General features: G+C 52.4%; 109 protein-coding genes and 3 tRNA genes (2 of these 112 only partly in view). 55 read left to right on the forward strand and 57 right to left on the reverse strand.

The features are described from left to right. The 7 genes from FCL42_RS06205 to mpl form a co-directional block, all read right to left on the reverse strand. Positions 1 to 450: the 5' portion of a methyl-accepting chemotaxis protein gene (locus tag FCL42_RS06205; RefSeq protein WP_169308306.1), read on the reverse strand. Its footprint begins 1,194 nt before the window's first position; 450 of the gene's 1,644 nt are visible here — the first part of the coding sequence; it begins with the start codon at positions 448 to 450; the stop codon falls past the left edge of the window. Positions 451 to 985: 535 nt separating this feature from the next. Further along, positions 986 to 1,705 carry a tRNA (guanine(46)-N(7))-methyltransferase TrmB gene (gene trmB / locus FCL42_RS06210; protein WP_136862528.1) on the reverse strand — a complete coding sequence of 240 codons (720 nt, stop codon included), beginning with the start codon at positions 1,703 to 1,705 and terminating at the stop codon, positions 986 to 988. Between the two features lie 83 nt (positions 1,706 to 1,788). Next, the gene (locus tag FCL42_RS06215; RefSeq protein WP_136862529.1) at positions 1,789 to 2,559 is read right to left on the reverse strand and encodes an ABC transporter permease; all 771 of its coding nucleotides are present in this window, start codon (positions 2,557 to 2,559) and stop codon (positions 1,789 to 1,791) included. Then, positions 2,556 to 3,494 carry an ABC transporter ATP-binding protein gene (locus FCL42_RS06220; RefSeq protein ID WP_136862530.1) on the reverse strand — a complete coding sequence of 313 codons (939 nt, stop codon included), beginning with the start codon at positions 3,492 to 3,494 and terminating at the stop codon, positions 2,556 to 2,558. Before FCL42_RS06220 ends, FCL42_RS06215 begins: the two co-directional genes overlap by 4 nt. 281 nt (positions 3,495 to 3,775) lie before the next feature. Then, complete coding sequence (gene hpt, locus FCL42_RS06225; RefSeq protein WP_136862531.1) at positions 3,776 to 4,303, reverse strand: hypoxanthine phosphoribosyltransferase; 528 nt, start codon at positions 4,301 to 4,303, stop codon at positions 3,776 to 3,778. Beyond that, entirely contained in the window at positions 4,293 to 4,946 is a 654-nt protein-coding gene (locus FCL42_RS06230; protein WP_136862532.1) for a flavin prenyltransferase UbiX, read from the reverse strand. Before FCL42_RS06230 ends, hpt begins: the two co-directional genes overlap by 11 nt. Next, positions 4,946 to 6,298, reverse strand: coding sequence for a UDP-N-acetylmuramate:L-alanyl-gamma-D-glutamyl-meso-diaminopimelate ligase (gene mpl / locus FCL42_RS06235; RefSeq protein WP_136862533.1), 1,353 nt, complete (start codon positions 6,296 to 6,298; stop codon positions 4,946 to 4,948). The genes FCL42_RS06230 and mpl overlap by 1 nt, the downstream gene beginning before the upstream one ends. Before the next feature lie 263 nt (positions 6,299 to 6,561). Between mpl and FCL42_RS06240 the strand changes: the two genes are divergently transcribed. After that, positions 6,562 to 7,890: a Na+/H+ antiporter NhaC family protein gene (locus tag FCL42_RS06240; protein ID WP_136862534.1), complete on the forward strand. Its 1,329-nt coding sequence runs from the start codon at positions 6,562 to 6,564 to the stop codon at positions 7,888 to 7,890. A 135-nt stretch (positions 7,891 to 8,025) separates the two neighbouring features. Next, a complete protein-coding gene (locus FCL42_RS06245; RefSeq protein WP_136862535.1) occupies positions 8,026 to 8,358 on the forward strand; it encodes a hypothetical protein in 333 nt (110 codons plus the stop codon). Positions 8,359 to 8,421: 63 nt separating this feature from the next. Here the strand turns inward: FCL42_RS06245 and FCL42_RS06250 are convergent, their stop codons facing one another. Together FCL42_RS06250 and FCL42_RS06255 are read right to left on the reverse strand one after the other, a co-directional pair. Then, positions 8,422 to 10,611 (reverse strand): S9 family peptidase, encoded by a 2,190-nt coding sequence (locus FCL42_RS06250; RefSeq protein ID WP_136862536.1) that lies wholly within the window; start codon positions 10,609 to 10,611, stop codon positions 8,422 to 8,424. Between the two features lie 71 nt (positions 10,612 to 10,682). Then, positions 10,683 to 11,066 (reverse strand): bactofilin family protein, encoded by a 384-nt coding sequence (locus FCL42_RS06255; RefSeq protein ID WP_169308307.1) that lies wholly within the window; start codon positions 11,064 to 11,066, stop codon positions 10,683 to 10,685. Between the two features lie 247 nt (positions 11,067 to 11,313). Between FCL42_RS06255 and FCL42_RS06260 the strand changes: the two genes are divergently transcribed. Then, on the forward strand, positions 11,314 to 12,282 hold the full coding sequence (locus tag FCL42_RS06260) for a class 1 fructose-bisphosphatase (protein ID WP_136862538.1): 969 nt from the start codon (positions 11,314 to 11,316) through the stop codon (positions 12,280 to 12,282). Between the two features lie 36 nt (positions 12,283 to 12,318). Next, positions 12,319 to 12,852: an inorganic diphosphatase gene (gene ppa / locus FCL42_RS06265; protein WP_136862539.1), complete on the forward strand. Its 534-nt coding sequence runs from the start codon at positions 12,319 to 12,321 to the stop codon at positions 12,850 to 12,852. 54 nt (positions 12,853 to 12,906) lie between these two features. Here the strand turns inward: ppa and FCL42_RS06270 are convergent, their stop codons facing one another. Next, complete coding sequence (locus tag FCL42_RS06270; RefSeq protein WP_136862540.1) at positions 12,907 to 14,040, reverse strand: tetratricopeptide repeat protein; 1,134 nt, start codon at positions 14,038 to 14,040, stop codon at positions 12,907 to 12,909. 173 nt (positions 14,041 to 14,213) lie between these two features. Here FCL42_RS06270 and FCL42_RS06275 point away from each other — a divergent pair, with 173 nt between their 5' ends. Both FCL42_RS06275 and FCL42_RS06280 read left to right on the forward strand, forming a co-directional pair. Continuing rightward, positions 14,214 to 15,383, forward strand: a complete 1,170-nt coding sequence (locus FCL42_RS06275) for an MFS transporter (RefSeq protein WP_136862541.1) — start codon at positions 14,214 to 14,216, stop codon at positions 15,381 to 15,383. Between the two features lie 11 nt (positions 15,384 to 15,394). Then, on the forward strand, positions 15,395 to 16,213 hold the full coding sequence (locus tag FCL42_RS06280) for a TIGR03899 family protein (protein WP_136862542.1): 819 nt from the start codon (positions 15,395 to 15,397) through the stop codon (positions 16,211 to 16,213). On the opposite strand, the gene cobA is transcribed toward FCL42_RS06280, so the two are convergent. Beyond that, a complete protein-coding gene (cobA, locus tag FCL42_RS06285) occupies positions 16,181 to 16,993 on the reverse strand; it encodes a uroporphyrinogen-III C-methyltransferase (protein WP_229359794.1) in 813 nt (270 codons plus the stop codon). The two genes, FCL42_RS06280 and cobA, sit on opposite strands and share 33 nt — an antisense overlap. Before the next feature lie 344 nt (positions 16,994 to 17,337). Between cobA and FCL42_RS06290 the strand changes: the two genes are divergently transcribed. The 3 genes from FCL42_RS06290 to FCL42_RS06300 all read left to right on the forward strand — a co-directional run bounded on the left by FCL42_RS06290 (position 17,338) and on the right by FCL42_RS06300 (position 17,714). Continuing rightward, a tRNA-Pro gene (locus tag FCL42_RS06290) sits at positions 17,338 to 17,414 on the forward strand. 24 nt (positions 17,415 to 17,438) lie between these two features. Continuing rightward, positions 17,439 to 17,515 (forward strand) — tRNA-Pro (locus FCL42_RS06295). 122 nt (positions 17,516 to 17,637) lie between these two features. Continuing rightward, positions 17,638 to 17,714, forward strand: a tRNA-Pro gene (locus FCL42_RS06300). 194 nt (positions 17,715 to 17,908) lie between these two features. Here the strand turns inward: FCL42_RS06300 and FCL42_RS06305 are convergent. Next, positions 17,909 to 18,841 carry an adenosylmethionine decarboxylase gene (locus tag FCL42_RS06305; protein ID WP_205729232.1) on the reverse strand — a complete coding sequence of 311 codons (933 nt, stop codon included), beginning with the start codon at positions 18,839 to 18,841 and terminating at the stop codon, positions 17,909 to 17,911. Positions 18,842 to 19,057: 216 nt separating this feature from the next. Here FCL42_RS06305 and speE point away from each other — a divergent pair, with 216 nt between their 5' ends. The 4 genes from speE to aguB are packed head-to-tail and all read left to right on the forward strand — an operon-like array spanning position 19,058 to position 23,776. Then, positions 19,058 to 19,915: a polyamine aminopropyltransferase gene (gene speE, locus FCL42_RS06310; protein ID WP_136862544.1), complete on the forward strand. Its 858-nt coding sequence runs from the start codon at positions 19,058 to 19,060 to the stop codon at positions 19,913 to 19,915. Positions 19,916 to 19,974: 59 nt separating this feature from the next. Beyond that, positions 19,975 to 21,891 (forward strand): biosynthetic arginine decarboxylase, encoded by a 1,917-nt coding sequence (speA, locus tag FCL42_RS06315; protein WP_136862545.1) that lies wholly within the window; start codon positions 19,975 to 19,977, stop codon positions 21,889 to 21,891. Continuing rightward, the gene (locus FCL42_RS06320; RefSeq protein ID WP_136862546.1) at positions 21,888 to 22,913 is read left to right on the forward strand and encodes an agmatine deiminase family protein; all 1,026 of its coding nucleotides are present in this window, start codon (positions 21,888 to 21,890) and stop codon (positions 22,911 to 22,913) included. Before speA ends, FCL42_RS06320 begins: the two co-directional genes overlap by 4 nt. Continuing rightward, positions 22,913 to 23,776 carry an N-carbamoylputrescine amidase gene (gene aguB, locus FCL42_RS06325; RefSeq protein ID WP_136862547.1) on the forward strand — a complete coding sequence of 288 codons (864 nt, stop codon included), beginning with the start codon at positions 22,913 to 22,915 and terminating at the stop codon, positions 23,774 to 23,776. The genes FCL42_RS06320 and aguB overlap by 1 nt, the downstream gene beginning before the upstream one ends. 69 nt (positions 23,777 to 23,845) lie before the next feature. On the opposite strand, the gene FCL42_RS06330 is transcribed toward aguB, so the two are convergent. The 4 genes from FCL42_RS06330 to FCL42_RS06345 all read right to left on the reverse strand — a co-directional run bounded on the left by FCL42_RS06330 (position 23,846) and on the right by FCL42_RS06345 (position 30,380). Continuing rightward, entirely contained in the window at positions 23,846 to 25,708 is a 1,863-nt protein-coding gene (locus FCL42_RS06330) for a methyl-accepting chemotaxis protein (protein ID WP_169308308.1), read from the reverse strand. Positions 25,709 to 26,120: 412 nt separating this feature from the next. Beyond that, on the reverse strand, positions 26,121 to 26,861 hold the full coding sequence (locus tag FCL42_RS06335; protein ID WP_136862549.1) for a phosphoadenylyl-sulfate reductase: 741 nt from the start codon (positions 26,859 to 26,861) through the stop codon (positions 26,121 to 26,123). Further along, positions 26,854 to 28,587, reverse strand: a complete 1,734-nt coding sequence (cysI, locus tag FCL42_RS06340; RefSeq protein ID WP_136862550.1) for an assimilatory sulfite reductase (NADPH) hemoprotein subunit — start codon at positions 28,585 to 28,587, stop codon at positions 26,854 to 26,856. Before cysI ends, FCL42_RS06335 begins: the two co-directional genes overlap by 8 nt. Next, positions 28,587 to 30,380 (reverse strand): assimilatory sulfite reductase (NADPH) flavoprotein subunit, encoded by a 1,794-nt coding sequence (locus FCL42_RS06345; protein WP_136862551.1) that lies wholly within the window; start codon positions 30,378 to 30,380, stop codon positions 28,587 to 28,589. Before FCL42_RS06345 ends, cysI begins: the two co-directional genes overlap by 1 nt. A gap of 412 nt (positions 30,381 to 30,792) precedes the next feature. Between FCL42_RS06345 and FCL42_RS06350 the strand changes: the two genes are divergently transcribed. The 3 genes from FCL42_RS06350 to FCL42_RS06360 are packed head-to-tail and all read left to right on the forward strand — an operon-like array spanning position 30,793 to position 33,626. Beyond that, a complete protein-coding gene (locus FCL42_RS06350) occupies positions 30,793 to 31,962 on the forward strand; it encodes a Re/Si-specific NAD(P)(+) transhydrogenase subunit alpha (protein ID WP_136862552.1) in 1,170 nt (389 codons plus the stop codon). Beyond that, positions 31,962 to 32,240, forward strand: coding sequence for an NAD(P) transhydrogenase subunit alpha (locus FCL42_RS06355; protein WP_136862553.1), 279 nt, complete (start codon positions 31,962 to 31,964; stop codon positions 32,238 to 32,240). The genes FCL42_RS06350 and FCL42_RS06355 overlap by 1 nt, the downstream gene beginning before the upstream one ends. 6 nt (positions 32,241 to 32,246) lie before the next feature. After that, entirely contained in the window at positions 32,247 to 33,626 is a 1,380-nt protein-coding gene (locus FCL42_RS06360; protein WP_136862554.1) for an NAD(P)(+) transhydrogenase (Re/Si-specific) subunit beta, read from the forward strand. Between the two features lie 177 nt (positions 33,627 to 33,803). Here FCL42_RS06360 and FCL42_RS06365 read toward each other — a convergent pair whose 3' ends face one another. The 3 genes from FCL42_RS06365 to FCL42_RS06375 all read right to left on the reverse strand — a co-directional run bounded on the left by FCL42_RS06365 (position 33,804) and on the right by FCL42_RS06375 (position 35,392). Next, positions 33,804 to 34,130 carry a hypothetical protein gene (locus FCL42_RS06365; protein WP_136862555.1) on the reverse strand — a complete coding sequence of 109 codons (327 nt, stop codon included), beginning with the start codon at positions 34,128 to 34,130 and terminating at the stop codon, positions 33,804 to 33,806. A gap of 11 nt (positions 34,131 to 34,141) precedes the next feature. Then, entirely contained in the window at positions 34,142 to 34,384 is a 243-nt protein-coding gene (locus FCL42_RS06370; RefSeq protein ID WP_136862556.1) for a hypothetical protein, read from the reverse strand. A gap of 216 nt (positions 34,385 to 34,600) precedes the next feature. Further along, on the reverse strand, positions 34,601 to 35,392 hold the full coding sequence (locus FCL42_RS06375) for a hypothetical protein (protein WP_136862557.1): 792 nt from the start codon (positions 35,390 to 35,392) through the stop codon (positions 34,601 to 34,603). Between the two features lie 108 nt (positions 35,393 to 35,500). Between FCL42_RS06375 and lpxL the strand changes: the two genes are divergently transcribed. After that, a complete protein-coding gene (gene lpxL / locus FCL42_RS06380; protein WP_136862558.1) occupies positions 35,501 to 36,427 on the forward strand; it encodes an LpxL/LpxP family Kdo(2)-lipid IV(A) lauroyl/palmitoleoyl acyltransferase in 927 nt (308 codons plus the stop codon). Positions 36,428 to 36,740: 313 nt separating this feature from the next. Here lpxL and FCL42_RS06385 read toward each other — a convergent pair whose 3' ends face one another. Both FCL42_RS06385 and glnE read right to left on the reverse strand, forming a co-directional pair. After that, positions 36,741 to 37,208, reverse strand: coding sequence for a hotdog fold domain-containing protein (locus tag FCL42_RS06385; protein ID WP_136862559.1), 468 nt, complete (start codon positions 37,206 to 37,208; stop codon positions 36,741 to 36,743). Positions 37,209 to 37,254: 46 nt separating this feature from the next. After that, positions 37,255 to 40,098, reverse strand: a complete 2,844-nt coding sequence (glnE, locus tag FCL42_RS06390; RefSeq protein WP_136862560.1) for a bifunctional [glutamate--ammonia ligase]-adenylyl-L-tyrosine phosphorylase/[glutamate--ammonia-ligase] adenylyltransferase — start codon at positions 40,096 to 40,098, stop codon at positions 37,255 to 37,257. Between the two features lie 138 nt (positions 40,099 to 40,236). On the opposite strand from glnE, the gene FCL42_RS06395 reads away from it, so the two are divergent. Then, positions 40,237 to 41,133: a DUF350 domain-containing protein gene (locus FCL42_RS06395; protein WP_136862561.1), complete on the forward strand. Its 897-nt coding sequence runs from the start codon at positions 40,237 to 40,239 to the stop codon at positions 41,131 to 41,133. Between the two features lie 13 nt (positions 41,134 to 41,146). Further along, positions 41,147 to 41,953, forward strand: coding sequence for a potassium channel family protein (locus FCL42_RS06400; RefSeq protein ID WP_136862562.1), 807 nt, complete (start codon positions 41,147 to 41,149; stop codon positions 41,951 to 41,953). Here FCL42_RS06400 and FCL42_RS06405 read toward each other — a convergent pair. Beyond that, complete coding sequence (locus FCL42_RS06405) at positions 41,883 to 42,809, reverse strand: CYTH domain-containing protein (RefSeq protein WP_136862563.1); 927 nt, start codon at positions 42,807 to 42,809, stop codon at positions 41,883 to 41,885. The genes FCL42_RS06400 and FCL42_RS06405 overlap by 71 nt on opposite strands. A 236-nt stretch (positions 42,810 to 43,045) precedes the next feature. Here FCL42_RS06405 and FCL42_RS06410 point away from each other — a divergent pair, with 236 nt between their 5' ends. The 7 genes from FCL42_RS06410 (at position 43,046) to FCL42_RS06440 (ending at position 53,112) form a co-directional block, all read left to right on the forward strand. Further along, positions 43,046 to 43,726: a TIGR00153 family protein gene (locus tag FCL42_RS06410; RefSeq protein ID WP_136862564.1), complete on the forward strand. Its 681-nt coding sequence runs from the start codon at positions 43,046 to 43,048 to the stop codon at positions 43,724 to 43,726. A gap of 29 nt (positions 43,727 to 43,755) precedes the next feature. Then, on the forward strand, positions 43,756 to 45,024 hold the full coding sequence (locus FCL42_RS06415) for an inorganic phosphate transporter (RefSeq protein WP_136862565.1): 1,269 nt from the start codon (positions 43,756 to 43,758) through the stop codon (positions 45,022 to 45,024). An 85-nt stretch (positions 45,025 to 45,109) separates the two neighbouring features. Continuing rightward, positions 45,110 to 45,739 carry a TIGR04211 family SH3 domain-containing protein gene (locus FCL42_RS06420; protein WP_136862566.1) on the forward strand — a complete coding sequence of 210 codons (630 nt, stop codon included), beginning with the start codon at positions 45,110 to 45,112 and terminating at the stop codon, positions 45,737 to 45,739. A gap of 330 nt (positions 45,740 to 46,069) precedes the next feature. Next, complete coding sequence (gene putA, locus FCL42_RS06425; protein WP_136862567.1) at positions 46,070 to 49,240, forward strand: bifunctional proline dehydrogenase/L-glutamate gamma-semialdehyde dehydrogenase PutA; 3,171 nt, start codon at positions 46,070 to 46,072, stop codon at positions 49,238 to 49,240. Positions 49,241 to 49,402: 162 nt separating this feature from the next. Next, entirely contained in the window at positions 49,403 to 50,401 is a 999-nt protein-coding gene (locus FCL42_RS06430; RefSeq protein ID WP_136862568.1) for a Fe(3+) ABC transporter substrate-binding protein, read from the forward strand. A 21-nt stretch (positions 50,402 to 50,422) separates the two neighbouring features. Beyond that, positions 50,423 to 52,054, forward strand: a complete 1,632-nt coding sequence (locus tag FCL42_RS06435; protein WP_136862569.1) for an ABC transporter permease — start codon at positions 50,423 to 50,425, stop codon at positions 52,052 to 52,054. Then, complete coding sequence (locus FCL42_RS06440; RefSeq protein WP_136862570.1) at positions 52,051 to 53,112, forward strand: ABC transporter ATP-binding protein; 1,062 nt, start codon at positions 52,051 to 52,053, stop codon at positions 53,110 to 53,112. Before FCL42_RS06435 ends, FCL42_RS06440 begins: the two co-directional genes overlap by 4 nt. Before the next feature lie 62 nt (positions 53,113 to 53,174). Here FCL42_RS06440 and FCL42_RS06445 read toward each other — a convergent pair whose 3' ends face one another. Beyond that, positions 53,175 to 53,750 (reverse strand): PepSY-associated TM helix domain-containing protein, encoded by a 576-nt coding sequence (locus tag FCL42_RS06445; RefSeq protein WP_169308310.1) that lies wholly within the window; start codon positions 53,748 to 53,750, stop codon positions 53,175 to 53,177. Next, positions 53,743 to 54,210 carry a DUF4920 domain-containing protein gene (locus tag FCL42_RS06450; protein ID WP_136862572.1) on the reverse strand — a complete coding sequence of 156 codons (468 nt, stop codon included), beginning with the start codon at positions 54,208 to 54,210 and terminating at the stop codon, positions 53,743 to 53,745. The genes FCL42_RS06445 and FCL42_RS06450 overlap by 8 nt, the downstream gene beginning before the upstream one ends. A gap of 389 nt (positions 54,211 to 54,599) precedes the next feature. Here FCL42_RS06450 and FCL42_RS06455 point away from each other — a divergent pair, with 389 nt between their 5' ends. The 4 genes from FCL42_RS06455 to FCL42_RS06470 all read left to right on the forward strand — a co-directional run bounded on the left by FCL42_RS06455 (position 54,600) and on the right by FCL42_RS06470 (position 60,185). Beyond that, positions 54,600 to 55,541 (forward strand): DUF5692 family protein, encoded by a 942-nt coding sequence (locus FCL42_RS06455; RefSeq protein ID WP_136862573.1) that lies wholly within the window; start codon positions 54,600 to 54,602, stop codon positions 55,539 to 55,541. Positions 55,542 to 55,550: 9 nt separating this feature from the next. Then, the gene (locus tag FCL42_RS06460) at positions 55,551 to 56,756 is read left to right on the forward strand and encodes a DUF5692 family protein (protein WP_136862574.1); all 1,206 of its coding nucleotides are present in this window, start codon (positions 55,551 to 55,553) and stop codon (positions 56,754 to 56,756) included. 548 nt (positions 56,757 to 57,304) lie between these two features. Further along, positions 57,305 to 59,176: a methyl-accepting chemotaxis protein gene (locus FCL42_RS06465; RefSeq protein ID WP_136862575.1), complete on the forward strand. Its 1,872-nt coding sequence runs from the start codon at positions 57,305 to 57,307 to the stop codon at positions 59,174 to 59,176. 148 nt (positions 59,177 to 59,324) lie between these two features. Next, positions 59,325 to 60,185: an HNH endonuclease gene (locus FCL42_RS06470; RefSeq protein WP_136862576.1), complete on the forward strand. Its 861-nt coding sequence runs from the start codon at positions 59,325 to 59,327 to the stop codon at positions 60,183 to 60,185. Between the two features lie 47 nt (positions 60,186 to 60,232). Here the strand turns inward: FCL42_RS06470 and FCL42_RS06475 are convergent, their stop codons facing one another. Together FCL42_RS06475 and FCL42_RS06480 are read right to left on the reverse strand one after the other, a co-directional pair. Continuing rightward, positions 60,233 to 61,258 (reverse strand): general secretion pathway protein GspB, encoded by a 1,026-nt coding sequence (locus FCL42_RS06475; RefSeq protein ID WP_136862577.1) that lies wholly within the window; start codon positions 61,256 to 61,258, stop codon positions 60,233 to 60,235. After that, on the reverse strand, positions 61,258 to 62,841 hold the full coding sequence (locus tag FCL42_RS06480; RefSeq protein WP_136862578.1) for an ExeA family protein: 1,584 nt from the start codon (positions 62,839 to 62,841) through the stop codon (positions 61,258 to 61,260). Before FCL42_RS06480 ends, FCL42_RS06475 begins: the two co-directional genes overlap by 1 nt. Before the next feature lie 163 nt (positions 62,842 to 63,004). Between FCL42_RS06480 and FCL42_RS06485 the strand changes: the two genes are divergently transcribed. Continuing rightward, the gene (locus FCL42_RS06485; protein WP_136862579.1) at positions 63,005 to 64,231 is read left to right on the forward strand and encodes a multifunctional CCA addition/repair protein; all 1,227 of its coding nucleotides are present in this window, start codon (positions 63,005 to 63,007) and stop codon (positions 64,229 to 64,231) included. Positions 64,232 to 64,233: 2 nt separating this feature from the next. Here the strand turns inward: FCL42_RS06485 and FCL42_RS06490 are convergent, their stop codons facing one another. Continuing rightward, positions 64,234 to 64,764, reverse strand: coding sequence for a GNAT family N-acetyltransferase (locus tag FCL42_RS06490; protein ID WP_136862580.1), 531 nt, complete (start codon positions 64,762 to 64,764; stop codon positions 64,234 to 64,236). A 177-nt stretch (positions 64,765 to 64,941) separates the two neighbouring features. Between FCL42_RS06490 and FCL42_RS06495 the strand changes: the two genes are divergently transcribed. Then, entirely contained in the window at positions 64,942 to 66,861 is a 1,920-nt protein-coding gene (locus tag FCL42_RS06495; protein WP_136862581.1) for a RecQ family ATP-dependent DNA helicase, read from the forward strand. 982 nt (positions 66,862 to 67,843) lie between these two features. On the opposite strand, the gene FCL42_RS06500 is transcribed toward FCL42_RS06495, so the two are convergent. Genes FCL42_RS06500 through norV form a run of 3 tightly spaced genes read right to left on the reverse strand, consistent with a single transcriptional unit; the run spans position 67,844 to position 70,805 of the window. Then, on the reverse strand, positions 67,844 to 68,188 hold the full coding sequence (locus tag FCL42_RS06500; protein WP_136862582.1) for a DUF1971 domain-containing protein: 345 nt from the start codon (positions 68,186 to 68,188) through the stop codon (positions 67,844 to 67,846). Positions 68,189 to 68,220: 32 nt separating this feature from the next. Next, entirely contained in the window at positions 68,221 to 69,366 is a 1,146-nt protein-coding gene (gene norW / locus FCL42_RS06505) for an NADH:flavorubredoxin reductase NorW (RefSeq protein WP_136862583.1), read from the reverse strand. Further along, positions 69,363 to 70,805, reverse strand: a complete 1,443-nt coding sequence (gene norV / locus FCL42_RS06510; protein WP_136862584.1) for an anaerobic nitric oxide reductase flavorubredoxin — start codon at positions 70,803 to 70,805, stop codon at positions 69,363 to 69,365. The genes norW and norV overlap by 4 nt, the downstream gene beginning before the upstream one ends. A 227-nt stretch (positions 70,806 to 71,032) precedes the next feature. Between norV and norR the strand changes: the two genes are divergently transcribed. Both norR and FCL42_RS06520 read left to right on the forward strand, forming a co-directional pair. Further along, positions 71,033 to 72,553, forward strand: coding sequence for a nitric oxide reductase transcriptional regulator NorR (gene norR, locus FCL42_RS06515; RefSeq protein WP_136862585.1), 1,521 nt, complete (start codon positions 71,033 to 71,035; stop codon positions 72,551 to 72,553). Between the two features lie 377 nt (positions 72,554 to 72,930). Then, positions 72,931 to 73,314 (forward strand): hypothetical protein, encoded by a 384-nt coding sequence (locus FCL42_RS06520; RefSeq protein WP_136862586.1) that lies wholly within the window; start codon positions 72,931 to 72,933, stop codon positions 73,312 to 73,314. A gap of 86 nt (positions 73,315 to 73,400) precedes the next feature. Here the strand turns inward: FCL42_RS06520 and FCL42_RS06525 are convergent, their stop codons facing one another. Next, positions 73,401 to 73,790 carry an HMA2 domain-containing protein gene (locus FCL42_RS06525; RefSeq protein ID WP_205729233.1) on the reverse strand — a complete coding sequence of 130 codons (390 nt, stop codon included), beginning with the start codon at positions 73,788 to 73,790 and terminating at the stop codon, positions 73,401 to 73,403. A 113-nt stretch (positions 73,791 to 73,903) separates the two neighbouring features. On the opposite strand from FCL42_RS06525, the gene FCL42_RS06530 reads away from it, so the two are divergent. Genes FCL42_RS06530 through FCL42_RS06550 form a run of 5 tightly spaced genes read left to right on the forward strand, consistent with a single transcriptional unit; the run spans position 73,904 to position 77,530 of the window. Next, entirely contained in the window at positions 73,904 to 74,239 is a 336-nt protein-coding gene (locus FCL42_RS06530) for a hypothetical protein (protein ID WP_136862587.1), read from the forward strand. A 2-nt stretch (positions 74,240 to 74,241) separates the two neighbouring features. Next, positions 74,242 to 74,886: a YtxH domain-containing protein gene (locus tag FCL42_RS06535; RefSeq protein ID WP_136862588.1), complete on the forward strand. Its 645-nt coding sequence runs from the start codon at positions 74,242 to 74,244 to the stop codon at positions 74,884 to 74,886. Continuing rightward, on the forward strand, positions 74,870 to 75,178 hold the full coding sequence (locus tag FCL42_RS06540) for a magnetosome protein MamC (RefSeq protein WP_136862589.1): 309 nt from the start codon (positions 74,870 to 74,872) through the stop codon (positions 75,176 to 75,178). Before FCL42_RS06535 ends, FCL42_RS06540 begins: the two co-directional genes overlap by 17 nt. Further along, on the forward strand, positions 75,165 to 75,473 hold the full coding sequence (locus FCL42_RS06545) for a YtxH domain-containing protein (protein WP_136862590.1): 309 nt from the start codon (positions 75,165 to 75,167) through the stop codon (positions 75,471 to 75,473). Before FCL42_RS06540 ends, FCL42_RS06545 begins: the two co-directional genes overlap by 14 nt. Beyond that, on the forward strand, positions 75,470 to 77,530 hold the full coding sequence (locus tag FCL42_RS06550) for a heavy metal translocating P-type ATPase (protein ID WP_136862591.1): 2,061 nt from the start codon (positions 75,470 to 75,472) through the stop codon (positions 77,528 to 77,530). Before FCL42_RS06545 ends, FCL42_RS06550 begins: the two co-directional genes overlap by 4 nt. A 60-nt stretch (positions 77,531 to 77,590) precedes the next feature. Here the strand turns inward: FCL42_RS06550 and FCL42_RS06555 are convergent, their stop codons facing one another. After that, positions 77,591 to 78,703, reverse strand: coding sequence for a GGDEF domain-containing protein (locus tag FCL42_RS06555; RefSeq protein ID WP_136862592.1), 1,113 nt, complete (start codon positions 78,701 to 78,703; stop codon positions 77,591 to 77,593). A 334-nt stretch (positions 78,704 to 79,037) separates the two neighbouring features. Between FCL42_RS06555 and FCL42_RS06560 the strand changes: the two genes are divergently transcribed. Continuing rightward, on the forward strand, positions 79,038 to 81,017 hold the full coding sequence (locus tag FCL42_RS06560; RefSeq protein ID WP_229359795.1) for a TonB-dependent copper receptor: 1,980 nt from the start codon (positions 79,038 to 79,040) through the stop codon (positions 81,015 to 81,017). A gap of 123 nt (positions 81,018 to 81,140) precedes the next feature. On the opposite strand, the gene FCL42_RS06565 is transcribed toward FCL42_RS06560, so the two are convergent. Genes FCL42_RS06565 through folB form a run of 3 tightly spaced genes read right to left on the reverse strand, consistent with a single transcriptional unit; the run spans position 81,141 to position 82,807 of the window. Further along, the gene (locus FCL42_RS06565) at positions 81,141 to 81,935 is read right to left on the reverse strand and encodes an undecaprenyl-diphosphate phosphatase (protein WP_136862594.1); all 795 of its coding nucleotides are present in this window, start codon (positions 81,933 to 81,935) and stop codon (positions 81,141 to 81,143) included. Beyond that, positions 81,936 to 82,442: a 2-amino-4-hydroxy-6-hydroxymethyldihydropteridine diphosphokinase gene (gene folK, locus FCL42_RS06570; RefSeq protein ID WP_136862595.1), complete on the reverse strand. Its 507-nt coding sequence runs from the start codon at positions 82,440 to 82,442 to the stop codon at positions 81,936 to 81,938. Next, positions 82,439 to 82,807 (reverse strand): dihydroneopterin aldolase, encoded by a 369-nt coding sequence (gene folB, locus FCL42_RS06575; protein ID WP_136862596.1) that lies wholly within the window; start codon positions 82,805 to 82,807, stop codon positions 82,439 to 82,441. The genes folK and folB overlap by 4 nt, the downstream gene beginning before the upstream one ends. 110 nt (positions 82,808 to 82,917) lie before the next feature. Between folB and plsY the strand changes: the two genes are divergently transcribed. Then, positions 82,918 to 83,526, forward strand: coding sequence for a glycerol-3-phosphate 1-O-acyltransferase PlsY (gene plsY / locus FCL42_RS06580; protein ID WP_136862597.1), 609 nt, complete (start codon positions 82,918 to 82,920; stop codon positions 83,524 to 83,526). A gap of 37 nt (positions 83,527 to 83,563) precedes the next feature. Here the strand turns inward: plsY and tsaD are convergent, their stop codons facing one another. Beyond that, positions 83,564 to 84,583, reverse strand: a complete 1,020-nt coding sequence (tsaD, locus tag FCL42_RS06585; RefSeq protein WP_136862598.1) for a tRNA (adenosine(37)-N6)-threonylcarbamoyltransferase complex transferase subunit TsaD — start codon at positions 84,581 to 84,583, stop codon at positions 83,564 to 83,566. A 292-nt stretch (positions 84,584 to 84,875) separates the two neighbouring features. On the opposite strand from tsaD, the gene rpsU reads away from it, so the two are divergent. From rpsU to rpoD, 4 genes are all read left to right on the forward strand, one after another. After that, positions 84,876 to 85,091 carry a 30S ribosomal protein S21 gene (rpsU, locus tag FCL42_RS06590; RefSeq protein WP_136850975.1) on the forward strand — a complete coding sequence of 72 codons (216 nt, stop codon included), beginning with the start codon at positions 84,876 to 84,878 and terminating at the stop codon, positions 85,089 to 85,091. Positions 85,092 to 85,104: 13 nt separating this feature from the next. Then, a complete protein-coding gene (locus FCL42_RS06595) occupies positions 85,105 to 85,548 on the forward strand; it encodes a GatB/YqeY domain-containing protein (protein WP_136862599.1) in 444 nt (147 codons plus the stop codon). An 86-nt stretch (positions 85,549 to 85,634) separates the two neighbouring features. Further along, positions 85,635 to 87,401 (forward strand): DNA primase, encoded by a 1,767-nt coding sequence (gene dnaG, locus FCL42_RS06600; RefSeq protein ID WP_136862600.1) that lies wholly within the window; start codon positions 85,635 to 85,637, stop codon positions 87,399 to 87,401. Positions 87,402 to 87,480: 79 nt separating this feature from the next. Further along, a complete protein-coding gene (gene rpoD, locus FCL42_RS06605) occupies positions 87,481 to 89,322 on the forward strand; it encodes an RNA polymerase sigma factor RpoD (protein WP_136862601.1) in 1,842 nt (613 codons plus the stop codon). 78 nt (positions 89,323 to 89,400) lie between these two features. Here the strand turns inward: rpoD and FCL42_RS06610 are convergent, their stop codons facing one another. Further along, the gene (locus tag FCL42_RS06610) at positions 89,401 to 90,186 is read right to left on the reverse strand and encodes a crotonase/enoyl-CoA hydratase family protein (protein WP_136862602.1); all 786 of its coding nucleotides are present in this window, start codon (positions 90,184 to 90,186) and stop codon (positions 89,401 to 89,403) included. A 77-nt stretch (positions 90,187 to 90,263) separates the two neighbouring features. Here FCL42_RS06610 and FCL42_RS06615 point away from each other — a divergent pair, with 77 nt between their 5' ends. Further along, on the forward strand, positions 90,264 to 91,256 hold the full coding sequence (locus FCL42_RS06615) for a response regulator (protein WP_136862603.1): 993 nt from the start codon (positions 90,264 to 90,266) through the stop codon (positions 91,254 to 91,256). A gap of 9 nt (positions 91,257 to 91,265) precedes the next feature. After that, positions 91,266 to 92,213, forward strand: coding sequence for a sensor domain-containing diguanylate cyclase (locus FCL42_RS06620; RefSeq protein ID WP_136862604.1), 948 nt, complete (start codon positions 91,266 to 91,268; stop codon positions 92,211 to 92,213). Between the two features lie 3 nt (positions 92,214 to 92,216). Here FCL42_RS06620 and FCL42_RS21675 read toward each other — a convergent pair whose 3' ends face one another. From FCL42_RS21675 to nudF, 11 genes are all read right to left on the reverse strand, one after another. Beyond that, positions 92,217 to 92,372, reverse strand: coding sequence for a hypothetical protein (locus FCL42_RS21675; RefSeq protein ID WP_169308312.1), 156 nt, complete (start codon positions 92,370 to 92,372; stop codon positions 92,217 to 92,219). A 37-nt stretch (positions 92,373 to 92,409) separates the two neighbouring features. Next, the gene (locus FCL42_RS22035; RefSeq protein ID WP_136862605.1) at positions 92,410 to 92,931 is read right to left on the reverse strand and encodes a type II secretion system protein; all 522 of its coding nucleotides are present in this window, start codon (positions 92,929 to 92,931) and stop codon (positions 92,410 to 92,412) included. Between the two features lie 31 nt (positions 92,932 to 92,962). After that, positions 92,963 to 93,316 carry a ribonuclease E inhibitor RraB gene (rraB, locus tag FCL42_RS06630; RefSeq protein WP_136862606.1) on the reverse strand — a complete coding sequence of 118 codons (354 nt, stop codon included), beginning with the start codon at positions 93,314 to 93,316 and terminating at the stop codon, positions 92,963 to 92,965. 166 nt (positions 93,317 to 93,482) lie between these two features. Then, a complete protein-coding gene (locus tag FCL42_RS06635; protein ID WP_136862607.1) occupies positions 93,483 to 94,220 on the reverse strand; it encodes a 1-acylglycerol-3-phosphate O-acyltransferase in 738 nt (245 codons plus the stop codon). Between the two features lie 155 nt (positions 94,221 to 94,375). Beyond that, entirely contained in the window at positions 94,376 to 96,652 is a 2,277-nt protein-coding gene (gene parC, locus FCL42_RS06640) for a DNA topoisomerase IV subunit A (RefSeq protein ID WP_136862608.1), read from the reverse strand. After that, the gene (locus FCL42_RS06645; RefSeq protein ID WP_229359796.1) at positions 96,645 to 97,742 is read right to left on the reverse strand and encodes a PQQ-dependent sugar dehydrogenase; all 1,098 of its coding nucleotides are present in this window, start codon (positions 97,740 to 97,742) and stop codon (positions 96,645 to 96,647) included. Before FCL42_RS06645 ends, parC begins: the two co-directional genes overlap by 8 nt. Before the next feature lie 74 nt (positions 97,743 to 97,816). Next, positions 97,817 to 99,712, reverse strand: coding sequence for a DNA topoisomerase IV subunit B (parE, locus tag FCL42_RS06650; RefSeq protein ID WP_136862610.1), 1,896 nt, complete (start codon positions 99,710 to 99,712; stop codon positions 97,817 to 97,819). A 57-nt stretch (positions 99,713 to 99,769) separates the two neighbouring features. Beyond that, the gene (locus FCL42_RS06655) at positions 99,770 to 100,345 is read right to left on the reverse strand and encodes a YqiA/YcfP family alpha/beta fold hydrolase (RefSeq protein WP_136862611.1); all 576 of its coding nucleotides are present in this window, start codon (positions 100,343 to 100,345) and stop codon (positions 99,770 to 99,772) included. Between the two features lie 42 nt (positions 100,346 to 100,387). After that, a complete protein-coding gene (gene cpdA, locus FCL42_RS06660) occupies positions 100,388 to 101,209 on the reverse strand; it encodes a 3',5'-cyclic-AMP phosphodiesterase (RefSeq protein ID WP_136862612.1) in 822 nt (273 codons plus the stop codon). Between the two features lie 8 nt (positions 101,210 to 101,217). Beyond that, the gene (locus FCL42_RS06665) at positions 101,218 to 101,652 is read right to left on the reverse strand and encodes a DUF1249 domain-containing protein (protein WP_136862613.1); all 435 of its coding nucleotides are present in this window, start codon (positions 101,650 to 101,652) and stop codon (positions 101,218 to 101,220) included. Next, positions 101,653 to 102,273, reverse strand: a complete 621-nt coding sequence (gene nudF, locus FCL42_RS06670) for an ADP-ribose diphosphatase (protein WP_136862614.1) — start codon at positions 102,271 to 102,273, stop codon at positions 101,653 to 101,655. A 212-nt stretch (positions 102,274 to 102,485) separates the two neighbouring features. On the opposite strand from nudF, the gene tolC reads away from it, so the two are divergent. Continuing rightward, entirely contained in the window at positions 102,486 to 103,793 is a 1,308-nt protein-coding gene (tolC, locus tag FCL42_RS06675) for an outer membrane channel protein TolC (RefSeq protein WP_136862615.1), read from the forward strand. Positions 103,794 to 103,856: 63 nt separating this feature from the next. On the opposite strand, the gene FCL42_RS06680 is transcribed toward tolC, so the two are convergent. The 3 genes from FCL42_RS06680 to FCL42_RS06690 are packed head-to-tail and all read right to left on the reverse strand — an operon-like array spanning position 103,857 to position 105,954. Further along, positions 103,857 to 104,522 carry a TIGR04219 family outer membrane beta-barrel protein gene (locus FCL42_RS06680; RefSeq protein ID WP_136862616.1) on the reverse strand — a complete coding sequence of 222 codons (666 nt, stop codon included), beginning with the start codon at positions 104,520 to 104,522 and terminating at the stop codon, positions 103,857 to 103,859. A 4-nt stretch (positions 104,523 to 104,526) separates the two neighbouring features. Continuing rightward, positions 104,527 to 105,495 carry a DUF2333 family protein gene (locus FCL42_RS06685; RefSeq protein ID WP_136862617.1) on the reverse strand — a complete coding sequence of 323 codons (969 nt, stop codon included), beginning with the start codon at positions 105,493 to 105,495 and terminating at the stop codon, positions 104,527 to 104,529. Positions 105,496 to 105,504: 9 nt separating this feature from the next. Continuing rightward, positions 105,505 to 105,954 carry a copper chaperone PCu(A)C gene (locus FCL42_RS06690; RefSeq protein WP_136862618.1) on the reverse strand — a complete coding sequence of 150 codons (450 nt, stop codon included), beginning with the start codon at positions 105,952 to 105,954 and terminating at the stop codon, positions 105,505 to 105,507. Between the two features lie 61 nt (positions 105,955 to 106,015). On the opposite strand from FCL42_RS06690, the gene FCL42_RS06695 reads away from it, so the two are divergent. Beyond that, on the forward strand, positions 106,016 to 106,759 hold the full coding sequence (locus FCL42_RS06695; RefSeq protein ID WP_136862619.1) for an enoyl-CoA hydratase/isomerase family protein: 744 nt from the start codon (positions 106,016 to 106,018) through the stop codon (positions 106,757 to 106,759). A gap of 186 nt (positions 106,760 to 106,945) precedes the next feature. Here FCL42_RS06695 and FCL42_RS06700 read toward each other — a convergent pair whose 3' ends face one another. From FCL42_RS06700 to deoD, 3 genes are all read right to left on the reverse strand, one after another. Continuing rightward, positions 106,946 to 107,146: a PspC domain-containing protein gene (locus tag FCL42_RS06700; protein ID WP_136862620.1), complete on the reverse strand. Its 201-nt coding sequence runs from the start codon at positions 107,144 to 107,146 to the stop codon at positions 106,946 to 106,948. A 105-nt stretch (positions 107,147 to 107,251) separates the two neighbouring features. Further along, a complete protein-coding gene (locus FCL42_RS06705) occupies positions 107,252 to 107,533 on the reverse strand; it encodes a hypothetical protein (RefSeq protein ID WP_136862621.1) in 282 nt (93 codons plus the stop codon). Positions 107,534 to 107,741: 208 nt separating this feature from the next. Continuing rightward, positions 107,742 to 108,455, reverse strand: coding sequence for a purine-nucleoside phosphorylase (gene deoD / locus FCL42_RS06710; RefSeq protein WP_205729238.1), 714 nt, complete (start codon positions 108,453 to 108,455; stop codon positions 107,742 to 107,744). 185 nt (positions 108,456 to 108,640) lie between these two features. Between deoD and FCL42_RS06715 the strand changes: the two genes are divergently transcribed. Then, positions 108,641 to 109,306, forward strand: coding sequence for a Crp/Fnr family transcriptional regulator (locus FCL42_RS06715; protein WP_136862623.1), 666 nt, complete (start codon positions 108,641 to 108,643; stop codon positions 109,304 to 109,306). Here the strand turns inward: FCL42_RS06715 and dusA are convergent. Beyond that, positions 109,303 to 110,298: a tRNA dihydrouridine(20/20a) synthase DusA gene (gene dusA, locus FCL42_RS06720; RefSeq protein ID WP_267873232.1), complete on the reverse strand. Its 996-nt coding sequence runs from the start codon at positions 110,296 to 110,298 to the stop codon at positions 109,303 to 109,305. The two genes, FCL42_RS06715 and dusA, sit on opposite strands and share 4 nt — an antisense overlap. A gap of 143 nt (positions 110,299 to 110,441) precedes the next feature. Beyond that, positions 110,442 to 110,855, reverse strand: a complete 414-nt coding sequence (locus tag FCL42_RS06725; protein WP_136862625.1) for a secondary thiamine-phosphate synthase enzyme YjbQ — start codon at positions 110,853 to 110,855, stop codon at positions 110,442 to 110,444. A gap of 149 nt (positions 110,856 to 111,004) precedes the next feature. Here FCL42_RS06725 and FCL42_RS06730 point away from each other — a divergent pair, with 149 nt between their 5' ends. From FCL42_RS06730 to FCL42_RS06750, 5 genes are all read left to right on the forward strand, one after another. Then, complete coding sequence (locus tag FCL42_RS06730) at positions 111,005 to 111,388, forward strand: curli production assembly/transport protein CsgE (protein WP_136862626.1); 384 nt, start codon at positions 111,005 to 111,007, stop codon at positions 111,386 to 111,388. A gap of 14 nt (positions 111,389 to 111,402) precedes the next feature. Beyond that, positions 111,403 to 111,795, forward strand: coding sequence for a curli assembly protein CsgF (locus tag FCL42_RS06735; RefSeq protein ID WP_136862627.1), 393 nt, complete (start codon positions 111,403 to 111,405; stop codon positions 111,793 to 111,795). Beyond that, positions 111,792 to 112,550 (forward strand): CsgG/HfaB family protein, encoded by a 759-nt coding sequence (locus tag FCL42_RS06740; protein ID WP_407644367.1) that lies wholly within the window; start codon positions 111,792 to 111,794, stop codon positions 112,548 to 112,550. The genes FCL42_RS06735 and FCL42_RS06740 overlap by 4 nt, the downstream gene beginning before the upstream one ends. Before the next feature lie 275 nt (positions 112,551 to 112,825). After that, positions 112,826 to 113,317, forward strand: coding sequence for a hypothetical protein (locus FCL42_RS06745; RefSeq protein WP_136862629.1), 492 nt, complete (start codon positions 112,826 to 112,828; stop codon positions 113,315 to 113,317). A 33-nt stretch (positions 113,318 to 113,350) separates the two neighbouring features. After that, positions 113,351 to 114,943, forward strand: a complete 1,593-nt coding sequence (locus FCL42_RS06750) for a beta strand repeat-containing protein (RefSeq protein WP_169308313.1) — start codon at positions 113,351 to 113,353, stop codon at positions 114,941 to 114,943. Between the two features lie 74 nt (positions 114,944 to 115,017). Here FCL42_RS06750 and FCL42_RS06755 read toward each other — a convergent pair whose 3' ends face one another. Next, on the reverse strand, positions 115,018 to 115,343 hold the 3' portion of the coding sequence (locus tag FCL42_RS06755) for a helix-turn-helix transcriptional regulator (protein WP_136862631.1). It continues 310 nt past the right edge of the window; 326 of the gene's 636 nt are visible here — the last part of the coding sequence; its start codon lies off the right edge, out of view; it ends in the stop codon at positions 115,018 to 115,020.

The following is a 115,343-nucleotide window of genomic DNA, read 5'->3' on the forward strand; positions in this document are numbered from 1 at the left end:
GTTAACCACCTCAGCCATGGTTGCCGTGGTGCCGACTCCTTGCCGCAATACAATTGACGGGCGCGCCACTTGCTCAATCCAAGCCTGAATGCTGCTCTGTATCTCCTGAAGGCTCCGCGCCAATTGACTGCCAGAGTGTGCTACAGAGCTTAATTGAGCCAACTGCTCAAACACCAATGCTTTAGCCTGTTCATAGGGAGCTAAAAAACTCGGCTTTCCCGACAGCAAAAAGCCACGCATCCCCGCCTCCATCTGAGCGGCAGCAGCCTCAATCTGCAATACCCCTTCTATCAATTGATGCGTCGATTCCACCTTGGCATCGGCCGCAACCAGCTTGGAGGAGGTATTGATGGCGACCAAGGTTAGAAGAAACAACATGATAAGAGGGATAGCAGCGCTCAGAGAGAGCTTTTGACGTAGGCTAAGCATGCCTAAATTGACCAACTTCAACTTCAATTCCTTTGAATTCATCCAGTTAACTGACCTGTCAATGAGGGTTAGCTCATGAGAACACCCTGTCTTATACGGCCAGTTGAAAATCCACCTTTATCAAGGCGACAAAATCTCAGATAAATTCAGTAAAGAGAACAACTCTGTAACCAAAACGGGGTGAGTTTGAGAATGGCAGTTCACAAAAAAGGGCCAGAGCGGCTGCTCTGGCGAAGCAAAGAAGGGAGAAAACGAAAAATACGACCCTAGGGCGATAATGGCCAGCCTAAACGGCGAGCGCTCAGAGCATCAGCAACATCAATGCGCCCTCGCCGGCCGCCACAATGCCCATACCGACACCGATAACCATCCATTTCTGTGCTGCTCTGCTCATGATCGCTTCCTTTTCAAGGGCTTGAGATTCTAAGTTAACTAATCACAAGTAAAGCGAAAACAGTGCCAGAAGTTTTTTACCTTTATTTTCAAAGGCTTTAATTAAAAACGCAAAACCGGGACATGGTGATTTCACCAATTATTAGCGAAATTCGCTATTGGTTTATCCTTTCGGTTCAGGCAAAACTAACTCTGAGCGCCACGGCAACTCGACGCCACGCAAATCCGCAGTTAGTTGATACAAAGGTTGTTCACTCAAGCGGTATTTGCGCTCAAATGGCGTCAGATCCGTACCATCAAACTCAAGCTGAGCAAATTGACTGTCAATGCCAGCGATCTCCAATGCTCGGGCGAACTCCTGCAGATAGATTGGCCAGTTAGAGCGCATCTCCAGTTTGCCACCCAGCATCAGCAGATAAGGGAATACCGGCGCACCGTGCCAACGGCGCTTGATGTGGCTGGATTTCGGCCATGGGTTGGGGTAAAGCAAGTAGTGGTGAGACAGCTGCCAACCATCGGCCACCGCCAGACGCCACAGATCATTAAGATCCACCCGCAGCAGCACCAGATTGTCGGCGCCCTTATCGTAGTTGTCATCATGCTTGTTTAGACGATAGGCCGACTTATCCATCCCCACCACGAGGGCTTCAGGGTGCCTTAGCGCCAAGTTGGCACTGCTCTCACCAACCCCGCAACAGGAATCAAAGATCACCGGCTTCCCCAGCTGCTGCACTCGCTCTCTAAGCTCATAAAAGGCCGCCAAAGTAGCGTCATGAAACGGCTTATTAAACGGCTGTGCCAAGTGCTTTTTCACTATGGCATCAAGGTTTTCGTGCAGCCCATCTTGGTTGGACTGAATCACTCTGGAGTTGGCTTCCAACATAGTTACACCACGTAGAATTTTGCAAAAAACTAAGGAGCCATGACGGCTCCTTCAATCAAATAGAACGGTCAAACCGGCTGCGGCTAGTGGCGCAATCCGGTGCCCTTGTTAATGAGGTGGTAGGCGATACCAAAGAACAGGGCGATAAAACCGATGATCACCGCGAACGCCGGTCCTAGGCCAATGTCACTGGAACCTAGGAAGCCGTAACGGAAGGCATTGATCATGTAGACGATGGGGTTCAGTTTAGACACCCCTTGCCAAAACTCCGGCAACAGACTCATGGAGTAGAACACCCCACCTAGATAGGTCAGCGGCGTCAGCACGAAGGTTGGAATGATACTGATGTCATCAAAGCTGTTGGCAAAGATGGCATTAAGCAGCCCGGCAAGCGAAAACAGAATCGACGACAGCATCACCACCGACACCAGCACCCAGGCGTTGTGAATCTGCACATCCACAAACAGCATCGCCACCGCTGTGACAATGGCGCCCACACACAGGCCTCGCGCCATGCCACCACCGACGTAACCGGCGATGATCAGCACATTAGGCACCGGCGCCACCAACAACTCTTCGATGTTACGCTGGAACTTAGCGCTGTAAAACGAGCTGGCGACGTTGGAGTAGGAGTTGGTGATTACCGACATCATGATAAGCCCCGGCATAATGAACTCCATGTAGCTGAAGCCCCCCATTTGACCAATACGAGAGCCCACCAGGTTACCGAAAATCAGAAAATAGAGGGTCATGGTGATCGCCGGTGGTACCAGAGTTTGCAACCAGATGCGGGTAAAGCGATTAACCTCTTTACGCAGCAAACTGCTAAAGGCGATAAAGTATGGATGGCTCATGCTTGGGCCTCCTTACGGCCATTTTCCACTAAAGAGACAAACAGCTCTTCCAAGCGGTTGGCCTTGTTGCGCATCGACAGCACCTGAACCCCTTGTTGGCTCAACTGAGCGAACAAACCATTGAGACCAACCTCTTTGGCTACATCCACTTCTAGGGTGTGATCGTCGATGCGGCGGCTAACAAAGCCCTCAAGGGTGATCTCTGGCTGAGAGCCATCCAGATCTAAAATGAAGGTTTCCACATTGAGCTTCGACAGCAGCGCTTTCATGGTGGTGCACTCCACCAGCTCACCTTTGTCGATGATGCCGATGTGACGACACAGCATCTCTGCCTCTTCCAGATAGTGGGTGGTCAAAATGATGGTCACCCCCTGCTGGTTAATCTTGCGTAGAAACTCCCACATGGAGCGGCGAATTTCGATATCGACTCCAGCGGTAGGTTCATCCAAAATCAACAGTTTGGGCTCATGCATCAGGGCTCGGGCGATCATCAAGCGGCGCTTCATGCCACCAGAGAGGGTGCGAGCCGCCATGTCACGCTTTTCCCACAGCTCCAGTTGGGTCAGGTAGATTTTGGCTCGCTCTTCCGCCAGCGATTTTGGTACGCCGTAATAACCAGCTTGATTGACCACGATCTGATACACGGTCTCAAACTGGTTGAAGTTAAACTCCTGCGGCACCAAGCCAATGTGGCGCTTGGCCGCTTCTAAACGGGTGTCGAGATTGTCGCCAAAGATGGACACTGATCCGGAGGTTTTATTCACCAAAGAGCTGATGATGCCGATGGTGGTGGATTTGCCGGCGCCATTCGGGCCAAGCAGAGCGAAGAAGTCACCGGACTCCACTTGTAATTCGATGCCTTTCAAGGCTTCTACGCCGCCGGCATAGGTCTTGCGCAGGCCCTGAATGTCCAGCGCATAGGTTGGCGAGGTCATGATGTTCTCCCAAAAACTGAGCTCAGTTGGCCAATCGGCGCTTAAAAACCTGAGCGTAATCGGCACATTATACCGAGGTCATTTCGAGATTTCCCTCACAATTCCGGCGATGTTGGATACGGCAAGCTAAAGCCTGCTCAGCACTATTCCAGAAAGGCTGACTATCTAAGCCGAGAGCAAAAACTCATGCCCTGCGCCAGCGATATACAGTCACTTGTGGGGAAATATAAAGACCCACAAAAAAAGCGCCCTTAGGCGCTTTTTTTAAATCAAATTGCGAATTACGGGTTTAGCACCGTCGCAATGTATGGCAGCTGACGATAGGCTTCGTCGTAGTCCAGGCCATAACCAACCACGAACTCATCAGGGATCTCAACGCCCACGTATTTCACTGGCACATCGACCACACGGCGAGATGGCTTATCTAAGAAAGAGGCCACTTCCAGAGACGCAGGGTTACGGGTTTTCAGCAGCGCACAGACCTTAGACAGGGTGCGACCGGTATCGATGATGTCTTCCACGATCAGCACGTGACGACCATTAATGGAGCGAGCCAGATCCATCACGATCTTCACATCACCGCTGGACTCGGTGCCAGCACCGTAGGAGGAGGCGGTCATGAAGTCCAGGTGGACATTGCCATCTAGGCGACGCACCAGATCAGACATCACCAGCACGGATCCTTTTAGCAGACCCACCACCAACAGGCTATCTACACCTTGGTAATCGCGGTTGATCTTCTCTGCCATCTTATCCAGCGCCTGGTTGATCTCCGCTTCGGTGATCATCACTTTGAGCTCATGCTTCATTATCATTACTCATATTTTTGTGGGTAGGGTTGCTGTAGCCCCAACGAGGCAACAGCTGATGTTCTATACCAAGATGATCCAGAATCCGGGCCACCATAAAGTCCACCAGATCCTCAATGGATTGAGGATGATTATAGAACCCAGGCGCCGCCGGCATAATGGTAGCGCCCAACTGGCTGAGCTTTAACATGTGTTCCAGATGCACTGCATGGAATGGGGTTTCGCGAGGCACCAACAGCAGTTGGCCACGCTCTTTCAACACCACATCCGCGGCACGTTCAATGAGGTTGTTGCTCATTCCGGTGGCCACGGCGGCCAAAGTTCCCGTTGAGCAGGGGCAGATAACCATTTGCCTTGGAGCGGCAGAACCGGACGCAACCGGTGAAAACCACTCCTCTTTTCCAAGTACCTCCAGCTTGCTCTCATCCACGCCAAAGTGGGCTCTGAGCATGTCGCCGCAGGCTTTAGGGTTACCTGGCAAGGTTAGGGTCTGCTCCTGCACAAACACCACTCGGGCGGCTGCAGAGATCATCAGGTATACCTTGCCGCGGGATTGTAACAGACACTCTAATAACCTCAGACCATAAGGTGCGCCTGAGGCGCCAGTAAACGCCAAAGTGATAGATTGATCACGTTTTTGCATTAACGATTCTCCAGTGCATCCAGCAGCTTTTGGTGGATGCCGTCAAAGCCACCATTACTCATCACCACCACGGTATCCCCAGATTGTGCCTTAGCAGCAACCTGCTGCACGATGTCAGCAACACAGTCACTGACCACAACCGCGATGGTTGCCTTGTTCATGGAATCGCTAATATTCCATTTCACATCAGGCCCTTGGTAAAGATACGCACCATCAGCAAAGGAGATCGCTTCTGCCAAAGTATCTTTATGCACCCCTCGTTTCATGGTGTTGGAGCGTGGCTCTAGTACCGCAATCACTCGCCCTTCACCAACGCTGTGCTTCATCCCCTTTAGGGAGGTGGTGATGGCAGTGGGGTGATGAGCGAAATCGTCAAATACTCGCACGCCGCCGGCTTCGCCTCGAAGCTCCATTCGACGCTTGGGGCCCTTGAACTTGGCTAAAGACACGATGGCATCCGCAGGCCGCACGCCCACGTGGCGGGCAGCCACCAGTGCAGCGAGGGCGTTGTCGATGTTGTGATCGCCAATCAGATTCCAGCGCACGGTGCCGTAGCACTTCTGGCCGAAATAGACCTCAAACTCGCTGCCGTCGGCTTTAAGCTTGTTGGCATGCCAGTCATTGGGGCCAAGCTTCTGCTGCTCTGACCAACAGCCCTTGGCAACAACGTCTGCCAGATTGGCATCACTTTCCGGCCAGATCACCTGCCCCTTATTCGGCACAATCTTCAGCAGGTGATGGAAAGAGCGCTTGATGTCGTCGATGGTGTCGAAGATGTCGGCGTGATCAAACTCTAGGTTGTTGGCAACCAGTGTCTTTGGGCGGTAATGGATAAACTTGGAGCGTTTATCGAAGAAGGCGGTGTCATACTCATCGGCTTCCACCACGAAAAATGGCGTATCGCCAATGCGCGCCGACACCCCAAACTCCTGAGGCACACCGCCAATCAGAAAGCCCGGCGCCAGTTGGTTATCTTCCAGCAGCCACGCCAACATCGAGGCGGTGGTTGTCTTGCCGTGGGTGCCGGACACCGCCAGCACCCAGCGCTCTTTCAGGATATGGTCGGCCAGAAACTGCGGCCCACTGGTAAAGGGGATGTGGCCATTAAGCAGGGTTTCCACACACTCATTGCCTCGGCTCATGGCGTTGCCCACCACCACGATGTCTGGGGCCGGTTCCAACTGAGAGGGATCGTAGCCTTCAATCAACTCAATGCCTTGCTGCTCAAGCTGGGTACTCATCGGCGGGTAAACCCCGGCGTCACTGCCGGTAACCTTGTGGCCTAAACTTCGAGCCAACAGGGCGATGCCGCCCATGAAAGTGCCACAAATTCCTAAAATATGAACGTGCATGCTGAATTTCCAAAACGAGATTGCCCCAAGTGTACCTTGTTGCACCGTGGCTGTTGACCTTTGCGACGCAGTTTTCCGAAAAAGGGGCCTCCCTCAAAAGTAACGAATTCAAAGCAATGGAAGCAGAGATGTAAAAACATCAAAACGTCTAGACGTCTAAATTGACTTCATGATTTGGATCAGACACAATGCCTGCCAATACCGCTCGACAGGACGTCGACAAAAAGAAATTGGGAAGTCGCCGTTCAACGAGAAGATGAGTTATGAGTCAAGCACAGAGCATTACTACACCAACCAATAAGAGCTCAGCCATTGCGCTGCTGCCGCTGCTGCTGTTCCTTGCCACCTTTGTGGGTGCTGGGGTTTACCACCAAAATCAAGGGGCGGATTTCGCCTTCTACCAACTGTCTCCAGTGATTGCGGTTCTGCCAGCGATCATTTTGGCATTCGTGCTGGCCCGCCAAGCCATCGATAAGAGCCTGAACCAGTTCATTGAAGGCATCGGCGACAGCAACATCATCGCCATGTGTCTTATCTATCTACTGGCGGGTGGTTTCGCTGCTGTTGCCAAAGCAACCGGCGGCGTGGATGCCACCGTTGCTCTGGGTCTCACCCTGATCCCAGCTTCGCTGCTGCTGCCTGGCTTCTTCCTGATTGCCGGCTTTATCGCCACCTCAATGGGTACCTCCATGGGCACCATCGGCGCATTGGCCCCTGTGGCCTATGGCATCTGTCAGCAAACAGGCATCGATCCTGCGCTGATGGCCGGTGCAGTCGTCTCCGGAGCCATGTTCGGTGACAACCTGTCTATCATCTCTGATACCACCATTGCGGCCACCCGTACTCAGGGCTGTGAGATGAAAGACAAGTTCCGTGAAAACATCCGCATCTCGGCTCCCGCGGCGCTGCTGACCTTCCTGCTGTTCTTTGCTCTGGGCAGCGGTCAAACTGCGGTTGAAGCTCAAGATTTTGAACTGCTGAAGGTGCTGCCTTACCTGACCATTCTGGTATTGGCAGTGGCTGGTCTGAACGTATTCATCGTCCTGCCTGTGGGCATTCTGCTGGCTGGCCTGACGGCCATCTTCTCCGGCGATTACACCGCCATGGCTCTGGGCAAAGACATCTACGCCGGCTTCACTGGTATGCAGGAGATCTTCCTACTGTCGATGCTAGTGGGTGGCCTAGCGGCTCTAATGAAGCAACAAGGTGGTCTGAACTGGCTGGCTAACGGCGCCGCCGCTCTGATCGCTAAGTTCAGCAACAAAGAGCAGTCACCTCGCGCCGCAGAGCTGGGTATGGCAGGCATCGTATCGGCGACCAACCTGTGTACCGCCAACAACACCGTGTCCATCATCATCACCGGCTCCGTTGCCAAAGATCTGGCTGAGCGTCACGGAGTGAAGAAGCGCCGCGCCGCCTCGATGCTGGATATCTTCTCCTGCATCAACCAAGGTTTGATTCCTTGGGGTGCTCAGGCGCTGCTGGCCGGTGCCACCTTCAAGCTGTCGCCTCTGGTTGTCGTCAGCAACGCGTGGTACTGCATGGTATTGGCTGTCGTGGCCATTGCGATGGTGAGCCTGCGCAAAGCCTAAAAAGTGCTACTGAACTCTCAGTAAAAGCCAGAGTCCTACTCTGGCTTTTTCTTTTTACGTCAACGCATTTATACTCAACTTATACCCTCTGCTCAGCTTTCTATGACTGAGAGAACAACCTCGTTGGAGACGCTCGTGAAACACCCCCAGTCTGGTCTTTGGCATTTCTCTGTGTCGGCCGCATTGTACCTTGGAGCCTTTTTCGTGGCTTTCGCACCCTACGCCTTTATTGAACGAAGCCCCGAAGCGGTCGCATCCACCTTTAGCGGGATCGGCGGCTGGGCAGCTATCGCCGCCATTTTAATGGCTGTGGTTGCCACCTTTATTAACCTACTGGGGATCTGGCGTAGCATTGGTGGCCTCAAAGCGGGCATCACTAAAGCACCTTTAGGCTTGGTGGCCAACGCCTTCCCCGCCGCCCTGACCCTCTATTTTGTGGCGGGGTTGATTCCAGGGCTACTGCCTTAAGCTGCACGAAAACCAAACCAAAACGCCCAGCAGATGCTGGGCGTTTTACTGTGTAAGTCAGGGTTACAACCGACGGTTTAAGAAGTCCTCAATAGTGCGCATCAGATGCAACTGCACCGATTTGCCTCGCATGGAGTGCTTGGAGCCAGGGTAGTCTTTGGACTCATACAGCTTGCCCGCATCCTGCAGCGTTTTGTAGAGCTTGGTGCTGTTTTGATACAGCACGTTGTCATCAGCCATGCCGTGATAGACAAACAGCTGCCCTTTTAAACCATCCACATAGGGGAACACTGCCGACTTGTCATAACCTACGCCATTCACCTGTGGCTGAGACAGATAGCGCTCAGTGTAGTGAGTGTCATACAAACTCCAGTCAGTCACCGGCGCGCCAGAGACGCCCGCGGCGAAATAGCCCGGGGCGGTAAACAGCCCCATCAACGCCATGTAACCACCGTAGCTATGGCCATAAATGGCGATGCGATCCGGATCCACCCAATCCAAAGTTCGAAGCATCTCTACGCCTTTCACCTGATCGGCCACTTCCACTTTACCAAGGTGTTTGTAGATCTCGCTTTCAAAAGCCAAGCCTCGAGCGGTTGAGCCACGGTTATCCAGCTGCAGCACACCATAGCCCTGTTGAATCAGATACTGCAGGAAGTAATCGTGTCGACTCCAGCTGTCCTTCACCGTTTGAGCACCTGGACCACCGTATACCTTCACCACCACAGGGTAGCGTTTACCCGCTTCCCGCTTTGGTTCATACAGGCGATAGTGCAGCGCCATGCCGTTGTCAGCGTTCAAGGTGCCGTAGCTTGGCTGAGTCCAGTCAGACCAGTACGCCTTTAAGGGGTGATTTTCGTCGATGGCATTCTCTTCAATCCAGGTCAGGTGCTCACCGTCAGCGCGGTGTAGGCTCATCTGCGGAGGCTGCCGAGTAGAGGAGTAGTTATCCAGATAGACACTGCCATCGTCACTGAATACTGGGCTGTGGAAGCCCGCCCGTTTGCTGACGCGTTCAACGTCACCGCCACTGAGTTTCACCCGGTAAAGATGACGCTCAATGGGCGTGTCTTTGCGACCGGAGAAGTAAACCCAACCAGAGGCTTCATCCACCGCTTCCAGCGCATCCACTACCCAGTCGCCACTGGTCAGTGAGCGAACTGACTTAGCCTTTGGATCAATAACATAAAGATGACGAAAACCGGTGCGTTCTGAACTCCAAATAAAGCCAGATTGCTTTAGGAAGTGCAGATCATTACTCAGGTTAACCCAGCTATTGCTGGTTTCCGTGAGCAACAGTTGGCGCTCGTGGTCTTCCGGTTGCCACTGCCAAAGTTGCAGAGTGTGCTGATCGCGACTTTGCCACTGCCAGGTCAACGCGCTGCCATCGCGGTTCCAGTTCACTCGAGGCAGATACCCACCTTGATCGCTGGCACCTTCCACCCAATGGGTATCGCCGCCATTCACCTTCACTACGCCCAGTTTTAACTTAGCGTTGTCTTTGCCTGCATAGGGGTAGCGCTGCTCAGTCAAGCGAATGCCATCGGCATAGATTTCATTTCGAACCACCAGCTCAACACCGGATTCGTCCACTTGCAGATAAGCAAGCTGAGACTCATCGGGAGACCACCAGTAGCCCGTCATGCGATCCATCTCCTCTTGAGCCACAAACTCCGCCATGCCATTTTTGATGGCCCCTTTGCCGTCAAAGGTCAGCTGCGTCTCTTTGCCGCTTTTCAGTTCGGTGACGTAGAGGTTTTGATCACGAATGTAGGAGATGAAATTGCCCTTAGGCGAGAACTTGGCGTCGGTTTCAAACGCTGGAGTATGGGTAATCTGTCGAGCTTTGCCATCGGCCAGTTGATACAACCAAAGATCGCCACCGATAGGGAACAGCAATGCATCACCGGTTTTATCCCATTGGTAGGAGAGCAGACCTTTACCGTAGACGCGCATTCTTTCTCGACGCGCTTTTTCCTCTTCGGAAAGCTCCCCCTCTTCAAACAAACTGGAGTCCACGAGACGGCTGATGCTGCCGTCATTGATCTGATATTGCCACAGATCAAAACGCTCAAGATCATCACTGCGAGCGGCAAGCCAAGTGGCACGCTCGCCATCAGGAGAGAGGGCAGGTTTAAAAGGCTTGGCGCCGGTTAACAAAGGGTCGCTAACGATACGCTCAAGGGTCAGCGGCTGGGCGGCCGCCATGCTGCTAAATGTCGCAGCAACAACAAAAAATAGAGTTCGAGTCATTGTTATTATCCTTAATATCAATGACTCTCATTGTCCTCGAATGGACAGGGGAACTCAAACGCCCATTTTGATTAGGCGGAAACAGGCTCCGCTTGGGAGTGGTCTTCCAGCAGTTTTGGGGCTTCTTTTAAGCGAGTACCAATAAACTGGCCGCCATTGAAGATCTCAATATCGCCAGTCACAATTTCACCATCGACGGTACCACTGGAAGTAATGGTCAGCTTCAGGCAATTCAGTTTGCCATTAACACTGCCATCCACTTGAATCTTGTCAGCCTTAATGCTGCCTTCCACTTGGCCGGACTTGTCCACCACAACCAACCCGGTTGCCGACAACTCGCCGTCCAGAGAACCATCGATGACGCAATCACCCTCAACATGAATTTTTCCTTGTAAACGAGTCGATTGCGCAATGTAGGTCAAACCGGATTGCTTATTTTTATTACTCCAAAACACCTTAATTCCCCTAACTAAACTAAAGTGCCTTAGACAAAGTAGGCACTCAATACTTCTATGAACAGCGACCTGTTATAGTAAAAACTGAATTGGCGATCAATGACAATGCGCCCGCAATGAGGCTAAGCGCAAGGCTTCATCATACTTAGAATCAAATGAAAACGTCTACGGCCGCTGCAAAACAGAGCAAGTTTCGCTATCATTGCTGCACTTAATTACCCTCCAATCAAAACGATAGGATCTCTGCATGCTGCGCCTAGAACAAAGCTTAAATCAACAAGGCCTTGCCACTGACCTGCAACACCTCATTTTGTCCCTCGCCGATTGTGGCCGAGAAATTAGCGCCCTGGTTCGCGGCGGCGCTCTAGCTGGGGTGCTCGGCGTAGCAGACACCGAAAACGTTCAAGGGGAAACCCAGAAGAAGCTGGACATCATCGCCAACGACCTAATTAAAGACAAGTTGGCGGCCAATGCGCTGGTTAAAGGCATCGCCTCTGAAGAAGAGGAAGAGGTTGTGGCCGCCAATACCGACGGCAGCTACCTGGTGTGCTTCGACCCTCTGGACGGTTCCTCAAACATCGACATTAACTCTTTGGTTGGCACCATCTTCTCCGTATTGCCTGCGGGCGAAGGGGAAGTGAATCAACACGCGTTTATGCAGCCTGGTACCGCCCAAAGCTGCGCCTGTTACATCCTTTATGGTCCAGCGACGGTCATGGCTCTGACCACAGGTCAAGGCACTCAGATGTACAGCTTGGATCCAAAAACCAATGACTTTATTTTGGTGGATGACGCGGTCACCGTTCCTGCAGATACCGGTGAGTTTGCCATTAACATGTCCAATCAGCGCTTTTGGCAGCCAGCCATGCAAAGCTACATTGCCGACCTGATTGCCGGTAAAGAGGGGCCTCGCGGCCGTAACTTTAACATGCGCTGGATCGCTGCCATGGTGGGCGATGTGCATCGGGTCTTGAGCCGAGGTGGCCTATTCACCTATCCTCAAGACACCAAGAATCCAGAAAAGCCATTCAAACTTCGTCTGATGTACGAAGCCAACCCAATGGCTTTTCTTGTTGAGCAAGCGGGCGGTAAAGCCTCAACCGGATACGAACGCATTATGGCCATCCAACCTGAACATATTCATCAACGGGTTGCGGTTATTCTGGGTTCTGCCAATGAGGTAGATGCCTGCCTTGAGTATCACGCTCAAAACTAACAAACTTGATTACATGGCTGTTTTAAGGAAAAAAATATGAGCCTAAACAACGTACCTGCGGGTAAATCTCTACCAGATGATATCTACGTAATCATTGAGATTCCGGCAAATCACGACCCTATTAAGTACGAAGTTGATAAGGACACCGGTGCGCTGTTCGTAGACCGCTTCATGAAGTCGCCGATGTTCTATCCGGCTAACTACGGTTACGTAAACCACACCCTGAGCCTCGATGGTGACCCTGTGGACGTACTGGTACCGACTCAATACCCTCTGGCTCCTGGCTCTGTGATTCGTTGTCGTCCTGTTGGCGTACTGAACATGACTGACGAATCCGGTGAAGATGCCAAGATCATCGCGGTACCACACAGCAAACTGACGCAGGAATACGATCACATCCAAGACATCAACGATGTTCCGGATCTGCTTAAAGCTCAGATCACCCAGTTCTTCGAGCGCTACAAAGAGCTTGAACCAAACAAATGGGTAAAAGTCGAAGGTTGGGCCGATGCCGCTGCCGCTGGTGAAGAGATTCTAAGCTCCGCCAAGCGCTATGAAGATCAGAAATAACCCGTGATTGAAAACGAAAAAAGGAGCCGAAAGGCTCCTTTTTTAATGGGGAGTTCACTGCTGCCACGAGGACAGCGCATTGAGCTTTAGCTGATACCGCTGCTTTTCAGATTGCGGTGCCAACCTGTAGGCGCGACTCAGTGAAGCTTGACTGCGATCGATCTCCCCCAGTTGAAAGTAGGCTCTGGATAACCCGAAATGGAACTCGTGATGGTAGTCCGCGAGTTTCACCGCTTTGCGGTACTGGCTCAGAGCCTCAGAAAAATTCCCCTGTCGATACTCCCACTCCGCCATATCATAGTAGAAGAAGGGGTTCGCCAGCCTTGCCAACTCTAGGCGACGATGAACTTGCGACCACTCCGTCAGGCGATCCTGACTGGCAAGCAGCAAGGCAAAATTATGCAGCGCATTGGTGGATTCAGGCAACGTATCAATGGCAAAACGATAGACCCGCTCTGCATCGGATTCCAACCCCTGACGACGATAGAGGACGCCAAGCGTGTTCCACGCTTCAGGCAGTTTAGGATCCACTTCCAAGGCGCGCTTAAGATAGTGGTATGCCGAATTTGCATCGCCCGCGACCAAGGCCTCTGCGCCCAAATTATTAAAGAATCTCGCAATGATCTGAGCTTCGCTGAGACGCTCGGTCTGATAACCTCGAACGTAGGAGCCTGGCAAAAAATCGATGATGACCGAGGTATCGACGCTACTCCAAACTGAATCTTTGGAATAGACCCTAATATTCACATGCTCGTTGAGTAGATGCACCCCACCCTGTCTGTCCCAAAGCGGGGGCGATTTCACCAACTGATACTCCACGCCAAGTCCCCAGAATTTCGCCATGGCCGCCGTCATTAATACTAGAGACATGCAGTTGCCCGCGCGGTGTTCAAAGGTAACCGAGGCCACTCGAGTATGGCTGTTGTCGTACTCAAAGCCCTGATTTTTGCTGACCAACGTCGATAAGGTTTTGATCTTCTGGTTATCCGAGCTTCGCAGTCGAAACTCATTAGAGAGGAACTGGCGCATCTGCGGCGACAGCTCAAACAGTTGATCCACCTCTACCGGATTCGGCATGGCTGAAAATTGCGAGTCCAACCATTGTGGCGGCGCAAACTGGGGCTGAGTTGTAGAGGCACAACCAGTCACAAACAGAAGGGTTAAGCAAAGCTGTTTTAAACAAGGCATAGGTTAAGCCTAGTCAGAATTGGCCAGCTCGCCAGCGGCGTCGCCCATAAAATGATGACAAAAACATGTCAAAACCGTGAAGATTCCGCAACGAATAAAAACAACGGGAAATTGGCGTCCCCCGCGGAAACTCTTTAACATCGGCGAAGCGCTACTACTGCAAAGGATTTATCGTGACTCTCTCTCGCCCCAAGTTACTGCTGCTGCTTACCTTTATCATGTCTTTGGTGTTTGCCGTCTGGCAGGCTTTGCTGAACAATTTTGTGGTCGAGGCCGCCTCATTTACCGGCAAAGAGATTGGCATGCTGCAGTCCTTGCGTGAGGTTCCTGGGTTCTTGGCATTCACCGCTGTATTGGTGCTGCTGGTGGTGAAAGAGCAACGCTTTGCCCTGTTCTCATTATTGCTGATGTGCGCGGGTGTGGCCGCTACCGGATGGTTTCCCACCGTCATCGGCCTCTACGCCACCACGGTGTTGATGTCCATCGGTTTCCACTACTTTGAAACGTGCAACCAGTCGCTGACTCTGCAGTGGCTCCCCAAAGAGCAAGCGCCGCAATTTTTGGGGCAATCTTTAGCTTACAAATCCGCAGGCGCACTGCTGGGGTATGGATCCATCTGGCTGCTGATGACGGCACTGGGTTTGGACTATCTATGGGTGTATACCTTAATTGGCTCTGCGGGCATGCTGATGGTCATCGCCCTATGGTGGCGCATCCCTCTGTTTGAACAAACTCAGATGCAGCAAAAGAAGCTCATTCTTCGCAAACGTTACAGCCTCTATTACCTACTCACGTTTCTATCCGGCGCTCGACGCCAGATCTTTATGGTATTTGCCGCCTTTATGATGGTGGAAAAATTTGGCTACAGCGTCTCTGAGATCACCGCACTATTCCTAATTAACTACGTATTCAACCTGCTGTTTGCCAAAAAGATTGGTGCGCTTATTGGTAAATTTGGTGAACGACGGGCACTGACCATTGAGTACGTGGGGTTGATCATCGTCTTCATCAGCTATGCCCTAGTGGAACACCCCGTTGCGGCAGCAGCACTGTATGTGATTGATCACCTGTTTTTCGCACTGGCGATCGCCATCAAGACCTACTTTCAGAAAATTGCCGATAGTGAGGAGATTGCCGCTACCGCCAGCGTCAGCTTTACCATCAACCATATTGCTGCGGTGGTGATCCCAGCGCTGTTAGGTCTGGTGTGGCTTCAATCTCCCGCTATGGTATTTTACGTAGGCGCAGCCATCGCCGTTTGTTCTTTGATGGCCGCATTGAGTTTACCTAGAGTCGCCGCACCTGGATTGGAAACCCGCTGGGGCCCACTATTCGCTAAGTAAGGTAAGTTGCTATGTCAGATACTATCGTTGCTCCACCCGCAAACGCGAGCGCAGGTAAGAAAACCGCTCGTCAACAGGCCGTCTCTATTGCACGCCGAATGGGGCTGACCGGCAACGATAACAACAGCAGTAATGCTGTTGCTCACCGAGCTGACCAACGCCTAAAGAACCTAGAAGATCAAAAGCAGCTCAATATTGAGGCCATTTTAAAGATGGCCATCAACTTAGCGGGAAATGCGGTAAATAAAGAGCTGGATGCAGACTGGCAATTTCAATTTTGTCAGATGGCAGAACAGATTCACAACAGCAGTATGCAGCAACTGTGGGCACAGATTCTGGCGACGGAGATCAGCATGCCGGGCAGTTTCAGCTTGCGGGCGTTGGAAACCCTAAAATCGATGACCCAACGGGAAGCGATACTGTTTTCCCGTGCGGTTGCCACCTCAGTTCAGCTCAATCAAGAGCCCAGCCGTAAGCTGCTGACAGGCGTTAGACGGGAGGCGGGATTAGGGGGATTCAGCGCCGCAAAACAGGAAAGCATTAATCTATCCGGCTTAGGGTTGCCTTACAGCAACATCTTACTGTTAAAAGATCTTGGGCTGATTTATGGCACCGAGCTGGAAACCGGTCGGCTGCCAAAAGCCAAAATGCTGCTCAAATGCCAAGATCAAAACCTGCCATTCACCCCTAAAAATAATCGATTACGGCTTCGATACTATCGCTTTACTCAAGTGGGGGATGAATTGAGCCGGCTCATCACCGAACCGGCAAACCAAGAGGCCTGTAAGGCCATCAGTTCAACCTTGGCTACCCACTTTTTTCAGGGCTAAATCTGGCTCGAACCAACTGATGTCACTGGTGAGCTTAACCACATCGCCGACGACGATGGCCGCTGGAGTTTGCACCCGCTCATCTTGAGCCAATTGCGATAACTCATCGAGTTTCCCAGTGACCACCTGCTGTGATTGACGGCTGGCGTGGCTGACGATCGCCACGGGAGTTAATGGGGACAGCCCTCCAGCCATCAACCCAGAAGCGATGGTCTCGGAACGAGCGATGCCCATGTAGATAACCAAGGTGTGATCCTTCATCGCCAGCTGCTGCCATTGAGTAATGGCCCTGCCTCCCTTACCCTGACCAGTCACAAAGGTCACTCCCTCTGAGATGCCACGATGAGTCAGCGGTATCGAACCATACGAGGCAACCGCGGCCGCGGCCGTGACCCCAGGTACCACATAATAAGCGATGCCTGCTGCAGCGAGGGCCTGCATCTCTTCGCCGCCGCGACCAAAGGTCAGCGGATCGCCCCCTTTAAGACGAACCACATTGCGGTAACGGCCAGCGCAGGCAACCAACAACTGATTAATCTCTTCCTGATCCATACTGTGACGCCCACAACGTTTACCCACAGGAATTCGTTCCGCATTCGATGGAAATAGGGACTTAATGTCATCGCTTACTAACGCATCAAACAGAATCACGTCTGCACGCTCGATGGCGCGAAGGGCTTTAATGGTGAGCAGATCCGGATCACCAGGTCCAGCCCCGACGATGGCCACTTGGCCTTGAGCTGCCTTGATATTGGAATGGGTTAAACTGACTAAACTCACCTAAAACCTCCTTGAGCTATTGACCACAGGGTATGTGGCCTTTTAATAACCCACAAGAATCAAAAGGTGATTTGAAATTCAAATAGAGAATAAGGAGTGGAATATTTGTGCCCTTCGGATGGATATTTCGGCAATCAATCAAATTTCAATAATCATCGCTTGCACGACTTCAGAAAATCGCTATCATAGGCCGCCGTTGAGTTAGCAAGCCGTTTTGGTTAAGCTCACACTCTACGAAACAATAAGTCGGTGATTAGCGAAGCCTCAGGTTACGCATCCCGGTCTTGGAATTAGCGGACCAGAGGGTATCTCTGGAATCAGCCACTAACCCAAGTAAAAAATGTCGGTGATTAGCGCAGCCTGGTAGCGCATCTGGTTTGGGACCAGAGGGTCAGAGGTTCGAATCCTCTATCACCGACCACTTTCTTTGATAGAAAAAATTTGTCGGTGATTAGCGCAGCCTGGTAGCGCATCTGGTTTGGGACCAGAGGGTCAGAGGTTCGAATCCTCTATCACCGACCACTTTCTTTGATAGAAAAATTTGTCGGTGATTAGCGCAGCTTCTGGTTTCGCATCTCGGCCTTGGAATTAGCGGACCAGAGGGTACCTCTGAAATAAGCTACTAACCCAAGTAAAAAATTCGTCGGTGATTAGCGCAGCCTGGTAGCGCATCTGGTTTGGGACCAGAGGGTCAGAGGTTCGAATCCTCTATCACCGACCACTTTCGAAGCCCTGCTCAATGAGCGGGGCTTTTTCGTATATGGAATACTGCGCAGCCTAATAATAAATCTCAGGTTTTCAAAATAGCGGACCAAAAGGTCGCCGGAGGCCCGCCCCCTCTATCATCAAGCTGGTTATCAATTGTCAGATACAAAAAAGCTCCGCCGTTGCGGAGCTTTCGATTGCCTAAGCGGCTTAAATTTCCAAAGCGGGTCCGATGTTCTTAGCCATCTTGATGAAATGTTGAAACTCCATCTTAAAGCCGCACTTTAGCTGCTGCTGGTTGTGGGCCACGCAGGCCACATCAGGCTGCAGGGCGATTTTAGGATCGGCATTAAAGGTAATGAGATCGAATGAGCTCGGGTTCAAGATATCGGTAAAACGGTTGAGCAACTCGGGGCACTCATTGGGAATATCGATATCAGTCTCGAAGCTCACATAGGAAGTGCCATCTTGAGGTGTAATGTGCATGGTGATGTACTGATCACCACGGATGGCATTCATGGAGTAGCCAAAGGGTTCAAACAGGAATTCATCAAACTCAAACTCAGGAAACAGCGCATCCAGCTGCAGGTGCTGACGAATGCCTTCTATGGTTTGATCAGAGCCGCGCAAATAGTCCGCTGCTTCGCCCTCGATGTGGTACATCAACAGCTCAGTGGTAATGTCGTCTTCCACCGGTTGATACACCTTATCCATATGCCATACATAGTTGTGGTGACCATCCAGATGCCCTAGACGAAACGCCTTGCCAGGAAGACGCAGATTGAGACGCTCAACATCCTCTTCAAATGCGGTTTTCTGCAGGTGCGACTGGTATTCGTTTTTGCGCTGATAGGTGATCATATCAACGCAACCCTGACCTTGCTGGTCGAGAAAATGGATCACTGAATCCACCAAGGTGATGTTGCCACAGGTGATCATCAGTAAGCGGTCGGGCCATACAAACAAACTGGACTCAGACAGCAAATACGCGTCCATCTGGTCATTGCTGATGTGGGACAGAATGGTAGCGCCACAGCAGGCGACCAATTCAGACCAGTAGTCTTGCCCTAACGCCCTTAACGATGGCGTCCCAGACTTAACCACAACCTCAACTTTCTTTTCTGAACCTTCAAAAAAAAGCACCGCTACTCGCATCCTTTTTCTTTATAAATTAATTAGGGCGTATTCTAGTCATCATCGCCTGAATGTCAGTAAAAAATTCGCCATAATTTTGTTAGCCTTGCGCCGAATCGATTTCCCTTGAATTCTGCAAAATTACAGGTATAACGCATTTTCAATAAAATCGATTCCAATGCCCGCACCAACATTCGCTGGCACCTTACAACGGGAGACTGAAGCATGATTCAGGGTGATAACTATTTCGAAACGCTGTATGACACCTATGGTCAGCGATTTAGCATCGACAAAGTGCTGTTTGAAAACAAAACCGAGCACCAGCATCTGATCATTTTTGACAACAAGCAGTTTGGCCGCGTGATGGCGCTAGATGGCGTGATTCAGACCACCGAGAAAGATGAGTTTATCTACCATGAAATGCTAACTCATGTGCCAATCTTGGCCCATGGTAACGCCAAGCGCGTGTTGATCATCGGCGGCGGTGACGGCGGCATGCTGCGCGAAGTACTGCGCCATAAGACCGTCGAGCACGTGACCATGGTTGAGATCGATAAATCTGTGGTTGATATGTGCAAAACCTATCTGCCAAAGCATTCCAACGGTGCCTTTGACGATCCACGCACTAACTTGGTGATCTCCGATGGCCGTGATTTCGTAATCAACACGGATCAGAAGTTCGACGTGATTATTTCCGACTCCACCGATCCTATTGGCCCAGGTGAAGCCCTGTTTACCAGCGGTTTCTACCAAGGCTGCAGCAAGTGTTTGAACGAAGGCGGCATCCTAGTCACGCAAAACGGCGTGAGCTTCATGCAGATCGACGAAGTCACCACCACCGCTGCGCGTCTGTCACCGTACTTCAACGACCGTACCTTCTATCGTGCGGCTGTGCCAACCTACATCGGTGGTGACATGACTTTTGCGTGGGCCAGCAACGACGCATCTGCGCGTCAACATAGCCTAGAGGTGATTCGCGCGCGATTTGAGAAATCTGAAATCTCCACTCGCTGGTACACCCCAGAGATGCACATTGGCAGCTTTGCCCTGCCTCAATACGTAGTAGACGCCCTAGACGCCTAATACGCTTACTCGCCACAATCCGGTGCCACCCTGGTGGCACCTTATTGGAGTTTGTCGCTATGCCGCACTCATGGACCATTAACGACGCCCTCAACACCTACAACATTCCCTATTGGAGCAATGGCTATTTCTCCATTAACCCCAATGGCAACGTCATTGCCACGCCGGTTTTTGGTCGCCCTGAACTTCAGGTGGATCTGCAGCAGCTCTCCAAAACACTGAAAAAGCAGGGCATGACTCTGCCGGTTCTGGTTCGCTTCCCAGACATTCTGCAAAACCGCGTCCACAGTTTGTGTGAACACTTTAACCATGCCATCGAAGAGTACGGCTATGGCGGCGACTACCTGGCGGTTTACCCCATCAAGGTGAATCAGCAACGTAAGGTAGTCGAAGGCTTGCTGTCGAGCCAAAACCAGCTGACCAAACGCCAACTTGGTATGGAAGCAGGCTCTAAGCCGGAACTACTTGCGGTGATGGCACTGGCCGGACGTGGCAGCTCAGTGATTGTTTGCAACGGTTACAAAGACCGTGAGTATGTACGTTTAGCGTTGTTGGGCGAAAAGCTCGGCCACAAGGTTTTTATCGTACTGGAGAAGCTGTCAGAACTGGATCTGGTGCTGGCAGAAGCCAAAAAACTTGGGGTGACCCCACGCCTCGGCGTGCGGGCGCGTCTGGCCTCTCAAGGTAAAGGTAATTGGCAAACCAGTGGTGGCGTGAAGTCTAAATTTGGCCTCAAAACCCACCAGATTCTCGAGGTGCTCAACCGTCTCGAACAATCACAGATGCTTCATTGCCTGCAGCTACTGCACTTTCATCTAGGCTCGCAACTTGCCAACATCCGAGATGTGCAAAATGGCCTCAAAGAAGCAGGTCGTTTTTACACTGAGCTGTATAAGCTTGGGGCCCGCATCGACTACTTAGACGTTGGCGGCGGTTTAGCGGTGGATTATGAAGGCACTCGTAGCCAATCCAGCTGCTCTGCCAACTACTCCATGAGAGAATACGCCAACAACGTGGTGTGGGTATTGGGTGACATCTGCCGCGAGCACGAACTGCCGTTCCCAAACCTCATCTCCGAATCCGGACGCTCCATGACCGCCCACCACGCGGTGCTGATCAGTGACGTTATCGGCGTTGAAAGCCAACAGGTTGAAGAGCTGGATGCCCCTGAAGAGGAGGATCCAATTCTGATGCACAACCTGTGGCGCACCTATCAGGATGCCAGAACCAATGTGGACTCCCGTGCCGTGGTCGAGCTTTACCATGACACCATGAGCGATCTGGCGGAAGCGCACACCATGTATACCTTCGGCACTCTGGATCTTAAGCAGCGCGCCTGGATTGAAGAGGTTCACACCGCCAGCTGCCGTGCCATTGCGACCCGATTGTCGTCGAAGAACCGTGCCCACCGGCCAATCATCGATGAGCTCAATGAGAAGCTTGCGGACCGCTTCTTCGTCAACTTCTCCCTATTCCAATCACTGCCAGACGCGTGGGGCATCGATCAAGTGTTTCCGGTACTGCCGCTATCCGGGCTGGAGAGAAAACCGGAGCGCCGCGGCGTAATATTGGACATCACCTGTGACTCCGACGGCATCATCGACCAATACGTTGATGGCCAAGGCATCGAAACCACGCTGCCAATGCCGGAATATCAGGAAGAGAACCCCTATGACATCGGCTTCTTCATGGTGGGAGCCTATCAGGAGATTCTCGGGGATCTTCACAACTTATTTGGCGACACCGAATCGGTGGACGTCAGCTTCGACGATAATGGCGAGCTGATGTTGATCGAACCCCAAGCGGGGGATTCGGTTCGCGACGTACTGGACTACGTTAACATCAGTGCCGATGCCCTCGCGGAGAGCTATCGGGATCTGGCCAAAAACCTACCGGCCCACGAACGTGAGCAGGTACTTTCCGAGTTGGAAGCCGGCTTAGACGGCTATACCTATTTAGAGGATTTAGAAGCATGAATCTGTCGTCTTGGCAGATGCCGCCTGAATGGCACCCCCACGCTGGCTGTTGGCTGGCGTGGCCGTGTCGGGATGAGATCTGGGGACTGGGCGTTGATGCCGCCAAGCGTGCCTACGCCGAGGTTATCGACGCCATCAGCCAATCTGAACCGGTCACCCTGTTGGTACGCCCTGAGCAGCTCGCGGAAGCTCAGAAGATGGTACCCAGCCGCAACGTTACCCTAGTGCCGATGGCGCTGGATGACTCCTGGGCTCGGGACACCATGCCACTGTTTGTTGCCACTCCACATGGTCAGCAGGGCGCCGTGAACTTTCGCTTTAATGCCTGGGGAGAGAAATTCACCCCCTACGCTCAAGATGCCGCCATGGGTCAGCTTGTACTAGACCGATTGGCCCAGCAGCGACCGTGCTTTACTGGCATAAACAGTAAACTGATCCTCGAGGGTGGCAGCATTCATGTGGATGGCGAAGGCACATTGCTCACCACTTCTGAGTGCCTGCTCAATCCAAACCGAAATCCGCACCTGACTCAGGCGCAGATTGAAACCGAGCTGTGTCAGCAGTTGGGCGCAGACAAGGTGCTGTGGCTACCAAATGGCGTCTACGGTGACGTGGATACCGATGGTCATGTGGACAACATCGCCACCTTTACCGCACCTGGGCGAGTGCTCACCATGAGCAGCGACAGTCGCAGCAGTCCTAACTATGAGCGATACCAAGCCAATCATGACGCATTGGCCGAGATGCAGGACGCCAAGGGCCGCTCGTTAACGGTGGTGGACATCCCTGAGCCAGAGCAGACTGAACTCAACGGTGAAGTACTGGCGCTGTCCTACATCAATTACTATCTGGCCAACGAGGCGGTTGTGATGCCGGCCTTTGGTCAAAGCGATCGTGATCAGGAAGCTCAGCGGATTATTCAAGCTGAGTTTACAAACCGAGAGGTGGTCGTCATCGATGCCATGCCAATTCTGGCAGGCGGTGGCGGCATCCACTGTATTACCATGCAGGAGCCCCGCTAATGCGTAACGTTACTTTTGCTGCAACCCAGATGGCGCTCAGCCGTGATCTGGAATCCAACCTCAACAAAGCGGAACAGGCGGTGCGTCAAGCAGCCGCCCAAGGCGCTCAAGTCATCCTGCTGCAGGAGCTGTTCGAGTATGAATACTTCTGTAAGAAACAGGAGGCCAAGTACCTAGAGTTGGCTCACCCACTGGACAATCACCCGTGGATCCCTCGGTTTGAAGCGCTGGCCAAAGAGCTAAACGTGGTGCTGCCCATCAGCTTCTTCGAGCGAGCTGGTAATGCCCACTTTAATTCACTGGTGATGATCGACGCCGATGGCAGTCGTCTTGAGTGCTACCGCAAAAGCCACATTCCTGATGGCCCAGGCTACAGCGAGAAGTTCTATTTCAGCCCAGGTGATACCGGCTTTAAAGTGTGGGACACCCAATATGGCCGCTTTGGCGTGGCGATCTGCTGGGATCAGTGGTTCCCAGAAGCCGCCCGCGCCATGGCACTGCAGGGCGCCGAAGCGCTGTTCTATCCAACCGCCATTGGCTCAGAGCCTCAGGACGCCACTTTGGACTCTCGCGACCACTGGCAACGGGTAATGCAGGGCCACAGCGCCGCCAACATGCTACCGGTGATCGCCTCTAACCGCACTGGCGTTGAAACCGAGCAGGAGATCAGCACCACCTTCTATGGCAGCTCCTTCATCACCGATGAGACCGGCGCCAAGATTGCGGAAGCGGATCGGGAACAGGAAACCATCCTGGTGGCCACCATCGATCTGGACGCCAGCCAAGCGGCACGTCGCGCTTGGGGGTTGTTCCGAGACCGTCGCCCAGATCTCTATGGCAACCTGAATCAGTTGGCGCCGTAATAGCACTTCAGAACAAACTAGAATCAAAAAAGGCTTCCCTAGGGAAGCCTTTTTCATGATTGCTCATGACTAGGTCTTAAACTTCGCCAATCGTTCGGTCAGTTGATCCGAGGTCTGATTCAGTTGAGTGGCCGTGCTGGCCACTTCACCGGTCAAGTTGGACAACGCCAAGGCATCGTCACGAATGCCAGTGGTGCTGATGCTCACCTCATTGGTGGTCGCTCGCTGCTCTTCCGCTGCAGCAGCAATCTGCTCCGCCATCGATAGGATTTCGGTCATTGAGCTGGTCACGGTTTCTAGACTCGCGGCCACTTCGTGGGTCTTAGTGACGCTGTCGTCCGCCATCGCTTGGCCCTGATTCATCACTGAAACCGCCGCGGCAGAGTTCTGCTGCAGAGTCTCAATCATCTGCTTAATCTCTTCCGCCGAGCCTTGAGTCTTCTGCGACAGCACTCGAACCTCATCGGCAACTACCGCAAAGCCCCTGCCCTGCTCACCGGCCCGTGCCGCCTCAATGGCTGCATTGAGCGCCAGCAAGTTGGTCTGTTCGGCGATGGTCTGGATGGTCGCCAAAATCGAATCGATCTCCTGCGCATTGCCTTCCAGCTTTGCGATAATGGCACTGGCTTCGGTTACCTGCTGTGCCAAATCAGAGATGGTGCGGTTGGATGAGTCCAACACCTCACGGCTTTGCTGACTGGCGTTGTTTGCGTGGTGAGCGGCTTCCGCCGTACCCGCCGCATGAGTCGCCACTTCGTTGGCGGTCATCGCCATCTCTTCCACCGCGGTTGCCACTTGATCCAGCTTATCTTGCTGCTGCTCAATGGCGGCAGACTGCTGTTCAACAATGGCGGTGTTTGAGCTGGATTGCTCGCCCATCTCTCGACCAACACTGCGGATCTCGGTAATCATCTCTGCCAACTGTTCAACAAACAGGTTCAAGCTGGAGGAGACGCCACCAAACTCATCTTCACGCTCGACTTTCAAGCGACGGGTCAGATCGCCGTCACCATGAGTCAACTCTTCCATGGCGCTTTGCAACTGAGTCAGCGGCAACAGCAGCTTGTTCAGCATGAAGGTCAAGGTCACCAAAATCACAATCAGACACACCGCCGTTGCCAACAGGATGTTACGTACTACCCCTTGCATCTGTTGCTGCGCTTGGCTCAAGTCCTGCATTACCAGCAGGCTCCACCCCAGCTCATCGATCTTTTTCAACGTTGCGCGCATCGGTTCACCGTGGCGGGTCAACTCAACACTGTGGCCTCGATTCAACGCATTCCAGTCGTCACTGGATAGAAGATTGGTAACCGGAGTCATGCGCTCGGAAACCACCCGGGAGGCAAAGACCTGATTGCTCTTATCCACAAGCAGCAGCTCTCCTTGCTCCTCAGGAATCAGATCCAGAACCTCACCAGACACGCGCTCTAGGCTGATGTCGCCACCAACCACACCGGAGCGCCCCCCCTTCAGCGGGGTTGCGATGGTAACAACGATCTCTTTGGTTACGGAATCTTGATATGGCGGAGTCGCCACAGTGCGACTCTCGTTGTTGGCCTGCTTAAACCACGCTTGATTGCTGATATCCAGCTGAGGCTCTGGATCCGATTTGTCCCAAGCGATCTGGTCGTTATCCGCATAGCCCACATAAACTAAGCCAAAGCCGTAGTTTTTAACGAGCGTTAATAACTCTTTATTTGCCGGCTGGTAACTAGACTCGCTGGCGATATTTTCCAGCAGCCTTCCATGATTACGAAACCAGTCGGTTAATAATTTTTCTGCACTGTCGGTAGAAACTTTCAGTGTATTGTTTAATCCCAATGTTTGCGCTTCTTGATATTGGGTTACACCAAAATAAGAGCCAACTAATGCTACGCCACAAACCGCTACCGCGACTAATGCCAGCAACTTACTTTTAAATGTTTTAAACACTCTAAGTTCCTCACCATGCAACTATCTGTAAAGCTATCGGAACATTGCTCTATGAACCTTGCGGGAAAGGTATCACAGGCCGGATGAAAAAGAAGTCAAAAGTGTGGTAGGTAGACGATGTTTGATGAATATTTAAACTGGGGCAGGATAAATAATTACAAGTGCGCAAACAATGAAAAACAATAAAACATTGAAGTTACACAGCGAGAGTTAATACTCAAAAAAGACAGGCTTATTTAATTTAATAATTAAGAAAAACTAACAACAAAAATTCTTCTTCACTTTATAATTTAGTGAATCTAAATTCCCAGAAATACGGTTATTCGAAAACACTTATTTTCACAATGAATAATTGAAGTTGTTAATAACCTAATACAATTCAGTTATTAACAACTTTATTTAGCTCTAATTACTAAATATCGTAATGCAAGCCACACTCACGCCTAAAGCCCGCAAACCGACTCTCCTCCTCAGTCATGCCCAGCTCCATGGGACGACTGGTGTGCACATCTCCCACCGAGGCGTACCCCTGATGCCACAATGGGTGGTATGGCAACTGATGCTGCTCTAGATACTCGTGCACATCTTTATTGGTCCACTCCAAAATTGGCAGCAACTTATAACGACCAGAGCGGATCTCAAGCAGGGGCAGGTTGGCACGTGACTGCGCCTGCTGGCTGCGCAGCCCCGCAAACCAAGTGCCCGCCTCAAGTTCTTCCATCGCCCGTTGCATCGGTTCGACTTTATTAAGGCGGTTGTACTTATCCAGACCGTCCTGCCCTTGCTCCCACAGCTTGCCAAAACGCGCTTCTTGCCATGCGGGGTTGAGCTCACTGCGGTAGACTTTTAGGTTCAATCCAAGGCGCTCAGTCAGCTCATCAATAAACCGATAGGTTTCTGGAAACAGATAACCGGTATCGGTCAAAACCACTGGAATGTCAGCCTTAGCCTGAGTTGTCAGGTGAAGCATCACAGAGGCTTGAATACCAAAGCTGGAGGACAGCAGATGGTTACCAGGCAACTCCTCTAGCGCCCAAGCAACTCGCTCTGCCGCCGTCATCGGCTTTAACAGCTCATTGAACTTTGCCAGTTCCTGTTGCTGCGCTTCACTGGGAAGTTTATCCAGCAGCGCCTGTAGTGATTGACTAGGCATAGAAATCGGTCCTCGATACTTTCACTTGTGCCACCACCTGGGTGCGAATCAAGAAATCACCAAAACATTCCTCACCCTGACGCCCTTGCGCCCAACGACCAATCAGCGGATCCAGCTCGGCCAAAATGGCATCTTCATCTAAGTTTTCTCGATACAACTTAGGGATCCGAGTGCCTTCTAGGTTGCCTCCTAGGTGCAGGTTGTACTTACCTGGGCCTTTGCCCACCAAGCCCACTTCCGCCAGCATGGCGCGACCACAGCCATTAGGACAACCAGTTACTCGGAAGATGATGGCATCATCGGCTAGATTGTGTTTCTCCAGCAGCCCTTCCAGTCGAGTAACAAACCTGGGAAGGAAACGCTCCGCCTCAGCCATCGCCAGTGGGCAAGTAGGTAGAGACACACACGCCATGGAGCTCTTGCGCTGATTTGAGACACCGTCGTCAAGCAAGCCATGCTGACGAGCCAGCTGTTCAATCTTCGCCTTGTCTTTAGCCGCGACCCCAGCGATCACCAAGTTTTGGTTGGCGGTCATGCGGAACTCGCCCTGGTGCACCTTAGCGATCTCAGCCATACCGGTTTTCAGCGGCTTACCGGGGAAGTCCAGCAGTCGACCGTTTTCAATGAACAGGGTCAGGTTGTGTTTGCCGTCGATGCCAGCAGTCCAGCCAAAGCCATCACCACGGTCGGTTAGGGTGTAAGGACGAGTTGCTTCAAAGCGGATTCCGGCGCGGCGCTCAACTTCCTGTTTGAACACGTCTAAGCCAACACGATCGAGGGTGTATTTGGTCTTGGCATTCTTGCGGTTAACACGGTTGCCCAGATCTCGTTGGGTGGTCACTACCGCCGCAGCAACGTCCAGCGTGTGCTCAATGGGGAAGTAACCAAACTCGTCGGCTTTTCTTGGGTAGGTAGACTCATCACCATGGGTCATCGCCAATCCACCACCAACCAACAGGTTAAAGCCCACCAGCTTACCGTTGTCGCTAATGGCGACAAAGTTCATGTCGTTAGCGTGCAGATCCACGTCATTGTGAGGCGGCACCACCACGGTGGTTTTAAACTTACGCGGCAGGTAAGTTTTCCCCAAAATCGGCTCATCCTCTTCGGTGGTCTCCACCTTTTCACCATCTAGCCAGACTTCCGCATACGCCTTGGTTCTTGGCAGCAGATGTTCTGAGATCTTTTTCGCCCATTCATAGGCTTCGCTGTGAAGCTCTGACTGCTCGGGGTTGGAGGTACAAAGTACGTTACGGTTCACGTCCCCAGCGGTGGCGATGGAATCGATGCCGATCTGATTCAAAGTTTGGTGCATCATCTTGATGTCACGCTTAAGCACGCCGTGAAACTGGAACGTCTGTCGGGTGGTCAAACGGATGCTGCCCATCATGGTGTGGTCATCGGCAAACTTGTCGATGGCCAGCCACTGAGTCGGAGTAATCACCCCACCAGGCATCCGCGCTCGCAACATCACGTTGTGCAGCGGCTCGAGCTTCTGCTCGACACGCTCATTACGAATATCACGGTCATCCTGCTGATACATGCCATGGAAGCGAATCAGCTGAAAGTTGTCGTTGGTAAAGCCGCCGGTCAGAGTATCTTTTAAATCTTCGGCGATGGTACCGCGAAGCAAGTTGCTCTGCCCTTTAATGCGCTCGTTGTCCGCCAGTTTGCCGTCGACAACCAAGGCGTTAAGCGCTTCCGGTAGTTGGTTTTTACTGGTCATTAGTACACATCCTTCTGGTAGCGCTTGTCGGCTTTTAACGAACTTAAATACTCTTTAGCTTGCTCTTGATTGCGATCGCTGTGCTCAGTGAGCACCTCAATAAGCGCTTTCTCAACATCGACCGCCATGCGGTTTGCATCACCACACAGATACAGGTGTGCACCGCGCTCAAGCCACTCCACAACTTCTCTCCCCTGCTCACGAATGCGATCCTGAACGTAGATCTTGTGAGCTTGGTCGCGAGAGAACGCCAAGTCGATGCGAGTCAACAAGCCGGATTTAACGTAGTTCTGCCACTCCACCTGATAGAGGAAGTCCTGAGTAAAGGTTGGGTTGCCGAAGAACAACCAGTTGTCGCCTTGGGCCTCCCGAGCTTCACGCTCTTGCATAAAGGCCCGAAATGGCGCAATGCCGGTGCCTGGACCAATCATAATCACCGGGGTGTTGTCATCCGCAGGCAGGCGGAAATTGTCGTTGGACTCAACGTACACGCTCACCCCGTCGCCCTGCTTCAGGCGCTTCGCCAGCGCCGCCGAAGCCAAACCTTGACGAAGCTGACCATCACGCTCCTCTTCCACCACGGCGACCGTGAGATGCACCTCTTCGTCCACTTCAGCTTGGCTGGAAGCGATGGAATATAAGCGAGGGGTAATCTTTCTTAAGCTGTCCACCAGCTCTTGAGCCGAGACTTTAGCCGGATAACGGCTGGCTAGGTCGATAAGCTGATGCCCGCCAATGAAGGCTTTAAGCTGGGCTTTATCTTCGGCAATCTCGGCCAGCTTGGCATCTCCGCTCCAGCTCGCCCATTGCTGCACTAAAGCAGGGTGAAGCAGAGTCAGCTCAAGTTGCTCCGTCAGCGCCTGTGACAGCGGCAACGACTGCTGCTTGATGGTGATCTCATCGGCAGGGTTCAGATCCATAGCCGCCAACAATGTAGAGACCAGCTCAGCATCATTGTGGACCCACACGCCCAATGCATCCCCTGGCTGATACTGAATACCGGAGTCATCTAGGCCCAGCTCAATGTGACGAATGTCTTTGATTGAATCACGACCGGTGATCTTTTGACTCAACAACAGCGGCGCTTCAAAGGGGTTAGCTCGGGTGTATTGAGATTCAGCCATCACTGCATTGGCCGTTGCGGTCAGCGGCGCTGGTGCCGCGACCTCGGCTTTTAGCGTTGGCAACAGCGCTTCGGTCCATTGCTCGGCGGCATCTTCAAAATCCACATCGCAATCAACGCGCGCAACCAGTGCACTGGCACCTAACTCAGCCAATCGGTCATCGATCTCCTTGCCAGTTTGGCAGAATTGATCGTAGCTGGAGTCTCCCAGCGCCAACACCGAATACTCAAGCTGATTGAGTTTTGGTGCTCGGCTAGAGAACAGGAATTTATGGAAACCGATGGCATCATCTGGCGGCTCACCCTCACCATGAGTGCTAACCACCACCACCAGTCGCTGCAGATCTTTAAGCTTTTTCGGCTTGAAATCGGCCATGGACACCAAGGTGACGCCATTGCCTTGCGCTTCCAACTTGGCGGCAACACCCTTTGCCACGCCACGGCTGTTGCCGGTTTGGCTGCCGTAAAGCACGGTAACCTCAGCACTGCTCGAGGCAGGTGCGGCAGTGACCGCCTGCGGTGCAGCGGTTGCTAAGTTTGCGGTGGCGGCTAGGTAACCACTGACCCAAGCCAACTGTGCTGGCGTCAAACTGCCCGCTAATTGTTGCAATGCTGCAATCTGCTGAGGCGATAAGCCACCGGCGCCCTGAGCTAACTCTTGTAAATGCATCCCGTGCAATCCCACTTATTATTGAATTGCCACAGAGTAGGTGAACCGCTTCTTTACAAAAAAGAATAAAAACACACTTTTTATTTCTTTTTCGAATATAAGCGCACTGAACAAAAACTATTCACATTTCACAAAAAATGCATTAAAACTAACAAGTGCAAAATAATTGATAAAAAATCAATGATCAGAAACGCGTGATCCAGTTAACAGCATTGGTTTGACCTCAGCACATTGGCTTCACAAAGTGATAGTCGTTGAAAGGATTCACCCTCTGCAACGATGCGTTAAGACGATTGCACTGTTCGAATAAATTGACTTCGTAAACCGATTTATTTAGTTCAAAATATTAAGAATTCTGGTTCGAATGACTGGAATTCATACCCGATAAACCCATCTGCTAGAGGATAGCGTTGTGAAGATCGCAGTGATCAAGGAGCAACTCCAAGGGGAAACCAGAGTCGCTCTGCTTCCCGCCAACGTTACCAAGCTCGTGAAAGCGGGCGCCACGGTAACCGTCGAAACTCAAGCTGGCTTTCAAGCCGGTTTTACCGATCAAGACTACCTCGATAGCGGAGCCACCATTGCCAATGACCGCCAGCAAACCCTTGCTGATGCTCAATTGGTTCTCACCCTGCATGCCAAGGGCGAACAGTTAACTCAACTGTTGGAGCAGTTAAGCGCAGGCCAGACCCTGATTGGAATGATGGATCCTCTAGGTAGCCCACAGGGCGCCCAACAGGCCGCTGAAAAAGGCATTAACGCCATTGCGCTTGAATTGGTCCCACGAATTACCCGAGCCCAGAGCATGGACGTGTTGTCGTCCAACGCCACCATCGCCGGCTATAAAGCGGTATTGCAAGCGGCGGATCTCACCCCGCGAATGATGCCGATGATGATGACCGCCGCCGGTACCCTAAAGCCAGCACGTACCTTCGTGATGGGAGCTGGGGTAGCGGGTCTGCAAGCCTGTGCCACTGCAAAACGTCTTGGCGCGGTCGTTGAGGCTTACGACATCCGCCCTGCGGCACGCGAGCAGATCATCTCCGTTGGTGCCCGTCCAGTTGAGCTGGACATCGAAGATGCCGAGACCGAATCCAAAGGCGGTTACGCCAAGGAGCAGTCTGCGGAGTTCATCGCCAAGCAGCAGCAAGCGATGGCCGACATTCTGGCTCAACAAGATATTGTCATTACCACCGCCGCCATTCCGGGCCGTAAAGCACCGATTCTGATCACCAAAGAGATGGTGGCTCAGATGAAACCGGGCTCGGTCATCGTCGATCTGGCTGCCGAAACCGGCGGCAACTGCGAACTGACCCAACTAGGGGAAGTGATCGAAGTGAATGGCGTGACGATCTCTGGTCCGAATAACATCGTTGCCACCACCGCAACCCACGGTAGCCAGATGTTTGGCACCAACTTGGAAAATCTCATCAAGCTGATGCTGGATGACGAAGCCAACCTTCAGTTCGATTTCGAAGACGAGATCGTTCGCGATACCGTGACCGCCTACAACGGCGACGTGGTTAACCCTCGAATCCGAGAACTGCTCGGCCTTGCTAACCCTGAACAGGAGGAGGCGTAATGGAAACCCTACTGCTGCTTTTGACTCTGTTTGTCATCGCCATTTTTCTCGGTGTTGAACTGATCACCAAGGTACCACCAACACTGCACACCCCGCTGATGTCTGGCTCCAACGCCATCTCAGGCATCACCTTGGTGGGCGCTCTGCTGTCTGCCGGTGCTGGCTCAGGCATCCTGGTGAATGTTTTAGGTTTTATCGCGGTTACCCTAGCAACCATCAACGTGATCGGTGGCTACATGGTGACTAACCGCATGCTCAGCATGTTTAAAAGGAAGTAAGTCGCCATGAGTTCTGCATTTATCTATCTTGCTTACCTAGTGGCGGCGGTCTGCTTCGTGCTGGGTATCAAAAACATGACCAAGCCACGTACTGCGGTACGAGGCAACCGGATCTCCTCCATCGGTATGTTGATTGCTGTGGTGGTGACCCTATTTGACCAACAGATCCTCAGCTACGAGTGGATCATCGCTGGTATGGTAACCGGTGGCGCCATCGGTGCCCTGTTTGCGACTCGAGTCCAGATGACCTCCATGCCACAGATGGTGGCAGCTCTGAACGGCTTCGGTGGCGGTGCGTCTCTGTTTGTGGCCTTGGCCAACTTCATGGATCCTGTCTCTGCAACCACCTTGGTGGCTCAGATCTCCGTGGGCATCACCATCCTCATCGGTGCGGTGACCCTCTCTGGCTCCTTCGTGGCCTTCGGTAAGCTGCAGGAGATCATCTCCGGCAACTCCATCGCCGTACCGGGCAATACCTTCATCAACGGTGCCTTGGTCGTGGTGGCCTTAGGTCTGGTGGGCTACTTGGTTGTTGCCCCTAGCCCAGAGCTGGTTTACGTGTTGATTGGCGTCGCGCTGATTCTTGGCCTGACGTTGGTTCTGCCGATTGGTGGTGCCGACATGCCTGTTGTTATCGCCCTGCTGAACTCCTACTCAGGTATTGCGGCGGCCACTGCAGGTTTCATCTCCAACAACACCGTTCTGATTGTTTCCGGTGCACTGGTTGGTGCCTCCGGTCTGATTCTGACCCAGATCATGTGTAAGGCGATGAACCGCAGCCTGACCAACGTACTGTTCGGTAAAATGGCGGAAGGTGGCGAAACCATCGATGCCGATGAGGTGTATCAGGGCAAAGTGAAGTCCTCCTCCCCAGAAGAGGTGGCCATGCTGCTGGAAACCGCCGAGCGCGTGGTGATTGTTCCGGGTTTTGGTTTGGCAATGGCGCAAGCTCAGCACGCGGTGCGTGAACTGGCGGACGTATTGGAAGCTCGAGGTACCGACGTACAGTACGCCATCCACCCAGTTGCAGGGCGCATGCCTGGCCATATGAACGTACTGCTGGCGGAAGCGGAAGTGCCTTACGAGAAACTGGTAGAGATGGACACCATCAACCCTCAGTTTGAGCAAACCGACGTCGCCATCGTCATTGGCGCCAACGACGTAACCAACCCGATGGCTCGTGAAGACAAAGGCAGCCCAATCTACGGCATGCCGATTCTAAATGTGGACAAGGCTCGCACCGTGGTAGTGGTTAAGCGCTCCCTAAGCCCAGGTTTCGCAGGATTGCCTAACCCACTGTTTGCCATGGACAACTCACTGATGTTGTTCGGTGACGGTAAGAAGGCCATTGTGGACCTGACTGCCAGCTTGAACGAAGCCGACTAAGTCAGCCTCCTGATTCATACGTAATAAAACAAAAGCGGAGTCCTGGAACTCCGCTTTTTATTGTTCAGCCTGATTGTGGGGGCTTGTACCAACCTGATTAAGTAAGTGGTCTGCCTAGTGCGACGAAGAAATCGGTACAATCAAGCAATAGTAATCAAGTATTTATTTAGGTTGGTACTAGGCGAGAGTTTCGATTTCTCGCTTTACCTGATTGGCAGGGTCGGTAACGATACGCTCTAGCACTTCGATGCGGCGACGGTCTTCCTGCAATTGCTGCGTTAACTCAGCCACCTGCTTTTCCAGCTCTGCGATACTACGCCCTTGCTGCTGAGTTTCTTCCCCGCCCATCTCTTGATTGGCTTTCTCCATCAAGGTTTTAAGGCTATTGAAATTGTCATCGTACAGGCGCTTTATTTTGGCTTTGTTGGCGTTTGAAACCACTAGGGAGATCACACCGTAAACCACCAGTAAGCCTAATACTCCCCAAATTACTCCTTGCTCCATCTTGGTTCTCCTTATCCTAATCTCGAGATCTCTTGCTGGGTTTCAAAGCCAGAGTCGGTAACGATGCGTTCGAGCACAGCAACTCGCTCCTCCAATCGTTGGCAATGCGCCTGAGTTTGAGACAGTTCCCCTTCAAGTCGACTAATTTCGCTTTGATGAACCTTGCTCTTATTGCGCATGATCATCTTTACGATGCTGGTTAAACACCCCATGACAATGGCAACGATGGCGATGATGCCGCCCATGCTCCACATAACCTTCTCCTTTTTATCCCCGTTTGTATGTCCCATTAGGGAACTGCGTAGTTCATAGCAGCTTGGTGAGTGTCAAAGTCAGTCAATGCCGTCCATGATTATAGTCCAAAAACTCACTACCCCGTCTGAACAGCAAAACCCATACCAATGACATAAGCAATTGAATTAAAACAATTTAAAAATCAAACGATGCTCACCAGCTTGGCATTCCAACCACTAGTTAGTCAATTCCGCCACTTTTAATTGCTGCGATAACAAGGACGCAGTGGCCGCAAACATCGCTTGCCAATGGCGGCGGGTTTCACGGGAGATGCTGCTGTGCTGTCCATAACTGCCCCCTTGGAACTGACGCTGAGCCAGCAGTCGAAAGTCCGCCAGTAAAGTCGTGTCTATCTGAGTCTCCAACAAGAAGTCGTTAAAGGGCTGTGTGGCAGATGCGCGTAGGCGTTCAGGTTGGCTGAGCCAAAAGTGCAGTCCAGGTACGCTCCAGTGCTGCCAATCTGGGGCCAACTGCATCACGTTCAAGTTTCGCAATTGATACAAACGCCAGGCCGGCTCTAAGCCCTGCTGCTCTCGGGCGATTCGCCACAACAGGTACAGATCGGCGATAAGTTCCTGCTCCCATCCTGCGACCCAATGCTTGGCCTCAAGGTGCGCTGGTGTGTCGAGTCGAAGCAGGTGCCCTTGCTCGTGAATCAGCGCACTTTCAACACTGTGCTGACTTGGCAGCTCCACCACTTTATGCTGCCAGATGACACTGTGATGCTGCTCAATGCGCTGGCGATCCGTCAACACCATGCCGGAGTCAGCAAATAGCAAGGCGACTGCCCCTTGCCCTTGCACTTGCTTAGCCAAGGTGTCTGGGAGTTGAAGCTTAGGCACCGCGAAAGCCGCGGCCAACTGCTGCTGCGTCTTCGCTGGCAGCTCGGATACGCAGCGCTCCAGGCCATCGATATCGCACCAAGGTGCCGTTAACGACAGGGCGGCAAGTAGGGGTAACAGCATCATTTTTCATGGTTATTGGTCGAATTTCAGAGTGTATCTTTTATGGCCGTGATTAACTAATCTTGGGTTTTCCGGTACACTTTCGGGCTTGGTTTTACAGGCAGCACCTTGATGATCACCTCAGCAAAATTCGATAACGCCTTTCTTCATCCTAGATTCTGGCCCATGTGGCTGGGTATCGTAGTGGTTCGTACTCTGGCTCTGTTACCGCTGTCAGCCCAGTGGCGCTTTGGTAGTGGCCTAGGACAACTGCTGAAGCGTTTTCTTAAAAAGCGAGCCCATGTGGCCCGCACCAACCTCAAATTGTGCTTCCCAGATAAGAGTGACGCAGAGATTGAAAAACTGCTGTCAGATAACTTTTCTGAAACCGGCATGGCACTGATGGATTGCGTTAACGCCTGGTGGTGGAGTGACAGCCGCATTCAACGGCAGATGACCATCAAGGGTCTGGAGCACATTGAACAAGCCAAGGCCGATGGCCAAGGGGTGATTCTATTTGCCGCCCACTGCCTGATGCTGGAAACCGGCGCTCGCGTCTTTGGCCAAGCCTGCCCCGGCGTGGGTGTGTATCGCCCACACAACAACAAATTTATGGAATACCTGCAGGTGAAAGGTCGCCTGCGCTCTAACAAAGGTCTTATCCCAAAACGTGAAGTGCGGCAGATGGTTAAGGCTCTGCGGGATGGGGAAGTACTGTGGTACACCGCCGATCAGGATGCCGGCCGCCGTGGCGCCGTATTCGCGCCGTTTTTCGCCGTTGACCAAGCAGTGACCGTTACCGGAGCCACCACGCTGGCCAAACTGGGGAAAGCCAAAGTGATGCCGTTCTTTGTGGAGCGAAACGCCGATCATTCAGGCTATACCATCGAGATCGGCGCGCCACTGGAAAACTTCCCTGGCGAATCCCCAGAAGCGGACGCCGTAGCAGGGAATAAAGTGGTAGAGCAGCTTATCTTGCGCCGCCCAGAGCAGTACATGTGGCTGCACCGCCGCTTTAAGACTCGGCCAAATAAGGACGACCCAAGTCTGTATAAATAATCCAACAGAAACAAAAAATCCGGCTCGATGGCCGGATTTTTATGTTATACCAATTACACTAATGGTCTGATCATTCAGCTGAAGTTAATCGGTTCTCAGGCAAGGCAGTAAAGCGAAGCTCTAGTGGCTCTAAAGTGAGATTTACTAACGCAGTATGAGGGCCGATTAAATCAGCCCTTCGGGAAGCCCTCACAAGCCCTGTCTCTACGTTAGCGTTGTTTGAAAGGTGCCTACATTCCTTCACAACCCTGCCTTGATTCAGAGCTTGTGAGGGCTTCTGAACTGCACAGAGCATTAATGTAATTGGTATTAATTACTTGGCAGGCTTTTCCGACACCCACAGCTTAATCACCCCTTTGACGACAACCACGTCGTTGTCGTCATAGGCAGTTACCGCGACATCTAGATCCCCAGGCTTCCAATCCTCAGGCTTGGTTTCCGCCACGCAGCGGATGTCACTGCCCGCCTTGGCGGTGTAATCCAAACTCATCCCTTTTGGAATCCAGCGCAGATGTTTTGGAATGGACACTTCCGCTACCATCCCCATGGCGATCTCCAAGCCATTGCAGATGGCGATGACGTGCATGGTGCCGATGTGATTCTCCACCTTGCGCTTCTTGGTGATCTTGATGCTGGCATGATGGGGCCGCAGATCCACCAGTTTGGCGGGAATAGTCTTAAAGTAAGGCGCCTTATTGGCGATGATCTTCACCATTAGCCAATCCGACATCGGCAGTTTTTTTACTTTGTTGTGAATCTTGAGCAGGTAATTATCAGACATAATGCATCCCTGTTAGTTTTTATACTGGTCTGACGAGTTAGCTCGATTATTCTCCTTTCCTGTGATCTTTGTCAAAAATTTGCTGCCACAACAGAGCGATGGACTCGCATGCTGGCGGCCTGTATTGGGCTTCAATCACAGTGGAACGGTCTGCCAAAACCAATCGATGACTGTTGTCTCGAATGTCGATGTAGGTGCTCACCAGCAGATCCGCCTGTTCTGCGGTCAGCAAACCAACTGCCAATAATTGCTCAATGATTCGAACGTTATCGGACCATTTCAGCAGCGCCGCATGTTGATGGCCATGAGCTAACACCAAGTACTGAGTAATAAACTCAATGTCGGTCATGCCACCATGGCCCTGCTTAAGATCAAACTGGGTGTCGCTGCTCTTATCTAGGTGATCGCGCATCTTCTGACGCATGTCGCTCACCTCTTGCTTAAGCGTGTCGGCCTGCCGCGGCTTTGCCAGCACCTCCCGTCGAATGCGGTTAAAGCGTTTCACCATCTCCGGCTCGCCATAAACCATCCGCGCTCTTGAGAGCGCCTGATGCTCCCAGGTCCAGGCCTCCCCTTGTTGGTACTCTTGGTAGCGGTCGATATGACTCACCAGCAGGCCTGAGGAGCCCGAAGGTCGCAGGCGCATGTCCACCTCATACAAGATTCCCGACAGGGTTCGAGTGGAGAACAGGTGCAACACTCGCTGGGCCAGCTTCAAATAAAAGTGACTGTTATCAATCGATTTATCACCATCGGTGACGCCAGAGTCGGCGCGGTGAAGGAACACTAAGTCCAGATCGCTGCCATAGCCCAACTCTAAGCCGCCAAGCTTGCCGTAGGCCACCACCGCAAACCCCATGTTTTCTGTCATGCCCGAGGGGCGGCCATGACGCAGAGTCAGTTGCTGCCACGCCAATGCCACCACCTGCTCGATGATCGCTTCCGCCAACCAACTGAGGTGATCGCTGACCTTCATCACCGGCAATACCCCAGTGACATCCGCCGCAGCGATGTGCAACTGGCTGATCTGCTTAAACTGACGCAGAGCCTCCATCTGCTGCTCCAGATCCTCCTCTGGAATACGCATCAGGAACTCCCGCAGGCCAGCGGCGTAACCATCCTCTGGCAACACTTGATACAGCTGCATGGGGTCGATGAGCTCATCCAACAAGATCGGGTACTGGGCCAACTGTTGGGCAATCCAAGGACTGGCCGCACACAGGCGCACCAACTGTTGCCGCGCCGCGGGGTTCTCTTGCAGCAGCTCAAGGTAAGTGGTGCGAGTCAAAATGGTGGCCACCACAGACGCCACACGCTCGAACACCAGTTTGGCATTTCTTTGCCCCGCTAACTCTTGCAGCAGCCGAGGCATCAGCTTATCCAAGGTATCCCGACCTCGAGGGCCAATGCTGCGGCGGCCAAACTCGTTTTTGAGGTGGGAGATGGGCTCCGCCAACTCGGTTGATAACCCTTGAGCCTTAAGGATGCTCTCCATCTCCGGCATCGGGTGCTGCCACAAGGCTGGCAACTCGCCTAAATCTTGGTCTTCCTCCTCCGCCGTGCCAATGGTGTTCTTAAACACCTCATGGATGCCGTCCATGTAACTGGTCAGGGTCTTGCTCAGCTCGTCAAAATGGCTAAAGCCCATCATCAGTGCCAGTCGAGCTTGATCCTCAGAGCCATCCGGCAGCGTTTGCGTCTGTTGATCGTTTAAGGCCTGCAGCAGATTTTCCAGCCGGCGCAGGAAGCGGTATCCCTCTAACAGTGAGTGATGCTCTCGGCCAGTAAAATGGTTGCTGCGCTTAAGCTCCGCCAGCACTGGCATCAACGATTGACGGCGAATTGCAGGATGGCGACCACCGCGAATCAGCTGATGGGTTTGCACCACAAACTCCACCTCGCGAATGCCACCTCGGCCCAATTTGATGTTGTTGGATAGCGCCCGGCGACGCAGCTGAGATTCAATCAGCCCTTTCATCCGTCGCAGCGCATCGATGGCTGAAAAATCCAGATAACGACGGTAGATGAAAGGACGCAACAATTGATAGAGGGCATCATCATAATCGCTGCGGCCCATCAGCCGCGCTTTGACCATGGCATAGCGCTCCCACTCGCGCCCCTGCTCCTGATAATAGTCCTCCATGGAATCGAAACTCACCGCCAAAGGCCCCGCCTCACCAAAGGGGCGCAGGCGCATGTCCACCCGATAGCAAAAGCCGTTGGCGTCCACGTCAGCCAGCAGACCAATCAGCTTCTGCCCTAGGCGGATGAAGTACTGCTGGTTATCAAGCTGTCTGTCGCCGTCGGTGTACCCATGCTCAGGATAGGTAAAGATAAGGTCGATATCAGAGGAGAAGTTAAGCTCGCCGCCCCCAAGCTTACCCATGCCCAAAATCAATAGCGGTTGTTCGACGCCCTCTTTATTTCTAGGCAGACCATATTTGGGGGCTAAGAAATCTCGCAGCCACTGGCGGCATGCCACGATCATCGCTTCTGCCAAATTCGACAGGTGTGCCAAGCTCTCCTCGAGAGGCGCTTTGCCGAGAATGTCTCTGGCGGCGATCACCCACATCTGTTGATGGCGAAACTGGCGCAGCACTCGCTTAGCATCCAATTCGGTATCGCACTCACTAAGAAGCTGTTGCAGCGTCTGTTGATAAGCGGGATGGCGAAGGTGTTGCTCCAGTTGTTCCAGCACCTGTGCTAGCCAGTTTGCATCCCACTTGAGCCGATGGCCAATAAAATCGGAACACCCCAAAAGCAGTAACAACTGTTGCTGCTGGGTATCGGTAAGGGGATAGGGTTCAGAATCCATCCTTTGCTGCAATAACTCGGTTGCTCGCAAGCCCAAGCTGGCCGGAAGGTTGTCGAACGCGAACGGCAGGCTCATAATAACTTCCTGTGAAATCGAATTTTTCTTCGAACACTTTATACCAAGCAGACAAAATAGTTGATGATTATTCCCTCGTTAAAACCGGCGGATAATCGACGTGAATGGTGTAATAGAACCTAAAAAGGACTGCAGACCATGACCCTGACTCAATGGTGGCAAACCGATGGCATTTTGCTGTTGCTGCAGATCGGCATCAGTCTGCTGCTGTTTCCGCTGCTGAGATTCAGCCAAGGTTGGTGGGACGGCGTAAGCAGTCACGAGGAGTTGGCCGAGCGCGACAACCTCGCCTTTGGCATCAGCACCGCCGCCGCTTTCATCGCCATGGCGATCATGCTAAGCGGCGTTTTGAACAACCCAATGCCCATCGGTTACCTAGACATGAGCCTCACCCTCGTGGCGTTTGGCGTGCTCGGAATTTTGCTGATGCGCTTATCCTCATTTTGCATCGATCGGTTTGCACTGCCACGCATCGACAAGCGCGAGCTCATCTTAAAAGGCAATGTGGCCATGGCCAGTCTTGATGCCACGGCGCTCATCAGTGCCGCCCTAGTTATCCGCAGCTTGTTCGATTTTGTTGGCGTGCGCCCCTCCATTGCAGCCATCATCAGCGCCCTACTTATCTATTTCACCAGCCTACTGCTACTAACCCTCATCAGTCTTCTGTTGCAATATCGCCACAATCGGCGCCACTTTGGCCCTTTCCAACAGGCGATTCAGCAAGATCATCGCTCGGTGGCCATTGCGCATTGTGGTCCGCTACTGGCTTGCGCCATGGTGTTAGCAAGCGCCACCTTACAACTGGATTTAGGCAGCCAAAGGCCGTTACAAGACCTGTGGCACTGGCTGATGGTCAGTGGCGTCAGCTTATCCATTTTGCTGTTATGGCGGCGTCTACTCACCACCTGGGTGATGATGAAGATCAACCCGGGTAAAGAGATCGCCCTGCAGGATAACGGCGGCATCGCGGCCCTTGCTTCCGCCCAATGGTTAGCGGTAGCTTGGCTACTCAATGTGATTTTAAGTTCGTTATGACAAAAGGTTCGATATGACAAAAGAGACCTTTAGCCCCAGGGAATTGGGGATGATGCTGCTGTCGGTACTGTCGGTGATTGTGGTGTTGATGATCGCTTTCTATGACGATGGCCGGGAGCACATGCAGTTGCTGATGCACATTGACCTGATGATCTGCATTATCTTTATCAGCAACTTTTTCTACGGACTATGGCGCTCTGACAACCGCGCCCACTACTTCAAAGAACATTGGATCGATCTGGTGGCCTCCATCCCTGCCATCGAGCAACTTCGTTACGCCCGCATCTTTCAAGTGCTAAGAGTCATTCGACTGGCAAGGATGACCCGCTCTTTTTGGGGCGAGTTCTTAAAGCACAAACGAGAAACCACCGTCACCAGCCTACTGGTGGGGTTAGTGACCGTGCTGACTTTCGCCTCGGTGCTGATTTTATTGGTGGAAGAAGGTGCCCCAGGTGCCAACATCACCACCGCCGATGAAGCCATTTGGTGGGCCATTGTGACTATCTCTACCGTAGGCTACGGCGATTTCTACCCAGTCACCTCCATGGGGCGCATCATTGGCGCCATCGTCATCATCTCCGGGGTTAGCTTCTTCGGTATTGTTGCCGGTTACCTCGCTTCGGTGTTTGTGTCTCCCGAAGAGGAGGAAAAATTAAGCAGTCAGGAGTTGGAACTCAACAAACGCTCCGACGAACTGGAGCGCAAATTAGCCAACCTCGAGCAGCAGAATCAACAGATTCTGGCTGAACTTAAACGCCTGTCTGAGCGTTCATCACCAGCGCCAACAGAGTCAACTGGATCTGACCGTAACTCGGTTTAGCCAACAATTGGCTAAGCCTGTTTTGTGGGGATTTCGCGTCCATCAGTGCTTGCCCCATGGAGGCCAACCGTATCGCCTCTGTGGGGTGAGATGACATCAGCAGCTGAGACAGGCCACTAAACTGGGTCACCAACGCATCTCGAGCCTGAATTTCAAACTCCTCAGCAGCACTGAGCAAAACCCCTTCATTGGTTTGCCAAGCCACCAGCCCTTGTTCCAGAGCCTCTGGGGGTAACGTCACCAACTGAGGCTCTGGCTGAAGCCCCGCCAATCGATATCCTCTAGCGGCTTTACTCGCTTGGCCCAAGCGCAAACAGTGGCGCTGACCAAGGGATTGGGCCAATTTGAGCGCCTGAACAATGTCGCCGCGAATCAGTTCCAGTTCCAGCTCATCAATGGCCACAGTGCGCCCCTTAGCTTTAATCAGGCCGCTGTCTAGGGCGACTTCAAGCTCAGTGCCATCGCCTAGAACCAGCTCAATGGCATGACGCTCAAAATCGGTGGCAAACTGCTCGGCCAGTTGCCGCTGCAGGCCATCAAGCTCATCGCCAAACAGCGCTGAAGGAAATGCGCTCAAATCAGGAAGCGGACCGTGAACCTCCCGGTTGTATTCGGGTCTGGAATGAAGTCCGAGCTGTGATTGACCCGCGGTTTTCAGAGTCTGTTCCCGAAACTCCCCCTTCTGACGTATCCTTAACCCCATCTGTTTGGCTCTGAGTGCCAAGTGAGGTGTGTCAAAATATTGATTGGTTAAAAATTGGGTGTGTTCCGCGCGAACCTTAGCCAAAGACTTGAGGTCATCGGCCAGTGCCTTATGGTCCACATCGGTAAGAAGAAGCTTTAATTCGATTTCCATAACCAGTTAAAATTATTGAAATATTCATGATGAAGTCAACAAAGTGTCACATTGTAATATAAGTGTCACATTACTAACTTAGGATTCGCCCGTCCCTGAAATATTAGTGGTTTGAACGGTTTTTGATGGCCAAAGAAACACTCGGGGGCGATTAAATGCTGTTGCTTATATTGGTGCATAGGGTAACATGCGCCGCGCCAATGCTAATGAGCTCATACCAGAAGGTTATTTTGGCTATGCCAGTGAACTCAATTTTAGGTGTCTTTGCAAAGTCACCAATTAAGCCGCTTCAAGAGCACATGTTGAAAGTGCATGAAGCCTCCAAAAAACTGATTCCGTTTATGGAAGCAGTTATCGATCAACAGTGGGAAGATGCCCGCGCACAACAGGCGAAAATCAGTCGTCTGGAGCGTGAAGCAGATGCCCTTAAGCGGGAGATCCGTCTGACCCTGCCTGGTGGTTTGTTTATGCCGGTTGAACGTACCGACATGCTCGAACTGCTGACTCAGCAGGATAAGATCGCCAACAAGGCCAAAGACATTGCCGGCCGTATTGTTGGACGTGAGATGGCAATGCCTGCGGAACTACAGGAAGATTTTAAAGCCTATCTACAACGCTGCGTTGACGCAGTATCTCAAGCCGCCAAGGCAATCGATGAACTGGATGACCTCCTAGAAACCGGCTTCCGTGGCCGCGAGGTAAATCTGGTTGAAGAGATGATTCAGCAACTGGACCGCATTGAAGACGATACCGACCATATGCAGATCATTCTGCGCCGTCGTCTGTTCAGCATTGAGAAAGACCTCAATCCTGTTGATGTGATGTTCCTGTACAAAATTCTTGAGTGGGCCGGTGATTTGGCTGACCAGGCCGAGCGTGTTGGCTCGCGTCTGGAGTTGATGCTCGCTCGCGCGTAAGCGAAAAAAACAAAATTTAAGGTTTTACCATGGTTGAAGTACTGGTGAATTACGGTCACTGGCTAATTCTAGTGGCAGCAGTATTTGGTTTTCTTATGGCTTATGGTATTGGTGCGAACGACGTCGCCAATGCCATGGGAACCTCAGTAGGTTCAGGCGCCCTAACCATCAAACAAGCGATCATCATCGCGATGATCTTCGAGTTTGCGGGAGCCTACTTGGCTGGGGGTGAGGTAACCTCCACCATTCGTAAAGGCATTATCGATTCCGCCTTCTTTGTCGACACACCAGAACTTCTGGTTTACGGCATGATCTCCGCCCTATTGGCCGCCGGCGTGTGGTTGGTTGTGGCATCGATCCTTGGCTGGCCCGTGTCTACCACTCACTCCATCATTGGTGCCATCATCGGCTTCGCCTCCGTTGGCGTTGGTGCTGACGCCGTTAACTGGGGCAAAGTGGCTGGCATCGTTGGCTCATGGGTGGTCACCCCTGCCATTGCTGGTTTTATCGCTTACCTGATCTTCCAAAGTGCTCAGAAGCTTATCTTTAACACCGACGACCCACTGAAAAGCGCTAAGCGCTGGGTGCCAATGTACATGGCGCTAGCTGGCTTAGTTATCGCGTTGGTGACCATCAAGAAAGGCCTGAAGCACGTTGGTCTGCACTTCAGCAACGTTGAGTCTTGGATGCTGGCTATCTTGGTCGCTCTGATCGTTGCCGCAATCGGTAAGTACTTCATCACCCGTTTGAAGTTTGATCCTAGCGCCAATCGCGATACCCACTTCGCTAACGTTGAAAAAGTGTTCGCTATCCTGATGGTGGTTACCGCCTGTGGCATGGCATTCGCACACGGTTCTAACGACGTAGCTAACGCCATTGGTCCTCTGGCTGCGGTAGTGTCTATCGTTGAAGCTCAAGGTGAGATTCTGTCTAAGTCTGCACTGGCTTGGTGGATCCTGCCTCTGGGTGGCGTGGGCATCGTAATCGGTCTGGCAACTCTGGGCAGCCGTGTTATTACCACCATCGGTAAGAACATCACCCACCTGACCCCTAGCCGTGGCTTCGCTGCCGAGCTGGCTGCAGCCTCTACCGTGGTTATTGCCTCCGGTACTGGCCTGCCAATCTCCACCACGCAAACTCTGGTTGGCGCGGTATTGGGCGTGGGCATGGCTCGCGGCATTGCGGCACTAAACTTGGGCGTGGTTCGCAACATCGTAGTGTCCTGGGTAATCACCCTGCCTGCCGGTGCTGGCCTGTCCATCATAATTTTCTACCTGATCCGCTCCATTATGGCGTAGAATCGGGAAGCAAATAATCACCCGCGGTTCCAAACGGGACCGCGGGTTTTTTATTTGTTGCCAAAATCAGAAGAGACTCAATACTATGCGCAAAATAATCGCCGCCGTAGTAGCCGCATTGAGCGTACTGCTATCCGCGAACCTTTCGGCGGAAACCCGCTACAGCATCGCCGACGACATCTACATCTATCTTCATTCCGGTCCGGGTACGGAGTTTCGAATTCTGGGCTCCATCAGCGCCGGTTTGGAAGTAACTCCAACAGGCAACTCTCAAGGTGACTATGTCGAGATCACCGACACCAAAGAGCGCACCGGCTGGATCAAACGCTCACAGTTGAGCGAGACCGAGAGTTTCCGAGTAGCCCTGCCACGCCTCAATCAAGAGGTATCTGAGCTAACCACCCAGCTTGATGACGCCAAGACCACCAACGACAGCCTGAATCTACAGGTTCAGCAGTTACAACAGGAGTTGGATGGCATCTACGATAAACACCAGCAAGAGATGGTTCAGCTTAAGCAACAGTTGAAAACAACTCAGGCCGACAACGACCGTCTCATCACCGAAAACGGTGAGATGCAAAAGCAAGAGATGTGGCAGTGGCTTAAGCAGGGCGGCATCATCGCTCTGGTCGGTGTCATTCTTGGCTTGATTGTGGCCTACCTGCCTCGGCCAACCCGCAAAGCCAAACACCACGGCGGTTGGGTGTCTCGCTAATCCAGCCCCGAACACCGAAAGTGGTCGCAGCCAAACTGGTTTTGCGGCCACTTTTCGTTTTAGAACTGCGAGCAACTGCAGTTTAAAACCCTCAATCCCAAGTTACATTTATTTAACACAAGCCTTTGTTTTTATAAATAAATGAAAGCAAATCAACATCAAAGCCAATCACAGCATGACGTTTGAATTTTCCTATCGAATATTCCATAACCAAAAGCTGTTTTAGCTCACATTTTGCAGGTATACTGTGGCCGCCGTCGGCGGGATTGTATACAAAAATAGCGCAATGCTGACAATCCGTGCCGCCCCATGGAATTAGAGGGACACGCGATGTTTAAAGCAAGCCAAGTACTGGCTAATGGAGTACCAACCGATCTCGCCAGCCTGAAACAGGCGATCAGCATCAACCATGGTGTGGATGAGGCGAGCTACCTTGAAGAATTGATGCCGCTGGTTCCGCAAGAATCCGCCACCATCGACCGCATTACCCAAAGCGCCCATAACCTAGTTACCGACGTGCGTAGCGTCGAAAAGAAAGGCCTTATGGTCGGCATTGACGCCTTCCTGCAGGAGTACAGCTTGGATACCCAAGAGGGGATCATCCTGATGTGCTTAGCGGAAGCCTTGCTGCGCATTCCTGATGCCGCCACCGCCGATGCGCTGATTGAAGATAAGCTCTCTGGCGCCGACTGGGGCAAACACCTGAAAGGCTCAGATTCAGTGTTGGTGAACGCCTCCACTTGGGGTCTGATGTTAACAGGTAAGGTGGTGAAGCTGGATCGCACCGTCGATGGCAACCCCAACCACCTCCTGGCACGCTTAGTAAACCGTGTTGGCGAACCGATCATCCGTAAAGCCATGTACGCCGCCATGAAGATCATGGGCAAGCAGTTCGTCCTCGGACGCAACATGGATGAAGCCCTGAAAAACTCCGAAGCCAATCGAGGCGTTGGTTACACCCACTCCTACGATATGCTAGGCGAAGGTGCACTGACTCAAGCAGACGCCGAGCGCCACTATCAAGAGTACCGCGAAGCCATTGAAGCGCTGGGCAAGCAACGCTACCCAGATAATGGCGCTCCCCTGCCGAGCATCTCGGTAAAACTGTCTGCCATTCATCCTAAGTACGACGCCGCTAATGCCGAGCGAGTGCTGGACGAGCTGTACGGCACCATGGTTAAGCTGATTACCCTCGGCCGTTCACTGAACGTAGGCATCACTCTGGATGCTGAGGAAGCCGATCGCCTTGAGTTGTACATGGACCTGTACGAGAAGCTCTATCGCAGCGATGCCGCCAAGGGCTGGGGCAACTTCGGCGTGGTGGTACAGGCCTATGCCAAAACCGCTTTGCCGGTTCTGTGCTGGTACAACTCGCTGGCGAAAGAACAGGGTGACCTTATTCCTATCCGCTTGGTTAAAGGCGCTTATTGGGACTCTGAGATCAAGCACTGCCAACAGCTAGGCACCAACAACTACCCGGTGTATACCCGCAAGGCCTCCACCGATGTGTCCTATCTGGCCTGTGCCCGCTACCTGCTGTCCAAACTGTGCCAGGGCAATATCTACCCTCAGTTTGCTAGCCACAATGCCCATACCGTTGCTTGCATTCTGGACATGGCCGACGGTGCTGAGTTTGAGTTCCAGCGCCTCCACGGCATGGGGCAAGAGCTGTACGATCCAGTGATCCGCAAGCACCACCCACGGGTGCGCATCTACGCACCAGTCGGAGCCCATGAAGACTTGCTGCCCTACCTGGTGCGTCGCCTACTGGAAAATGGCGCCAACACCTCGTTCGTGCACAAACTGGTGGATCCCAACACCCCAATCGACACGCTGATCAGCCACCCGCTGAACACACTGAGCGCCTGTGACACGCTGCATAACAATAAGATCGTGCTGCCTGAAGCCATCTTCGGGAGCGAACGACCCAATTCAAAAGGACTGAATATGAACATTGCCGCCGAATCCCGTCCGTTCTTCGCCGAACTCGACAGCTTCAAAGAGACCCAGTGGCAAGCTGCGCCTCTGGTTGATGGCAGCCCAATCCTGTGTGGCGATGAGATGCCAGTGATGAGCCCGCAAAAACTAGACAGCCAAGTGGGTAAAGTGCACTTTGCCGACGCGGCCACCATCGAGAAAGCCTTAGTCAGTGCCAATGCCGCCTTTGATGGCTGGAATCGCACCGACGTAGAGGTTCGAGCTCAGGCGATTGAAAAACTGGCAGATCTGATGGAAACCCATCGCGCCGAGCTGATTGCCCTGTGTACTCGTGAAGCGGGCAAAACCCTGCAAGATGGCATCGATGAAGTGCGTGAAGCGGTGGATTTCTGCCGTTACTACGCCGTTCGTGCCCGCAAGATGCAAGGTGAACCAACGACGTTGCCCGGTCCAACCGGTGAGCTTAACGAGCTGTTTGTTATCGGCCGTGGCACCTTCCTATGTGTTAGCCCATGGAACTTCCCACTGGCCATCTTCCTAGGCCAAGTTGTGGCCGCGCTGGTCACCGGCAACACCGTAATTGCCAAACCGGCTGAGCAAACCAGTCTGGTGGCCTACCGCGCCACTCAACTGGCTCACGAAGCGGGCGTACCAACTTCCGTATTGCAGCTGCTTCCAGGTACTGGCGCTCTGGTTGGTGGCACCTTGACCGCCGATGACCGCATCGCTGGCGTCTGCTTTACCGGCTCTACCGGCACCGCCAAAGTGATCAACCGCTCCTTGGCTGGGCGTGACGGCGCCATTGTGCCACTGATTGCCGAAACCGGTGGTCAAAACGCCATGATCGTTGACTCCACCTCTCTGCCTGAGCAAGTGGTAACCGACGTAGTGCAATCCGCCTTCGCCAGCGCTGGACAGCGCTGCTCGGCCCTGCGAGTACTGTATATTCAGGATGAAATCGCCGATAAGGTGATCACCCTGCTTAAAGGTGCCATGGACGAACTGCACGTGGGTAACCCGGCACTGCACAAAACCGACCTGGGGCCGGTGATTGATAAGACGGCTCAAGAAAACCTCAACGCCCACATCCAGCGCATCAGCAAAGAAGGAAAGCTTATCCATCAAGCGGCGCTGTCTGATGAGTGCGGCAATGGCAACTTTGTCCAACCCACGGCCATCGAGATTCAGCACATTGACCAGTTGGAAAAAGAGCACTTCGGCCCAATTCTGCACGTGATTCGCTTTAAAGCGGCCAACTTGGAGCAGGTGGTTAACGAGATCAACTCCACCGGCTTTGGCCTCACCTTAGGCATTCATAGCCGCAATGAAGGCCACGCCGAAAAGATTGCCGACAAGGTCAACGTGGGCAACGCCTACATCAACCGTAACCAGATTGGTGCGGTAGTTGGCGTACAGCCATTCGGTGGCCAAGGCCTATCTGGTACCGGTCCAAAAGCCGGTGGCCCTCACTACCTGACCCGCTTCGTGACAGAGAAGACCCGCACCAACAACGTCACTGCCATCGGGGGGAACGCCACCCTGCTGTCCCTAGGCGACGGTTAATCTCAAAAGTTCGCTTTTAAGCAGGATGAAGCCCAGACTTAGGTCTGGGCTTTTTTCTTCCAATTCAGACACAAATCGAATATCGGAAATCATTGCACAGTTCATATCCGCCACTTACCATACCTAATGAGTAAATGGTTCTCATTGCGATAAGGAGCTCGCATGCGTTTTCTAGCTTTACCCTTTCTACTGCTGTTCAGTTCTCTGGCGGCCGCTGCCGAGCCAGTAACGGTGTACTCCTACCGACAGGAGTTTCTGATTAAACCCTTGCTCGATACTTTCACCAAGCAAACCGGCTTGGAGACGCAAGTGGTATTCGCCAAAAAAGGCTTAGAGGAACGCCTAAAGCGGGAAGGCAAACTCACCCCAGCGGACGTGGTACTCACCACCGATCTGTCTCGCCTCACCACCTTAGTCGACATGGGGCTGACCCAAGCGGTTAACAGTGACGTTCTTTCCAACAACCTGCCTGACGCCTATCGAGATCCCCAAGGCCACTGGTTTGCCCTCACCACACGAGTACGGAACATCTACACCTCGAAAGCGCGTGTCGGCAAGGTGGAGATCGATTATGAGGATTTAGCCAGCCCAGAGCTGCCAGGCACAATCTGCATGCGCAGTGGCAAGCACCCTTACAACATCGCCTTGGTGGCTTCGATAATCGCTCACCATGGCGAAGCTCAAACCAAAGAGTGGCTGACGGGCGTCAAAGCCAACTTAGCACGCAAGCCGCAAGGCAATGATCGCGCTCAGGTCAAAGCGGTGTCTGAAGGGCTGTGCGACTACGCCATCGGCAACAGCTACTACTTCGGCAAGATGCTCAAAGATAAAAACCAGAAGGCGTGGGCCGATGCGGTCTTCATCAACTTCCCAAATCAGAACAACCGCGGTGCCCACGTCAACGTGTCTGGTGCAGTCATGACCAAGTACGCCAAAAATCCAGAAGGTGCCAAGCAGTTACTTGAATTCTTGTCCGGTGAACTGGCACAGCAGCAGTATGCTGAGGTCAATATGGAGTATCCGGTCAACCCGAAAGTCGCCCCCTCTGAGCTGGTGGCTTCTTGGGGTCAGTTTAAGGCCGACGCCATTCCTGTGTACCAATTGGCACAGCACTACCGCAGTGCCGTGTCTCTGCTGGATGAGGTCAAATTTGATCTCTGAATTCCCTAAAGGGAGTCGCCATTGATCGTAACGCTTGCGAAACGTTGGAGTGTGGGTGGCTGGCTAATTGCCGCCATCCTGCTGCTGCCTTTAGCGGCGCTGATCATTCAGGCCATCCCCCCCGATCCTGAGCACTTCGATCATCTGGCCAACACCGTTCTCAACAGCTACATCATAACCACCATTTTATTGGTGCTGTTGGTCAGTATCGGCTGTTTGTTGCTGGGCGTTCCCGTTGCTTGGTTGATTGCCATGTGCCGGTTTCCCGGCCATCGACATTTTCAATGGGCAATGCTGTTGCCACTGGCGATGCCCGGCTACTTGATCGCCTATGTGTATACGGATCTACTGGATTACGCCGGCCCCATCCAAAGCTGGCTAAGAGACTGGATGGGCTGGCAACGTCCAAGCGACTACCAATTCCCACAAGTGCGCTCTTTAGGCGGCGCCGCCGTTATGCTGAGCTTAGTGCTGTTCCCCTACGTGTATATGATGGCCAGAACCGCTTTTATGGAACAGTCCGGTGCGTTAATTCAAGCCAGCCGCACCATGGGCTTATCCCCGCTCCGCAGCTTCTTTCGCCTCAGTCTGCCCCTGGCTCGCCCAGCGATTACGGTGGGAGTCGCCCTCGCGGCAATGGAGACGTTGGCGGACTTTGCCACCGTCAGTTACTTTGCGGTTAATACCCTAACGACCGCGGTTTACGACACTTGGCTGAGTTACGGCAGCCTAGCAAGCGCCGCCAAGCTCTCCTGCATGATGTTAGCGGCTGCACTGGCACTGATTCTTGGTGAGCGATTTGCAAGAAGGCAAAAACAGCGATTCCAAAATAATCACGGTGCCGCCGGCACTGGCGTTTACCTACTCACTGGGCTGAAAAAATGGCTCGCCTTTGGGTTTTGTGCACTGCTGCTTGGCCTCTCCTTTGTGCTGCCCGCCGCCATATTGCTGGATTACGCCTTTGAGTACTTCGATGCCGATCGCTTAGGTGCGCTGTGGCACCATGGTGGCAACAGTTTCTTAGTGGCCGGACTCACCGCAGTGACAACGGCCATTTTGGCGCTGCTACTGCAGTTTATGAGCCGCATGAGCCCAAGAGCATTAGATCGCTGGCCAGCCAGAGTGTCCGGGTTTGGCTACGCCATGCCTGGTACCGTTCTCGCCATCGGCATTTTGGCCCCCATGGTCTGGCTGGATAATGGCATCAACTACGTGGCCGAATGGCTGTCGCTTCCATTGCCTGGATTACTGCTGTCCGGTTCGCTACTGGCATTGATTTTTGGCTATTGTGTTCGCTTTATTGCGGTGCCCCTAGGCAGTGTTGAAGCCAGCTATCAACGCCTTAGCCCGAATTTGGATAAAGCCACCTTATCCATGGGCCACGGGCCGTCAGTGATACTGCAAAAGGTACACCTTCCCCTGCTACGCCGAGGCCTACTGGCCGCCAGCTTGATCGTATTTCTGGAGGCGATGAAAGAGTTACCTGCGGCGCTATTATTAAAACCCATTGGGTTTGAGACCCTATCCACTTACGTCTATCAGTATGTCTCCGACGAAGCTTTGGAGCTTGGGGCGCTGCCAGCCCTGCTCATTGTGGCGCTGGGGTTAATTCCGATAGTGATGTTAAACCGTAATTTAGAGAATCAGCCGTGACCACCACACTTGCCATCCACAATCTGTGTTGTCACTACGACGACACTCAGGTGCTAAGCCAGCTTAATCTCAACCTCAAGCAGGGAGAGATATTGGCTCTGCTGGGAGCCAGCGGCTGTGGTAAAACCACCCTACTTCACGCTATTGCTGGATTAATCCCATTGACCGAAGGTGACATTAGCCTTGAAGGGGAGCTGGTTTCTAGCGCTTCACATACCCTGCCCACAGAGAAGCGTCAGTTGGGAATGATCTTTCAAGATTACGCCCTGTTTCCCCACCTAAACGTGGCTGACAACATTGGCTTTGGCTTACAAGGGTGGTCCAAAGCCAAACGAAAGCAGCGGGTTGAAGAGATGCTGACATTGGTAAAGCTGCAAGGGCTAGGAAAGCGACAAATTCACCAGCTCTCCGGCGGGCAGCAGCAGCGAGTCGCCATCGCGCGCGCTCTGGCTTACCGCCCCAGGTTGCTACTCCTAGACGAGCCATTTTCCAATATCGACAGTCAGGTTCGTCACAGCCTGATTGAGGAGATTCGAGAGATCCTAAAATCTCAGCAGATCAGCGCCATCTTTGTAACCCACACCAAGGAGGAAGCGTACAGCTTTGCCGATCGCTTGGCTCTGTTGCATCAAGGGAAGCTGCTTCAAACTGGCACTCCTGAGAGCATCTATAGCACGCCAAACAGCTCAGTTGTGGCAAACTTCTTAGGCCAAGCCAACTACGTTACAGCCAAAGTGATAAACCAAGCGGAACTGGAGACGGAACTGGGGCGCATCACCAGCACCGACGACATTGAGCACTCCGTCGGCTGTGAAGGGCAGCTTCTGATAAGGCCGCAACAACTTGAGCTTAATCCAAATGCCAACCCCACCCCAGAGAGACTAGGCACGGTAAAGGCAAAACGCTTTAAGGGCGGCTACACCGAGTATCAAATTGAGCTGGGCGCGCTTAACTTAATCAGTCACAGCCAAAACAGCGAACTCAGCCTAGGCCAGCCGGTAGTGGTGAGCGTTAAGCCCCACCCATTGGTGCTGCACTGCAATACCGTCAACGCTTAACCGCCATAAAAAACGCAAGCCCGTTGGCTTGCGTTTCAAATAGTGGCGACAATCAAGTCACCTCAAATCAATAGGAAAAAGATGGGAATCACCACCCCAAGCCCCATCAAGATCATCGACTTGGGCTTCTTGGGGCCATGCTTGCCTTTCACCATAAACAGAGCCGACAGCGCCAAAAAGATCAGCATTCCCGCAAACATGTCGGAGAAATAAACCCACGCGTTTCGAGTTTCGTTAAGGTGCAAACGGTTAAGCGCCTGCAAAATTACCCTTGGCTCAACATCGGCATAGGTAACCTGACTGGCTTTTCTGTCCCACTGCAGTGCATCGCCGCCATCAAGGAAGACTTCAAACTTATATTGGCTTTTCCAGAACGTGGACTTAACTGGCTGTTGTAGCGCAAAGGTTTTCAGCATGTTTTGAGCGATCTGCCCATCTTCGAGCGTAATCCAACCGCGGTCATCCACTGCCTGAACCTGCTGCTCAACCGCGTAGTTAGGATTCCAGTCGGCAACGTGGTTTACCGCAATGCCAGACACCGCAAAGATAATCGCAAAGCCTATGCAAAAGTAACCCACATCCCTATGCAGAGTGCGATTGAGACGATACCAGTTCACGCCCTTAAGCCACTTAATCAAGAATGCGAACTCCGGTTGGCACCAATTGATACATGGTCATGGGTTCGGTTACCGATGCCGGATCAAACTCTTCGCCCGCCTCCTTCGCATAATGGGCTTTAATCTGTCGAGTACGCTCCAAATCAAAATTAAGCGCATGCAGTTGTCCTGTCGCCAATGCCTTGTGTCCTTTGGCACTTAGGGGGAACACCATGTCGCCATCTTTCACTTTGATGCGAAGTGTCTGAAAGCGCTCATCAGAAGCGATATTCATCCAGCAGCCTCGCTTTTCACACACACCAACCACAGTCCCTTCGATGGTTACCTTTTGCTCAAGATACTGATCAGGGGTTGCCATCAAAGTAGAAACGGGCACCAGCAACTCTGGCTGAACCGCCTCACCAAAATCCAGTGTTTCAGCTTGCACAGAACCCAGAGTGATTCCGAGCAGCATTGAGGCTAACAACATTTTACCCTTCATTATCTTTCCTTAAATTACGAGCTTGTTTATCGGTAATACGTATTGGGCAGCAGTGTAGTGGTTTTATCAGTAAAGTTTTGAGAACCAGCCCACACCAACACTAATGAGAAACATTATCACTCAATATTTCACTGAGCTCTAGAAAAAGAGGGACTCAACCAAATATTCGAACCTCATCCATTGTTATGACCTCCTTAATTTATCCCGCTGTTTGCGCAAAATTTGACTCGGATCTGCTTTTTTCTTTTTCAATCTGATACCTTAAAAACAAATTAGAGTAATTACTCAATTTGAAATCACAGTGTACTGTGGCTTCGTCAGGGCAGGACGAAGGACACCCCATCTGATGGGGTAAAAGTGATTCATTGACCACCTAAGGAGTGGGTAAAATGGAACCCTCAAACATCACTCTCGTGGTGTCGATCATCGTGTACGCGATCGTCACCTATGCCCTGACCGAACTGTTCCGGCGCAGCCGCACACTCGGTTTCGCTTTCATCATTGGTGCCCTATGCACCTTCCCTCTCTGGGCCGAAAACCGCGATAGCTGGTTTGAGTGGGCCAAAATTCTCAGCGTACTGCTGCCGATGGTGGTTGTCTCTTTGATGCGCTTTGCCGTCTATGAAGACAAGCAAGGGCCATTCTGGGAGATATTTAAAAAGCCTTGGACCTTGTGGTTCCTGTTTTTCATTTTGGCGCTCAACATCACCGAGGCCTCCATCCACGACTGGAACATGGGCAACATGTGGAACGCCCTATCGGGCTTTTGCTTGGTGATTACCATCCCCTTTGCCGGCAAGTACTGGCGGGTTGAGAAAGAGACCTGTGGCGACCTGATTGTCGACTTCCCCTTAGGTTGGTGTTTCCTCTACACCACTTGGAACGCCGCCTTCCTATTTGGCTGCATCCCAGACGAATTTGCTGGTGGCCTAGCGATTCTGATCGCCTGCGAACTGTACTCGGTATTTGGCCGTCATGACCTCTACATCATGGGCCGAATCTATACTCTGGCGATCTTTGTCGCCCAATTGGGTATCAGCGACGTATTCCCATTCATGGATTCCAGCGCCTGGGCCAACCCAGAGCTTGCCACCTGGTGGGGCATTGCCAACCTTGCCCTGAGCGTGGTGTACGTATTCTGGTATCTGTGGCAACTGGACACCGGCCGCTGCCACACCAGTTTCCGCCACCCAGCCTCAGCGCCTGATGGCATCTTTACCGAAGTCGAAAAACAGAAAGCGCTGTCCGGCTTCTGGTCCAAATTCTATTACCACAAAAAGGGCAACCAACGGTCTCTGCCGCTGGATAAGCATGCCCACAGCAGTCACTAAGGACAACTGATGAACACAGAACGAACGACACAACTTACCCGCTGGCTTAAGTGGCTGTGGCTGGCAATGATGCTGGCCATCGCACCGGTGACTCAGGCTAGCGCCGCCGATTCTGAGCTCGGCAGCTATCAGATCTTACTGGAAGGTGTGCCCGGTACTGGCGGCCTCAGCTATCACCTGGATTTCTATGATGATGGCACCGTCAATATTGAGAAACGCTTTAATGGCCAAGATCACATCGAAACCCATCAATACCTGCGTGACGGCCAGCAATTAGTAATTAAGCCGTTGGCAGGTGGTGCCATCAAAGATTTTGACCACGCCAACCTCACCATCATCGATGAGGAAAACATCGAAGTGGCACTGAACGTGGCCGGAAGTGAATTGCTGCTGCTTGAAAAAGATGTCAATTTCACCCTATTCCGTTGGCATGAATGGCAAGCCAAAGCCCACATCCTGTTGACCTTGGTGGTTTTGATTGCCCTAAACGAGTTATTCCGATTCGTAAAATGGAGTGGGTTTGCCTTCTTTATTGGTGGTGCTGCCTTCTGTACCGTATTCGTTTGGCCCAATCAGGGCATCGTCTACTGGTTTAAGTGGGCGAAAATCTACTCGGTGGTGGCCGCCTCGGCGTTCTTCCTATTAATGCGGTTTACCCCCGTCTATAAATACCGGCTGGCCAAACTGTTCTGTGTTGCCTTCCTAGCCATCAATATCGCTGAAGCGGTAGCGCAAGACTTTAGCATGGGCTTGATTCCTAACCTGCTAAATGGCGTTGCTGGCGTGCTCTCCATCGCCACCTGTTACTACGGCTGGAAAGGCATCCGTGCCGACGACAGCCCGCAGAAAGACATGGTCTGGCCGAAGATGACCGCCCTATGGATCATCGCTTACGACGTCTGGAATTTTGCCTACGTTTACCTCAACTTCCCAGCGTCTGCGTCAGCCCAATTGATGGTGATCATTGCCGCCACCATTCCAGCACTGTGGATCAAGCCTGGCACCTGGTTACAAGCACGTGCATACACCCTTGCCGCTTGGTTTATGTTCTATTTCACCTTCACCAACTTCTACGAACGCAACCTGTGGATCTTCCCACGTAACGATACCCTGACTTACAGCATCGCCGCCTTAAGTCTGGTACTGAACATCGCCTGCGTCGTACAACTAGTTAATTTCTATAAAAATAGAACCAAGGAGGTTGCCACTGCGTAGAAATTTGTCTCTTACATAAAGCATCAGGCATGAACATCACAACAAATAGAAAGCGAGTGTGCTGTCCCTGCAACTAGAAACTCGCCGCTATCATCCACACTCTCATCCTGCCCCAACTGACGTTGGGGCCTTTTTTTAACCGACGTGTTTCGCCTTCAATCCTCGATGGAAGACAGTATCCAATCTACAAAATTATTGAAGAAAAAATTTGAGATAAATACAGAGCTCAACAAGCGTAATTTCAAATATTATTTATATTAAAAAATTACCTTAGATCAGTTAGTTGCAAGGACTCATCAAACGTCCTGATAAAATTTGTTCAATTAGTATTCTCTTTAGCCCCAAGATTGTGATCCAGCTCAGTTGAATTGCTCATCCCCCTATGACAGCATCACAAATATTCAACCCACAAATACAATAAAATCACCAAAACAAGTGACGAATTTAACCAAAATGACGCATCAGACAACTTGATGCTATTTATTGGTCACTAAAATTATTTAGCAAGTAAAACAATTATATAAAGTTGCAATAAGGGCGTTTATCTTATGAAATTCAAGACCAAGATCGTTTTTGCATCATGCACTATTCTGCTGTTCGCCTTATCTGCGTTATCGATCAATCAATACCTTACCGCTAAAAATAACATCCACCAGCTTACCGAAAACAGCGTGACTGAGTTCGCCAGTAGCATCGCCTCTTCCCTAGAGGACACCATGGCCACCAAAGCCAAGATGGCTCGGTACGCCATGGATCTCATCGAAGATGACCTATCTGAAGACAGCATTGAGCGAGTCATTAGCAAAAATTCGCTAAAAGAGTTCTTTGTATTAATTGGTGTTGGTTTCGAATCTGACGGTAGCTTAATTGATAATGACATCAACTGGCAGCCAGTGGATAATTACGATTCTCGTACTCGCCCTTGGTACCAAGAAGCAAAACGCAAAGAAAGCGTTATATTTACAGAACCTTACCCAGATTCGGTAACCAATGAAATCTTGGTTTCCATCGGAGTTCCAATGAAACAAAACGGCAGTTTCATTGGCGCCATGTTTTTGGATGTAAGTTTAAAAGAACTTAGCGCATCAATTAACAGCATTAATCTACTCAATTCTGGGTATGCATTCCTATTAACTCGAGACAATAAATTTATTACTCATCCTGACGACGCCCTCCATGGAAAACTCGCCAATCAATTATTTGGTAATCAAGTGGACTTCTCAGGTCGCAACAAAATGACCGAAGTGGATGGCGTAGAAACTCAGTTGAGCTTTTACGAACTGCCGAGCCTAGGTTGGAAGTTGGGAATTGCACTGGACGTCAACAAACTCAATGCCACCGAGTACGAACTGCGTAATAACGCCATCATCTACTCCGGTATCGCGGTTCTAATCGCCATCTTTGCCCTAACCATGCTGATCAACCGTTTGATGGCACCTCTAAAAGACATCAACGATGCCATGGAAGACATCGCTAGCGGCGACGGCGACCTGACTCAGACCATGAACACCAACACCGACGAAGAGTTCGCCCAATTAGCCAAGAGCTTTAACGGCTTCTGCACCAAACTCGGCGCCATGATTTTCGAGGTGAAAACCTTAGGAAAGTCGATCTCAGAGGGCACCCACCAAACCGCTGAAGGAGCTGTGAAAAGCAGCCAAGCGATGGAGCAACAGCTGCAAGAGCTTGAGCAGCTAGCCACCGCCATGAATGAAATGGCCACCACCTCCACCGAAGTGGCTCGCAACGCCCAAGGCGCCTCGGGTGCCGTTCAAGAAGCCAGAGACTCTGTGGATGAAGGGGTGAATACCGTAAGCCGAACCGCCACCGCCATTGAAGAGTTAAGCGGCCAAATTGACCATGCCGTGGAAGTGGTTCAAGAGGTGTCCAAAGCCACCAACAACATCGAATCAATTTTGGCAGTGATTAACGACATTGCCGATCAAACCAACCTACTGGCACTGAACGCCGCCATTGAGGCTGCACGTGCCGGTGAGCAAGGTCGAGGCTTTGCCGTGGTGGCCGATGAGGTTCGCACATTGGCCTCACGCACTCAGCAGTCCACCTCAGAGATTCGCGAAATGATCGACCAGTTGGCAGCCGGTTCCCGTTCTGCGGTAGAAGTGATGGGACAGAGTAAAGAGGTCGCCACCAGCACAGTGGAAATCTCAAGCGTATCCAGCCAAGCACTGGAGCGGATCCGTGACGCCATTACCCGCATCACCGACATGAACATGCAGATCGCCTCTGCGGCAGAGGAACAAAGCCTGGTTGCCGAAGACATCAACAAAGGCACGCTCAACATCAAGGAGCTATCCGAAGAGGTGTCCCAGGCGGCGCAGCACGCCAGCGTCAATACCCAAGAACAATCAGACATGGTGACCAAACAGGACGCCCTGCTGAACCAGTTCAAGGTGTAACTCACCTCAAGAAATCACGAAGGAGCCGCAAGGCTCCTTTTTTGATCTCGGCCAGAATCCATTTCTAGCAAAACACTGATCTAATTCATTTTTTTATTTCATCACTTACGCTAACTTACCCCTCACTGTAACTAACCAGGAACGCAAAGTGTTTGAAATTGGTAAGGAATACCATCGACAAAGAGACATTCATGACAATTACGGAGGTCAGCGTCGAGGAGGAATCTCAACACCGAAAGGCAGTCCTTTCATATTTCTAATTACCGGGAATTCCGGTGAGGCCTTTGGCTACAGCGATCATTTTGACGGTAACGATATGTACCTCTATACCGGCGAAGGTCAAGTTGGCGATATGCAAATGAACAAAGGCAACGCAGCCATACTTAAGCATCAACAAAATGAAAAGCAATTAGTTCTATTCGAACAGACGAAAAAAGCCTACGTGCGTTGTGTTGGCTTCTTTGAATACGAAGGGCACAGCACCGCACTTCGCCCAGACCGAAATGGGGACTGGCGAAATGCCATCATATTCCAGTTGCGCCTTGAGGAATCAAACGATCCATTACTAAAACCTATCCCAAAATCTGACTTGCTGCTCGAGCCTAAAAAAAACTGGAGTTTGGAACGGCTAAGGAAGTCCGCGATACACTCTTCAGAAAGCAAGCCTAATAGCAAGGAGCGATTAGCTATCTATCGCAATCGTAGCCAAGCAATAAAACTCTATACAAAAAATAGAGCGAATGGTGTCTGCGAGGGGTGTAAAAGAAATGCCCCATTCAACACAAAATATGGCCCTTATTTAGAGGTGCATCATTTAACAAGGCTTGCTGACGGCGGTCCAGATCACCCTGCAAATGTCATTGCGCTATGCCCAAATTGCCATAGGGAAGCGCACTACTCCAAAAGTCGCCGACAATTCAATGCAAAACTAAGTGACATCGCAAATTCAATTGAAGCTCAAACACCTATCAAGACTGAAAAGAGATCTGTTCCTTTAGAGCCTGCTTAGTCACAAGATCTGATAGCGCCGTCTTACAACGGCGCTTCTTTTTCCAACTACAACTGACCCAACGGCGGCACGGTGAAAGCCTGCCCCTCTTTCTCCAGCACCACGGCATTAGGCTGAATCTCTTTGACCTTAACGCCTGGAGCAATCAGATCTCCCTCCTGCGCCTCTCGGCCATTGGCACGCAACCACCGAGAGTCGTTCTCTGAAGAGTACACATGAGCGGTGATATTGATGTCTGGCATGCTCTTTCGAAACTCCAGTGGCATCTCACTTAACTCAGGCGCGATACCAGCAAACAGATCTGGCGCCGATTGGGCTGCAGGCTGAGCCTGTCCTTGGGCCGTTACCGAATTCACCGTAGCTTGCGCGAGCAATTGCTCAGCGGACATCTCCATCGCTTGAGCCTGTGCTTCAGCGCTCATCGGCTCTGGCTCAGGAGAGCGATAATCGCCGCTGTTGTAATCGGCTAGGTTCAAGTTCATCAGCTCCTGCGGCGTCATTTCAGCGGGCTCAGGCTTAGACTGCTGTTGAGGCTGACGCTGTGGCTGAGCTTGTTGCTGATAATCGGTATCTTGTACAGCCGCTCGAAAAGCCGCCAGCAGGGCGTTGTCCGCCAGCTTCTGTTCATCAATGCGAGTTTCGGTCTCAACCTTAGGTTTGGCTTGAGCCACCTTCTGCGCCGGCTGCGGTTGCGGCTTGGCTGGCGCCTCTCTAACTGGCGTGGTCGACTCCGGGTAATAGACGTACTCTTTCGGCTCCGGCTCAGCCGCTTTAGGCATCGGCTTGGGCTCTGGTTTTGGCGCAATGAAGGCCACGGGCATAGGCATATCGACGGTGTCAGTAACCGTCACATCAGCAATCGCCGCCACCACAGGTGGTTGCTCCGGAAGAGGCCGAGTTTGCCAAGCATAAGCGCCCGCAGCAACAATGGCTGCGGTTACAATCGGCCAGCTAAAATGACCATAAAGGCTCAATACCGAACGGGGTTTTGGCGCAACCGGCGAGTGCGCGGTAACATCTAATTGCCCCTGAGCCTGTTTTTCGCGGCCAACCGCATCAAGTAAAAATGACATTAGCGATTGCCCTCAATAGTTGGGTTATTCAACATGGCGGTCGTCGGGGTAATGGCTGACAACCTTGGCCCCTGGGTGCTGCTCAGCAGGCTCACCAACGCCAGCGTCTGGCCATCGGCAATCCCTGATTGCGTCAAACCATAGTGGCGCTGGAAGGCAGTTAACTGCTGCTCAAGCTCGGCATCAAACTCAGACAAAATTCGTGTGCTTCGCCCCTGAATTGGCCCCAACTGATTTTCAAGCCACTGCAGCTGCGCGAGGCTGGCATCCTTGTCCAAGGTGGCTGGTAGATCGCCATTTTGCTGCCAAATCAAAGTGAATTCACCGTCGAAGTGGCTAATTAACCATGACTCACTGACGCTCATCAGGCGATTGCCAAACTGCACGCTATAGCGTTGTGGTTGCTCGGACGAACGCGATAGCAGCGCCCCATACACCGGTGTGCCATCGTCATCACGCAGTCGAATCACGGCTGGGTAATCAAAACTCAGCAGCTGTCGCCAACCGCCCTGCCCTTCAAAACAGGCAAGCTGTTCGGTTTTGACATACTCACAGGGATCATTGGCGGGAATGGCCACTCCCCAATGGTGAATCAGCGCCTGATATGCGCTTAAACTGTCCTGATACTGAGTAAGAGAGGGTGTCTCGGCTACGGGAGCCGGTGCCTCTGCTGGTGTGAGCTCTGGACGAGGCATCAGCAGCACCACAGCCATCACCGCCGCAATTGCCGAGGCCACGCTCGCCGCGACAAATGGCAAGCGCCCGCGAGTCTTGGCTTTAATGCCAAGCACTTCCGATGCCGCCGCTTCCACTTCGTTGCGGCCAAGGTGAATCTTCTGGTGGGCAAAACCGCCCATTAACGCCCGTTCACACAACAGGTTGATGACTCGGGGAACGCCGCCACTGTATTGGTGCAGGGCTTTAATGGCACCGCGCTTAAACAGCGGCTGAGCTCGACCGGCTACCTGAAGACGATGTTGAACATAGAAAGCCACCTCTTCTAAGTTCAAAGGCAATAGGTGGTAACGGGCGGTAATGCGCTGAGCCAACTGGCGCAGCTCTCGGCGCTGCAACAACTCTTGCAATTCCGGCTGCCCGATAAGGATCACCTGCAGCAGCTTTCTGGTATCGGTTTCCAGATTGGTGAGCAATCGAAGCTGTTCCAGCACTTCAGGTTTTAAGTGCTGCGCCTCATCGATGATCATCACCGTATTGCGACCAGCTTTATGGTTTTTCAGCAAAAATTCGCTGATGCGATCGGTAAGCTGCTTTAAGGTTGGCTCCGCTTGATACTCAATATGCAGTTCATCACATAGCGTGGCCAGCAGCTCAAGCTCTGTCAGGGCAGGGTTTAAGATGAAAGCGGTGTCGGTGTGGTCGGGCAACTGAGCCAGCAAACTGCGAGACACCGTGGTTTTGCCAGTCCCCACCTCTCCGGTCAACAGCACAAAGCCACCGTGTTCCCCCAACCCATAGGTCAGGTGAGCCAACGCTTCACGGTGTCGTTCACTTAAAAATAGAAATGCCGGGTTAGGCGCGATGGAGAATGGACTCTCCGATAACCCATAAAAGCCTTTGTACATAAGCCCTATTGCCTTAGGGCGTGCTGTCCTTGGCGGAAAGTTGCGGCGCCCCTAATGAGAAAACTTCATTTGTTCGATTTTGCCCCAAGGTAAGGGCTGACCGGTGGCTTGTCAAAGGCCACTGGCCGTATAATGACCCAGTTAAAAGATTCAGGAGCAAAACGTGCAAATTTACTTGGTGGGTGGCGCCGTTCGCGATCGGTTATTGGGGCTCGAAATTAAAGACCGAGATCATGTGGTGGTGGGCGCAACCCCACAACAGATGCTCGACCTTGGCTATGAACAGGTAGGCAAAAGTTTCCCCGTATTTTTGCACCCCAAAAGCCACCAAGAATATGCACTGGCTCGCACCGAGCGCAAAGCGGGTCACGGCTACACCGGCTTTGAGATCTGTGCCGATCCGAATGTGACTCTGGACGAGGATCTGATCCGCCGAGACCTTACGGTTAATGCCATTGCCGAAGCGCAAGATGGCAGCCTAATTGACCCCTACGGAGGCCAGCAAGATATTGAGCGCCGAGTGCTACGCCATGTTTCCGAAGCCTTTGTGGAAGACCCGCTGCGCGTGTTGCGAGTGGCGCGTTTTGCGGCTCGGTTTCATCACCTTGGGTTTACGGTCGCACCAGAAACTCTGACCTTGATGCAGCAACTGGCAGAGTCCGGCGAGCTGTCGCACCTTACTCCTGAGCGAGTGTGGCAGGAGACCGAGCGTGCCCTTTGCGGCCCAACGCCTCGGGTCTACTTTGAGGTGTTGGAGTCCTGCGGCGCCCTCAACGCCTTGATGCCTGAGCTGGCCTTGTTACGGGGTGTGCCTCAGCCGCAAGCCCATCACCCAGAGATCGACTCCCTTGAGCACACCTACCTCACTCTGGAGCGAGCCGCAGAGCTCTCCCCCGAGCTAACGGTGCGCTTTGCTGCGCTGACCCACGATTTGGGCAAAGCGTTAACCCCTGAAGAGGAACTACCTCGCCACATCATGCACGAACAACGAGGCCTAGCCCCGCTTAAACAGTTGTGTGAAAGACTTAAGGTCACCAATGCTTGCAGGGAGTTAGCTCAGATCTCCTGTGCTCAGCACCTAAATGGACATCGGGCTCTGGAACTGAAACCGGCCACCTTATTGAAACTCTTCGACAAAGTGGATGCTTGGCGTAAGCCTGATCGCTTTCAGCAGTTTCTACTGGTATGCCAAGCGGATGCCCAAGGCAGGCAGGGGCTGAAAGATAAGCCCTATCCTCAAGCGGACTATCTCAACCAAGCACTCACTATTGCCAACGAGGTACAAGTGCGCCCCATCGTCGAGGAAGGCTTTAAGGGCCCAGCAATCAAGGCCGAGCTTAGCAAGCGCCGTATCAAGCGTCTGACGGAGTTTAAGCACACTCGAGGCTAACTCTATTTCAGCGTTCGTTCGCCGGTGCCATACACCTGCACCGGCATCTCTTTGTAGTCGGTACGAAATAACAAACTCATGCCATTGCGTTCAGCCACCCGCTTTGAGGGCTCGTTTTCCTCATGAATGATGGAGATAAAACGGCGACAGTCGATCTGTTGCTCACCAAAACGCCGCATCTGCTGTGCTGCCTCAGTGGCGTAGCCCTTACCCTGGAAATCGTTTAGCAGTGAATAGCCAATCTCATATTCATCCCAACCCTCAAAGTCTGGCCTAGGCAAAATCCCAACCATGCCGATAAAGGCGTCGGTGGCTATCTCATGCACCGCCAGATAACCCAATCCCTGTTGCTGATTGCGCTCGAGACTGGTTTCGATCCACAGCGTGGCTATCTCAAGCTCAGACAAACCCGCCGGAATTCCAAGAAATCGCACCGTCGGATTACCATGGAAAAACCGCTCCCATGCTGGGATGTCATCTAAGGTTAACGCTCGGTAATAGAGGCGCTCACTGCGCTGATTGAAATAGTCCATCGGCCCTCCTTTGGCTTGAATAACGTAGATTATTCAGACTGCCGATTTATCAATAGCCGGTCAATGTTGAGTTCTGTGATACCTTAGCCTCCGCTCACATGGAGTTACACCAAATCACACTTGTCACCCGCAGGAGAGGATAGGCTTATCCAGTCACTGCACAACAGGGAGCTCGGCATGCCAACGCAGCTGTTACAACAACACTTCGGTTTCTCAGAATTTCGCCCAGGTCAGCAACCTGTGGTGGAAGCCTTGCTGAATGGAAACAGCGTCGCCGCCATCTTTCCAACGGGCTCAGGCAAATCGCTGTGTTATCAGCTGCCAGCCATTGCGCTGCCTAACCTAACCTTGGTGATCTCTCCCCTACTGGCACTGATGCAGGATCAATTGGCGTTTCTAAAATCCAAAGGGATCGCCGCCGCCAGCATCGACTCCAGCCAGAGTTTTGAACAGTCACAAGCGGTGATGCAGCAAGTACGTCAGGGCGAGATTAAGATCTTGATGATCTCCGTTGAACGGCTGAAGAACGAGCGCTTTCGCCGTTTCATCAGCCAGATCTCAATCTCACTGCTGGTGGTGGATGAAGCCCACTGTATCTCCGAGTGGGGTCACAACTTCCGCCCCGATTACCTCAAGCTGCCTCACTACCGCCGCTGGCTAAAAATCCCTCAAGTGTTGCTGTTGACCGCCACCGCCACGCCACAGGTCATTGACGATATGGCGGCTAAGTTCGACCTGCAGCGCGACAAGGTGATCACCACCGGCTTCTATCGTCCGAATTTGGATCTCAATGTGGTGGCCATTGATGAACAGCAGCGCCTGACCTACCTTAGCCAGTACCTAAGCCAATACCCGAATCAGCCAAGCATCGTCTACGTGACTCAGCAAAACAGCGCCGACGACGTGGCTCAATTTCTCCAGTCTCAAGGAATTAACGCCAGCGCTTATCACGCTGGGATGGATCATGACCGTCGCCAAGCGCTGCAGACTCAGTTCATGGCGAATCAAGTGGATGTCATGGTGGCCACCATCGCCTTTGGTATGGGAGTTGATAAAGCCAACATCCGCCACGTGGTGCATTACGATCTGCCCAAGTCCATCGAAAACTACTCCCAAGAGATCGGCCGTGCAGGTCGTGATGGCGAACCTTCAAACTGCCTGCTGCTAGCCAACACCGCCAACCGCTCGGTGCTAGAGAACTTTGTTTATGGCGATACCCCGGAGCTGGGCTCCATTCGAGCGGTGTTGCAGGAGATCGCCGAGGCCGGCCCCGAGTGGCAATTGCTGGCACTGCCTTTGAGTAACCAAACCAACATTCGACCGCTGCCACTTAAGACCCTGCTGGTGTACCTAGAGATGGCGGGCATTCTTGAGCCCAGCTACAGCTTTTTTGCCGATGTGCGCTTTAAAATGAAGGGCGAAATTGAGCCGATGCTGGCCCAGTTTGAAGGCGAACGCCGCCAATTCTTAGAGGCGGTGATGCAGCACTCACCCAAAGCGAGAACCTGGCATCAGCCCGATTTTGATGGTCTGTTCCAAGCCTATGGCGCCCAGCGCAGCCGCGCCATGGCCGCACTGGAATATCTGGAACAAAAACAGTGGCTGGAGCTGCAATCGAAACAGATGACCGAAGTCTACAAGGTTCGACTGCCGCTGCCGGATCTGGAGCAATTGGCCCAACAGCTTCTCGAACAGTTCCAATCCAAAGAGGCAAGCGAAGTGGCTCGCATCGATAACATGCTTAGCCTGCTGCAGGAGCCTCACTGCTTGAGCCACGCTCTGGCGGGTTACTTTGGCGACACTCAAGTGCCTAAGCGCTGCGGCCACTGCTCCGCCTGTCGAGGCCAAGCGGCAGCGCTTCCCGACACATCAACAGCGTCGGTGCCCGATGCCAATCAACTGGGGCAGTGGCTGTCACCACTGCAAGAGGCCATTGAGAAACAATACCAAATGCCATTGTCTGAAACTCTGGCCGCCCGCTTCCTAATTGGCCTGCCAAGCCCGTGGCTCACCAAAGTCAAAGCCCGCCAAATGGCAGGCTTTGGAGCGCTGGCATCAGTACCCTACGGACAGCTGATTCGCAGCCTAACAACATAGCTCTTAGTTTACACACCGAGGTTGACGCCCTTTTCAACCTCGGGTGTATAAAGGTAATAACGAAAGACACTTTACAATATGGGAGTACCGACCCACCCATTAGTAAGAGATAACCCATCACAAGGATGCGCAATAACCCAAACAGAACGTGAGAAATAAAATACAATAAGATGCAGAAATTATAGAGTTGCAAACCAAAACAATTAATAAAACTATTTAATAACCAATGAAAAATCTTAAATTCCAACTAAAAAGCAGAGAATAATTAAACGCCACCCCTCAATAAACAATGACTGCCCATTAAAAATTGAAGCTGACTAGGCTTTTCCACAACCATTGTCATCAGCAAGCCCCAAAGCAGGCCACCACAGCCCCTAGCGCAAAACCCAACCCACCATCCAATTAACATAAGCTTGCGAAGTAAAAATCAACGTTCAAATTTAAATGCAATCTTCGCCAAAGAAGTTACCCAAAATAAAGAAACAGAAATAAAAATTTACAGCAAGAACCAAGTTTAGGCGTTCTCTGTATTTCGCTGACCACATTGACTCAAGTATGATGTTGAAAATAGACTAATACCGCTTTATCAAAGATAAACTCTTAATTAAAAATATCATCCATAAGGAAATGCTCATGACTTTAAACAAAAAAGTACTCGGTGTAATGTTTGGAACCCTTTTGGCCACCGCTGGCTTTTCTTCCTCTTTAACTGCCGCTTGCCATGAAACTGAAATCGGTACTATGTGCTGTACCTCTAGCACCACAGAAGGTGTACTTTGCGAGTTTCAAGGTTAAAACCATGGGTCTGTGGAATCACAGACCCATTTCTCTAACGCCATCCACACAAGTTATTGTGGCACCATCCAATTGATAGGATGGCGTAACACCTAATTCAAGGGCCTCGCCTTACTTCATATACGCGAAATCGAAAAACCTGCATCAATGCAGGCTTTTCTCTTACCTATTACTTAGTTTCTGCGGTTTAACTCTTGGTGTTATACAGTGGGTGCTCTCCCATCTCTTCACCAGGCTCAGACCAAAAGTTGATATTGAATTGGGCGTCATCTGATAGCTCAATGCGATGCCAATATTGAGGCGGGCTAGTCGCAAACTGACCAGCCTCGATGGTTACAGACATCTCATGCTCGGTAGCGTGCTCATCAGCAAAGCCAAAGTAGGTTACGCAGCCCTCCATCACCACCAACTGACCAAATACCCCAGCGGCAGTGTTGTGGTGGGACAATAGTGCAGCAGGGACCGTCTCCTTAGTAAAAAACGGTGTAGAGCGACGGATGGTCCAGTGTTTAGGAATGCGTAGATGGCTCATAACAAGCTCCTTTTAAAAGGTCGGTGTTGAATTCATTGATTTAGTTGCTGTAACAACTTGATGGCGCCCGCTTGGTGGGCTTCGCTCACCACAAAACCTTGCAGCTTGCCAAAACCATTACTGGCCTTGGCATTCAGCCCTTGGGCGTCGGTTTCAATCTGCCAGTTGCTGCTCTCAAAGGTATTGCCCGCCAGCTGCATCGGCAGCGCCGGAGTCTTCACTTTGATGAGCGCCGCCGGAAGTTTCAGTGACGTTGGTTGACCCAACAACGTCTTAGCCAAGGCGTTGGCCGCCAGCATCGCCGGTTGCAAATAAGGGCGAACCTGTCCCTCAATCTCGGCGCAATCCCCAAGGGCGTACACACCCTCTATGCTGGTTTGAAGCTTTGCATCCACCACGATGCCTCGATTCACCTCGGCCCCCATGGCTCTGGCAAGGTGCACATTAGGCTTTAGGCCGATGGCGGCGATGGCCGCATCCACTGGCAAGACCTGACCAGAAACGATGGCACTTACCCCTTCATCATGTTGGTTCAGAGCCTGAAGTTGGCGGCTTAGCAGTAGCTCCACCCCGAGATCCCGCAGCGATTGCGCAAGCGGCGTCGCCACCATGGCGGGCATCAGGTTCGGCAGTACGCTGTGGGCTTGATCCAGCAACAACACCTTGCGGCCGCTGCGAGCCAGATCCATCGCCAGCTCGGTGCCAATGAGCCCAGCACCAACCACCAACACCGTTTTGGCAGCATCCAATTTGGCTTCGCTGTGACGGAACTCCTGCAAACTGTTGAAGGTATGCAGCAGCTCAGAGCCTGGAACCGGCGGTACAATGGCACTGGCGCCTGTTGCCAATACCAACTTGCCGTATTCCAAAGCGCCGCCATCCCAGCTAACGACTTTTTGAGTAGCATCAATCGCCGTTACCCAAGTGTTGGTTATTGCCTTGACATTCAGCTGTTTAGCCCAATCGGCAGCAGGCTGCTTTACCAGCTCTTCGGCGCACTGTTTGTTGCTAAAGACATGGCTCAAATCCGGTTTATGATAGTCATCGCCACTGTCGCCACAGATAAGGGTGATGGGCAATTTGTTATCGGTTCGGCGAATTGCCCGAATCAACGACAGCGCCGCGAAGCCGCTGCCGATGATCACCAAAGGCGCTTCTGAGGTTACTGGTGCACTCATGCGGCTTCACCCTTGCTGCTAGCAATGATCTCAAACACCTCTTTGCCCAACCCGCACTCAGGGCACAGGAAAGCATTCGGCACATCCGCCCACGGCGTACCAGGGGCAACCTGCTGATTAGGCTCACCCTGTGCTGGGTCATACACCCACTGGCACACGGTGCACAGCATGCTATCTCCTAGATCTTTCCCATTGGCGCTGCCGCACTGAGTCGATTGCGCTGGCTCAGCTTTGATCTGCTCATCATAAGACCACTGGCGAGCCAGTTGACGGCCATGCTCACGGCACGCCTTCAAGGCTGAGCCATCTGGGCGCCACTTGGTCTTGATGCTGTCGGCGGTATCAAAGCCACACTCAATCAGACGCTTATGAATGCGGTCTACCGCACCGCCATTCCAGCCGTAGCTGCCAAAAGCCGCAGCATGTTTGTTTTTAAATCGCAGACCGGTCATCTCTTCCAGCATGGCGGCAACTTTAGGCATCATCACGTTATTCATGGTGGAGCTGCCCATCAGCACCGCTTTAGAGCGAAACACATTGGCCAAAATCTCGTTTTTATCGTGGCGACTGACGTTAAACACCTTCACCGCAACGCCAGGATCCACATCGTGAATCCCTTGGGCAATGGCATCTGCCATCATGCGGGTGTTGTTGGACATAGAGTCATACACCAAGGTGATGCGATCTTCCTGATAGTTGTCGGCCCATTCCAGATACTTCTCGATGATCTGCACTGGGTTGTCGCGCCAAACAATGCCATGGGAAGTGGCAATCATCGATACCGGTACATTAAAGCTCAGCACCTCTTTAATCTTGGCGGTCACCAGCGGGCTAAAGGGCGTTAAGATGTTGGAGTAGTAACGCAAGCACTGCTCCATCAACTCCCCTTGATCCACTTCGTCGTTAAACAAACGCTCATCACAATAGTGCTGACCAAAGGCGTCGTTGCTGAACAGCACTGCGTCTTCAGTTAAGTAGGTCATCATGCTGTCAGGCCAGTGCAACATCGGTGCTTCAATGAAGATCAGTTGCTTGCCGTTACCCATATCGAAACTGTCACCGGTCTTAACCACGTTAAAGTTCCAATCGGGACGATGGTGGTGGCCAGTCAACGAATCGATAGCAGCGGCAGTACAGTAGATAGGTGTGCCAGGTATGCGCTCCAGCAGGGCCGCCAGCGCACCGGCGTGATCCTCTTCCCCATGGTTGATGATGATGGCGTCAATCTTATTGAGATCGATTTCTTGCTCAAGGTTACGCACAAACTCCATGCTAAAGCGGTGATCAACGGTGTCGATCAGAACGGTCTTTTCTTCCTGAATCAGATAGCTGTTGTAGCTGGTTCCCTTGGTCATGTGGTACTCCGTACCGTGAAAATCGCGAACCTCCCAGTCTCGCTGCCCAACCCAAGTGACGTTGTTTTTTACGTGAATCGCCATCTGTTACTACCTTAAAACCAAATGAGTAAGTGGGGAGGCCAACGAGCGCTAACTCGGTGTTAGCCTCCAACTTCAATAGTGAATGTCTGTCTTTGGTATATCAGGAAGCGTGCCAATTTTTATCTTATTGATTTTAAAGAAAACATGAAAACAACCATTGTCGAAATGACAATAGGCAACTATAGTCATTTCGACACACCATTGTGATTTTGACAAGATTTGCGCCTATGACCCTGTCTCTGCATGACTTTACCGCCCTCGCTCAAGACCTAACGTCGGGCATCGGCGCCGAAGATCGCTTTCAGCGCCTGCTGACCACCATCCATCAACGGCTTCATTGCGATGCCACTGCTCTGCTTCTGTTTGAGCAGCAGCAGTTCGTGCCCCTAGCGCTCAACGGACTGGCAAACGAGGTGATGGGTCGCCGCTTCACCCTAAGCGACCACCCCAGATTGGAAGCGATCGCCCGAGCCGGAGACGTGGTGCGCTTTCCCGCAAACAGCGATCTAGCGGATCCCTACGATGGCCTGATCCCTAGCCATCAAGGCAAGTTAAAAGTGCACGCTTGCATTGGCTTGCCACTGCTGGTTAATGAGCATCTAGTCGGTGCACTGACCATCGATGGGTTCGATGAAAACCAGTTCGCCAACTACAGCGACGATGATCTGCGTGCCATCGCCGCCCTTGCGGCAGCCAGCCTGCACAGTGCACTGCTGCAGCAAGACAGCGAGCGCAGCGCCGAGCGCCCTGCGGTGAGCCACAGCGTAGAGATCATCGGTCAGTCGGTGCCAATGCAAACCCTCAAGCAGGAGATCGCCGTAGTGGCCAGCAGCGATCTGAATGCCCTGATTCTGGGAGAGACCGGCACCGGTAAGGAGTTGGTGGCACAGGCGATTCACAAACAGTCTGCCCGAGCCGACAAGGAGATGGTGTACCTCAACTGTGCCGCCTTGCCGGAATCGGTGGCGGAAAGTGAACTGTTTGGACACGTTAAAGGCGCATTTACCGGCGCCATCAGCAACCGCAAAGGCAAGTTCGAGCTGGCGGATGGTGGCACCCTATTTCTGGATGAGATTGGCGAACTGTCGCTGCCCCTGCAGGCCAAACTGCTTCGAGTACTGCAATACGGCGATCTACAGCGAGTGGGGGAGGATAAAGCCCTAAAGATCGACGTTCGCATCATCGCCGCCACCAATCGCAACCTAAAACAGGAGGTGGTCGACGGTAATTTTCGTGCCGATCTCTATCATCGCCTCAGTGTCTTCCCTCTTAGTGTACCGCCACTGTCAGAGCGTGGAGACGACGTTGCCTTGCTCACCGACCTATTTCTGGAGCGGTGCCGCAGTCAGCTAGCTCTGACGCAGCTCAGCATCAGTGATGAAGCCCAGCAGCGACTGAGCCAAAACCCTTGGCCCGGCAACGTACGTGAACTCGAGCACTGCATCCGCCGGGCAGCGGTGATCGCCCGCGCCCAATCCAGCCAACTAGGCTCATCAAGCCAGGTCATAATTGATCCGCAGCATTTAATGCTAGAGGCAAGCCAAGCGGCACCAGTAACCGCTCTGCCTGCTGCATCAACACCGCTGCCTGCGGTCACGGATCTCAAACAGGCCACCGATGCCTTTCAGCGCCAGCAGATTGAATACCAGCTTAACCAGAACCATGGCAATTGGTCCGCCTGCGCCCGAGCCCTCAACCTAGATCCAGGTAACCTGCACCGATTGGCGAAACGGCTGGGATTAAAGTAGGGCCTGTTGACCTTTCGAGCTCATTTTTGCGCCACAAATTGGCATTTTTATTCTGAATTTAACCGCTTATGACAGATTAGATGGTAAACAATCAGTTTCTAGGCGCCCTACGGGGTCTGACTAACGGCTTCTACTCTGCGTCAAACGATTTCAACGTAGAACCACTATGCCATCAATCGTTTTCCTTGATTAAAAGCCGTTATCCTAGACCAAAATTTCATCTCCAAAGATAAACAGGCCCTAGTAATTCGTCACATTTGAACGTTAGTCAGTGAGAAGACCAACTTCTTTGCTGGGTTATTTACCGGTTGTGATTGCAGCGGCGATAAAAATCATTACACTGACCACATGGTAAATGAGAATTATTAGCGGTTAGTATGTCGTCGATAAAGCAGCTGAAGAAGATCGCCAAAAAGGGCAAGTACTTTGCGGCCACCCAGAGTCAACGTCGCCTAAAACTGGATCCGACGTTTACCGGCGATCTCAAGCAGGTCGGCCGGCAAACCGGTGAAGCCATGGCTCGTGAACTGCTGGTGCCCTTTTCACCGCTGCTGTCTTGGTTTGATGACGCCCCCAGCATTCAGTTGGGCTCTGTCGCCCCCTCTCTATCTCAACAAGCTTCTGCCAACTCCGGCGTGCCCGGCAGTAACGCTGCCGCCATTGCTAGATTGCCGCTCAAGTCGCCTCCCTGCAAACGCTGCCCGGCTCAGATGGGTGGCCTGTGTAAGTGCGCCATGAAAAAATTCGCCCTCGCGGGATAATTCGGCTTTCCCCCACCAAGCATTACATACCAAAACGGACCCTCAGATGAGGGCCCGTTTTGCAAATCAATTCAATCTTATCTCATTTAAGCGAAGCTCAACGCCCTCGACAGTACTGGGCCAGCAGCGCGCTTTAAAGCCATCATGGCAACGCCTTTCACTAAGGTTTTAGAGCCGCTTTTCACCGCATTCTCAACAAAGGCGGCGTGGTTCTCACTGCGAAGCCAACCATGGCTCTCAACGGTTTCCAGCAGCGTATCGGCATCCATCTGTTGGTCATCGAACACAATGGCAACGGAACCAGCAAAACGCTTGTGAGTCACCGACTGAATGGCATCGACCTGCTGCAGCTGTTCAATCAACTCAGCGACTTCCTGAGGATGTCTTAAAATGTATTCGGAACGAATCCGTAACCGCTTTTGAGTCTTATGAATGTAGGTCGACATACCGAAACCGCCAATGAGATTGATTTGCATTTATGGTACTCCATATTTCCCTAAAATGACAAACGGTTCTGTGATCTAAATCAGAATCCAACCCTGTAGTTCGTGTAAAAATTCGCTGATGCATTATCTATCAAATTGATACTATGACCCTTTCTGTAAATGAATTGGCAACACTGCGGCAATCGGTCACCATCGCCCATCACATACCTGGGCGAATTCGACTTAAATTTAAGTCGATATTGGTGACCCAATTTGCTCAACTTCAGATCAAACGCTGGCACGATGCCATCGCGGCATTCCCAGCGATCCACAATTTTGATCTCCACAGCTCAAGCGCAAGTTTGATCATCGAATACGATCCAAAACTTGCCACCCCAACTCTTATTAATCAGTTGTTTGGCGACGACGCTTCCCAAGCCGAAGCCGCATACCAACAGCTGTTTGACAGCCTTTCACCCCTAGTGCAAACCGGAGCCTAACCATGTCTCAGAACGACCAACAACAGCAACAGCCGTATCCATACCCTCCTTATGGCTACCCATACATGCACCCACCGGTTCACCCAGGCGCTCACGGCTACCCACCGCACATGCACCATCCGTATCACCCACACATGCACTACCCACACCCACAGCAGCCACAAATGCAGCAACCGCCGCATCCAGGCCATCATGACAGCCACCACAGCGATGCACTGATGGCGCAGTCACAACAGATGCTAGAAGGGCTAATGGGTGAGCAAGCTGGCATCTTCAAAGACTTGATGCATAAGCTTGGTGTAGACGACAAAGAGTTCTGGAAAGGCGCCATGGTTGGCGCAGCCGCGGCTCTGGTTCTGAGCAATGAAAACGTTCGCGGCCAACTGATGGGTCTGCTTACCGGTGCCGGTGACCTGCTGAAAACCGGCGCAGGCAAAGTCAAAGAGGGCGCCAAAAGCACCGCCTCCAGTGCCGGTGAAAACCTCAATATGGGCTCTGAGATCTTCCGTGACACCTACGCCGCAGGCAAAGCCGGTTTCCAAGATTCCGTTGCCCGCCACCGTCAACCACAACAGGGCGCAGCAGAGCCAACCATGAGCCCTGCCCAGCCAAGTGATGAGCAGCCAAGCGATGAGCAACAGTCATAACGAACTTAGCCCCGCTAGCCGAGCGATGATCGCCAGCGCCTTGCTGGGAGGCTCAGCCTCTGCCGCTGCGCAGTGGCAAGCCTATCGCCAAGGTGAGGTCAGCATTGAAGAGCTGACTCAGCGTAGCCTTAAAGACGCCGCCAAAGCTGGCCTTGCCGGTGGCCTCGCCACCGCCGTTGCTGGTCAAATGGCTGGCCGCCCCCTTTTGTCCCTCACCACCGTTCTGGCCGCTGGTGCCGCCAGCCTATACCTGATGGACGACCTGTTGGAGAATTCCCGTGAAGAAAACTGATCCTTACTACCCACCATATTCACCTTATGGTTATCCGTCGGCCCCTCAGGGTAATCCTTACTCTGCGCCAACTTACAGGCAGCAGGGTGACAAAACCCACTTTATCACTGGCCTCGTTGCCGGTGCCGCCGTGGCGTACCTGCTGTCCAACAAAAAGGTGCAGCAAGGCGTAAGCTCCGCTGGAACCAAAGTTTGGTCTACCGTACGCGGTGAAGTGGAAGAGCTAAAAGAGCGCTTGGAAGATACCCAAGCGGAGCTGGAATACTACCGTAACCTGCACAAGGATCAGGAATGACCACACTTAGGGTCAAACACCACCTGCCAGGGCGAATTCGGTTAAAGGTTGCCAGCAGCCAGCCCTTGGAGGGATTGTCTGAGTGGCTTAAATCCGGCCTGCTTGCCGTGCAAGGCGTACGTCAGGTTCGGGTTAACGAATCGGCACAATCCATCGTCATCCACTATGACGATGCCTTGGTGCAGCCTGAAGCGATCGAAGCTCGCCTAACTGAGTTCGATTGGGACAATGCCGACAGCAGCGACAGTGAACATAACTTCACCCGCGGCGATATTGCCCTCAATCTAACCGGCTTATTGGTCAGCTGCTTTATCCCGTCCAAATACGCCGCGGCCATCAGTTACCCGCTCATTGCCAACACCTTGGCTGAGGGCGCGGATCAACTGCGCCACGGTAAGCTTGGAGTTGAAGTGTTGGATGCCACCGCCATCGGCCTTTCCGCATGGCGCGGCGATCATGCCACCGCATTGATGACCCAGTCGCTGCTGTCCATGGGCGAATACATGGAACAGCAGACCAGCCGCAACAGCGATACGCTGCTCAGCGAATTGATGCAGCCGAAGCACACCCAAGTTTGGGTGGTAGATGGCGATGAGCAGCGTCAGATCAGCTCAGAAGCGTTGCAGCAAGGTCAATTGGTGCTTCTTGGTCCAGGGGAGATGATCCCCGCCGACGGCGAGTTGGTTTCCGGCGCCGCGCTGGTGAACCAAGCCTCCCTGACCGGAGAGTCGGTGCCGATTCGTCGTGAAGAGGGAGATTACCTCTACTCCGGCACTGCGGTACACGAAGGTAAGGTGACACTCAAAGTCGATAAGGTCGGCAGCGCCACCACCACCGCGCAAATTGCGGGCATCATCGCGCAGTCGCTGTCGGAGAAGAGCCAAACTCAGCTCACCACCCAGAAGATGGCCGAACGCCGAGTGAAGATCACCCTTGGCGTTGGCGCAGCGGTATTTGCACTAACGCGAGATCTGGAGCGTTTAGCCTCGGTATTTTTGGTGGATTACTCCTGTGCTTTGAAGCTGTCGACGCCGGTAACCTTTAAGTCGATCATGTACCGCGCAGCCAAACAAGGTCTGGTCTTTAAAGGCGGTCGCGCCATCGAGAATCTGGCCAAGGTGGATACCTGCATCTTCGATAAGACCGGTACCCTGACCCACGGCGATCTGGAAGTCACCGACGTCATCTGTTTGCGTGAACAGCAAGCGCCGAAGCAGTTGTTGGCCATGGCCGCCTCGGTCGAGGAGCACTGCAATCACCCGTTGGCGCAAGCCGTGGTGAACGCCGCCAAACAGCAGGAGTTGCCGCACATCGAACATGGCGAGGTGGACTACATCATCGCCCACGGTCTGCACAGCACCATTGGTGATATGCCGCTGTCCATCGGCAGCCGACATTTTCTGGAAGAGCACCAAGGCATCGATTTCTCGCCGCTGGAGCAAACCATTCAGGAGCTGGAAGCGGCGGGCAAGCACACCCTGTTTTTGGCCAACGAGCATCAAGCCATCGGCGTTATCGGCTTAAAAGACACTCTGCGAGCCGAAGCCAAGCAGACGCTCAAAGCGCTGCGAGAGTCCGGCATCACCAATCTGGTGCTGCTGACCGGTGACACTGTCTCCAAAGCCAAACAGATGGTTGAGGAGCTTGGCTTGGATCTGTTTGTGGCGGAAGCTACTCCGGAAAGCAAACAGAAGCTGGTATCAGAGCTGCAGCAGCAAGGGCATCAAGTGCTGTTTGTGGGCGATGGCGTCAACGATGCACCTGCGCTATCTCAGGCTGACGTGGGCCTGGCAATGGCCGTAGGCACCGAACTGGCGCAGATGGCCGCTGACGTCACCCTACTTCAGGATGATCTCAGTGGCGTTGCCGAAGCTCGTCGTCTGGCTCAAGAAGCGCTGAAGCTAGTCAACAGCAACATTCGCCTTACTGAATGGGTGAACTCCGGCATTATGCTGGCGGCCGCCATGGGTTGGCTGAAGCCATCCAGTAGCGCTCTGCTGCATAACGGCACCACCATTGCGGTTCTGGCCCGAGCCATCAACGCTCGCAACGGCTAACTCAATCCCGCAAACGAAAAAGAGGCTGGCATCAGCCTCTTTTTTTATGTCAAAACCACCTCATTCGCCGCTGATATTGACGCTTCTTGCACACCCTCGACCAGCGACTTTGGCCGCATACACACCGCGGTCTGCCCTTCGAATCAATGACTCAGATTGATCGCCCTTTGGCTGCTGCGTGGCGAACCCCAGACTGATGCTTCCTCGCCAAGGGCTGGCACCGGTTTCCACTTTTAGCGAATCCACCTTAGCCACTAACTGCTCAGCCAAAAACTTCGCCCCCTGCTCATCGGTATTCGGGCACAGCACCAAAAACTCGTCCCCACCCAAGCGACAAACCATGTCGTCAGTACGCAAAGCCCCCTCAAGAGTGCGGGCCAACTCTTTCAGCACTTTGTCGCCGATGGCATGACCGTAATTATCATTAACCAACTTGAAGTAATCCGCGTCCACCAACATCACACTCACCGGTTGACCGGTTGCCTCCCCTTCTTGCCACAAGCGAGCGAGGGTCTGCATACCATGACGGCGATTGGGCAGCTGAGTTAAGGTGTCTGTCAGCGACAGCTCTTCCAGATGGGTATTGGCTTTGAGTAACTCCTGAGTGCGCTGATTCACCTTCTCTTCCAGAGTCAAATTAAGCTCTTGAAGCTCTCGGTTGCGAGTAGACACCTGCTTAAACAGGCAACCGATGGCATCCACCAGCGTGGCCGTCGCGGGATTTTCGTTCCGCTGTTGGTGCTCAAATGCCGCATTGGCAGCAACACCCGCCTGAATCAATTCCAGCTGTCTGGCCATGTTCTGATCTTGACCGAGAATATGGTAAGCCAACCAATGAGTCAGAAACTTCAACATATAGGTGGCAGACACTTCGGTATTGCTCGCGTCCTTGAGAGTACATACCTCTCTGAGGAAATACTGGTGCTCTTCAATGTGGTGATTCAAGTGACGGGCATCAATCCCCACCTCCAACATCAGAGCTTCCTCTTCCCTGAAGTGGTAGTGAGCATAATCCACCAGCTTTTGAATCAACTCATCGGCGCGCTGTGGGTCGAAGCGGTCTTCAACCAGTTGATTACCAAGCTCATTAATTAAAGAAACCAGTTCTTTATGTTGGCTATCGACGCTGCCGAAGCCAGTTACGAAATTTTCATTCCAATTGAAAGATCGCATTTCGGCGGTTCTAAGTGGGACTATATGAGTCCTATAGTACCCAATTGTGACTTCAATGCACACGCGCTAATTTGGTTAAATAGCACGACTAATCAATGACTTAATAAATAAAAATCTGAACGCAATTCAAATTCACCTTTAATGGTAAACTCAGTTACGACTGTGCAACACATTCCGGTACCATCAGCTTGCTGCGATTCTGACAACCTACTAATTCAGCCCGATAAACTGCCCCCCTGCGACCAATTGTCGCAGTTTGCCCCTTTTTGGTTTTCATCTTTGCCAGCGGGCGCAAAATAGCCTGCAATTAAATAAGAAATTCAGGTAGATGAAGATGAAAACCACGGCTCTATCCAGCGCTATTTTACTGGCGCTTGGTGCCAGCAGCTCAGCGCTGGCGGACGATCTAGAGTTCCAATGTGGCGAGGAGCGCTGCGACGAAGTATTGGTGATCAGTGCCGAACCGATGCAAAGCCCTCTCACCACAGTGACCGACCCCAAACAACCTCGACAGCCACTGCCTGCATTTGATGGCTCCGGTTTTCTGAAAACGCTGCCGGGATTCACCGTGACCCGTAAAGGCGGCTCTGGCGGCGACATCAGTCTTCGCGGCCTTGGCGGCTCTCGAGTGAACATCGTCAACGACGGCAAACAGATGGGGGGCACCTGCGGTGGCCGAATGGACCCGCCAACCAACTACATCTCGCCGGAAACCTTCGAGAAAGTCACCATCATCAAAGGGCCACAAACCGTGAAATATGGGCCCGTTGGCAGCGCGGGCACCGTACTCTTTGAACGAGACCACTACGGCGTGACCGAAAAAGGTGCCGAAGGTCGAGCCAGTCTCACCGCCGGTAACTTTGGCCGTCAAGATTACCTATTCGAGTTGACCACCGGAGATACCGAATATTACTGGAGTCTCGACGTCAACGGCTCTGAGAGTGATGATTTTGAAGACGGTGATGGCCGCTCCATGCAATCGGAGTACGACCGAGAAAATCTGCACACCGCCATCGGCTGGACCCCTGATGAGCACAGCGTCATTGAGCTCAGTTATGGCAACAGCAGTGGCAACGCCGAATACGCCGACCGAGCCAATAAAGCCCGCACCATCGACAATGAAAACCTGACGCTGTTTGCTAAAACTGCCCTGAATTACGGCCCGTTGACCGGCATTGAATTCCAAGCCTACGGCAACGAAAACGACCACATCATGGATCAATTTGATCGCCCGGTTGAGGATCCGGACAACCTGCCGGTGGGCATGAACCCAAGGCGCACCAACTATGGCGGCCACCTCTATCTCGATCTGAGTTTCGATAACATCAGCGCCACCGTCGGTTTGGATCACCTCGACAGCACCCAAGATATGCGCAGTGGCACCAGTTTGGATCAACTGGAGTCGGCCCCGTACAAAGACGTATTCAGTAAAACCCAGTGGGGACTGTTTATTGAGTCTGACATCGATCTAGGGCAAGGCACGCTGTTTACTGGCCTGCGCTGGGACAACTGGCAAACCAAACTGCTGGGCATGTGGGCTGGCGCCAACAAAGACAACAGCCGCAGCGACGACCTGTTCAGCGGCTTTGGCCGCTACGAATTAGCTCAAGGCAATCACAGCTGGATTCTCGGTTTTGGTCATGCCCAGCGCCCTGCGGATTACTGGGAAGTGATGAAAGCGAGTAAGAAACTCACCCTAGAAGCTGAAACCACCAATCAATTGGACATTGGCTGGCATTATGATGGTGACGTGGTCCTCAGTGCGTCGCTGTTTTACGCCGACATCCAAGATTACATTCTCATCGACACCCAATCGATGCCAAATGCCCGTAACATCGATGCCAGCTTGTACGGTGGCGAACTGTCCTTAAGTTATGATTTTGCCGATGCGTGGCAATGGGTCACCACGGTAGCCTACACCCATGGCGACAACGACACAGACAAGAATCCACTGGGGCAGGTATCGCCGCTGGAAGCCAAGTTCGCCCTGAACTATGACGGCAACGACTGGGGCATGGGCGTGCTTTGGCGAGTCGTCGCCGAACAAGACCGCGTTGCCGTAGGCCAGGGCAACATTGTTGGCCAAGATCTTGGTGAAACCGCCGGCTTTGGGGTGCTGTCCATCAACGTCGCCTACAAACACTGGGACGATCTCACCTTGAGCCTTGGCATCGATAACCTATTGGATAAAACCTACGCCGAACACGTCAGCAAGTCCGGTGCGGGCAACGATTTACTCCTACCCGAAGAGCGCACGGTTCAAGTGAATGAGCCCGGTCGTACCCTATGGGCCAAATTGGATTACAAGTTTTAACCCACTTCCAGCCAGTCGTTATGACTCAAGGCATTGGCACCTCTCTGAGGTGCCTTTTTTGTCCAAAAACAATCAAGCCGTGCGATTGCACGGCTTAGTTGAATTAGTTAATAAACTGAGCAGTTAAACGATGAAGGCGAACAGCAAGGCGGCCAAAATCATCCGATAGATGACAAAGGGCAACATGCCCATCTTGCTGATCATCTTAAGGAAGTAGTGAATACACAGGTAAGCAGAGACAAAGGCCACCACCAAAGCGGTGCCAAGGGCCACCCAGTTAACCGGCTCAGGGTTACCAATGAGCCCCAACGCTTCATAGCCGCCGGCCAACGCACCAACGGGAATGGCCAGCAGGAAGGAGAAGCGCGCTGCGGCGACTCGATTTAATCCAACCACCAGAGCCGCCGTAATGGTGACACCAGAGCGTGACGTACCGGGGATCAGGGCCAGTGCCTGTGCAATACCGATAAACAGCACCAGCTGCCAGGTAAGATCGGCAATACCTCGTTTCTCACTTGGGCGGGCATCGGCCCACCACAACAGCAGACCGAACAGTAAAGTGGTGGTTGCCACCACCGCCGCCGAGCGGAAATGGGTTTCGATAAAGTCGTTAAATAGCAAGCCAGATAGGCCTACCGGAATGGTGCCAAGGATGAGTAGCCAACCCAAACGGCCATTGTCACTTTGATGGCCCGCAAGGGAGCGCCCCCAAGCCACTAGAATATTGATGACGTCTTGGCGGAAATAGATCAGCACCGCCGCCAGAGTACCTAGATTGACGATGGCATCAAACGCCAATCCCTGATCCGGCCAGCCCAATACCTGTGACGGCAAAATCAAGTGAGCGGAGCTGGAGATAGGCAAAAACTCAGTGATACCCTGAATCAGGGCCAGCCAAAAGGCGTGTAGTAGATCCATTTAAACCTTTACTCGTGTTGGCTGCCAGTGAAAGCTCACCGGACATAATTGTTGTTTGGTTTTATCAAACTCCTGCCACAATTGGCCGAAGCTACGTTGGCTTGAAGGGGGAATCAACTCCGGAGCCAACTCCGACAGCGGCCAAAGCACAAACGCATTATAGAAAATCTCTGGCCGAGGCAGGATAACCGGTTGCTGACACTCAACGGCATCAAACAGAAGCAGATCCAAATCCAAACCGCGACTGGCGAACTTTTTCGCATTCTTGGGTCTACCGTGGCGAACCTCTATCTCTCTCAATGCGTTGGCCGTTTGCTCAAGGGTCAGCTCGGTTTGACACCCCACCACCGCGTTTAGAAAATTGTCGCCGTCAAACCCCACAGCCTGACTTTCGAATATGGATGAGACCTGCAGGCTGCCAAAAAGTTGCTGCAACTCATCCAGCGCCAGACTCATGTGGTGCTGGGGCTCAATATTACTGCCAATGCTGATGAATATCTGGCTCACGCGCCAGCCCTGTCGCCGCGACAAATTCGAACCCCCAGATCCTGAGCATTGGCTACCGCGCCAGGTTTATGCACACTCACCTGCACCCAGTTCACCCCAAACTGCTCACGAACCAAGGCGGCAACCTTCTCTGCCACGGTTTCAATCAGCTCATGGGGAGTGCCTTCCACTAAAGTGGTAATGGCTTTCGAGACCGTGTCGTAGCACAAGGCGTGCTGGTAATCGTCACTGGCCGCTGCAGGACGAATGTCCCAGCTCATCTCCAGATCCAGATACAAGGTCTGGGTGATGGCTTTCTCCCAGTCGAAGATGCCGATCACGGCCTGACATTCTAATTGACGAATAAATACGGTATCCGCTTGCAAAGCTGGTACTCCATTCCAAGGTTAGATAACCTAACACTCTGTCTGTATTTCGGTTTGCCGCCGATCATAATGCTATCGCTTCATCGCGGCAACGACTCTGGGAAAAGGTTATGACCCTAGTAATGATTGTGTTTGCCTACCTGCTGGGTTCCATATCCAGTGCGGTATTGGTGTGCACCCTCAGAGGGCTACCCGATCCTCGCTATAACGGCTCCAACAACCCAGGCGCCACTAATGTGCTGCGTTTGGGTGGAAAATTGGCGGCGCTGTGCGTACTGCTGTTTGACGTAGCCAAAGGCACCATACCGGTCTGGATCGCTTGGTACCTAGGGATCGAGCCCATCTCGCTGGCTTTTGTTGGTATCGCTGCGTGCCTAGGGCACATCTACCCAATCTTTTTTCACTTTAAAGGTGGCAAAGGGGTAGCGACCGCACTGGGCGCTCTGGCTCCCATCAGCGATTGGATGGGACTATTGATCATCGCCACCTGGCTTATCATCGTACTGATCACCCAATACGCTTCATTGGGAGCAATCCTTACCTCGATGATTGCCCCGGTGTACACCTACTTTATCAAGCCCCAATACACCATTTCGGTAGCACTGCTGTGTTTACTGATCATCTGGCGTCATCACGAGAATCTCAAACGCCTGTGGAGCGGACAAGAACCCAAAATCTCCGAACGGCTTAATAAAGCCAAAGATAAGGTAAAAAAATAGGCTTCCAACGGAAGCCTATTTTCGTTACTGATTCAGCTTATTGCCCTGGAGGCGTCAAGGTATCAATGGGCCACCGTGGTTGCCCTTTCACCATCAACGGCTCGGTTTCGCCGGCTTTCAGACGCTGCATGCCCGCATAAGCGATCATGGCGCCGTTGTCAGTGCAGAACTCATTGCGCGGATAAAACACTTCGCCTTTCTGCTTATCCATCAACACTTTGAGCTGCTCTCGTAGGTGGCGGTTAGCACTGACGCCACCGGCCACCACCAGACGTTTCAATCCGGTTTGCTGCAGTGCGCGTCGGCACTTAATCGCCAAGGTATCCACCACCGCGTCCTCAAAAGCGCGGGCGATGTCAGCCCGGGTCTGCTCATCATCCCCCTCAGCGGCGATGGTATTGGCTGCAAACGTTTTCAGTCCAGAAAAGCTGAAATCCAATCCGGGACGGTCACACATAGGACGGGGGAATTTAAATCGTCCGGCGGTGCCTTGTTCTGCCAGCTTCGACAACATTGGGCCGCCTGGATAATCCAATCCCATTAGCTTGGCAGTCTTATCAAAGGCTTCCCCGGCAGCGTCATCGATGGACTCACCCAGAACTTGATACTGACCAATGCCATCCACTTGAACCAGCATGGTGTGGCCACCGGACACCAACAACGCCACAAATGGGAACTCAGGTGGGGTGTCTTCTAGCATCGGAGCCAGCAGGTGACCCTCCATGTGGTGAACGGCCACCGCCGGAATATCCCAAGAGAATGCCAAGCTGCGGCCCACGCATGCGCCAACCAGCAGGGCACCAACTAGGCCTGGGCCTGCAGTGTAGGCGATGCCATCCAGCTCTTTAGGCTCAATGCCTGCATCGGCAATCGCCTGCTTAATGAGAGGAACAATCTTGCGAACATGGTCGCGAGAAGCGAGCTCCGGCACCACACCGCCGTAATCGGCATGCAATTTAACCTGACTATATAGGGTATGAGACAGCAGGCCCTGCTCATCATCGTAGATGGCAATGCCAGTTTCATCACAGGAGGTTTCGATCCCCAACAATCGCATGCTAAACTCTCTCGCTTATCGTTCGAAAAGTCGCAATTCTACCCGCGCTGTGTTCCAGTTACCAACGGCTAACCAGATTTCTTAGAAATCTTAGGGAAATCGCGTTCACCGATTGGGGTAATTTCCCAAGCGGTAGAAGCCTTTAGCCCCCAACAGGCCTAAGTGGACGCAGTTATCTGATTGCCACCCTTTACAAGGCTATGTGGTTCAGAGTAGAATTTCGCACCATTTTGAAGTTCTGCTGGTTAAAAGATAGCCAGCGTTAAACCCAATTTATTGAGGTGAGTGGCAGATGCCAGTAATTAAAGTACGTGAAAACGAACCGTTCGACGTAGCCCTGCGTCGCTTCAAGCGTTCTTGTGAAAAGGCAGGTATCCTGTCTGAAGTACGCCGTCGCGAGCACTACGAGAAGCCTACCACTGCACGTAAGCGTGCTAAAGCTGCCGCTGCTAAGCGTCACGCTAAGAAGCTGTCTCGCGAAAACGCACGTCGTACTCGTCTGTACTAAGTAGAGACGATTTATGTCTATCATTGAGCGTTTAAAAGAAGAGCAGAAGGTTGCCATGCGTGCCAAAGATAAGGCGCGTCTTGGAACCATTCGTTTGGCTCTGGCTGCAGTTAAGCAGCTGGAAGTTGATGGCCAGAAAACCCTGACTAATGATGAAGCGATTGCTGTACTTACCAAGATGGTAAAACAGCGTCGCGACTCCATCAGTCAGTACGAAGCTGCCAACCGCCAAGATTTGGCAGACGTGGAAGCGGCCGAAGTTGTGGTTCTGCAGGAGTTCCTGCCGCAGCCACTGACCGAGGAGGAGCTGGCTGCTCTGATTGAACAGGCGATGACCGATTCCGGCGCCAGCTCAATGCAAGACATGGGCAAGGTGATGGGGCTACTGAAGCCTCAGATTCAGGGTCGAGCCGACATGGGCGCTGTAAGCGGCCTGATTCGAGCCCGTCTGAATTAAGACACCTCGCCTTTGCGTGATATAAGCCGTGCTCTGCACGGCTTGTTCGTCTCTAATCGACTGCCCTCAAGGAGACTCTAAAGTAAGTGGCCGGCCGAATTTCCCGAGATTTCCTAGACCAGCTACTGGCCAGAGTCGACATCGTCGATTTAATTGACTCACGCGTAAAACTTAAGAAATCGGGCAAGAACCACAGCGCTTGCTGCCCATTTCACAACGAAAAATCCCCCTCTTTCACCGTTAGCCAAGACAAACAGTTCTACCACTGCTTCGGCTGTGGCGCTCACGGTAACGCCCTAGATTTTGTGATGGAGTACGACCGCCTCGACTTTGTTGATGCCGTCGAAGAGCTCGCCGCAACCATGGGGATGGAAGTAGAGCGGGAACAAGGTGGACAACGTAGCTCCGCCCCGCAAGCCCCTAAGCTCACCACCCATTATGAACTGATGGACTGGGCTGCCAGATTCTTCCAGCTGCAACTGCGCAAGCACCCCAGTAAACAACCGGTGCTGGATTACATTCGCAGTCGCGGCCTTGACGGTGATACCGTCAAACGTTTTGGCATCGGTTTTGCGCCCGATGGCTGGGACAATTTGCAATCGCAACACAAACACAATCCGGCCGGTCTTAATGTACTGACCGAATGCGGCATGCTGATCGCCAAAGAGGGCGGTGGCCGCAGCTATGACCGCTTCCGGGACCGCTTGATGTTCCCCATCCGCGATCGTCGCGGCCGGGTGGTCGCCTTTGGCGGTCGAGTGCTTGGAGATGGGACACCAAAGTACCTGAACTCACCGGAGACGCCGATTTTCCATAAAGGCCGAGAACTCTATGGTCTTTATGAGCTAAAGCAGCAGCAACGTCACCCCTCCCGCATTTTGGTGGTTGAAGGTTATATGGACGTAGTGGCTTTAGCTCAACATGGCATTCCCTACGCGGTGGCCTCGTTGGGAACCTCGACCACCTCTGATCAGATGCAGTTGTTGGTTCGTACCAGCAAAGAGGTGATCTGCTGTTACGACGGTGACAACGCGGGTCGAGAAGCCGCATGGCGAGCAATGGAAACGGCGCTGCCCCATCTGCGAGATGGGGTTCAGCTTAAATTTATGTTTTTGCCCGATGGCGAAGATCCTGACAGCTTAGTGCGCAAGCAAGGCCAACAAGCGTTCGAAGCCTTGGTCGACAAAGCCACACCACTGTCAGATTACCTGTTCGAACGGATGCTCTCCTCGGCGGATCTCTCCAGCCAGGAAGGTAAGGCCAATCTGGCCAACACCATGAGCCCGTTACTGAATCAGCTTCCAGATGGGTTGCTCAAAGAGAGCCTGTTTTCCCGTTTGGAGCGAGCACTGGGTTGGGGCGCGCACTCCCTTAAGCGCACCACCGACTCGGCGCCAGCCCAACCCACTGGCGTTCAAGGCAGAGGCACACCGGTACGCCGCGCAATTGCCCTGCTGCAACAACGCCCGGAGTTAGGGTACCAACTCCCAGAGCAAGAGGAGCTGGCTCATCTCGAGCTGGCGGGCCTCCCACTACTGAGAGAGATGTTAGAACTGTGTCGTGATGAGCGACTGAATACCGGACAGTTGATGGAGCGTTTTCGCGGCCGTCCGGAGTACAACGCATTGAGTAAGCTGCTGGGCTGGAACCTCGGTATCGAGGACGAAAACCTATATGAGCCAGAGTTTACCGATTGCCTGTTGTGGCTAAATCAACGATTTTTTGAACAGATGTCGGAGCAACTGCAGCGCAAGGCTCGTGATGGATCCATAACCACCGAGGAACTCAGGCAGTTACAGCAGATGAATCTGTTATTGCAGGACTTGAAACAGTCCCGAAAAGGTAGCGAATGAAACGCCAAAAAGCTATAATAGCCTATTTGTGCGCCACTCGCTCAAACTCCGTATTCACAACCGTAAGTGGATGATATCAATGGATCAAACTCCGCAGTCACAACTCAAGCTTCTAGTCGCTAAAGGCAAGGAGCAAGGCTACTTGACCTACGCCGAGGTGAACGATCACCTGCCGGCGGATATGATCGATTCCGATCAGATTGAAGATATTATCCAGATGATCAATGACATGGGTATTCAGGTATTTGAATCTGCACCAGATTCAGATGATCTGATGATGTCAGAGGATGCGACCGACGAAGATGCCGCTGAAGCCGCCTCTCAGATGCTGGCAAGCGTTGAGGGTGAACTGGGCCGTACCACTGACCCTGTGCGCATGTACATGCGTGAAATGGGCACCGTTGAGCTGTTGACTCGCGAAGGCGAAATCGTAATCGCAAAACGCATCGAAGACGGCATCAACCAGGTTCAGTGCTCTGTAGCTGAGTACCCAGCCGCCATCGCATTCCTTCTGGATCAATGGGATCGCTTCGAAGCCGACGAAATCCGCCTGGCTGAGATCATCTCAGGCTTTATCTCCGAAGATGAAGATGAAGCTAACGTAGCACCAACCGCAACTCACGTCGGTTCAGAACTGTCACAAGACGATCTTGATGACGAAGACGACGAAGAAGATGATTCCGAGGACGAAGAGGACGATACCCCGTCCGGCCCAGATCCCGAGGAAGCGCGTGAGAAGTTCGCCGAACTGCGTCGCCACTTCGAACTGGCTCAACAAGCCATCGCCGAACACGGCCACGAGTCTTTAGAAGTTGCCATGATCGTGACTCGCCTGTCTGAACTGTTCAAGCAGTTCCGCCTGGTTCCGAAACAGTTCGATCACCTAGTTGGTAACATGCGCAGCATGATGGATCGCGTTCGCGTTCAAGAGCGTCTGATCATGAAGCTGTGTGTTGAACAGGCCAAGATGCCGAAGAAGAACTTCATGAAGGCGTTCGCTGGCAACGAAACCTCTAGCGAGTGGCTGGAAACTGAATGCAATGCCGGTAAGAGCTACAGCCCTAACCTGGCACAAGTGAAAGATGAATTGATTCGCTGCATGACCAAGCTGTCTCAGATCGAAGATGAGACTCGCCTGACCATCACCCGCATCAAAGACATCAACCGTCGCATGTCCATCGGTGAAGCCAAGGCTCGCCGTGCGAAGAAAGAGATGGTTGAGGCGAACCTACGTCTGGTTATCTCCATCGCCAAGAAGTACACCAACCGTGGTTTGCAGTTCCTGGATCTGATTCAGGAAGGTAACATCGGCCTGATGAAGGCGGTTGATAAGTTTGAATACCGCCGTGGTTACAAGTTCTCGACCTACGCCACTTGGTGGATTCGTCAGGCGATTACCCGCTCCATTGCGGATCAGGCACGTACCATTCGTATTCCGGTACACATGATCGAAACCATCAACAAACTGAACCGTATCTCTCGTCAGATGCTGCAGGAGATGGGCCGTGAAGCGACGCCGGAAGAGCTGGCTGAGCGCATGTTGATGCCTGAAGACAAGATTCGCAAGGTCCTGAAGATTGCTAAAGAGCCAATCTCCATGGAAACCCCAATTGGTGACGACGAAGATTCCCATCTGGGTGACTTTATTGAGGACACCACGCTGGCTCAGCCTATTGATGCGGCCACCAGTGAAAGCCTCAAGTTCGCCACCAACGAAGTGCTGGAAGGTTTGACCGCTCGTGAAGCTAAAGTACTGCGTATGCGTTTCGGTATCGACATGAACACCGACCACACTTTGGAAGAGGTTGGTAAGCAGTTCGACGTTACCCGTGAGCGTATCCGTCAGATCGAAGCGAAGGCACTGCGTAAACTGCGCCACCCTTCACGCTCCGAAATTCTGAAGAGCTTCTTGGACGAATAAAGGATAAATGTCGCATAGCGATTTTCCTGACCAAACAAAAACGCCCTGCACTGCAGGGCGTTTTTTTAAGCCAAACAATTACAAATGGTACGCCTTGTCTTTGCCACGCTGACGGGCAACGGCTACGCGCTGGTTCTTCGACGCCATTGCCTTAATCTGTCCCCAAGTCTCGCCAAACAGCACGCCACCATTGGTGCCGAAGCCACGATTCTTATAAAGCTTTTTCACTTCAGCCAAGGCATTGGGGGAGCGCTCAATCAGCGCTGTTGCCAGCGCTTCGGCACGTTCATAAGGGGCATCGCTTACCTCTGTAACCAGGTTCATCTCCAGCGCCTCTTTGGCGGTGATCGGCTCCGCCAACATCGACAGCATCAACGCCTTATCCTGAGGCAGTTGTTCCCGCAGCGCCAAAGTACCGCCCATATCGGGAATCAGCCCCCAGCGCCCCTCCATCACCGCTAAGCTGCTTTCAGGATGAGCAATGCGGAAATCCACACCGAGAGCAACCTGCATGCCTCCCCCCCAGCAGCGGCCTTCTATCGATGCGATCACCGGCACCTTAAGGTCACGCCAGCCGGTACTGACCCGCTGAGCAAGGTTGGGAGACCAGGGGGTCCACTTGAATAACAGCTTAGCTGCAGTGCCTGCCGATCCCATCAAAGCTTTGACATCGATCCCAGAACAGAAATCTTTTCCCTCACCGGTCAAAATTACCACTCGAATGTCCCTACGAGCTCTAATCTTTTTCTGAACCTGCACAATCGCCTTAAACAGCGCATAATCCAGAGCATTGCACTTGTCTGGGCGATTTAAACTCACCTTTGCAATGCCATTTTTCACTTCTAGTAGCACACGATCTGACATACACACTCCTTGGCGTCAGAAAAACATCACCGTCATAGTCATGACATTAGCGAATAAATTCAATAGAATGGCAACTTATGTCACTTATGGAAGACACATTTAGCTTGGAGGCTACCATTAAGGTTCTCATCTGTGATGATTCAGCCTTAGCTCGTAAGCAGTTGGCAAGGCAATTGCCCCAGTGCTTACAGCGCAGCATCGAGTTTGCTCACAATGGCGAGCAAGCTCTCTCTATGCTGGCGCAAAATAACTTCCAGTTGCTATTCCTTGACCTCAACATGCCAGTTCTTGATGGTTATCAAGTGCTGGAGTCTCTCGCTGGTCAGACCTCCAAGCCTCAGGTTATCGTGGTTTCCGCGGATATCCAAGACAAAGCGCGCGAACTTGTTTTTGGATTAGGTGCTGCAGACTTCATCAGCAAACCGATTCACAGCGATGAATTGGACGCCTGCTTACGTAAGCTGGGCATCGATGTTTCAGCCATTCCCGAGGTGCATACCGAACTTAAGGTCAGTATCGAAGACGCTCTACGAGAGGTCAGCAATGTGGCCATGGGGCGCACGGCTTCTCTGCTGGCAAAGGTGATCGATAACTTTGTCCACCTTCCTGTACCCAAGGTCAGCCATTGGACGCCTCAAGACCTCGAGATGACACTGATGGGGGCCCGTCAGGATCAAAACACTCAGATCATCTCTCAGGGTTACATCGGCTCCGGCATCGCCGGCGAAGCCCTGCTACTGTTCCATGACATCAACAACACCAATCTGAGCCAGCTGTTTGGAATTCAGGGTTACGATCTGGAGCAGCAAGACGAAGTACTGCTCGACGCCGCCAACTTGCTGTTTGGGGCATTTCTAAACAGCCTCTCAGAGCAACTGCATGTCGCATTCAGTCAAAGTCCGCCGGTGATTTGGCGACGGTCACAAAATCCACCGGAGCTGAAAGGCGAAGTATTTGCCATTGAGATCAGCTATCGCCAAGAGCAGTACAACCTCAATTGCGATCTGCTACTGCTGCTGCCTCAATCGAGCTGGGATAAATTACAACAGTATCTCAGCGTACTGCTTTAGGTATTCACCATGTTACCCGCTTATGACAACCATGCTGAACTGGATGCGCTCCACCTATTGACCCAACTGGTTCAAACCATTGAAGTAGGCCTGGTCGTATTAGATACCGATCTGAACATCGCTCACTGGAACAGTTTCATGGAAAATCACAGTGGATTGCGCTCTTCCGACGTTCGAAACCAGAGCTTATTTGCCTGCTTTCCCGATCTTCCCAAGCAGTGGCTAACAAGCAAGCTCAATACCGCCTTTCTCCTGAACAATCGCGCCTTCACCACTTGGGAGCAGCGGCCCTATATCTTCAAGTTTCCCAATTCGCGTCCGGTGACGGGTCAAAGCCCGTTCATGTACCAAAACCTCACTATACAACCTCTGAGCAACCGCAATGGCCAAGTAAAGCACGTAGCCCTGTTGATCTATGACGTCACCGTGGAAGCCAATCACCGTCAGGCGTTGTCCAAAATGAGCAAGGTAGACACCCTCACCGGCCTCGCCAACCGTCGCAGCTGGCAGGAGCACCTTGATAGGGAGATGGAGCGCTGTCGTCGCTACAAGCAATCGGCAACCTTGATGGTGCTGGATATCGACCACTTTAAATCGATCAACGATACCCTAGGGCACAGCGCAGGAGACGAAGTGTTGGCTCAGGTGGGGGAACAGCTAAAAGCGCTGATTCGAAAGAGTGATATTGCCGCTCGCTATGGTGGGGAGGAGTTTACCCTGCTGCTGCCAGAAACTAAGCTGGAGCCAGCGACTCTGCTGGCAGAGCGCATTCGAAGTTCAATTTCAAAACTCGAAGTGGAAACGGAGAGCGGACTGGCTAAATTTACGGTAAGTATCGGCCTTGCCAGCTACACAGGCAAAGTCAAAAATCAGTCCCACTGGTTCCAATGTGCAGATCAGGCACTGTATCAAGCCAAAGAGCAAGGCCGTAACCGCTGCGTTAGCTACCAGTTCTAGCACTTATTTCACTTGCCAGTGACCGGTTAAGTCCTCTTTTCGACGCCCTGGACCACGACGACGCTCAACCTTACCCGGTTCCCAACGAACGTACTGTCGACGATTGACTTGCTGGCGTCGATTGATACTGCGGCGCTCTTGAAAAGGTTGATCGCTCATTCACTGGCTCCCAAAAATTGACGCCAGCAAACTATAGCTACAAACGCACAACCTCTCCAGAAACCGAGTCGTATTCAAAGCTGAGGCTATCGTCTTCAATCCAGATGTATTCGCAGCTTTCATTGCCCACATACTTAGATTGAATCTTGGCGTCGGCTTTGGAGACGGCCGGAGCACGAGTCTCTGACTCACTCCATACTCCAAGATCGGTATCTAAAATGGCATCCCACACCAAAATGCAATCGTGCTCATTGCCGATGGATTTGGTACCGCCGTTTTCCAGCGTGCCCACCGGATAACCATGGTCGTTATAATCGGCCAGATTATAGGTGGCGTCATTAGAACAGTTTAGATTATCAACGGCTTGGTTATTACCGCGAAGGCGCCAGCACAAGTGGCTTTGGGCCACCGCTTGGCGAAATGCGCCATAGGTCGCGGAGAACACCGCGCTGTCGGCATCTTCGGAAAGATCGATGAACTTCGGAGCTGCGGTAACGGCAAGTACACCAAGAATGATGATCACCACTACCAACTCGATCAGGGTAAATCCTTTCTGCATATGCCCTCCTTGGCCGCATGCGGGATTGAGCTTACTCAACGAAGTAAGTGCCCCACCCGTCGTATTGCACGCCGTGCTTCTCGGCTAACTCAATCAACGCCTTACAGTCTGTATTCAGACGCTCAAGGTCCAACTTGTGCTCAATAATAGCATCAAAAGCAAACACCAGCGCACCATCGTCCAATTCCAGCTCTTCGGCATCGTCCACCTCAAAACCCGCTTTGAAAGCGTCTACGGCAGCCTTTTCCAGTTTATCGAAGTTGGCACAGGAGAAGTGGTGCTCGATGGTGTAATCCGCATCGGGATTAGAGCCATCCTCTAGCAGCGCTTCAATGATCTCTTGGTTTTCTTGCTGCTGTTCAGCAATCAGCTGTTCAATGGTCATGACCATCTCCGGGGTATGCTTAATAATTGCGGCAAGTATACCAACCTGATTAGGTAAAAGGACAATTTAGTGCGGCGGTAGACTGAATCAACAAAAAGGGTGAGCAAAGTGAAGAAGGGGGGGAGATGAAGGGGTATGCAGCCCCTTCACTAACTAGGAGATCAAGTTAAGCTGTTGCGCCTTTGGTTTCTGTCAACGACAGTACCTCAGCATTGAGCTCCTGAAGACGCTGCTGCATGCGACGATAAACCTCTTCAGCCAGCTCTCGCACCTGATCTTTGCTGTAACTCTTGGTGCAGATAGGCTCCATGGTTTCCACAATCACCATGCCGTTGTTACGGCGGTTCATGTTGATGCTCTGCTGATCAGAAGCAACCACGGGAATAATAGGCACCCCCGCCTGAATCGCCGTATGGAAGGCGCCAGTTTTAAACGGCAGCAAGCCTCGGCCGCGAGAGCGAGTGCCTTCAGGGAAGATCCATACCGACAGCTTGCTCTGACGAATCTTATCTGCCGCTTGATGCAAGGTCTTCACCGCACGAGAGCGGTTAGCACGGTCGATAAGGATGTTGCCGGTCAGCCAATATAACTGACCAAAGAACGGAATCCACTTCAGGCTCTTCTTACCCATGGAGACGGTGCCACGAGGCACAGATCCGGTGTGGGTAAACAGGTCAAAGTTGTTTTGGTGATTGCTCACGTAAACCGCAGGGGTCGATTCCGACTGATAGCGACCACGATGCACCACTTTCAGGCCAAGCAGAGGCGCCACGCTGGAGAATACTTTGGCGGTAAAGTGAACATTATTGCGATGAAATGGACGAACAATACACAGCAGCAACCCTAAAATAGTCACTACAATCAACAACAAAGCTAACAGTATAGAGCGTAACAACAACAACATCGACGAAATCACCTCATAGTATGGGGCGCCCAGTATAGGCAAAGCCGATGCCGGACACAACGAAATAGTTACAAGTGTTCGCTCAATTACATTGGCCACAAAAACAACAAAGCCCTCATGACTGAGGGCTTTAAACAATACAGTAGCGCTTTGGGTTATTCTGCGACAGGGGCTTCCGGCTGAGCCACCAACTCCAGCTTATCAACCCGCTGCAAACCCCGTGGCAGTTTGTTGCCCCGACGGCCTCGCTCACCTTGATAATGGCCCAGATCATCGGGCTTCAGGGTCAACTTGCGCTTGCCTGCCCAAACGGTAACCGACGCCCCCTCAGGCACCACCAGCAAGTGCTTAAGGAAGTCCTCACGGTTTTTCACCTTCTCAGTCGGAATGCCGATGATCTTATTGCCCTTACCTTTACTCAGCACTGGCAGCTGCGACAATGGGAACAGCAGCATTCGACCTTCCATAGTGATGGCCATCAGGCGGTCGTTGTTGGCATCATTGATGGTTCTTGGAGTCATCACCTTAGCACCAACGGGAACCGTCAGCAGCGCCTTACCTGCCTTGTTGCGACTGATCATATCTTTGAGGGCGCACACAAAGCCGTAACCAGCATCGGTGGCCATCAGGTAGAGCTGTTCCTGCTCGCCCATCAGAGCGTGCTCAAGGGTTTCACCGGCCACCAAATTAAAGCGGCCCGACAGGGGTTCCCCCTGACTGCGCGCTGACGGTAAGGTGTGACTGTCGGTGGTATAACTGCGACCGGAGCTTTCGATGAAAATCGCCGGCTGATTGCTACGACCACGAGCGTGAGACAGATAGCTGTCCCCCGACTTGTAGCTCAAACTGGTTGGATCAACGTCGTGCCCCTTCGCTTGGCGCGCCCATGCCTTTTCAGACATCACCACGGTAATGGCTTCGGTCGGCATCAGCTCAGTTTCAGACAACGCCTTAGCATCACCGCGCTCCTGCAATGGGCTGCGGCGATCATCACCATATTTCTCCGCATCCGCCAGCAGCTCTTTCTTAACCAGAGTTTTCAGGCGGCGCTCAGAAGAGAGCACCAGTTGCAGTTTGTCACGCTCTTTGGCCAGCTCATCCTGCTCGCCACGAATCTTCATCTCTTCCAGTTTCGCCAGATGACGAAGTTTCAGTTCTAAGATGGCTTCCGCCTGCTTATCACTGAGGCCAAAGTGAGCCATCAATACCGGCTTGGGCTCATCCTCATTGCGGATGATGGCAATCACCTCATCAATATTGAGGAAGGCGATCAACAAACCGTCCAAGATGTGCAATCTTGCTAGTACTTTATCCAGTCGATACTGCAAGCGGCGACGTACCGTCTCGATACGGAACTCCAACCACTCACGAATGATGGACAGCAGGCCTTTAACTGCCGGGCGCTGATCCAGCCCCAGCATGTTGAGGTTAACTCGGTAGCTCTTTTCCAGATCCGTTGTCGCAAACAGGTGAGTCATCACCTGATCCATGTCGACGCGATTTGAGCGAGGCACCACCACCAATCGAGTTGGGTTCTCATGATCCGACTCATCGCGCAGATCGGTGATCATCGGCAATTTCTTGGCCTGCATCTGAGCGGCGATCTGCTCCAGCACCTTAGCGCCAGACACCTGGTGGGGCAGTTCGGTAATCACCGCTTCACCCTGATCAATGGTGTACACCGCACGCATCTTGATGGAGCCCTTACCGGTTTGATACAGCTTTTTGATCTCAGCCTCAGGGGTGATGATCTCTGCACCGGTTGGGTAATCAGGCCCCTGAACAAAGCCAAGCACGTCCTCTAACTCTGCCTTAGGGTTGTCCAAGACATGGGCGCAAGCGTTGGCCACTTCGCGGGCGTTATGAGGAGGAATGTCGGTGGCCATGCCGACCGCAATACCGGTAATGCCGTTAAGCAGGATATGCGGTAGACGCGCTGGCAGGTTCTTCGGCTCTTTCAAAGTGCCATCAAAGTTAACGCCCCAGTCGACGGTGCCTTGGCCAAGCTCTGACAGCAGCACTTCGGAGAACTTAGACAAGCGAGATTCGGTATAACGCATGGCGGCGAAGGATTTCGGATCGTCCGCGGCCCCCCAGTTGCCCTGACCGTCCACCAATGGGTAGCGGTAGCTAAACGGCTGAGCCATCAAGACCATGGCTTCGTAACAAGCGCTGTCACCGTGTGGGTGATACTTACCCAACACGTCACCGACGGTACGAGCGGATTTCTTGTACTTCGCCGTTGCGGAAAGCCCAAGCTCGCTCATGGCGTAGATAATACGGCGCTGCACCGGTTTCAAACCGTCGCCAATGTGGGGCAAAGCCCGATCCATGATGACGTACATGGAGTAATTGAGGTAAGCCTCTTCGGTGAACGCGTGCAGCGGCCGCTGCTCTACGCCATCCAGGCTCAATTCAGTTGCGTCATTCATTATTGTCTTTTTCCGGTTGAACCGGCGCCGTATAACTTAATTTATAGATAGCGCCATTATAATCGTCAGAAATCAAAAGCGAACCGTCCGAGGTCTCAACAAAGGCCACCGGTCGCGCTAACGGCCGCTCACCATCGAGCCAGCCCGTCACCACCTGCCGATATTGAGGTGGCTGAGTATCCACATTCAGAGCCGTCACTTGGTAGCCCACCTTCTTCGAGCGGTTCCAACTGCCGTGCTCGGCAATAAACAGCGCCCCGCGATAGGCCTCAGGGAACTGGGTTCCCCGATAAAAGTGCACCCCAAGGGGAGCCACATGGGCCTGCAACTCAAAGAGCGGCTCAGTTAGCTTGCCTTGCAATGCTTTCGGCAGCACATGGTCAGGATCATTCACCGCCTTACCATGGCGATAGGGGTAGCCGTAGTGTGCCCCATGTTGAGACAGACGGTTAATCTCATCAGCGGGTACGTCATCCCCCATCATGTCGCGGCCGTTATCGGAGAAATAAAGCTCCCCAGTTTGCGGGTGAAAATCAAACCCCACCGAGTTACGTACGCCACGAGCGATCACCTGATATTGGCCCTTTGCCAGATCCAGTGACAGTATGCTGGCATAAGGACTGGACTCATCACAGATGTTGCACGGTGCACCAACTGGCACAATCAACCTGCCGTCAGGGGCAAAACGGATAAACTTCCAGCCATGGTGAGCGTCACTGGGCAAGCCATCAAACGCCACCTCCATCTTTGGCGAGGCTAGATGCTTGTCGATGTTGGGAAAACGCAAAATGCGATTCACCGCCGCCACATAGAGGTCGGCTCCTTTCACCGCCAATCCTGAGGGCATAAACAGCGCTTCGGCAATCAGGTAACGAGTTTCAAACTCACCATTGTTGTCCAGATCTTTAAGGGCATACACCTTTCCCTCTTTACGGGAGCCCACAAACAAGGTGCCATCTTGGCCCCACGCCATCTGCCGAGCGTTTGGCACATTGTCGGCCACCGTGGTCAAGGTAAACCCCTCTGGCACCGTGGCTGCTTGAAGTGGCAATGCCAACAGTAACCACCAATGGCGGAACTTAGTTATCATGATTGTCATTTCCCTATGCTGCAGTCCGTATGAGAAAAGGGGCACCACCGCGCCCCTTTCTCTTATTCTGGAAACTAGTTATCCAAAGCGGCAAGATCGCCCTTGGTCTCCAACCAGGTTTTGCGATCGCCAGAGCGCTTCTTCGCCAGCAGCATGTCCATTAGCTGCTCAGTGGCCTCGGCATCGTCAATGGTGAGCTGTACCAGACGACGAGTATTGGGATCCATGGTGGTCTCTCGAAGCTGGCCTGGGTTCATCTCGCCCAGACCTTTGAATCGCTGAATCTGAACCTTGCCACGTTTCTTTTCGGCTGCGATACGATCTAGGATCCCTTGACGCTCCGCCTCATCTAGGGCGTAGTGCACCTCTTTACCCACATCGATTCGGAACAGTGGCGGCATGGCTACGTAAACGTGCCCCTGCTGTACCAGCGCCTTAAAGTGACGCATAAACAGCGCACACAGCAACGTCGCGATGTGCAGACCATCGGAGTCCGCATCGGCCAAGATGCAGATTTTGCCGTAACGTAGGCCAGATAGGTCTTCAGAATCCGGATCGATACCCAGCGCCACCGAGATGTTGTGCACCTCTTGAGACGCCAGCACTTGGGAAGCGTCCACCTCCCAGGTGTTCAAAATTTTACCTCGCAGGGGCATGATCGCCTGGAAATCTCGGTCCCGAGCCTGTTTGGCACTGCCCCCCGCAGAGTCCCCCTCCACTAGGAACAGTTCGCCGCGCATCGGCTCGGTGGTTGTACAATCGGTCAGCTTACCCGGCAGGGCTGGACCCGAGGTCACCTTTTTGCGAGCCACCTTCTTGGCTTTGCGCAGGCGTGACTGAGCACTGGAGATACAGAACTCAGCAATGGCTTCCGCCTGCTCGGTGTGCTCGTTAAGCCACAGGCTAAAGGCATCGCGCACCACGCCGGAGATAAACGCCGACGCCTGACGGGACGACAGCCGCTCTTTAGTTTGGCCTGCAAACTGCGGATCCTGAATTTTCACCGACAGGATATAACTGACTTTGTCCCACACGTCTTCCGGCGTCAGTTTAATGCCTCGAGGCATCAGGTTTCGAAACTCGCAGAACTCTCGCAGTGCTTCCAACAGCCCCTGACGCAAGCCGTTAACGTGGGTACCACCAAGGGCGGTAGGAATCAGGTTAACGTAACTCTCAGCAACGGAATCGCCTCCCTCCGGCTGCCAGACTAACGCCCAATCCACCGCTTCATTATTGGCAGAGAAATTGCCGGTAAACGGCGTTTCCTCAGGCAGCATCGGCCATTGGCGAACGCTGTCATGCAGGTAATCTTTCAAGCCATCTTCGAAGTACCACTCGGTAACCTCACCGGCGACCTTATTGTCGAACTTAATCTTAAGCCCTGGGCACAATACCGCCTTGGCCCGCAGCAGGTGGGTCAGCTTAGAAACAGAAAAGTTAGCCGAATCGAAGTAGCTGGCATCGGGCCAGAAGTGAACGCTGGTGCCACTGTTACGGCGGCCACAGGTGCCAGTCACCCGCAGGTCTTCCACCTTATCGCCGTTCTCAAACGCCATTTCGTACACTTGGGCATCACGGCGAACCACCACTTCCACACGAGTAGACAGGGCGTTAACCACCGAAATACCTACCCCGTGAAGACCACCGGAGAATTGATAGTTTTTATTCGAGAACTTACCGCCCGCGTGCAGCTTCGACATGATCAATTCGATGCCAGGCACCCCCTCTTCAGGGTGGATGTCTACCGGCATGCCTCGACCGTCATCAATCACTTGCAGCGATTGGTCTTTGTGAAGAATCACCTGAATGGTACTGGCATGACCCGCCAAGGCCTCATCGACACTGTTATCGATCACCTCCTGACCTAGGTGGTTAGGACGAACGGTATCGGTGTACATTCCCGGGCGACGCTTAACTGGCTCCAACCCATTCAGTACCTCAATGGCGTCAGAGGTGTATTGGCTTGTCATTTGTGATCCCACTTAAAAATTATTGCTGCTCATGTTACCGAGTTCTGAATCTGGCAATCAAGCCAAATCCAAAAAGCGACAAATTGCCGCTAAGTGCCTTTCGAAATTAACAAAACTGTGGTCGCCACCGGCTTCAATCTCCATCAGAGCGCACTGGTATTTATCCACCGCTTGGCGGTAGTCCAGCACTTCATCACCAGATTGAAGCAGCACCAAGAATCGATCCGGATGTTCAATCACTGGCGTATCCAAATCTTTAAGCTGCTGCATGTGTTCCGCTTTGACTTCGAACTGCTCACCACTATAGGGGTTGGTCTGAGGACCAATGTAATCCTGCAGCAGATCGTAGGGCGTGACAGCGGGGTTAATCAGCACTGCCTTGCCCCCATGGCGCTCAGCCAGATAACTGGAAAAATAGCCCCCTAAGGAGCTTCCGATAAATCGCAGTGGCTGCCCCTGCTCTTTGGCCTTGGCCACGATCGCCTCAAGTTGAATCATCGCTTCATTGGGCGATGTGGCTAACTTGGGAATCTCTACCACCAGATTCGGGTAATGGCGCGAAACGTAGTCTCGCACCGCTTGGGCCTTGGCGGAATCCGGTGAGCTATTAAATCCGTGAATATAAAGCAGCATGAGCTTCCTTAGAGTGTGTTGCGCCGGTCTTTGCCGACGCCTCTAGTAGCCCGACACCGACATGTCCGGTAGGAAACGCTCCCCCGGCAAACGATAGACTTGACTGCTGATGCTATCATCGCGGTGAAGCTCCAGTAAACGGAAGCCCGGCTGCAAGGTATCCAGAGTAAAGTCATCACACTGAGGTTTGAACTGAATGGACGTGGACGGCACCGACATCAATTGCGCTTGATTCAGTTGGTAATCGCCCTGTTGATGCACGTGTCCCCACACTACCCCTTTGACATGGTTGTGCTGTTCCACGCACTTGAGCAACTCCTTGCCGTTGGCTAAGCGATGCTGATCCAGCCACTTACAGCCAGTATCAATGGGGTGATGATGCAGTGCCACCAGAGTCGGCTTGTCGCTAAGCCCCAACGTGCTGTCTAACCAATTCAAACTGGCCTCACTCAATGCACCCGCGGGAACCCGCGGCAGAGTACTGTCTAGTTGAAGCAGTTGCCAATGCCCCAGATCGATCTGTTCATTCATCATAATGCCGCTGCCGGCAAAGCCAGACTGCATCCGAACCAACGCATCGTGGTTACCAGGCAAAGACGCCACCGGCACCCCGAGCTGAGTCACGCTAGCGGCAAAGTGTTGGTAGGCAGTCAGGGTGTGGTCTTGGCTGATGTCGCCGGTGACCAGAAGCAAGTGCGGGTTTAGGGATGCAATCATCTCGAGTACAGCCATGAAGCTGTCCCAAGGGTTCTGCCCCAAAAAATCTGCGCTTTTATCTGCAAGCAGATGAGGGTCTGAAAGTTGGGCAATGCGAATGGTTTCCTGATCTAACCCTTCAAGCATCACCTTGGTTCGAGCACTCAATGGCCTAGTTACTCCTTGACTGCTGCCATCAGCGATTGCAGTCGCTTAGGCGCTAAACATTCCAATATTTCAGCTAAAAACAGATTGGCTTGATACCGATCTTTGGCAAAGACACTTTGCGCAGTCTGCCAATCATATACCGGTAGCAGTTGAGAAATCTGTTGCCCACTTAACACTTCTGCCATTCGGGCATCGTGATAAAGGCGTACGGAAATGCTTGGAATCTGCAACCAATTGGTCGCAGGCAACCAACGTTGAATCTCAATAACCTGTGTGTACTTGGTTTGCTCTACTAACTTTAGCCCCAATTCGATACTGGAACTTAAATGAAGATGCCATCGTGCACCTTCAGCCACCTCTGCAGGCACCAACGACGACAAACGCAAGTAGTTGCGCGCGTAGAGTTGATGTAACCGAACCAAAGAGTGGCGCTTCTTTACCATTTAGGCCTCAGACCTTACTTGTTGATGATGTAATTGCAGCCATTGTAGCCCAATCACGCTACTGGCATTATCAATTTTACCCTGCTCTACCCACTCATAGGCCAGTTCGCGAGTCACAACTTGAACGCGAATGTCTTCATTCTCATCTTCCAAACCATGAATGCCCTTGGCATTTGCGGCATCCACTATTGCAAGGAACAGCTGCAACCGCTCAGAGGTACCTCCAGGACTGGAAAAATGACGGTTAATTGGCAGCATTTTCGCTGCGATTAAGCCGGTCTCCTCCTCAAGCTCTCGGTGTGCGACTTCAAGCTCTGACTCACCAGGCTCGATCATTCCCGCAGCCAGTTCGTATAGCCAAGGGTTATCGCTTTTCCCTATTACTGGTACCCGCAGTTGTTGGATCAATACCACTTCGTCTCGCACAGGGTCATAAGGCAGCACCACCACCGCGTCGCCACGCTCAAACACCTCTCGGGTAACAGGGCCGCTCATGCCGCCAGCAAACAGCGGATAATTCACGGTTTTTGTCAAGATTTGAAAAAAACCTTGATAGGCAACCGACTCAGACAAAACTTCAATATTTTCAGACACTAATGTTTCATTACTTTTGTCGCTCATTATTTAAGCCTTTGATTTTAATGCGCAATGCCCTTCATCCTCCCACAAAGTGTTACATTTAGGGAATTAAAGAGGTTGACTTAGGTAGGTTCAATTCAGTTTACTATCCACGTCAAAGTCAAGGTCGTCTTGGGATTAACAGGGTTTCCCAGCCCTACAGTATTAGCTTGCCATCGTGCAGGCCTGCTTTGTATTTACTTTAAGGAATTGGAATGCGCTTCAAATTTCGAGCAATGACCATTGCACTGGGCTTAGCCAGTGCGACCCTACCCGCCCAAGCGGACGATCTCTATCAGATCTACCAACAGGCTCTCACCAAAGACCCTGTACTACTGCAATCAAAAGCCACCCGCGATTCCGCTTTTGAGGCAATCGATCAAAGCCGCGCTAGCTTGCTGCCATTCATCTCTGGTTCACTGGGGTACAGCCAAGGCTGGAATGATGATTTGAGCGAGTCCGGCGATGCAAGTGGCACCGCAGGCATCACCCTGAGTCAGAGCATCTACGATCACGCCAACTACGTGAATCTTGCCCTGTCTGAGAAACAAGCCTCTCAGGCTGACGCCAACTACGCTCTGGCGGTGCAAAGCTTGGTAGTGCGTGTTGCCAACGCTTACTTCGCCGTGTTGTCAGCGCAAGACGCACTGGAATTTGTTCAAGCCAATAAGCGTGCCATTGAGCGCCAGTTGGAGCAAACCAAGCAGCGTTTCGCCGTTGGCCTAACCGCCATCACCGACGTACACGAAGCTCAGGCTCAGTTCGACTTGGCCGTGGCTGACGAAATTAACGCTCAAAACACGCTGGAAAACAGCTACGAAGGTCTACGCGAAATCACCGGCCTGGCCCACGAAGACCTGGCAGTTCTGGATACCGACCGCTTTAGCCCCTCTCAGCCAACTCCAACCACCCACGACGCGTGGTTAAACTTGGGTGAAGAGAGCAGCCTAGAGCTACTGAGCCGCCGCCTAGGTGTGGACATCGCCAAAGAGCGCATTGAGCTGGCTAAAACCGGCCACCTACCAAGCATCGGCGTTACTGCTGGTGTTACTAAGGCATTCGATCAGGATGACCGAGCTGGCTTCATCAGCAACGATACCACGGGTAACGTAGCCGTTGAGCTCAAGGTGCCAATCTTCTCCGGTTTCTCCGTATCCAGCCAAGTTGAGCAAGCGAAGTACAACTTCGTTGCCTCCTCTCAGGCTCTGGAAGAGACCCATCGCTCGGTAGTACGTAACCTGCGTAACAGCTTGAACAACGTTAAGGCGTCCATCAGCACCATCAACGCTTACCAACAATCCGTTGTGTCTGCAGAGAGCGCGCTGAAAGCAACCGAAGCGGGCTTCGAAGTGGGTACTCGTACCATCGTTGACGTACTGAACTCTACCCGTCAGTTGTACAGCGCCAAGCAGCAGCTTGCGGACGCTCGTTACAACTACATTCTAGCGGTACTGTCCCTGAAGCAAGCGGCCGGTACACTAAGTGATGAAGACGTAAAACTGATTAACCAAGGCCTGAAATAAGCCCGAATTATCAGAGACAAAAAAACCGCCAGCGATGGCGGTTTTTTTATGCTCGTAACTGACTTAGAAGTGAATTTCTGCACCAACAAAGTAGCCACTAAACTCAAGGTCAGTGTTGGTTCCCCAGTCCTGAACATCGAAGCTGTGCTGACGGTAGCCGCCTTTGATGTTGAGATCGATGGCCAGCATGTCTAAGTTCCAGCCAAGGCCCACCTGATAGTCACTGATGGACTTATCATCGAAGCCGCCTGCAGAGACATCCACAAACGCAAACAACCCAGTACCTACTAAGTTCACTTGGCCCTTGGCATAACCCAAAATGGTGCCGTCATCGAGCGTGTCGGAGCTAAAGCTATCGCGACTTACTTCACCATCATAGATACGGTAGTTTGCGCCCACATCCAGAGACACAACACCGTTATCCAACAACTCGTAGTACAGCACGAAGTCGGTATTGGTCAGATCGGCGGCTAAAGCATTGTTACCATCACTCTCTTGCTGATTGTGACGAATCATCACGTTCGGAACGAGAGGAATAAAGTGTTCAAAAGCCACGTAACCAGAAACACGATAGCTGTCATCCCAGCCCTGATCGGCGCCGCGTACATTGCCCTCAACTTCACTTTGCTGAAGGTCCAAACCCAATTTGATGCCAAGAGCGTCGGCTTGAGCGGAAGTGCTGATGGCAGCGGAAACACAGAGTGCGATAAGGCCAAGTTGTTGGCGCATGGTTTTATCCTTGATTTAACAGTTGTTTAAGGTCAATCAGTGCCGCATTAGCACGACTAATGTAGTTGGCCATCACCAAAGAGTGGTTGGCCACAAACCCAAAGCCACTGCCATTGAGAATCATCGGGCTCCAAACCGCTTGTTGCGTCGATTCAAGCTCACGAATGATCTGTTGCAGGCTCACTTTGGCGTTTTTCTTCTCCAGTACTGGAGCAAAATCTTGCTCGATACCGCGCATGATCGCCAGTAGCGCCCAGGTGCTGCCTCGAGATTCATAAAATACGTCGTCAATCTTCCACCAGCTGGTCTGCACGCGCTGATCGAATTGAGCCCCTGTAGAGCGAGTTGCTGCGGCATCGCCAGCCAGATCCGTATTAAGACGTTCTTGACCCACACTCGCCGAAAGGCGCTGAGACAAACTGCCCAAACGCTTCTCTACCTGATCCAGTACCGCCACTAAGTTATCGGCACGGGCATAAAATTGGGCGCTCGGGTCGTTAGGGTTCACCATGCGGTCACGATAGCGGGTTAATGCTTCAATACCTTGACGATATTCCGACTCAGCACGGGGCACCAGCCAACTGCGGTGATCAATATTGAACTTAGGCTGCGCCTGAATCAGATCCGGATCTTCCGTAGACTGAGACTGAGAACGCGCCAAGTCTTTACGCATTACCAAGGTCAGGTCGCGAAGCTGCTCCAACGCCCCAAATTCAAAAGCGGGCATGTTGTCCAAAAGTACCGAAGGTGGCAGCTTGTCATTGGAGAGGAACCCACCAGGTTTATCCAATAAGGTTTCCGCGATAAGAATGGCGGCCGTGGTGGTGGCGTAGCCCGTCACCTCTGGTGAGTGGCGCAACTGTTCCTGTTTAATTGGAGCAGGCTCAAAGCTCCACCACACCCCAATCAGCCACATCAGTACAACAACAACGGCTGTGGTAATTCCTACCTGCTTTCGAGTAACTGAAACCATAACTTCCCCTTAATGGTGGTGGTGGTGGGCGTGCTCATTCAAGTTGACGATTGGCAACTTAACTTGCTGCGACTTCTGCCCATCAAAGTGCAATTCGCAGGTCACAGTTTCACCCGCAAGTGGTTGTTTAGTCAGTTGCAATAACATCAGATGGTCACGACCTTGGTGCAGTGTAATCTGCTCTCCCTTAGGAAGGGTAATCTTTTCGATGCGACGCATCTTCATCAAACCATTTTCTGTGAACATAGTGTGGATCTCGGTACGCCCAGCAATGTCACAATCGGCGCCAATCAGAGCCGTATCGCTGTCTTGGCTGGTCAAAACCATGTAGGCAGCCGTGTTAGGCACCCCAGGTGGCATCTCACGAACCTGCGGCTGTTCAACGCTCACCTCAGCCAAACTGGAAAAGCTAACCGCAGTCAGGAGCGCTGACCAAGCAAACAGTTGTTTGAATTTCATTTTGATTCCCTTACACTTCCTTGGTACATATTTTGTTCACCTTCCATGGAGAGGAGAGGTTATGGCTTCCCAAATCGACATCAGTGTCGACGGTCATGTCATGGTACTGACCATCAACCGCCCCGACAAGCGTAATGCACTGACACAACAGATGTATACCGAGCTTCGTAACCAACTGTTAGCGGCGGACGAAGACGATAATATTCGAGCTTATTTAATTCGAGGTCAGCAAGACTGCTTCACTGCGGGTAACGACCTGTCCAACTTTGTCGAAGGTGAGTTTGGTGAATCCAATCAAGCGGTCAAGTTCATCAAGGTGCTGCCCAAACTGCGCAAGCCTTTGATTGCCGCGGTGGGAGGCAGCGCCGTCGGTGTAGGCGTAACCCTGTTGCCCCATTGCGACATGGTGATCGCCGCCGATAACGCCAAATTTGCCATGCCGTTTGTTAACTTAGGCATCGTACCAGAAGCGGGCTCCAGTACCCTGATTCCCCAAATGTGTGGCGGCCCTCTGGCAGCAGAGCTGCTTCTGCTAGGCGAACCTTTCGACGTGGAAAAGGCCAAGCAAGTAGGCTTAGTCAATCACAGCTGTGCCCCTGAAGAGCTGATAACGCTGGCCATGGAATACGCCCAGAAATTTGCCAGTCGCCCGCCTCAAGCGATGCAGCACGCCAAAGCCCTGCTTAAACTCTCTCAGCCTCAACTGAGTTCGGTGCTGCAAACCGAATTTGATGGCTTAGCCCAGCGACTCTCAAGTCAGGAAACCCAAGCCCTATTCGCAGCCCTGCTGAAACGCAGTCAGTGAATTAGGTGGCGAGGCCTCCTAGGAGGGCTAGCGGAAGCCTCGCCGATTACCGTTTCCAGTGCCAGTACCCACCCCAGGTAATTAGCACAAGTAAGACAATCAGTGCCCAGTTGCCAAAATCTTGCCACCACCATGCCAGCCACATCGGTTCCACTAGGGTCACCGCGGCAAGGCACAGCAGTAAAATTAGTAATATGAACGGCATTTGCGCTTCGGCATCAAGAATGCCGCCACCGCATATACCAAGGTCGCCGTGATGGGCTCAAACATCGCGAAGGCGATAAACACCACTCGGCACCAGAACAGGCTCAGCCCTAAATAGCCGCACAAACCTGCAAACATCCCTGTCAACCAACCTTTATTTGTATCTCGCGTTAACTTGTTCATCTTCTCTCCCTAGTTACCACTCTTGATAACACCACACCCCCACTGCGGTCAGTAGCCAGCCTAGAACCGGCAATGCGCATAACAATAACGGGGTAAAACTGGCTATCACTCCTCATCACCGATGGCAGTAGATGCCGTCAGTTTCGGCTCAGACTTCACCAAAACCAGCTCCGGCTCAACGCTGTACAACCCAACCGCGCTGTACAAACGAACGTCCTGTTTCAGTTGCTGATTCATGGAGTAATTGACCTGTTCAATCTGTTTGTTCAGTTGCTGCTGAACTCCATCGCGGGCTTCCTGTTTTACGTCAGCGACGCTGTAACCACTGAACAACATGGAACCTAAAAACAGAGCGACAATGGATTTGGTGTTAGATACGGTTTTCATGGCTTCTTCCTCGGTTAAGTTAAATACACCCTTGACTATTCAATGGGCGTGCCAAGTTTTTAAGCCAATGTATTTAAAGGAGAAAGCTTGTTTTCGGTAGGCGTTAAAAATGGAGCAACAGCGGGATGTTAATGAAAAGTAGCGATCCTCACCAACCCTTAGTGAAAATCGCTAGCGATCGAAATAAAGGGGCAGTAATCCCGAGTAATTAGCCAGCGGCAACGCCGGTGGCTAATGCCAGCTCCACCATCTCATTGAAGCTGCTCTGACGCTCGTCGGCACTGGTCTCCTCCGTATGCAGCAGGTGATCGGACACGGTTAAAATGGTCAACGCCTGTACCCTTTGTTCAGCGGCGATGGCATAGAGAGCGGCGGCCTCCATCTCAACGGCCAACACCCCCATACGCTGCATCGCTGGCAGCAGTGCTGCATCTCGACCATAGAACAGATCGTTGGTGAATACGTTGCCAAAACGCGCGTTAAGATCACGCTGTTTCGCCTGCTGATAACAGGCTGCGGTCAGCTCAAAATCAGGAACCGCGGCATAATCATAACCGGCAAACCGAGTGCGGTTGGTCAATGATGCCGTCCCCGCCCCAGTCGCTACCACCAGATCGCGAAGCTTAAGATCATCGGCAACACCGCCGCAGCTGCCAATTCGAATCAACCTCTTCACCCCGTAGTGACGAATCAACTCTTCGGCATAAATAGAGATGGATGGAATTCCCATGCCGTGGCCCATGACCGATACTCTATGTCCTTGGTAGTAGCCGGTAAATCCAAGCATGTTGCGCACATCCGTCACCTGAACCGCATCTTCCAAAAAGGCATTAGCAATGTACTCGGCGCGCAGTGGATCTCCTGGAAACAGCACCAGTTCTGCAAAATCACCAACATTGGCATTAATGTGTGGAGTCATGATTATTTCCTCTTTTCATCAGTACGCTCAGCAGTGTAAAAAGGAAAACTCACTGGCCATGAGGACAATTGTCCCCCTATACCAATTCCATTAAGAATGTGGTCAGCTAAGGGAGTAGAACAGATCGGTTTAAGCAAGCAATAGCAGTCCGTTCTAGATTGGAATTGGCATCAAGGAGTCATCAACACGTGGGGCAATCACCACTTCAACAAGCCATCGCCCAAGGGCACCAACAACTGATTGACGCCATCGAAGCGATGTCGTTACCGAGTCAGGTTTTCGAGCCGGACACGCCGATGTTACGTCAGGGACAGTCCATCGATCCTCTGTACTGGATCGACCAAGGGGAGTTCACCCTGCATTACGCCGCTAAAAACGGCAAAGAGTTTGGAATTGGAATCTGGCGGGTCGAGAAACGACTATTTGGCGAAATCGAACTGCTCACCGGTGAATGCTGCCAATTTGACGTGGTGCCATTGGAGCCGGTAACGGTACGTAAGCTGCCCAGAGCCCAATTTGAGAAGTTACTACTCAGTGAGCCCAACATCGCTTTGTGGCTCAGTAATCAGATGGCCTGCCACTATCAGCAGCAGATGCACAGTGCCATTCGTCGTAGCCTCTACCCTTTGGCGCACAACATTGCAGAGGATCTTCTAAAGCGAGAGCAGCAGGGACTGGCTGACATGAAGGGCTATCAAGAGGCAGCCCGCTTTGGCTGCGGTCAGCGGGTGTATCGCCGAGTCATCGCCCAGCTAATAAGGCAAGGCTTGATAGAGAAACGTCAGGGGCAGTTGGCGATCACCGATCGCCAACGATTAACTGAGTTTTTAGAAGAGACGGCCAATCCGCTTTAGTTAAGCTCAAGCTCTTTTGGCTCACCCACGTGGGCCATCGCCTCCAGAAGTAGCTGTGGCTGAGCGTCTTTTAGGTGGGCTTTCTCAGACAGAGTACGTCGCCAATTACGAGCGCCCGGTAAGCCATTAAACAGCCCCAACATATGGCGAGTTACGTGGTTTACTCGACCACCGTTGGCCAGATGGCGTTCAACGTAGGGCACCATGGCTTCTACTACGGCACGGCGATCAACCGTCGGCGTGCTATCACCGTAGATCTCACTGTCCACAGAGGCCAACAGGTAGGGATTCTGGTACGCCTCTCGGCCAACCATCACACCATCTAAGTGCTGTAGGTGCCCTTGACACTCCTCAATGGTCTTGATGCCGCCATTTACAGCGATGGTTAGCTGAGGGTAATCCCGCTTAATCTGGTAGGCTCGGTCGTAATCCAAAGGCGGAATCTCGCGGTTCTCTTTCGGGCTTAAGCCAGACAACCAAGCTTTACGAGCGTGAATGGTGAAATCCTGACAACCGGCGGCAGACACAATGTCGATAAATCGAGTCAAAAACTCATAGCTGTCCTGCTCGTCGATGCCAATGCGAGTCTTCACGGTTACCGGCAGGTCCACCACTGATTTCATGGCATCCACACATTCAGCAACCAGTTCAGGCTCGGCCATCAAACAGGCACCGAAGCGGCCGTTTTGAACCCGATCCGAAGGGCAACCGACGTTCAAGTTTATCTCATCATAGCCTCGCTCGCTGGCCAACTTGGCACAATGGGCCAGCTCACTTGGATTGCTGCCTCCCAACTGCAGTGCCACCGGATGCTCCTGCTGGTTATACTCCAAAAAATCTCCACGGCCATGGATGATGGCACCAGTAGTCACCATCTCGGTGTAGAGCAGAGTATTGCGAGAAAGCAGACGCGCAAAGTAGCGATAGTGTCTGTCAGTCCAATCCAGCATCGGGGCCACGGAAAATCGGCAGTTGTGTTCAGCGTAACTCAAAGCGCACCTGTGTTTGTTCAAGAAAACCACGGCTCTGTTGAAGAGCATTTCGGGGGCGGGATTATAGCAGAGCATCCCCCGGTAAAGACACGACTTAAACGAACATTTTTTCGCCACCAATAATGATGCGAAATTGTAATTACTTAGCCGCCAATAGAGGTCACCAAGACTTTGCGTTTGCCGCCATGGTCCCGGTGCTCTCCCAGATAGATCCCTTGCCAAGTACCCAGACCCAAGCGTCCTTGACGTACCGGCAGCATCAGAGAGGTGCCCAAAATACTGCTTTTGATGTGGGCGGGCATGTCGTCATCCCCTTCATAGTCATGCTGAAAATAAGGGGTGCCGTCAGCAACAAGGCGATCGAAGAAACGACTGAAGTCGCCACGAACCGTCGGGTCGCAATTCTCATTGAGAGTTAGGCTGGCCGACGTGTGCTGCAACTGAAGATGCAGCAACCCGGAGCCGATCTCAGACAGAGGCAACTGCCGCTCCAACTCATCACTGATCAGATGAAAGCCGCGAGGCCGCTCTGCCAAGGTAATCATAAACTGCTTCATGTGCTGCTCCTCAAACTCGAACTAGTTCGTCCCCTATTTAAACCCTCCTTTTGAGGGATGGGACTCAATCACGCCCCCTCGTATGTTAGCCACACTCAGCGGTCATGGAACTTGGCTGCGCATAATAACAATTGGGTTGAGACTTTGATATGGGACGTCTTTTCTGGCTGGTTTTGGCCTGCACTCTCCTATTTATCGCTCCGGTCAAAAGCAGTGACATCGAGCTCGATGGCATTGTGGTGGACCGCACCCTCACTCGATTTGGTAAAGAGTTCCTCTACTACTACTCCGGCTACTGGCGCGACCTGCCCAACACGCAAGGGTTTATTGTCACCGTTCATGAAACCGTGTACCCCCAAGCTGGCACCAAACTGTGGATAGAGGTCAACCAACAGAAGGTGTTCGAAACCTACTTTGGACGCCGCTACAACAACATCAAAGAGAAAGCCGATCAGGGAATGTTGGCCACCATCGACAAGGTGACGGAGATCAAGGCCAACATCATGCTCGGAAAATCTGAACAGCAATGGTAAGGCAAGGAGCGGCTATGAAATCTCGTTTGCTTATCACGTTTATTGGCGTGAGCATCAGCTATGGCAGCCAGGCAACCCAACTGAGCTACCAACCCATCAACCCCAGCTTTGGGGGTAACCCGTTAAATGGCAGTTTTCTGCTCAGCAAGGCTCAGTCGCAGAACGACCATACCGTCGACCGTCCAGAGACCAGTTTTGTCGAGCGCTTTCAAGAATCACTCGAACGCAATCTGCTGTACAGCCTGACCCGAGAGATCACCAACGGCGATTTTACCGCTGGTACCTATAACACCGGTGATTACATTGTTGAGGTGCTCGACACCGATCCGGTCAACATCATCGTTCGCATTACCGACATCGCCACCGGTGAGGTGACTGAAATCGTGATGCCGAGGGTGGAATACTGATGAGAGCCCTAACCCTATTTTTCGCCGCACTCACCTTGAGTGGGTGTGCCGCTATTAATAAGCCGGATATCTTTACCGAAGCGGCAGAGATCGACCCCATCAGCCCAGAAATGCTGGCACTACAACAGCAGCCAACACCTAAATTTGCCATTCCGGTGGCCGTTTACGCTTTTCGCGATCAAACCGGGCAATACAAGCCTCAAGCTAACGTCAGCTCGTTCTCGACTGCCGTTACCCAAGGCGCCACCTCCATGCTGGTGCAAACCCTGCTCAATACCGGCTGGTTTGATCCGGTAGAACGGGAAGGTTTGCAGAACTTGCTGACCGAGCGAAAGATCATCCGCCAGCAACAAGATAAAGATCAGGAACTGCCGACCTTGGCCCATGCGCGGCTGCTGTTTGAAGGTGGCATCATCGCCTATGACACCGATACCAGCACCGGCGGCATCGGTCTTGAATACTATGGCATTGGCGTCTCTGAACTGTTCCGTAAAGATCAGATCACCCTCTATCTAAGAGCTGTGGATGCTCACACGGGCAAGGTTCTTATCTCTGTTTCCGCCACCAAACAGATCTTCAGTCAGGAGCTCAGAGCCGGCTTTTTCCGCTATTTAAGCCTAAACCGCCTTGCTGAGGCCGAAACGGGATACACCACCAATGAGCCAGTACAGCTTTGCGTTAAGCAAGCCTTGGAAGCGGCCGTAATTGAGATCATTGAACGTGGCCAGCAAAAAGGATATTGGAGCAGCACCTAAGCCAAAAAGTTGCCCATTTTGGCGGCCAAAGGGCCGCCTTTTTTGTGTCCGATTTTGGCGAATAACTTTGACGGATAAAATCCCGAATTAGGCCAGAGCGCTCAAGCTAACCCTACCGAACTAGCCCATCAATTCGCCCCAATCACCCACAGGAAAAAACCAACTAAAAACAAATACTTAATCAGATTAAGTTGCATATATAAAACCCGCCAAATCGGCTATGGCTGACAAAGAACCCCCGCCTTAGCATAGGGACTCACTTAGATGAGGTTGCCATGAAAACTCTGATCGCTCTGCTGTTTTTTGTCTGCATCCCGAGCCTGGCTCAAGACCTGTCATTACCCCTACAGGTGTTGCTGTCAGATCGCTCTGTCGGGAGTTTGCTAGCGCACGAGCACAACAACCGTATTGACCTTAGTCAACTGGGCAATCGCAATTACGCAGAGCTGTCTCAGAATGGTTCAGGCAACCTCATCGCCCTTTTGCAAGATGGAGACAATCAGCAGGTCACCATCACTCAGCAAGGACAGGGAAACCGTGTCGCGGCACTGCAGATAGGCCAAGGCCATCAACTGAGCATTGACCAAATTGGCAATGACAATCTGGCCTACCTAGGGCAATTCGGTGTCGGAAATAAGCTCGAAATTCAGCAACTCGGAGACGCCAATTTAGTGGATGTGGGCGTCTTCTCTCCACAACCTATGGATTCTGCTCTGTCCATTAAGCAAACAGGCAACATGCAGGATCTGATTATCGGTATCTATTAACCCCCTTAGAGGATCTAGATGATGAAACATGGAATGAAGTTATCAATTTTGGCACTAGCCCTAGCAGGCACAGGTTTTGGTGCAATTGCCGCAGACGAAATTACCGTTACCCAAACCGGTGACCGTAACGGTATGAACTACGACTCTCTGGGCGGTAACACCGCAACCGTTGAGCAAGTTGGTAACGATAACGCCATCTTTACCGGCGAATTTACCGGAGCCGGAAACACAGCCACCATGACGCAAAGCGGTGATGCCAACGAGATCTTCTTGAATGACAACTCGGGTACCATCGGCGCTGATAACACCTTCACTTTGAACCAAGCTGGTCAAGCTGGGCTGGGTAAAGGAGAGGGTCAACTCCTTGAAATTGAAACCAGTGGCGTCAACAACACCATCGATTCTTTGCAGCAAGCTGACAGCTCGATTAGCACAGACCGCAACCAAATCACCGTTAACTTAGGCGGCGATAGCAACATGCTGGATCTGGATCAGAACGGTGCCGACAACAGCCAAACCATCTCTGCACTGGATTACCAGAACTCCGAAATCACCGTAAACCAAACTGGCGAAGGCAACATCACCACCCTGACTTCTGCCATTAACGTTACCAACAACTCGCTATTTAGCTCTGTACAAAGTGGCCAAGGCAACAACGTAACAGGTGCGATGACCAGCGCAGACAACGCCTCAATCAGTTCCGTACAGTACGGCGCCTCCAACATGGTTAACGCCACGGGACGCAACCTGAGCAATACCAACATCACCTTTAATCAAGGTGTTGATGGCGATAATAGCGCAAGCAATATTGCAACAGCCTCAGCTCAAAGCGTGAGTGATAGCACCCTGACCAGCACCCAGGTTGGTACTAGCAATACCTTGGACATTGATGTGTTTGCTTCAGACAACATCACCTATGACCTGAATCAAGATGGTGCAGGAAACCGCATCGACTACGCCAGCTCATACTTCTCAAGTGACAGCAGCCTAACCGTAGATCAAAACGGCAATGGCAACTTAACGTTCATTATTGCGGATGGTGTTGGTAACGACTTTAACTTGACTCAAAATGGCGACAGCAACGATGCTCGACTGTTGGACAGTGAGTTTGCCGGTAACCAAAGCGTCACCCTAAACGTTACCCAGAACAGTACCGCGGAAACCGCGGGTAATGATCTCATTCTGGATCAAAGCAATGTTAACTTGGCCACCGTCGACTTCACTCAGACTGGCGACCAGAACACCGCGAATGTGGCACTTAAAAATGCAAACGATCTGGACGTTGACGTAATTCAAGACGGTGAGATGAACAGCTTGAGCCTGATTGCACGTAATGGCCAAGCACTCATTGATATTGAACAGCTGGGCACCAATAACGGCATCTTCGCCGCTGACGGTAGCGGCGCCTTCATCATGGATGGCGACAACAGCTTAACGGTAACTCAAGATGGCGCGAACAACCGTTTACTGGGTTCTCAAGTGGGCAGCGGCAACAGCATTATGTTGACTCAGTCTGGTGCCGGTGACAACTTGGCTACCGTTACTCAAGACGGCATGGGCAATGTGGCTAACATCACCCAAGGCGGCATGAACAACGCAGCCAACATTACTCAGCTAAACCCATAAGCTGAATGACTAACCCCGAATGAAAAGAGAGGCATTAGCCTCTCTTTTGTATTTCTGCTCACCCAACTCAGTCGCTAATTTAACCCAAGCTTATTCACCAACTCGGTTCGATTTCGGGTCTCAGTCTTCCTGAAGATGGAAGCCAGGTGCGCCTTCACCGTGTACTCACTGATAAACAGCTTACGAGCAATCTCTTTGTTGCGATTCCCCAGAGCCACCAGCCTAGCTACGGCTTGCTCACGGGTGGTAAGAATGTCCTGACGCTGGCGCTTATTGGTTCGCGCATGAAACACCACCAGTTGCTCCACCGCTTGCTCCAAAATCGATCTTGAATACCAGAGCTCCCCTGAAATTAGAGCCTGCAAAGCCGATAGAGACAGATCAATTCGATCCGACTGGT

The sequence above is a fragment of the Ferrimonas aestuarii genome (assembly GCF_005116665.1).
Lineage (GTDB): Bacteria > Pseudomonadota > Gammaproteobacteria > Enterobacterales > Shewanellaceae > Ferrimonas > Ferrimonas aestuarii.

Bases quoted from the DNA above. Each gene is read 5' to 3' on its own strand.
- trmB (WP_136862528.1), bottom strand. From the start codon at position 1,705: ATGTTGGAAGCCAACTCCAGAGTGATTCAGTCCAACCAAGATGGGCTG.
- FCL42_RS06215 (WP_136862529.1), bottom strand. From the start codon at position 2,559: ATGAGCCATCCATACTTTATCGCCTTTAGCAGTTTGCTGCGTAAAGAG.
- FCL42_RS06220 (WP_136862530.1), bottom strand. From the start codon at position 3,494: ATGACCTCGCCAACCTATGCGCTGGACATTCAGGGCCTGCGCAAGACC.
- hpt (WP_136862531.1), bottom strand. From the start codon at position 4,303: ATGAAGCATGAGCTCAAAGTGATGATCACCGAAGCGGAGATCAACCAG.
- FCL42_RS06230 (WP_136862532.1), bottom strand. From the start codon at position 4,946: ATGCAAAAACGTGATCAATCTATCACTTTGGCGTTTACTGGCGCCTCA.
- mpl (WP_136862533.1), bottom strand. From the start codon at position 6,298: ATGCACGTTCATATTTTAGGAATTTGTGGCACTTTCATGGGCGGCATC.
- FCL42_RS06240 (WP_136862534.1), top strand. From the start codon at position 6,562: ATGAGTCAAGCACAGAGCATTACTACACCAACCAATAAGAGCTCAGCC.
- FCL42_RS06250 (WP_136862536.1), bottom strand. From the start codon at position 10,611: ATGACTCGAACTCTATTTTTTGTTGTTGCTGCGACATTTAGCAGCATG.
- FCL42_RS06260 (WP_136862538.1), top strand. From the start codon at position 11,314: ATGCTGCGCCTAGAACAAAGCTTAAATCAACAAGGCCTTGCCACTGAC.
- ppa (WP_136862539.1), top strand. From the start codon at position 12,319: ATGAGCCTAAACAACGTACCTGCGGGTAAATCTCTACCAGATGATATC.
- FCL42_RS06270 (WP_136862540.1), bottom strand. From the start codon at position 14,040: ATGCCTTGTTTAAAACAGCTTTGCTTAACCCTTCTGTTTGTGACTGGT.
- FCL42_RS06280 (WP_136862542.1), top strand. From the start codon at position 15,395: ATGTCAGATACTATCGTTGCTCCACCCGCAAACGCGAGCGCAGGTAAG.
- speE (WP_136862544.1), top strand. From the start codon at position 19,058: ATGATTCAGGGTGATAACTATTTCGAAACGCTGTATGACACCTATGGT.
- speA (WP_136862545.1), top strand. From the start codon at position 19,975: ATGCCGCACTCATGGACCATTAACGACGCCCTCAACACCTACAACATT.
- FCL42_RS06320 (WP_136862546.1), top strand. From the start codon at position 21,888: ATGAATCTGTCGTCTTGGCAGATGCCGCCTGAATGGCACCCCCACGCT.
- aguB (WP_136862547.1), top strand. From the start codon at position 22,913: ATGCGTAACGTTACTTTTGCTGCAACCCAGATGGCGCTCAGCCGTGAT.
- FCL42_RS06335 (WP_136862549.1), bottom strand. From the start codon at position 26,861: ATGCCTAGTCAATCACTACAGGCGCTGCTGGATAAACTTCCCAGTGAA.
- cysI (WP_136862550.1), bottom strand. From the start codon at position 28,587: ATGACCAGTAAAAACCAACTACCGGAAGCGCTTAACGCCTTGGTTGTC.
- FCL42_RS06345 (WP_136862551.1), bottom strand. From the start codon at position 30,380: ATGCATTTACAAGAGTTAGCTCAGGGCGCCGGTGGCTTATCGCCTCAG.
- FCL42_RS06355 (WP_136862553.1), top strand. From the start codon at position 31,962: ATGGAAACCCTACTGCTGCTTTTGACTCTGTTTGTCATCGCCATTTTT.
- FCL42_RS06360 (WP_136862554.1), top strand. From the start codon at position 32,247: ATGAGTTCTGCATTTATCTATCTTGCTTACCTAGTGGCGGCGGTCTGC.
- FCL42_RS06365 (WP_136862555.1), bottom strand. From the start codon at position 34,130: ATGGAGCAAGGAGTAATTTGGGGAGTATTAGGCTTACTGGTGGTTTAC.
- FCL42_RS06370 (WP_136862556.1), bottom strand. From the start codon at position 34,384: ATGTGGAGCATGGGCGGCATCATCGCCATCGTTGCCATTGTCATGGGG.
- FCL42_RS06375 (WP_136862557.1), bottom strand. From the start codon at position 35,392: ATGATGCTGTTACCCCTACTTGCCGCCCTGTCGTTAACGGCACCTTGG.
- lpxL (WP_136862558.1), top strand. From the start codon at position 35,501: ATGATCACCTCAGCAAAATTCGATAACGCCTTTCTTCATCCTAGATTC.
- FCL42_RS06385 (WP_136862559.1), bottom strand. From the start codon at position 37,208: ATGTCTGATAATTACCTGCTCAAGATTCACAACAAAGTAAAAAAACTG.
- glnE (WP_136862560.1), bottom strand. From the start codon at position 40,098: ATGAGCCTGCCGTTCGCGTTCGACAACCTTCCGGCCAGCTTGGGCTTG.
- FCL42_RS06395 (WP_136862561.1), top strand. From the start codon at position 40,237: ATGACCCTGACTCAATGGTGGCAAACCGATGGCATTTTGCTGTTGCTG.
- FCL42_RS06400 (WP_136862562.1), top strand. From the start codon at position 41,147: ATGACAAAAGAGACCTTTAGCCCCAGGGAATTGGGGATGATGCTGCTG.
- FCL42_RS06405 (WP_136862563.1), bottom strand. From the start codon at position 42,809: ATGGAAATCGAATTAAAGCTTCTTCTTACCGATGTGGACCATAAGGCA.
- FCL42_RS06410 (WP_136862564.1), top strand. From the start codon at position 43,046: ATGCCAGTGAACTCAATTTTAGGTGTCTTTGCAAAGTCACCAATTAAG.
- FCL42_RS06415 (WP_136862565.1), top strand. From the start codon at position 43,756: ATGGTTGAAGTACTGGTGAATTACGGTCACTGGCTAATTCTAGTGGCA.
- FCL42_RS06420 (WP_136862566.1), top strand. From the start codon at position 45,110: ATGCGCAAAATAATCGCCGCCGTAGTAGCCGCATTGAGCGTACTGCTA.
- putA (WP_136862567.1), top strand. From the start codon at position 46,070: ATGTTTAAAGCAAGCCAAGTACTGGCTAATGGAGTACCAACCGATCTC.
- FCL42_RS06430 (WP_136862568.1), top strand. From the start codon at position 49,403: ATGCGTTTTCTAGCTTTACCCTTTCTACTGCTGTTCAGTTCTCTGGCG.
- FCL42_RS06450 (WP_136862572.1), bottom strand. From the start codon at position 54,210: ATGAAGGGTAAAATGTTGTTAGCCTCAATGCTGCTCGGAATCACTCTG.
- FCL42_RS06455 (WP_136862573.1), top strand. From the start codon at position 54,600: ATGGAACCCTCAAACATCACTCTCGTGGTGTCGATCATCGTGTACGCG.
- FCL42_RS06460 (WP_136862574.1), top strand. From the start codon at position 55,551: ATGAACACAGAACGAACGACACAACTTACCCGCTGGCTTAAGTGGCTG.
- FCL42_RS06465 (WP_136862575.1), top strand. From the start codon at position 57,305: ATGAAATTCAAGACCAAGATCGTTTTTGCATCATGCACTATTCTGCTG.
- FCL42_RS06475 (WP_136862577.1), bottom strand. From the start codon at position 61,258: ATGTCATTTTTACTTGATGCGGTTGGCCGCGAAAAACAGGCTCAGGGG.
- FCL42_RS06480 (WP_136862578.1), bottom strand. From the start codon at position 62,841: ATGTACAAAGGCTTTTATGGGTTATCGGAGAGTCCATTCTCCATCGCG.
- FCL42_RS06490 (WP_136862580.1), bottom strand. From the start codon at position 64,764: ATGGACTATTTCAATCAGCGCAGTGAGCGCCTCTATTACCGAGCGTTA.
- FCL42_RS06495 (WP_136862581.1), top strand. From the start codon at position 64,942: ATGCCAACGCAGCTGTTACAACAACACTTCGGTTTCTCAGAATTTCGC.
- FCL42_RS06500 (WP_136862582.1), bottom strand. From the start codon at position 68,188: ATGAGCCATCTACGCATTCCTAAACACTGGACCATCCGTCGCTCTACA.
- norW (WP_136862583.1), bottom strand. From the start codon at position 69,366: ATGAGTGCACCAGTAACCTCAGAAGCGCCTTTGGTGATCATCGGCAGC.
- norV (WP_136862584.1), bottom strand. From the start codon at position 70,805: ATGGCGATTCACGTAAAAAACAACGTCACTTGGGTTGGGCAGCGAGAC.
- norR (WP_136862585.1), top strand. From the start codon at position 71,033: ATGACCCTGTCTCTGCATGACTTTACCGCCCTCGCTCAAGACCTAACG.
- FCL42_RS06520 (WP_136862586.1), top strand. From the start codon at position 72,931: ATGTCGTCGATAAAGCAGCTGAAGAAGATCGCCAAAAAGGGCAAGTAC.
- FCL42_RS06525 (WP_205729233.1), bottom strand. From the start codon at position 73,790: ATGCAAATCAATCTCATTGGCGGTTTCGGTATGTCGACCTACATTCAT.
- FCL42_RS06530 (WP_136862587.1), top strand. From the start codon at position 73,904: ATGACCCTTTCTGTAAATGAATTGGCAACACTGCGGCAATCGGTCACC.
- FCL42_RS06535 (WP_136862588.1), top strand. From the start codon at position 74,242: ATGTCTCAGAACGACCAACAACAGCAACAGCCGTATCCATACCCTCCT.
- FCL42_RS06540 (WP_136862589.1), top strand. From the start codon at position 74,870: ATGAGCAACAGTCATAACGAACTTAGCCCCGCTAGCCGAGCGATGATC.
- FCL42_RS06550 (WP_136862591.1), top strand. From the start codon at position 75,470: ATGACCACACTTAGGGTCAAACACCACCTGCCAGGGCGAATTCGGTTA.
- FCL42_RS06555 (WP_136862592.1), bottom strand. From the start codon at position 78,703: ATGCGATCTTTCAATTGGAATGAAAATTTCGTAACTGGCTTCGGCAGC.
- FCL42_RS06560 (WP_229359795.1), top strand. From the start codon at position 79,038: ATGAAAACCACGGCTCTATCCAGCGCTATTTTACTGGCGCTTGGTGCC.
- FCL42_RS06565 (WP_136862594.1), bottom strand. From the start codon at position 81,935: ATGGATCTACTACACGCCTTTTGGCTGGCCCTGATTCAGGGTATCACT.
- plsY (WP_136862597.1), top strand. From the start codon at position 82,918: ATGACCCTAGTAATGATTGTGTTTGCCTACCTGCTGGGTTCCATATCC.
- tsaD (WP_136862598.1), bottom strand. From the start codon at position 84,583: ATGCGATTGTTGGGGATCGAAACCTCCTGTGATGAAACTGGCATTGCC.
- rpsU (WP_136850975.1), top strand. From the start codon at position 84,876: ATGCCAGTAATTAAAGTACGTGAAAACGAACCGTTCGACGTAGCCCTG.
- FCL42_RS06595 (WP_136862599.1), top strand. From the start codon at position 85,105: ATGTCTATCATTGAGCGTTTAAAAGAAGAGCAGAAGGTTGCCATGCGT.
- rpoD (WP_136862601.1), top strand. From the start codon at position 87,481: ATGGATCAAACTCCGCAGTCACAACTCAAGCTTCTAGTCGCTAAAGGC.
- FCL42_RS06610 (WP_136862602.1), bottom strand. From the start codon at position 90,186: ATGTCAGATCGTGTGCTACTAGAAGTGAAAAATGGCATTGCAAAGGTG.
- FCL42_RS06615 (WP_136862603.1), top strand. From the start codon at position 90,264: ATGTCACTTATGGAAGACACATTTAGCTTGGAGGCTACCATTAAGGTT.
- FCL42_RS06620 (WP_136862604.1), top strand. From the start codon at position 91,266: ATGTTACCCGCTTATGACAACCATGCTGAACTGGATGCGCTCCACCTA.
- FCL42_RS21675 (WP_169308312.1), bottom strand. From the start codon at position 92,372: ATGAGCGATCAACCTTTTCAAGAGCGCCGCAGTATCAATCGACGCCAG.
- FCL42_RS22035 (WP_136862605.1), bottom strand. From the start codon at position 92,931: ATGCAGAAAGGATTTACCCTGATCGAGTTGGTAGTGGTGATCATCATT.
- rraB (WP_136862606.1), bottom strand. From the start codon at position 93,316: ATGACCATTGAACAGCTGATTGCTGAACAGCAGCAAGAAAACCAAGAG.
- FCL42_RS06635 (WP_136862607.1), bottom strand. From the start codon at position 94,220: ATGTTGTTGTTGTTACGCTCTATACTGTTAGCTTTGTTGTTGATTGTA.
- parC (WP_136862608.1), bottom strand. From the start codon at position 96,652: ATGAATGACGCAACTGAATTGAGCCTGGATGGCGTAGAGCAGCGGCCG.
- FCL42_RS06645 (WP_229359796.1), bottom strand. From the start codon at position 97,742: ATGATAACTAAGTTCCGCCATTGGTGGTTACTGTTGGCATTGCCACTT.
- parE (WP_136862610.1), bottom strand. From the start codon at position 99,712: ATGACAAGCCAATACACCTCTGACGCCATTGAGGTACTGAATGGGTTG.
- FCL42_RS06655 (WP_136862611.1), bottom strand. From the start codon at position 100,345: ATGCTGCTTTATATTCACGGATTTAATAGCTCACCGGATTCCGCCAAG.
- FCL42_RS06665 (WP_136862613.1), bottom strand. From the start codon at position 101,652: ATGGTAAAGAAGCGCCACTCTTTGGTTCGGTTACATCAACTCTACGCG.
- nudF (WP_136862614.1), bottom strand. From the start codon at position 102,273: ATGAGCGACAAAAGTAATGAAACATTAGTGTCTGAAAATATTGAAGTT.
- tolC (WP_136862615.1), top strand. From the start codon at position 102,486: ATGCGCTTCAAATTTCGAGCAATGACCATTGCACTGGGCTTAGCCAGT.
- FCL42_RS06680 (WP_136862616.1), bottom strand. From the start codon at position 104,522: ATGCGCCAACAACTTGGCCTTATCGCACTCTGTGTTTCCGCTGCCATC.
- FCL42_RS06685 (WP_136862617.1), bottom strand. From the start codon at position 105,495: ATGGTTTCAGTTACTCGAAAGCAGGTAGGAATTACCACAGCCGTTGTT.
- FCL42_RS06690 (WP_136862618.1), bottom strand. From the start codon at position 105,954: ATGAAATTCAAACAACTGTTTGCTTGGTCAGCGCTCCTGACTGCGGTT.
- FCL42_RS06695 (WP_136862619.1), top strand. From the start codon at position 106,016: ATGGCTTCCCAAATCGACATCAGTGTCGACGGTCATGTCATGGTACTG.
- FCL42_RS06700 (WP_136862620.1), bottom strand. From the start codon at position 107,146: ATGAACAAGTTAACGCGAGATACAAATAAAGGTTGGTTGACAGGGATG.
- FCL42_RS06705 (WP_136862621.1), bottom strand. From the start codon at position 107,533: ATGAAAACCGTATCTAACACCAAATCCATTGTCGCTCTGTTTTTAGGT.
- FCL42_RS06725 (WP_136862625.1), bottom strand. From the start codon at position 110,855: ATGAAGCAGTTTATGATTACCTTGGCAGAGCGGCCTCGCGGCTTTCAT.
- FCL42_RS06730 (WP_136862626.1), top strand. From the start codon at position 111,005: ATGGGACGTCTTTTCTGGCTGGTTTTGGCCTGCACTCTCCTATTTATC.
- FCL42_RS06735 (WP_136862627.1), top strand. From the start codon at position 111,403: ATGAAATCTCGTTTGCTTATCACGTTTATTGGCGTGAGCATCAGCTAT.
- FCL42_RS06745 (WP_136862629.1), top strand. From the start codon at position 112,826: ATGAAAACTCTGATCGCTCTGCTGTTTTTTGTCTGCATCCCGAGCCTG.
- FCL42_RS06750 (WP_169308313.1), top strand. From the start codon at position 113,351: ATGAAGTTATCAATTTTGGCACTAGCCCTAGCAGGCACAGGTTTTGGT.